The 115,343-nt window shown below is 62.2% G+C and carries 90 protein-coding genes and 2 pseudogenes; 31 read left to right on the top strand and 61 right to left on the bottom strand.

Annotated features, from left to right (window positions below; all coding sequences use genetic code 11):
* Positions 1 to 33: 33 nt before the first annotated feature.
* Entirely contained in the window at positions 34 to 2,928 is a 2,895-nt protein-coding gene (locus tag QCL51_RS14725; RefSeq protein WP_275967236.1) for an HD domain-containing phosphohydrolase, read from the top strand.
* Positions 2,929 to 3,048: 120 nt separating this feature from the next.
* Here QCL51_RS14725 and QCL51_RS14720 read toward each other — a convergent pair whose 3' ends face one another.
* A complete protein-coding gene (locus QCL51_RS14720; RefSeq protein ID WP_021784815.1) occupies positions 3,049 to 4,761 on the bottom strand; it encodes an FAD-dependent oxidoreductase in 1,713 nt (570 codons plus the stop codon).
* A 194-nt stretch (positions 4,762 to 4,955) separates the two neighbouring features.
* Between QCL51_RS14720 and QCL51_RS14715 the strand changes: the two genes are divergently transcribed.
* The 3 genes from QCL51_RS14715 (at position 4,956) to QCL51_RS14705 (ending at position 7,768) form a co-directional block, all read left to right on the top strand.
* A complete protein-coding gene (locus QCL51_RS14715; RefSeq protein ID WP_021784814.1) occupies positions 4,956 to 5,732 on the top strand; it encodes an IclR family transcriptional regulator in 777 nt (258 codons plus the stop codon).
* 138 nt (positions 5,733 to 5,870) lie between these two features.
* A complete protein-coding gene (locus QCL51_RS14710) occupies positions 5,871 to 6,923 on the top strand; it encodes a Gfo/Idh/MocA family oxidoreductase (RefSeq protein WP_021784813.1) in 1,053 nt (350 codons plus the stop codon).
* A 29-nt stretch (positions 6,924 to 6,952) separates the two neighbouring features.
* Positions 6,953 to 7,768, top strand: a complete 816-nt coding sequence (locus QCL51_RS14705; protein WP_021784812.1) for a sugar phosphate isomerase/epimerase — start codon at positions 6,953 to 6,955, stop codon at positions 7,766 to 7,768.
* A gap of 148 nt (positions 7,769 to 7,916) precedes the next feature.
* Here the strand turns inward: QCL51_RS14705 and QCL51_RS14700 are convergent, their stop codons facing one another.
* From QCL51_RS14700 to QCL51_RS14680, 5 genes are all read right to left on the bottom strand, one after another.
* A complete protein-coding gene (locus tag QCL51_RS14700) occupies positions 7,917 to 9,242 on the bottom strand; it encodes an MFS transporter (protein ID WP_021784811.1) in 1,326 nt (441 codons plus the stop codon).
* A gap of 242 nt (positions 9,243 to 9,484) precedes the next feature.
* The gene (locus QCL51_RS14695; protein ID WP_021784810.1) at positions 9,485 to 11,173 is read right to left on the bottom strand and encodes an FAD-dependent oxidoreductase; all 1,689 of its coding nucleotides are present in this window, start codon (positions 11,171 to 11,173) and stop codon (positions 9,485 to 9,487) included.
* 41 nt (positions 11,174 to 11,214) lie between these two features.
* Positions 11,215 to 11,535 carry an NIPSNAP family protein gene (locus QCL51_RS14690; protein ID WP_003250862.1) on the bottom strand — a complete coding sequence of 107 codons (321 nt, stop codon included), beginning with the start codon at positions 11,533 to 11,535 and terminating at the stop codon, positions 11,215 to 11,217.
* Positions 11,520 to 13,253: an FAD-dependent oxidoreductase gene (locus QCL51_RS14685; RefSeq protein WP_021784809.1), complete on the bottom strand. Its 1,734-nt coding sequence runs from the start codon at positions 13,251 to 13,253 to the stop codon at positions 11,520 to 11,522. Before QCL51_RS14685 ends, QCL51_RS14690 begins: the two co-directional genes overlap by 16 nt.
* A gap of 4 nt (positions 13,254 to 13,257) precedes the next feature.
* Positions 13,258 to 14,067, bottom strand: a complete 810-nt coding sequence (locus QCL51_RS14680) for a shikimate dehydrogenase (RefSeq protein WP_338443590.1) — start codon at positions 14,065 to 14,067, stop codon at positions 13,258 to 13,260.
* Between the two features lie 156 nt (positions 14,068 to 14,223).
* Here QCL51_RS14680 and QCL51_RS14675 point away from each other — a divergent pair, with 156 nt between their 5' ends.
* Positions 14,224 to 14,994 carry an IclR family transcriptional regulator gene (locus tag QCL51_RS14675; RefSeq protein ID WP_021784807.1) on the top strand — a complete coding sequence of 257 codons (771 nt, stop codon included), beginning with the start codon at positions 14,224 to 14,226 and terminating at the stop codon, positions 14,992 to 14,994.
* A gap of 131 nt (positions 14,995 to 15,125) precedes the next feature.
* Here QCL51_RS14675 and QCL51_RS14670 read toward each other — a convergent pair whose 3' ends face one another.
* The 10 genes and pseudogenes from QCL51_RS14670 to QCL51_RS14625 form a co-directional block, all read right to left on the bottom strand.
* Positions 15,126 to 15,383, bottom strand: a complete 258-nt coding sequence (locus QCL51_RS14670) for a PAAR domain-containing protein (RefSeq protein ID WP_003250871.1) — start codon at positions 15,381 to 15,383, stop codon at positions 15,126 to 15,128.
* The gene (locus QCL51_RS14665) at positions 15,380 to 16,273 is read right to left on the bottom strand and encodes a hypothetical protein (protein ID WP_338443584.1); all 894 of its coding nucleotides are present in this window, start codon (positions 16,271 to 16,273) and stop codon (positions 15,380 to 15,382) included. Before QCL51_RS14665 ends, QCL51_RS14670 begins: the two co-directional genes overlap by 4 nt.
* A gap of 2 nt (positions 16,274 to 16,275) precedes the next feature.
* Positions 16,276 to 19,265, bottom strand: a pseudogene (locus QCL51_RS14660) (T6SS effector BTH_I2691 family protein).
* Positions 19,262 to 20,152 (bottom strand): DUF6708 domain-containing protein, encoded by an 891-nt coding sequence (locus QCL51_RS14655; RefSeq protein ID WP_101196512.1) that lies wholly within the window; start codon positions 20,150 to 20,152, stop codon positions 19,262 to 19,264. The pseudogene QCL51_RS14660 and the gene QCL51_RS14655 overlap by 4 nt, the downstream one beginning before the upstream one ends.
* 2 nt (positions 20,153 to 20,154) lie before the next feature.
* Positions 20,155 to 20,583: pseudogene (locus tag QCL51_RS14650) on the bottom strand (hypothetical protein); the annotation flags it as partial.
* 32 nt (positions 20,584 to 20,615) lie between these two features.
* Positions 20,616 to 21,509, bottom strand: coding sequence for a DUF6708 domain-containing protein (locus QCL51_RS14645; RefSeq protein ID WP_157829282.1), 894 nt, complete (start codon positions 21,507 to 21,509; stop codon positions 20,616 to 20,618).
* Positions 21,510 to 21,513: 4 nt separating this feature from the next.
* Positions 21,514 to 24,504, bottom strand: a complete 2,991-nt coding sequence (locus tag QCL51_RS14640) for a T6SS effector BTH_I2691 family protein (protein ID WP_338443581.1) — start codon at positions 24,502 to 24,504, stop codon at positions 21,514 to 21,516.
* Complete coding sequence (locus tag QCL51_RS14635; RefSeq protein ID WP_084850697.1) at positions 24,501 to 25,394, bottom strand: hypothetical protein; 894 nt, start codon at positions 25,392 to 25,394, stop codon at positions 24,501 to 24,503. Before QCL51_RS14635 ends, QCL51_RS14640 begins: the two co-directional genes overlap by 4 nt.
* A complete protein-coding gene (locus tag QCL51_RS14630) occupies positions 25,394 to 28,387 on the bottom strand; it encodes a T6SS effector BTH_I2691 family protein (protein WP_338443577.1) in 2,994 nt (997 codons plus the stop codon). The genes QCL51_RS14635 and QCL51_RS14630 overlap by 1 nt, the downstream gene beginning before the upstream one ends.
* A 332-nt stretch (positions 28,388 to 28,719) precedes the next feature.
* Positions 28,720 to 29,007 carry a hypothetical protein gene (locus QCL51_RS14625; RefSeq protein WP_021781717.1) on the bottom strand — a complete coding sequence of 96 codons (288 nt, stop codon included), beginning with the start codon at positions 29,005 to 29,007 and terminating at the stop codon, positions 28,720 to 28,722.
* Positions 29,008 to 29,171: 164 nt separating this feature from the next.
* On the opposite strand from QCL51_RS14625, the gene QCL51_RS14620 reads away from it, so the two are divergent.
* The 3 genes from QCL51_RS14620 to QCL51_RS14610 all read left to right on the top strand — a co-directional run bounded on the left by QCL51_RS14620 (position 29,172) and on the right by QCL51_RS14610 (position 31,633).
* Positions 29,172 to 29,600: a DUF2231 domain-containing protein gene (locus QCL51_RS14620; protein ID WP_021781716.1), complete on the top strand. Its 429-nt coding sequence runs from the start codon at positions 29,172 to 29,174 to the stop codon at positions 29,598 to 29,600.
* The gene (locus QCL51_RS14615) at positions 29,597 to 30,889 is read left to right on the top strand and encodes a sorbosone dehydrogenase family protein (RefSeq protein WP_021781715.1); all 1,293 of its coding nucleotides are present in this window, start codon (positions 29,597 to 29,599) and stop codon (positions 30,887 to 30,889) included. The genes QCL51_RS14620 and QCL51_RS14615 overlap by 4 nt, the downstream gene beginning before the upstream one ends.
* A 162-nt stretch (positions 30,890 to 31,051) precedes the next feature.
* Entirely contained in the window at positions 31,052 to 31,633 is a 582-nt protein-coding gene (locus tag QCL51_RS14610) for a hypothetical protein (protein WP_021781714.1), read from the top strand.
* 2 nt (positions 31,634 to 31,635) lie between these two features.
* Here the strand turns inward: QCL51_RS14610 and QCL51_RS14605 are convergent, their stop codons facing one another.
* Genes QCL51_RS14605 through QCL51_RS14565 form a run of 9 tightly spaced genes read right to left on the bottom strand, consistent with a single transcriptional unit; the run spans position 31,636 to position 41,650 of the window.
* On the bottom strand, positions 31,636 to 32,985 hold the full coding sequence (locus QCL51_RS14605) for a cation:proton antiporter (RefSeq protein WP_338443575.1): 1,350 nt from the start codon (positions 32,983 to 32,985) through the stop codon (positions 31,636 to 31,638).
* Between the two features lie 23 nt (positions 32,986 to 33,008).
* Complete coding sequence (locus QCL51_RS14600) at positions 33,009 to 34,478, bottom strand: amidase (RefSeq protein ID WP_338443573.1); 1,470 nt, start codon at positions 34,476 to 34,478, stop codon at positions 33,009 to 33,011.
* 14 nt (positions 34,479 to 34,492) lie between these two features.
* Positions 34,493 to 36,157 carry an NAD(P)/FAD-dependent oxidoreductase gene (locus QCL51_RS14595; protein ID WP_047603911.1) on the bottom strand — a complete coding sequence of 555 codons (1,665 nt, stop codon included), beginning with the start codon at positions 36,155 to 36,157 and terminating at the stop codon, positions 34,493 to 34,495.
* A 56-nt stretch (positions 36,158 to 36,213) separates the two neighbouring features.
* The gene (locus QCL51_RS14590) at positions 36,214 to 36,852 is read right to left on the bottom strand and encodes a peroxiredoxin-like family protein (protein ID WP_019751887.1); all 639 of its coding nucleotides are present in this window, start codon (positions 36,850 to 36,852) and stop codon (positions 36,214 to 36,216) included.
* A gap of 20 nt (positions 36,853 to 36,872) precedes the next feature.
* On the bottom strand, positions 36,873 to 37,637 hold the full coding sequence (locus tag QCL51_RS14585; RefSeq protein WP_103462593.1) for a hypothetical protein: 765 nt from the start codon (positions 37,635 to 37,637) through the stop codon (positions 36,873 to 36,875).
* Positions 37,634 to 39,271 (bottom strand): FAD-binding oxidoreductase, encoded by a 1,638-nt coding sequence (locus tag QCL51_RS14580; protein WP_021781708.1) that lies wholly within the window; start codon positions 39,269 to 39,271, stop codon positions 37,634 to 37,636. The genes QCL51_RS14585 and QCL51_RS14580 overlap by 4 nt, the downstream gene beginning before the upstream one ends.
* Entirely contained in the window at positions 39,261 to 40,127 is an 867-nt protein-coding gene (locus QCL51_RS14575; protein WP_021781707.1) for a class I SAM-dependent methyltransferase, read from the bottom strand. The genes QCL51_RS14580 and QCL51_RS14575 overlap by 11 nt, the downstream gene beginning before the upstream one ends.
* 51 nt (positions 40,128 to 40,178) lie before the next feature.
* Positions 40,179 to 41,102 (bottom strand): GNAT family N-acetyltransferase, encoded by a 924-nt coding sequence (locus QCL51_RS14570; RefSeq protein ID WP_103444269.1) that lies wholly within the window; start codon positions 41,100 to 41,102, stop codon positions 40,179 to 40,181.
* A 38-nt stretch (positions 41,103 to 41,140) separates the two neighbouring features.
* Complete coding sequence (locus tag QCL51_RS14565) at positions 41,141 to 41,650, bottom strand: MarR family transcriptional regulator (RefSeq protein WP_021781705.1); 510 nt, start codon at positions 41,648 to 41,650, stop codon at positions 41,141 to 41,143.
* Between the two features lie 195 nt (positions 41,651 to 41,845).
* Here QCL51_RS14565 and QCL51_RS14560 point away from each other — a divergent pair, with 195 nt between their 5' ends.
* Positions 41,846 to 42,364: a DMT family transporter gene (locus QCL51_RS14560; protein ID WP_031321937.1), complete on the top strand. Its 519-nt coding sequence runs from the start codon at positions 41,846 to 41,848 to the stop codon at positions 42,362 to 42,364.
* Here the strand turns inward: QCL51_RS14560 and QCL51_RS14555 are convergent, their stop codons facing one another.
* The 3 genes from QCL51_RS14555 to QCL51_RS14545 form a co-directional block, all read right to left on the bottom strand.
* Positions 42,365 to 43,273, bottom strand: coding sequence for a LysR family transcriptional regulator (locus QCL51_RS14555; RefSeq protein WP_021781703.1), 909 nt, complete (start codon positions 43,271 to 43,273; stop codon positions 42,365 to 42,367).
* A gap of 161 nt (positions 43,274 to 43,434) precedes the next feature.
* Positions 43,435 to 43,764, bottom strand: coding sequence for a hypothetical protein (locus QCL51_RS14550; protein ID WP_021781702.1), 330 nt, complete (start codon positions 43,762 to 43,764; stop codon positions 43,435 to 43,437).
* A gap of 74 nt (positions 43,765 to 43,838) precedes the next feature.
* Positions 43,839 to 44,483 carry a DUF998 domain-containing protein gene (locus QCL51_RS14545; RefSeq protein WP_338443566.1) on the bottom strand — a complete coding sequence of 215 codons (645 nt, stop codon included), beginning with the start codon at positions 44,481 to 44,483 and terminating at the stop codon, positions 43,839 to 43,841.
* A gap of 199 nt (positions 44,484 to 44,682) precedes the next feature.
* Here QCL51_RS14545 and QCL51_RS14540 point away from each other — a divergent pair, with 199 nt between their 5' ends.
* Positions 44,683 to 45,432, top strand: coding sequence for a FadR/GntR family transcriptional regulator (locus QCL51_RS14540; RefSeq protein ID WP_003247694.1), 750 nt, complete (start codon positions 44,683 to 44,685; stop codon positions 45,430 to 45,432).
* Positions 45,433 to 45,565: 133 nt separating this feature from the next.
* Here the strand turns inward: QCL51_RS14540 and QCL51_RS14535 are convergent, their stop codons facing one another.
* The 11 genes from QCL51_RS14535 to QCL51_RS14485 form a co-directional block, all read right to left on the bottom strand.
* Positions 45,566 to 47,146, bottom strand: coding sequence for an aldehyde dehydrogenase (NADP(+)) (locus QCL51_RS14535; protein ID WP_021781700.1), 1,581 nt, complete (start codon positions 47,144 to 47,146; stop codon positions 45,566 to 45,568).
* A 58-nt stretch (positions 47,147 to 47,204) separates the two neighbouring features.
* The gene (gene garD / locus QCL51_RS14530; protein ID WP_021781699.1) at positions 47,205 to 48,758 is read right to left on the bottom strand and encodes a galactarate dehydratase; all 1,554 of its coding nucleotides are present in this window, start codon (positions 48,756 to 48,758) and stop codon (positions 47,205 to 47,207) included.
* Between the two features lie 77 nt (positions 48,759 to 48,835).
* Positions 48,836 to 50,200: an MFS transporter gene (locus QCL51_RS14525; RefSeq protein ID WP_103444270.1), complete on the bottom strand. Its 1,365-nt coding sequence runs from the start codon at positions 50,198 to 50,200 to the stop codon at positions 48,836 to 48,838.
* Between the two features lie 104 nt (positions 50,201 to 50,304).
* Positions 50,305 to 51,216: a 5-dehydro-4-deoxyglucarate dehydratase gene (gene kdgD, locus QCL51_RS14520; protein WP_010954445.1), complete on the bottom strand. Its 912-nt coding sequence runs from the start codon at positions 51,214 to 51,216 to the stop codon at positions 50,305 to 50,307.
* Positions 51,217 to 51,783: 567 nt separating this feature from the next.
* Positions 51,784 to 52,593: a type 1 glutamine amidotransferase gene (locus QCL51_RS14515; RefSeq protein ID WP_338443562.1), complete on the bottom strand. Its 810-nt coding sequence runs from the start codon at positions 52,591 to 52,593 to the stop codon at positions 51,784 to 51,786.
* A 467-nt stretch (positions 52,594 to 53,060) separates the two neighbouring features.
* Positions 53,061 to 53,843, bottom strand: coding sequence for an amino acid ABC transporter ATP-binding protein (locus tag QCL51_RS14510; RefSeq protein WP_021781696.1), 783 nt, complete (start codon positions 53,841 to 53,843; stop codon positions 53,061 to 53,063).
* Between the two features lie 22 nt (positions 53,844 to 53,865).
* Positions 53,866 to 55,110 (bottom strand): FAD-binding oxidoreductase, encoded by a 1,245-nt coding sequence (locus QCL51_RS14505; RefSeq protein WP_103444271.1) that lies wholly within the window; start codon positions 55,108 to 55,110, stop codon positions 53,866 to 53,868.
* 16 nt (positions 55,111 to 55,126) lie between these two features.
* Positions 55,127 to 55,837, bottom strand: coding sequence for an ABC transporter permease subunit (locus QCL51_RS14500; RefSeq protein WP_021781694.1), 711 nt, complete (start codon positions 55,835 to 55,837; stop codon positions 55,127 to 55,129).
* Positions 55,834 to 56,553, bottom strand: coding sequence for an ABC transporter permease subunit (locus tag QCL51_RS14495; protein ID WP_021781693.1), 720 nt, complete (start codon positions 56,551 to 56,553; stop codon positions 55,834 to 55,836). The genes QCL51_RS14500 and QCL51_RS14495 overlap by 4 nt, the downstream gene beginning before the upstream one ends.
* A gap of 84 nt (positions 56,554 to 56,637) precedes the next feature.
* Complete coding sequence (locus QCL51_RS14490) at positions 56,638 to 57,390, bottom strand: transporter substrate-binding domain-containing protein (RefSeq protein ID WP_021781692.1); 753 nt, start codon at positions 57,388 to 57,390, stop codon at positions 56,638 to 56,640.
* 22 nt (positions 57,391 to 57,412) lie between these two features.
* Complete coding sequence (locus QCL51_RS14485; protein ID WP_101196290.1) at positions 57,413 to 58,285, bottom strand: MurR/RpiR family transcriptional regulator; 873 nt, start codon at positions 58,283 to 58,285, stop codon at positions 57,413 to 57,415.
* A 142-nt stretch (positions 58,286 to 58,427) separates the two neighbouring features.
* Here QCL51_RS14485 and QCL51_RS14480 point away from each other — a divergent pair, with 142 nt between their 5' ends.
* The 3 genes from QCL51_RS14480 to QCL51_RS14470 all read left to right on the top strand — a co-directional run bounded on the left by QCL51_RS14480 (position 58,428) and on the right by QCL51_RS14470 (position 62,672).
* Positions 58,428 to 59,453: an Ldh family oxidoreductase gene (locus tag QCL51_RS14480; protein WP_103444273.1), complete on the top strand. Its 1,026-nt coding sequence runs from the start codon at positions 58,428 to 58,430 to the stop codon at positions 59,451 to 59,453.
* 162 nt (positions 59,454 to 59,615) lie between these two features.
* Entirely contained in the window at positions 59,616 to 60,812 is a 1,197-nt protein-coding gene (locus QCL51_RS14475; RefSeq protein WP_103462591.1) for an amino acid aminotransferase, read from the top strand.
* A gap of 579 nt (positions 60,813 to 61,391) precedes the next feature.
* Positions 61,392 to 62,672, top strand: coding sequence for a serine/threonine transporter (locus tag QCL51_RS14470; protein WP_323601588.1), 1,281 nt, complete (start codon positions 61,392 to 61,394; stop codon positions 62,670 to 62,672).
* 71 nt (positions 62,673 to 62,743) lie between these two features.
* Here the strand turns inward: QCL51_RS14470 and QCL51_RS14465 are convergent, their stop codons facing one another.
* Genes QCL51_RS14465 through QCL51_RS14455 form a run of 3 tightly spaced genes read right to left on the bottom strand, consistent with a single transcriptional unit; the run spans position 62,744 to position 65,913 of the window.
* Positions 62,744 to 63,931, bottom strand: coding sequence for a Bcr/CflA family efflux MFS transporter (locus QCL51_RS14465; RefSeq protein ID WP_103462589.1), 1,188 nt, complete (start codon positions 63,929 to 63,931; stop codon positions 62,744 to 62,746).
* Complete coding sequence (locus QCL51_RS14460; RefSeq protein WP_021781687.1) at positions 63,928 to 64,854, bottom strand: diiron oxygenase; 927 nt, start codon at positions 64,852 to 64,854, stop codon at positions 63,928 to 63,930. The genes QCL51_RS14465 and QCL51_RS14460 overlap by 4 nt, the downstream gene beginning before the upstream one ends.
* A gap of 3 nt (positions 64,855 to 64,857) precedes the next feature.
* On the bottom strand, positions 64,858 to 65,913 hold the full coding sequence (locus tag QCL51_RS14455) for a SagB family peptide dehydrogenase (protein ID WP_338443556.1): 1,056 nt from the start codon (positions 65,911 to 65,913) through the stop codon (positions 64,858 to 64,860).
* Between the two features lie 550 nt (positions 65,914 to 66,463).
* On the opposite strand from QCL51_RS14455, the gene tpx reads away from it, so the two are divergent.
* From tpx to QCL51_RS14425, 6 genes are all read left to right on the top strand, one after another.
* The gene (tpx, locus tag QCL51_RS14450; RefSeq protein WP_012052082.1) at positions 66,464 to 66,964 is read left to right on the top strand and encodes a thiol peroxidase; all 501 of its coding nucleotides are present in this window, start codon (positions 66,464 to 66,466) and stop codon (positions 66,962 to 66,964) included.
* Between the two features lie 347 nt (positions 66,965 to 67,311).
* Positions 67,312 to 68,622: an MdtA/MuxA family multidrug efflux RND transporter periplasmic adaptor subunit gene (locus QCL51_RS14445; RefSeq protein ID WP_021781685.1), complete on the top strand. Its 1,311-nt coding sequence runs from the start codon at positions 67,312 to 67,314 to the stop codon at positions 68,620 to 68,622.
* Complete coding sequence (locus QCL51_RS14440) at positions 68,619 to 71,717, top strand: MdtB/MuxB family multidrug efflux RND transporter permease subunit (protein WP_338443553.1); 3,099 nt, start codon at positions 68,619 to 68,621, stop codon at positions 71,715 to 71,717. The genes QCL51_RS14445 and QCL51_RS14440 overlap by 4 nt, the downstream gene beginning before the upstream one ends.
* The gene (locus tag QCL51_RS14435) at positions 71,714 to 74,821 is read left to right on the top strand and encodes an efflux RND transporter permease subunit (protein ID WP_021781683.1); all 3,108 of its coding nucleotides are present in this window, start codon (positions 71,714 to 71,716) and stop codon (positions 74,819 to 74,821) included. Before QCL51_RS14440 ends, QCL51_RS14435 begins: the two co-directional genes overlap by 4 nt.
* Positions 74,818 to 76,308, top strand: coding sequence for an efflux transporter outer membrane subunit (locus QCL51_RS14430; RefSeq protein ID WP_021781682.1), 1,491 nt, complete (start codon positions 74,818 to 74,820; stop codon positions 76,306 to 76,308). Before QCL51_RS14435 ends, QCL51_RS14430 begins: the two co-directional genes overlap by 4 nt.
* Before the next feature lie 131 nt (positions 76,309 to 76,439).
* The gene (locus QCL51_RS14425; protein WP_021781681.1) at positions 76,440 to 78,527 is read left to right on the top strand and encodes an EAL domain-containing protein; all 2,088 of its coding nucleotides are present in this window, start codon (positions 76,440 to 76,442) and stop codon (positions 78,525 to 78,527) included.
* A 51-nt stretch (positions 78,528 to 78,578) separates the two neighbouring features.
* On the opposite strand, the gene QCL51_RS14420 is transcribed toward QCL51_RS14425, so the two are convergent.
* Positions 78,579 to 78,839 carry a DUF1652 domain-containing protein gene (locus QCL51_RS14420; protein ID WP_003247746.1) on the bottom strand — a complete coding sequence of 87 codons (261 nt, stop codon included), beginning with the start codon at positions 78,837 to 78,839 and terminating at the stop codon, positions 78,579 to 78,581.
* A gap of 274 nt (positions 78,840 to 79,113) precedes the next feature.
* Entirely contained in the window at positions 79,114 to 79,761 is a 648-nt protein-coding gene (locus tag QCL51_RS14415) for a DUF1345 domain-containing protein (protein WP_021781680.1), read from the bottom strand.
* Positions 79,762 to 79,934: 173 nt separating this feature from the next.
* On the opposite strand from QCL51_RS14415, the gene pgm reads away from it, so the two are divergent.
* The 4 genes from pgm to QCL51_RS14395 all read left to right on the top strand — a co-directional run bounded on the left by pgm (position 79,935) and on the right by QCL51_RS14395 (position 85,577).
* Positions 79,935 to 81,572, top strand: coding sequence for a phosphoglucomutase (alpha-D-glucose-1,6-bisphosphate-dependent) (gene pgm, locus QCL51_RS14410; RefSeq protein ID WP_021781679.1), 1,638 nt, complete (start codon positions 79,935 to 79,937; stop codon positions 81,570 to 81,572).
* Positions 81,573 to 81,650: 78 nt separating this feature from the next.
* A complete protein-coding gene (locus tag QCL51_RS14405) occupies positions 81,651 to 82,163 on the top strand; it encodes a sigma-70 family RNA polymerase sigma factor (RefSeq protein WP_021781678.1) in 513 nt (170 codons plus the stop codon).
* A complete protein-coding gene (locus QCL51_RS14400) occupies positions 82,160 to 83,104 on the top strand; it encodes a DUF4880 domain-containing protein (RefSeq protein WP_103444279.1) in 945 nt (314 codons plus the stop codon). The genes QCL51_RS14405 and QCL51_RS14400 overlap by 4 nt, the downstream gene beginning before the upstream one ends.
* A gap of 67 nt (positions 83,105 to 83,171) precedes the next feature.
* Positions 83,172 to 85,577 (top strand): TonB-dependent receptor, encoded by a 2,406-nt coding sequence (locus tag QCL51_RS14395; RefSeq protein ID WP_338443549.1) that lies wholly within the window; start codon positions 83,172 to 83,174, stop codon positions 85,575 to 85,577.
* A gap of 125 nt (positions 85,578 to 85,702) precedes the next feature.
* Here QCL51_RS14395 and QCL51_RS14390 read toward each other — a convergent pair whose 3' ends face one another.
* Positions 85,703 to 86,641 (bottom strand): LysR substrate-binding domain-containing protein, encoded by a 939-nt coding sequence (locus tag QCL51_RS14390; RefSeq protein WP_101196282.1) that lies wholly within the window; start codon positions 86,639 to 86,641, stop codon positions 85,703 to 85,705.
* A 148-nt stretch (positions 86,642 to 86,789) separates the two neighbouring features.
* On the opposite strand from QCL51_RS14390, the gene QCL51_RS14385 reads away from it, so the two are divergent.
* Both QCL51_RS14385 and QCL51_RS14380 read left to right on the top strand, forming a co-directional pair.
* Complete coding sequence (locus QCL51_RS14385; RefSeq protein ID WP_101196281.1) at positions 86,790 to 87,617, top strand: amidohydrolase family protein; 828 nt, start codon at positions 86,790 to 86,792, stop codon at positions 87,615 to 87,617.
* A 177-nt stretch (positions 87,618 to 87,794) separates the two neighbouring features.
* Positions 87,795 to 88,535, top strand: coding sequence for an SDR family NAD(P)-dependent oxidoreductase (locus QCL51_RS14380; protein ID WP_338443547.1), 741 nt, complete (start codon positions 87,795 to 87,797; stop codon positions 88,533 to 88,535).
* A 202-nt stretch (positions 88,536 to 88,737) separates the two neighbouring features.
* On the opposite strand, the gene QCL51_RS14375 is transcribed toward QCL51_RS14380, so the two are convergent.
* Together QCL51_RS14375 and QCL51_RS14370 are read right to left on the bottom strand one after the other, a co-directional pair.
* On the bottom strand, positions 88,738 to 89,154 hold the full coding sequence (locus QCL51_RS14375) for a RidA family protein (protein ID WP_014590706.1): 417 nt from the start codon (positions 89,152 to 89,154) through the stop codon (positions 88,738 to 88,740).
* The gene (locus QCL51_RS14370) at positions 89,154 to 90,473 is read right to left on the bottom strand and encodes an NAD(P)/FAD-dependent oxidoreductase (protein WP_021781673.1); all 1,320 of its coding nucleotides are present in this window, start codon (positions 90,471 to 90,473) and stop codon (positions 89,154 to 89,156) included. Before QCL51_RS14370 ends, QCL51_RS14375 begins: the two co-directional genes overlap by 1 nt.
* Positions 90,474 to 90,790: 317 nt before the next feature.
* Between QCL51_RS14370 and QCL51_RS14365 the strand changes: the two genes are divergently transcribed.
* The gene (locus QCL51_RS14365; protein ID WP_103462584.1) at positions 90,791 to 91,468 is read left to right on the top strand and encodes a DUF1028 domain-containing protein; all 678 of its coding nucleotides are present in this window, start codon (positions 90,791 to 90,793) and stop codon (positions 91,466 to 91,468) included.
* On the top strand, positions 91,461 to 92,621 hold the full coding sequence (gene argE / locus QCL51_RS14360) for an acetylornithine deacetylase (RefSeq protein WP_021781671.1): 1,161 nt from the start codon (positions 91,461 to 91,463) through the stop codon (positions 92,619 to 92,621). Before QCL51_RS14365 ends, argE begins: the two co-directional genes overlap by 8 nt.
* A gap of 41 nt (positions 92,622 to 92,662) precedes the next feature.
* Here the strand turns inward: argE and QCL51_RS14355 are convergent, their stop codons facing one another.
* The 3 genes from QCL51_RS14355 to QCL51_RS14345 all read right to left on the bottom strand — a co-directional run bounded on the left by QCL51_RS14355 (position 92,663) and on the right by QCL51_RS14345 (position 97,071).
* On the bottom strand, positions 92,663 to 93,931 hold the full coding sequence (locus QCL51_RS14355; RefSeq protein WP_338443542.1) for a carbohydrate porin: 1,269 nt from the start codon (positions 93,929 to 93,931) through the stop codon (positions 92,663 to 92,665).
* A 109-nt stretch (positions 93,932 to 94,040) separates the two neighbouring features.
* The gene (locus QCL51_RS14350) at positions 94,041 to 96,458 is read right to left on the bottom strand and encodes a glucose/quinate/shikimate family membrane-bound PQQ-dependent dehydrogenase (protein WP_021781669.1); all 2,418 of its coding nucleotides are present in this window, start codon (positions 96,456 to 96,458) and stop codon (positions 94,041 to 94,043) included.
* Between the two features lie 262 nt (positions 96,459 to 96,720).
* Positions 96,721 to 97,071 (bottom strand): cupin, encoded by a 351-nt coding sequence (locus tag QCL51_RS14345; protein WP_021781668.1) that lies wholly within the window; start codon positions 97,069 to 97,071, stop codon positions 96,721 to 96,723.
* Between the two features lie 117 nt (positions 97,072 to 97,188).
* Between QCL51_RS14345 and QCL51_RS14340 the strand changes: the two genes are divergently transcribed.
* Together QCL51_RS14340 and QCL51_RS14335 are read left to right on the top strand one after the other, a co-directional pair.
* Positions 97,189 to 98,094, top strand: a complete 906-nt coding sequence (locus QCL51_RS14340) for a LysR family transcriptional regulator (protein ID WP_101196276.1) — start codon at positions 97,189 to 97,191, stop codon at positions 98,092 to 98,094.
* A gap of 106 nt (positions 98,095 to 98,200) precedes the next feature.
* The gene (locus QCL51_RS14335; protein ID WP_101196275.1) at positions 98,201 to 99,400 is read left to right on the top strand and encodes an MFS transporter; all 1,200 of its coding nucleotides are present in this window, start codon (positions 98,201 to 98,203) and stop codon (positions 99,398 to 99,400) included.
* Positions 99,401 to 99,448: 48 nt separating this feature from the next.
* Here QCL51_RS14335 and QCL51_RS14330 read toward each other — a convergent pair whose 3' ends face one another.
* Complete coding sequence (locus QCL51_RS14330) at positions 99,449 to 100,060, bottom strand: LysE family transporter (protein ID WP_274119024.1); 612 nt, start codon at positions 100,058 to 100,060, stop codon at positions 99,449 to 99,451.
* Between the two features lie 104 nt (positions 100,061 to 100,164).
* Here QCL51_RS14330 and QCL51_RS14325 point away from each other — a divergent pair, with 104 nt between their 5' ends.
* The gene (locus QCL51_RS14325; RefSeq protein WP_028697284.1) at positions 100,165 to 101,142 is read left to right on the top strand and encodes a helix-turn-helix domain-containing protein; all 978 of its coding nucleotides are present in this window, start codon (positions 100,165 to 100,167) and stop codon (positions 101,140 to 101,142) included.
* A 1-nt stretch (position 101,143) separates the two neighbouring features.
* Here QCL51_RS14325 and QCL51_RS14320 read toward each other — a convergent pair whose 3' ends face one another.
* The 7 genes from QCL51_RS14320 to QCL51_RS14290 all read right to left on the bottom strand — a co-directional run bounded on the left by QCL51_RS14320 (position 101,144) and on the right by QCL51_RS14290 (position 108,959).
* Positions 101,144 to 101,995, bottom strand: a complete 852-nt coding sequence (locus QCL51_RS14320) for a CAP domain-containing protein (protein ID WP_021781664.1) — start codon at positions 101,993 to 101,995, stop codon at positions 101,144 to 101,146.
* A gap of 206 nt (positions 101,996 to 102,201) precedes the next feature.
* Entirely contained in the window at positions 102,202 to 102,813 is a 612-nt protein-coding gene (locus QCL51_RS14315; RefSeq protein WP_021781663.1) for a cell wall hydrolase, read from the bottom strand.
* Positions 102,814 to 102,847: 34 nt separating this feature from the next.
* A complete protein-coding gene (locus tag QCL51_RS14310) occupies positions 102,848 to 103,765 on the bottom strand; it encodes an AEC family transporter (RefSeq protein ID WP_021781662.1) in 918 nt (305 codons plus the stop codon).
* A 135-nt stretch (positions 103,766 to 103,900) separates the two neighbouring features.
* A complete protein-coding gene (locus QCL51_RS14305) occupies positions 103,901 to 104,764 on the bottom strand; it encodes a LysR family transcriptional regulator (RefSeq protein WP_021781661.1) in 864 nt (287 codons plus the stop codon).
* Positions 104,765 to 104,857: 93 nt separating this feature from the next.
* Positions 104,858 to 105,706, bottom strand: a complete 849-nt coding sequence (locus QCL51_RS14300; RefSeq protein ID WP_021781660.1) for an ABC transporter permease subunit — start codon at positions 105,704 to 105,706, stop codon at positions 104,858 to 104,860.
* On the bottom strand, positions 105,703 to 106,719 hold the full coding sequence (locus QCL51_RS14295) for an ABC transporter substrate-binding protein (protein ID WP_101196273.1): 1,017 nt from the start codon (positions 106,717 to 106,719) through the stop codon (positions 105,703 to 105,705). Before QCL51_RS14295 ends, QCL51_RS14300 begins: the two co-directional genes overlap by 4 nt.
* 95 nt (positions 106,720 to 106,814) lie before the next feature.
* On the bottom strand, positions 106,815 to 108,959 hold the full coding sequence (locus QCL51_RS14290; RefSeq protein ID WP_021781658.1) for a methyl-accepting chemotaxis protein: 2,145 nt from the start codon (positions 108,957 to 108,959) through the stop codon (positions 106,815 to 106,817).
* 247 nt (positions 108,960 to 109,206) lie between these two features.
* Between QCL51_RS14290 and QCL51_RS14285 the strand changes: the two genes are divergently transcribed.
* A complete protein-coding gene (locus QCL51_RS14285) occupies positions 109,207 to 110,526 on the top strand; it encodes a Na+/H+ antiporter NhaC family protein (protein ID WP_021781657.1) in 1,320 nt (439 codons plus the stop codon).
* A gap of 13 nt (positions 110,527 to 110,539) precedes the next feature.
* Here the strand turns inward: QCL51_RS14285 and QCL51_RS14280 are convergent, their stop codons facing one another.
* The 3 genes from QCL51_RS14280 to QCL51_RS14270 all read right to left on the bottom strand — a co-directional run bounded on the left by QCL51_RS14280 (position 110,540) and on the right by QCL51_RS14270 (position 115,305).
* Positions 110,540 to 111,547, bottom strand: coding sequence for a FecR family protein (locus tag QCL51_RS14280; RefSeq protein WP_101196271.1), 1,008 nt, complete (start codon positions 111,545 to 111,547; stop codon positions 110,540 to 110,542).
* Positions 111,548 to 111,820: 273 nt separating this feature from the next.
* Positions 111,821 to 113,590: an acyl-CoA dehydrogenase C-terminal domain-containing protein gene (locus QCL51_RS14275; RefSeq protein WP_101196270.1), complete on the bottom strand. Its 1,770-nt coding sequence runs from the start codon at positions 113,588 to 113,590 to the stop codon at positions 111,821 to 111,823.
* A 92-nt stretch (positions 113,591 to 113,682) separates the two neighbouring features.
* Positions 113,683 to 115,305: an acyl-CoA synthetase gene (locus QCL51_RS14270; RefSeq protein WP_019437073.1), complete on the bottom strand. Its 1,623-nt coding sequence runs from the start codon at positions 115,303 to 115,305 to the stop codon at positions 113,683 to 113,685.
* Positions 115,306 to 115,343: the final 38 nt, after the last annotated feature.

The following is a 115,343-nucleotide window of genomic DNA, read 5'->3' as shown; positions in this document are numbered from 1 at the left end:
CCAAGGCAATGTGCCGCACATGGAGTACCTGGGATGGGCTGCGTGTCGACGGGGCGTGTTGTTGGCAATACAGGACGTGGTATTTCACTGCAGTGGCTGGTGGCGCTGGCCATCGTGCTGGGCATGCTGCTGCTCGGCGCTGCCCTGGCCTGGCAGGGCTATCGCGGTATTCGCCAGACCCTCGTGGCTGCTGCTGGCGATGCCGCCCAGCAGGTTGCCAAGACCATCGATGAGCGCGCCAGGCGCCTGATCGAGCCGGCGCAAAGCAGCATCCGCCTGCTTGCCCACAACACGACGCTTCACACCCAGGCACAGCGTCTGGATCGGCTGCCACAGCTGGTGGAAATGCTGGACGCCAACCGCATGCTCAGCGCCGCCTATCTGGGTTACCCCAGCGGCGAGTTCCTGTTGGTGCGTCGCCTGCGTGACCCGCAACTGATGCAGCGTTTCGCGGCCCCACCGGGCACGGCATTTCTGGTGCAGAGCGTCAGCCATGGCGAGGGCGCCAAGGTGCAGGGCGAGTGGCGCTTTTATGATCGGGCGCTGAAGCTGTTGCAGGCCCAGGCCAAACCTGACTATCGCTACGATCCACGCCTGCGCCCCTGGTTCACTGAAGCCACGGTACAGCCCGCTACAGTGCTGACCCGCCCTTATGTGTTCTTCACCACCCGTGAGGTCGGCTTGACCATGGCCCAACGTAGCGTCGACGGTGGGGCCGTGATCGGCCTGGACGTTTCGGTCAACGACTTGGCCAGTGAGATTCAGGACCTGCGCATGACCCCGGGTACCGAGATCGTTGTGGTCGATGACCGGGGCGATGTTGTGGCTTATCCGGACCCGCAGCGGGCAATCGTGCATGAAGGGCAAGGCGTGCGCCTGTCGCGTATCGCCGAGCTGGGCGCTCCCAGCCTGGCGCGGCTATACGCTGACATGCCGACGGGCAACCAGCCCCAGCCTTATCAGGTGGACGGCCAGACCTGGTATGGCATTCGCGTGCAGCTGACCACTCTGGCCGGGCACGACTTGCAAGTGCTGATTGCCGTACCTGGCCACGAGCTGCTGGTAGGGGCACGCAAAGTCTTGTTCGAGCAGTTGCTCTGGACCGTGGCGCTGATGGCTGTGTTGCTGGTGCTCGGCGGTGTGCTTGGCCGGTGTATTGGCCGCCCGCTGCGGCTGTTGCGCGAGCAGGTTCAAGGCTTGGCAAGCTTTGATTTCAGCCGTGAGGTGGGCGTGCACTCGCGTGTTTCCGAGGTGCGTGAACTGAGCCGCGTGTTGAGCCGAATGGCCGGTACTATTCGCCACTATCAGGCGATTACCCTTACGCTCAGCCGTGAGCGAAACCTGGAGCGCATGCTCGATGGCGTGCTGAGCCATCTGGTGGAAGCTGCCGCGGGCGACGCCGGCGTGGTGTACCTGTACGACGCCGAACAGGCTTTGCTGCGCCTGGCCGCCTCGTGCCGCGGTGAGCAATACCCAAGCGAACTGGCAGTGGATGAAGGCGCACGGCAGCACTTGGCTACAGCAGTGACCCGGGCCCTCGGCCTGCATGAGCGCAGTCAGGCCGTCGTGCTGAATGACCGTAGCCAGGCACTGTTGGGCATCCTGGTCCTGCAAATGGACGAAGAGCAGGCGCCTGAGCGGGTAGGCGAGGCATTCCGGCGCTTTGTCGAGGAGTTGTCCGGTGTGGCTGCAGTGGCTATCGAGACCCGGCAGTTGGTCGAAGCCCAGCAATGCCTGCTGGACGCCATGATCAAGCTGTTGGCAGACGCCATCGACGCCAAGAGCCCCTATACCGGTGGCCACTGCGAGCGGGTGCCTCAGCTGGCGCAGATGCTGCTGGACCAGGCAGTGGCAGCCGACAACGGCCCGTTCGCCAGCTTCAGCATGACCGAGGCAGAGCGATACGAGTTCCGTGTGGCAGCCTGGCTGCACGATTGTGGCAAGGTCACCAGCCCCGAGTACGTGGTGGACAAGGCGACCAAGCTGGAGACCCTGTACAACCGCATTCACGAAGTACGCATGCGTTTCGAAGTGCTGTGGCGCGATGCGGAGCTGGCCTACTGGCAAGGCCTGGCCAGTGGCGCCGACCAGCAGGTGCTGAAAGCCGCACTGAGCCGAAGCCAGGCCGAGCTGCAGGACGACTTCGCTTTCGTCGCCCAGGCCAACATCGGCGGCGAGTTCATGCAGGACACCGATATCCAGCGCTTGCAGGTGATCGGCAAGCGTCGCTGGTTGCGCCATTTCGATAACCGCCTGGGCATCTCCCGTGACGAGGCGGAACGCCTTGTCGGCGTGCCGCAGCCTGCACTACCGACAGAGGAGCCATTGCTGGCCGACCGCCCCGAACACTGCGTGCCCTGGGGCACCCGCACGCCGCCGGTGGTGAAGGGCGACCCGCGTAATATCTGGGGGTTCGACATGCACCTGCCAGGCCACGCCAGCAACTACGGCGAGTTGTACAACCTGTCGATCCGCCGTGGCACGCTGACTGATGAAGAACGCTTCAAGATCAACGAACACATCGTGCAGACCATCATCATGCTCAGCGCGCTGCCGCTCCCGCGCCAGCTCAAGCGGGTACCCGACATCGCCGGCAACCACCACGAAAAGATGAACGGCAGCGGCTATCCGCGCCGCTTGGGCGGGCAGGACCTGGGCGTCGCCGAGCGGGTGATGGCGATTGCCGACATCTTCGAAGCCCTGACGGCAGCAGACCGGCCTTACAAACCCCCGAAGACCCTGTCCGAATCGGTGAAGATCCTGGTGGCCATGGCCCGCGAGGGGCACGTCGATGGCCAATTGCTACAGCTGTTCCTAAGCAGCGGGGTATACCGTCAATATGCCGAGCGCTTCCTGCGCACCGAGCAGATCGACGAGGTGGATGTGGCCTACTGGCTTGAGCAGATTCAGGAGCACAGCGCAGCGTGACCTGTGAGCGGAGGGACGACAACGCTGAAAGATCAGACCGCATGGCGCTCGATTCAAGCGCCACGGCCTTTCCCTGCGTCCTCCTGACGCGTGCCGACCACCCGGATATTGTGAGTCAGCTCACTCATACCCCTGCACCCCGGCAATGTGCCGCCCGGCGACGTAGCCAAAAGTCAGCGCCGGCCCCAGGTTGATACCGCCCGACGGGTACCAGCCACCAAACACGCTGGCCATGTCGGTACCTGCTGCGTACAGACCTGCGATCGGTTGCCCGGCCTCATCCAGCACACGGGCATTGCCGTCGGTGCGCAACCCGGCAAAGGTGCCAAAGCAGCCGGGCTTTACTTTCACCGCATAAAACGGCCCGTGTTCGATGGGCGCTACGCACGGGTTAGGGCCCTTGTGCCGTGGGTCGCCCTGCTTGCGGTTGAACGGCGTGGAACCGCGGCCAAACGCCGGGTCCTGGCCGCTGCGGGCATGGGTATTGAAGTCAGTGACCGTGGCGCGCAGCCCGGACGGGTCAATGCCGCAGGCCTGGGCGAGCTGCTCGAGCGTGGCACCGCGTTTCAGGTAGCCGTTGCGCACATGCGGGCCTACCGGCAGCGGTGCCGGGCGGGCATGCCCCAGGCCATAGCGGCGCAAGAAGCGATGATCGCAAACCAGCCACGAGCACACCTCCTGACCTTGCGGCACTGCAGCGACCATGGCCGACACATAGTCGTAATAGCCATGCGCTTCGTTGACGAAACGCTTGCCGTTGGCCAGCACGCCGATAACGCCCGGTTTGCCGCGCTCGATAATGTGCGGGAAGTGGCCGACGCTGCCGTCGCGATACGGCACCTGTGAAACCGGTGCCCAGGCCACCGGCGACTTCAGGTCGGTGGCAACCACACCGCCGGCGGATTCGCCCAGGCGCAGGCCATCACCAGAACACCCCTTGGGCGGCAGCGCCAGGTTATCGTGGCCGCTGGCGTCGCGCGGGAACAGTTGCTGGCGCCGGGCGTTGTCATTGGGGAAACCACCTGCCGCCAGCACCACGGCCTTGGCGCGGATCAGCTGCTCGCCCTGTGGCGTAGCGACCCACGCCCCGCGTACCTGGCCATCCTCGATCAGCAGGCGTTTGACCGGCGCCGACGCTTGCAGGTGCACACCCAGGTCCTGTGCGGATTTAGCCAGACGCGCCACCAGCGCCACACCGTTGACCAGGTGCATGGCCCGACCATGGCGGGCCAGGTGGTACAGGTGGCGGCCAAAGCGCTTGCACACGTGCAGCAGGGCTTTGGGCGAGCGGGTCATGTTAAGGAAGGCGGCAAGGTCGGTACCGGCCATGATCGGCATGCCCATGAACGAGGTTTCGCGCATGGTCTTGCGCAAGCGTGGCAGCAGGGCGCCAACCTCGCGGGCATCGTAGGGCGCGGCGATCACCTGGTGGCCGCCAAGAGCTGCCCCCGGCGTATCGCCATGCATGTCCGGGATGCCGTTGCCGTCGGCAAACTGCAACGCCGTGTACTTCTCGAAAAACGCCACCATGTGCGGGCACGCCTCAAGGAAGGCATCGACGCGCTCGGCATTGTAGTTTGCCCCCAGCTCATGGCGCAGATAAGTCCGCGGTTGCTCGATGTCTTCCTCGATGCCGGCCCTGCGCGCCAGCGGGTTGCGTGGCACCCAGGCCCAGCCGCCGGACCAGGCGGTGGCACCGCCAAACACCCGTTCTTTCTCCGCCACGATCACCTTCTGCCCATGCCAGGCAGCCGTGACGGCCGCCGCCAGCCCGGCGGCGCCAGAACCTATGACCAGTACATCGCATGCGGTTTCGAGAGGAGCGGAAGACATTGCGGGTTTCCTGTGTTTTTATTGGAACAATGTTCCACATTTTTATCGGCGGCGGGTGGTCCTGCAAGGTCAGGTCGGGCATGTCAGGCAAGAACTGGGCGATCATCGGACATTCGAGGTGGCCCGAGCTGCGCTGGCTGGCGACGATGTGGAATCATCTTCTAGAATCCGCAAAAAAATCAGGGACCTGTGACATGGCTGGTAGTCAGATCGAACGCGCCTTCAGTCTTGTAGAAAGCCTTACCGGTGAACCCCAAGGGCTGCCGTTACAAACCCTGGCCGAGCGCCTGGACATTCCCAAAAGCGCTGCCCACCGCATGCTCACTGAGCTGGTGCGGCTGGGCTACGTGCGCCAGAACCGGGAAAGCAGCCGCTATCAGCTGTCGGCCAAGCTGGTAGCGCTGGGCTTTCGTTACCTCGCCAGCAGCGGTGCCGACATCATCCAGCCGATTCTTGACCGCCTGGCCCAGGACAGCGGCGAACTCGTGCGCCTTGGGGTGATCGACGGTGCCCGGCAAACCTGGATCGCCAAGTCCCAGGGGGCCCGCTCCGGGCTGCGCTACGACCCGGATATGGGGCGCGACGCGCCGCTGTTCTATACCGCCTCCGGGCATGCCTGGCTGGCCAGCCTGGACGATGAGCAGGCGCTGCAGATGGTGTTGCGCCAAGGTATTGCCGACCCCGACCAGTTCGGCCCGAACGCGCCACGCTCCACCGATGAATTGCTCGCCTACCTGCACCGCGCCCGCGAGCGTGGCTATGCCTGGGTCGAGGAGACCTCCGCCATCGGCACCTCAGCCCTGGCCGCAGTGATACGCCGCCCGCAAAGTGACGAGGTGATCGGCGTGCTGAGCATCGCCGGGCCCAGCGCGCGGCTGGCACAGAGCCGCCTTACAGCGCTGGCACCGCTATTGCTGGCGGCGGCAGAAGAGCTGTCGGCGGCCAGCCCAGCCAGCGAGCTGTTTGCCTGAGGGGATATTCCGGTCGATTACCGCACAGTCTGTTGCGCCCGTTCTTCTGAAAAGCTGAACTTGGTTCTAAATTGTCGAGTGTGAATTTTGGAACCTGGTTTCAGAATTTCATAACAACAATGACAAGAGGACAGGCTGTTGAACGCACCCCTTCGTATTGCCTTGATTGGCGCCGGCATCATGGGCCGGCAGCACTACCAGCACTTGCGCAATGTGCCGCAAGCCCAACTGTGTGCGGTAGCCGACCCCGGCCCGCAGGCCGAGGCCTTCGCCGCCGACTGCGGCGTGCCTTGCTTTGCCGACCACCGGCAAATGTTGGAGCGAGTTCGCCCCGAGGCAGTGATTGTCGCCAACCCCAACAACCTGCATGTCGCCACCGCCCTGGATTGTGTCGAGGCTGGGGTGCCGGTGCTGGTGGAAAAACCGGTGGGGGTGCACCTGGATGAAGTGCGTGCACTGGTGGAAGCTTCAAACCGCCAGGGTGTGCCGGTGCTTGTCGGTCACCATCGCCGACACAATCCGCTGATCGCCAGGGCGCACCAGGTGATCAGCGAAGGCAAACTGGGCCGTCTGATCAACGTCACCGCGCTATGGCAGCTGCAAAAGCCCGACAGCTATTTCGAAACGCCCTGGCGTCGCGAGCCAGGGGCCGGCTTCTTGCTGACCAACCTGATCCACGACCTTGACCTGTTGCGTTACCTGTGCGGCGAGGTGGTGCAGGTGCAAGCCTTCACCCGCAACGATGTACGCGGTTTTGCCAACGAAGACAGCGCCGCAGTGCTGTTGCAGTTTGCCAACGGTGCCCTGGGCAGCCTGACCGGGTCTGACGCGGTGGCTGCTCCGTGGAGCTGGGAGCTGGACAGTGGCGAAAGCCCTGTGTACCCGCGCCAGGATGGCCAGCCGTGCTATCTGCTGGCCGGTACCCAAGGAGCACTGAGCATTCCCCAGCTCAAGCGCTGGCATTACGCCGAGGCAGGCTCGGGCTGGCATACGCCCCTGTTGCAAAGCTCGGAAAGCATCCCCGCCGGCGAGGCATTGACCCTGCAATTGCAGCATTTTGTGCGGGTTGCCCGGGGTGAACAGGTGCCGCTGATCGACGCTGCTGACGGGGGGCGCACACTGGCGCTGATCGAAGCGATAAGGCAGGCAGCCCAAAGCGGTCGGGCTTGCGCGCCCGAGCACATTGGCTGATACAACCTTACTATTGCTGGTGATGATAAATGACTGATCGAATTTTTTCCCTCGCGGCCCTGACGGTGCTCGAGCTGTCTCCACCGGACATGGTCGAGGCCGCCGCCCGAGCGGGTTACAGCCATGTCGGCCTACGGCTGGTACCCGCCACCGAACAGGAGCGGCATTTCCCGCTGGTAGCCGATGCCGAACTGCGCCGGCAAACCCAGGCGCGCCTGCGCGACACGGGTATCAAGGTGCTCGACCTGGAGATCCTGCGCCTTGAACCGGCAACCTGTGTGGCCGACTTCGAAGCGATCCTGGCGGTGGGCGCCGGGTTGGGTGGCACTGAATTGCTGGTAGCGGGCAACGACCCCGACGAAGCGCGCCTGACCGAACGCTTTGCCGCATTGTGCGAGCTGGCGGTGCAATACGGCATTCACCCTCACCTGGAGTTCATGCCCTGGACCGACGTACGTGACCTGCGCCAGGCCATGCGGGTCGTGGCCAACGCCGACCGTGCCAATGGCTGCGTACTGGTAGATGCCTTCCACTTCAACCGCTCCGGCTCTTCACTGGACGACCTGGCGCAGCTGAAGCCGCAGCGCATGCGCTATGCCCAACTGTGTGACGTTGCTGGTCCGGTACCGGCCGACATGGACGAGATCCTGCGCCAGGCGCGTAACGAGCGACGCTTCCCGGGTGATGGCGATGCCGATCTGGTTGGCCTGTTGCGCGCCTTGCCGCCTAGCGTGCCGCTGAGCCTGGAAATCCCCACGCGGCAATTGCTGGAGCAGGGCATCAGCGGCGAGCAGCGCGCGCGCATGGCGCTGGAGAAAGCCCAGGCGGTGTTGGCCGCGGTCTGATCGAGCGAACGTGGCGCATGGCACCGGCTACGCCACGTTCGCGAGTGAACCCACACCGAACGCTGCATTGTCGTTGTCCGCTTCTCAAGAAACTCCAAGCCAAAAAAAGGGCCCGCAAGGGCCCCGTAGAGGTAAGTGACTAGCGCTCTCAGGCGCTCTCGACCTTGCGCGGTGCCATGACATACATCCACACCAACGCCAGGAAGTACATGGCGGGGATCATGGTAAACAGCACGGCATAGTTGTTGTTGGTAGCGGTCAGCACGCTGCCGACAATCTGCGTCATGAACATCCCGCCAATTGCCGCACACATGCTGCCGAAGCCGAATACGGTGCTCACCAGGTGCTTGGGTGTGTAGTCCATCACCAGGCTCCAGATATTCGCCGTCCACGCCTGGTGCGCGCCTACCGCGATCGAGATGGCCGCCACCGCGACCCACAGCCCACTGGCGTTGGCGGCAAAGATGACGCTGAGCATGGTGCAGGCAAAGATCAGCATGGACACCAGCCGCGCTGTCGTGGCACGCACGCCACGGCCGATCAGCCACGACGACAGGATGCCACCCCCGATGCTGCCGAAGTCTGCCGTCAGCCAGATGATGATCAACGGGATGCCCATCTGGGTCACGTTGATGCCGAGGCTGTATTGCTGGTTCAGGAACGGCGGCAGCCAGTACAGGTAGAACCAGAACACTGGCGCGGTCATCGCATAGGCCACTGCAAAAGCCCAGGTGCCACGCAGGCGCAGGATACGGCTGAACGGCACGCGGGTCGGCTCGGGCTCATCATCCTGCTGGATGTACTGCACCTCGCTCTGACGCACGCGGGGGTGGTCTTCAGGGTTGTAGTACTTCAATACCCACAGCACGACCCACACCAGGCCCAGGCTGCCCATGGCGATGAACGCAGCCTGCCAGCCCCACACAGCCAGGATCAGCGGCAACAGCGCAGGGGTGACCATGGCGCCAACATTGGTACCGGCGTTGAACAGCCCCGTTGCAATGGCCCGCTCACCCGCCGGGAACCACAGGCGCACGGTCTTGACGCAGGCTGGGTAGTTGGCGGCCTCGGTCAGGCCGAGGATGAAGCGGCAAACCATGAAACCTGCCGCCGAGGTGGCCAGGCCGTGGGCACCCGTGGCCAGGCTCCACAGCAGTACAGCGAAGAAGAAGGCCCGTTTGACCCCGACCTTGTCGATCAGTCGGCCTTGCAGCAGAAAGCCGATGGCATAGCCGACCTGGAACCAGAAATTGATGTTGGCGTAGTCCATCGCCGTCCAGCTCATTTCCTTGGCCAGCACGGGCTGCATGATGCCGAGGGCGGCGCGGTCGATGTAGTTCAGGGTGGTGGCGAAGAACACCAGGGCGAGCATGCCCCAACGGGTCTTGCCGACGCCGAAGGCGCCGCGGAGCTTGTCGCCGATCGAGCCCTGGGACATCCGGGGCGCGGCGGGGGGGATCTTGGAGTGGTTCATAGACTGCTCGTTTCTTGAAATTGTATTCAGCTGCGGTGCTACGGGTGCGTGATCGTTTCCCAGGCAGGGGGGGCACGCAAGGCCGGTGCATGGTGAGCAGTGAAGACGGCAGCGTCAATTCGAGAGACGGGCTACTGTTCGGTTATCGAACGGTTGCGTTGGCCGGCGGGCGCGGCAGGTATTCACGTCACTGAAGGGTAGAAGGCTTTGGCCTTGGTTGCCTGATGCGCGCAAAACCGACATCAATGATGTGCACAGCCCCCGCTCAACGCTCTACCGGCCAGATACCCGAAGGTCATCCCTGGCCCAAGGGTAATGCCGCCGCTCGGGTAGTACCCACCCATCACGCTGTGCATGTCGTTACCCACTGCAAACAACCCGGGTATCGGCTGCCCTTCGTGGTCCAGTACGCGGGCTGAGGCGTCTGTGTCCAGGCCGGCGAAGGTGCCAAGGCTGCCTGGCAGCAGTTTCACCGCATGGAACGGCCCCTTCAGCAACGGCCGAAGCGACGGGTTAGGTGCCTGCTGCGGGTCGCCTTGGGCCCGGTTGTAGGCCGATGCGCCACGTAGAAAGGTTGGGTCTTCACCTTGTGCCGCATGATGGTTGAAGCCCTCCACCGTGCGCTGCAACTGCTCGGCGTCGATCCCGCAGCGCTGCGCCAGTTGCGCCAGGGTAGCGCCGCTGTGCAAATAGCCACTGCGCTGATAGAAGCGGGTAGGGAAGGGAAAGGGCTTGGCCCAACCCATGCCATAGCGTCGTTGCGCAGCATGGTCGCAGATCAGCCAGGCCTCCGGCTGCTCAGCCTGCGGCGTGGCGGCGAAAAGCGCGTTCATGAAGTCGTGGTAGCAATCGGCTTCGTTGACGAAGCGCCGACCATCGCGGCGCACGGCGATGAAACCGGGCTTCGCGCGGTCGATCAGGTGTGGAAAATGGCCGAAATGGCCATTGCCGCGCGGTACCTGCGATACCGGCGCCCAGGCGCCCCCGTGGGCGCCTGCCGCAGACACCTGGCCACCCGCCTGTTCGCCCAGGCGCAAACCGTCACCGCTATTCTCCCTGGGCGCAGCGGAGTAATGCTGGTCACCGTCCGGCGCGTGCGGCATCAGTTGCGAGATACGCTGGCGATCATGTGGGAAACCACCGCACGCCAGCACCACACCACGCCGTGCGTAGATCGTTTGGCCGTCGGCAAACAGCGCGCCGTTGACCCGTTCTTCGCACAACAACAGTCGGCTGGCCGCTTTCTCGGTCAGCAATGTCACGCCACGATCAAGGGCGCTGCGCAGCAGGCGCGCTACCAGCGCGTTGCCATTGACCAGATGTAGGCCGCGACGGTGCAGCAGCAGGTCTCGGCCATGGCGCAACAGGCGCTTGCCAACATGCAGCGCTGCCTTTGGCGAGCGTGTGGTGTTGAAGAAGGCAGCCATGTCGGCACCTCCGGCAATGCCCATGCCGGCCAGGCTGACGATGTCCAGCGGCGGGCGCAACTTGTGCAGCCAAGGCCCTAGCCGTCGCCCGTCGTAAGGTAATGCACACAGCGAGCGACCGCCGCGTGCACTGCCATCGCCTTCACGCATGTCGGGCATACGGCTACCGCACTGGAACTGCACGGCAGTGTGTTGCTGGAAGAACGCCACCATTTCCGGACCATGGCGCAGGAAGGCGCGTTGACGCGGGTCCAACTCGCGGGTGTGGGTTTGCGCACGCAAATAGCGCTCCGGGGCATCGTCGGCTTCGACGATGCCTTCGGCGATGGCCAGAGGGTTGCGCGGTATCCACAACCAGCCCCCCGACCAGGCGCTGGTGCCGCCCAGCTGGCTGGCTTTTTCCGCGACGACCACTGTCAGGCCATGATGCGCGGCGGTTACGGCGGCAGCCAGGCCTGAGGCGCCGGAGCCGATGACGAGTACGTCACATTCAAGGGGGGGCATGGAAGGGGTCCGCTCGGCTGTTGGAAGAGGTGGTGTGTGGCTTACTGCAGCGGTGAGAAACCGGTCGGGCGCAGCAGCCGCGATTGCAGGCGCAGTACCGCGCCCAGCTCGCGGTTGCGTCGCGAGAATTCCGCCCAGCGCGAGTCTGCCGCCATGGCTGCGCGGCGCGCCATGCGGTCGTCGAGGCTGGCATAGCCCCAGATGTGCACCACTTGGTTGACGTCGCCGAACTCGCTGGTGAAAAAGCCCACCAGGTTGCCCAGGTGTTCGCTCTGCACCTCGAGTGCGTGGCTTTGGTACAGGGCCAGCCAGTCGGCCATTTTCAAGGGGTCGAGGGTGTAGGTTCTCAGTTCGTAGTACATGCCGGGTTCTCCGTATGGGTAGCCGGCGCCTGCAGGCGCGCGGTGATGTGGTTGGCAGCAAGCCAGCCGAAGGTGAGGGCAGGGCCCAGGGTGATGCCGGGGCCGGGGTAGGTGCCCTTCATCAGTGAGTTCATGTCGTTGCCGACCGCATACAGCCCGGGAATGGGCAAACCGCTGCGGTTCAGCACGTTGGCATCGGCGTTGGTCACCAGACCACGGGCTGAACCGAGGTCGCCGGTGTGAATGCGGATGGCATAGAACGGCCCCTTGGTCAGGGGGGCCAAGCATGGGTTGGGCGCATGTTGCGGGTCGCCCATGTAGCGGTTGTAACTGTTGCCGCCTTTGCCAAATGCGCGGTCGATGCCATTGCCGGCATCGCTGTTGAACTGTGCAAGTGTTTGCGCAAACACCTGTGGATCGACGCCGATGGCCAGGGCCAGTGCCTGCGATGTGGTGGCCCGATACAGGTAGCCTGCGTCGATCAACGCCTGGTTGTTGACGGGCTTGGGCCGCGCCAGGCCAAGCCCGTACCGGTTCATTGCCTCGGCATCGCAGACCAGCCAGCAGCTGGCAATGCCGTTGGCGAACATGGTGTGCACGAAGTGGTGGTAGGAGTCGGACTCGTTGACGAAGCGCCGCCCGGCTTGGTCTACCGCAATTACGCCCGGCTTGGCGCGGTCGGTGACCAGGTGCGGGAAGCGCTCACGTTCACCATCGGCATGACGTAGTTCGGAAACCGGTGCCCAGAAGAAGTTGGCCGCCAGGCTCTCGCCCTCGGCTGCTGCCACGGCCTGGGCAAGGCGCAGGGCGGCTCCGTCGTTTGCCGGTGGTGACATGGTCAGGTGCGGCGCCTTTTGAGCAGGGCGGTAGCTGGCGGCCATTGCGCCTGCTGCGAATCCGCCCATGGCGCACACCACGCCACCACGGGCCATTACCCGCTCACGGCGGCCCTCGCGCTGTACGACCACGCCCGTGATCACGCCGTGCTCGGCGATCAGCTCCACGGCCTCGCTGCGTAACCACAACTGCGTGCCGTGGGCGAAGGCGCTGGTGGCCAGGCGGGCGATCAATGCGTTGCCAGTGGTAAGCCGGGTGCCGCGTGGGTGCTGCAGGCGGTCGCGCGCGTAACGCGCCATCAGCTTCAGGCAATGCCACAGCGACCTGGGTGAGCGGCGAATGCTGAGGAAATGCTGGATATCCACCCGGTTGACCATCATGCCGCCGAACAGCAGCATGCCGGGCGGTGGCATCTGCAGGTCCTTGAAGCGTGTGCCCAGGTGTTTGCCGTCGTATTCGACCATTTCCAGCGCCCGACCGAACTGAGTGGCGCCGGGTGCATCCGGGTAATAGTCGGGTGAGAGTGGGCGCAGGGCATAACGCAGTTCGGTGTTCTGCTCCAGCCAGCGCAGCGCTTGGTGACCATGCTCGATGAAGGCATCGCCCAAGGCGGGGTCGTAGCCGTCGCCGATGACCTGCTTGAGGTAGGTGCGCATTGCCTCGGGAGAATCCTTGGCGCCGGCGTCACGGGCTTGGTCGGTGCCATACAGCCACACCGCGCCGCCAGAAATCGCCGAGGTGCCGCCAAAGCGTTCGGCCTTTTCCACCACCAGCACCTTTAGCCCCCGGCGGGATGCTGTGGCGGCAGCGGCGAAACCACCGGCACCGCTGCCCAGCACAACCAGGTCGAAGCTGTTGCGTGTGTGCTCCAGAGTCGTCATAGCCTCAGATCTCCGACGGCGTGACGCCCATGAAGGCGCCAAGATGGCCCAGTTGGGCGAAGGCCATTTCAGGGCCAGTCTGGACCTTGCAACCTACTTGCCGCGCGCGGTTCAGCAGCGGGGTTATCTCGGGTGAGGTGACCACGTCGGCGACCAGGGTGTCTGGCAGCAGGGTGGCCAGTAGGGCGGCGGACAACGGTAGCTCTGCGCGGGTACCCATGCCGACCGGGGACGCGTTGGCCACCAGGTCGAAGTCTTCCAGCCCACTGAACTGTGTGCTGACCGTGAGCCCGGGGAAGCCGTTGCCGAGCAGTTCGCATACAGCACCCATGCGTGCTGTGGTGGGGTCGCTGAGGGTAATGCTGGCGATCCCTGCCTCAGCCAGTGCATAGGCAATGGCACTGCCAACACCGCCGCAACCGATCACCAGTGCCCGTTTGCCCGCCGGTTTGAAGCCATGCTTGTGCGCAGCGCCGAGGAAGCCGGCGCCGTCCACGTTGTCGCCCAGCAGGCGTCCGTCGCGCTCGCGACGTATCACATTGACCGAACCCAGGGCAGCTGCGCGCGTGCTCAGGCCGTCCACGCGGTTGGCCAGCGCCTGCTTGTAAGGCACGGTGACCACGCAACCGCGTAGGTTCTGCCAGCCACGCAGGGTATCCGCAAAGCTGTCCAGCGCCGCCTCGTGCAGGTCGATGGGCAGCATGGCGAGGTTGCAGTTGTTGTGGTTGAACCAGGTGTTGAAGTTTTCCGGGGACTTCACCTGGGCGATGGGCGAACCGACGATGGCGACCAGTTCAGTGGAACCTCGAATCATGCTGACCTCCTTATTGGCGTTGTTATGGAGGTAAGGGTGAGGCAGATGGGCGCGGGCAACAATGCGTCAAGCGGCCACTTAATGCGATAATCGCAGTCATGATCCGGTTATCGCAGTAATCGGCTGTTTTTGTTCCTCTGGTAGCGAGTCGAATGCATGAACACACCTGTCATCCATCCCCGTGACCTGATCGCGGGCTTGCAGAAAGGCCTGGCGCTGATGCAACTGTTCAGCGCCGAGCAGCCGCGCCTGAGTGTGCCGCAGGCGGCCAGGTTATCTGGCCTTACGCCCAGTGCGGTGCGGCGGTTTCTGCTGACCTTGGTGCATGAAGGCTTTGCCGAAACTGACAGCCGTGAGTACTGGCTGACCCCCAAGGCCTTGCGTATCGGCCAGGCTTATGTGGACTCGGCGCAACTGCCGCGCATGCTGCGGCCGATTGTTGAACAGGTGGCGCGCCAGACCCAGGAGCACGTATCGGTGGGTACCCGCGATGGCGATGAGATCATCCATCTGGTGCGTAGCCGGTATAGCCATGTGGCGTCTTTGTCGATCAGGCCGGGCTCGCGGGTACCCATGTATTGCACGGCCAGCGGGCGGGTCTGGCTGGCCTGGCTGGATGAGGGGGAGCGAGACGAATACTTTGCCCGTCACCCGCTGCGGGCGTTGACGCCTTACACATTGACAGACCGGGCGCAGCTGGACGCTGAGCTGTTGCGCGTGAAGGGGCAGGGGTTCTGTATCGTTGATCAGGAGTATGAAATCGGTATGCGGGTGCTGGGGGTGCCATTGCTGGGACGGGCCGGTCAGTTGAAAGCCACGCTGACCATCACGACTCATGCTTCGCGGTTGAGTATTGATGAGATACGGTTGCGGTATTTGCCGACCCTTTACGAGGCACAGGCGTTGCTTCGGCCAGTGCTGGATTGACGCAGATATGGCGCAGTTTGCGGGCTGGCGCCATGCGTGTGAGAACGGGGCACCCGCGAAGCAGCCGCTGGACGACCCCAACCGGATGACTGACAGGCTTCAGTATCCGGCTCAGTGACCGATAGTGGCTTTCAATCAATGAGCCAACCCTGGTCCCCCTCGATCAAAGTCCCTCCATGACTGGTAGTGTCACCCTCCCTTGCTGCGGGGTGGCCCTCGATGATTGTGCAGGCAGCGCCGGTTTCGATAACGGCGCCACAACTGATGCGATCGCCCACACGAGCGACGGCCTTGCCATCCACGAATGTTGCATTTGCGCCGGTTTCCACAGTGCCTTCGCCATGGAGCGGGCAGCTATGACGATGGCCTACCAGTACGATGGGTTTCATTTGCGCTTCCTTTTGCCGGGTTGAATGGGGGCTTCCTCAAATGCTTCGGGTGGCGGTGGCGCTGCTCGGACGTTGAACAGCCGGCAGATGCCATACCAGCAGAGGGCGACGGAGAGGTTGTAGGGAAACAGCACGGCCCAGAACGGCAATTGCCAGTTCTTTTTACCCTGCATTTCACCGGGCTCGCCGGTTCGCCAGGGGGCATAGTGGCGCCAGGCTTCTGCCGGGGTCAGGCAGATGGCGTGCAGTGGCTTGTGCCACCAGTTGGGTTCACCGGGCGGGGGGAGTTTGTTCGGGCCGTGGTCCATGAAGTGGCGCAGGTATTCCCACACTTCGGCCACATGCTTGACGCCGGGCTCGGTGGGTTCGTTGCTGTCGACCCAGAGGCAGTCTTTTTGGTGCAGGCTGCCGTCTACCCGGCGGGGGGCGAAGGCGAGGGCATAGATGGTGCTGAATGATGAGCCGCCGTATTCCGTACGCTTAAAAATACCACCGCCGGTATTGCTCCACTCAAAGACCAGTACCTTGCTTAAACGTTGATAGTAGATTTTTTGGGTCGCCCGATTGAAGCAGAAGCTTGATAAGCGTTTTATGAAATATATTCGATAAATGAGGAAAGGTAGGAAAGTGAAAGGCATAAGCAAGAATCCAGTCGCTAATAATGGAGCGGTTTCGTACATGCGCCATATATCCCTGGATAGTAAATATGGGTAAAAGCCGGCAATTGACAGAACAGTTATCGCGCAATACAGCTTTCCCATGAAGACAGAGTCTGTGACCCATGGATTCCTTAAGCATAAAATGGTGTCGGATAAGCTTAATAGTTGCCCTGTGATAGAGGGCTTGTGTCCAGAGTCTGACATTGAGTTGAATATCCAGATGGTTGCCATGGTCAGCGCTCCAGACGAAAAATTGACAGGGTCTCATTGTCTTCGTCCAAGCCTTGATTGGCGTTGTAGGTTAGATGAAGTGAGACATGATTTTGGTTGGCGAGGGTGTTTTCGAAATTTAGAACTAAGCCAGCATCTACGAGGTGGCCGGTCGGGCTGATTGGGAAAACGTCAATTCCGTGGTTGTCACGGACGGAGCTCAAACTTCCTGACCATTCACTTACGCCTAGCCTGAATGCAGGCAGCAGCACTGTGAACTCTACGGTTGGTTGGGGGTGGCTACTTCGTTATGTGTGATAGCTGTCCAATTTGGCGGCGACCAGTGGTTATTCTGATGCCATCGGGTGTCGGCTTTAGTTATGCCCAGGGATAGGGCCTGCTCGGCGGATAGTAGCTTGGGCCCGTAATGTTCATTGTGCCAAGCCTTAATTTCTGTTTGCAGTGAGGTGAAAGCAGGAAGTTTCTTGTCAAAGTCCAAGTTGATGTCGGCGTGCGACTCTCCATCATTGATGCGATTGCCGAATATGCTACGTGCTGCCCACAGTTCTATTGGGCTGTGAAGGCGTTCATGTGCCTTGGCGTGTAGGTAGAGGCCTCCTGCGATGATGGCTACGCCTACGAGGACAAGGGCAGCGGCGGCCCATCCGGCAAAGGGCACAACCGATGTCACGCCTGCAATTGCAAGTCCTGCTTCAAGGACGACAGCGGAACCAATAGCCATGGTGAACCCACCCGCCACAGTGTAACCGGCTGCAGTTAGATCACCATTTTCGTACTGTCGTAGCGCCTTAGTACCGTCCGCGAAAAAACCCAGTGCAATCGCCGGGTATCCGGCTAAACGCGCAAACAAATTGCTACTCAAGAACTTGATAATCCCATTGCCAAAGGCCATGCCCGGCGCTGTGGCACTTAATCTCAGCATGACGGCCTTTTGCGTTGCCCGTACGCTGACCAATGTCGCCGCCGCTGCACCAATCACCCCGAAAACAGATGAAGCGAACCCCAGGGTGTATTCCGGTGTGTCGCTCTTCTGCAGGCTGTTGTAGGCCGTCTTGAGCGATAAGATGTTGAACCACAGCATCCCCGCGTTTAAACCACCACCACCGCCCGAGGTGAGCAGCCCGAGAAAGCTAGGTTTAACACGCGCAGTGGTGGTCAGCTCGATGGACACCGTGCGGCTTCCTGATATGCGCAACGCTTTCATCTCTTCAACCTGCGCCATGCCGCTCTTCAAATACCGCTGCACCTCCTGGCTAAAGGGATTTTCCGTAATGGCCTGCTCGGTGATGCGATAGCGCGCCGCCAACAACCCCAGTGCTTTATCGGCATTGGCCTCACGCGCTGCCAACTGCACCTGCCGCCGAAGGCCATGGCTGGCATCCCAGCGGGTCTGCCCGCGCAGGCGCTTGAGCACCACGGTATTGACCGACTGGGCGGTGAGGTCGGTGATGTCTGCCATGGCCGGGAAGCGACCAGCCAGCCCTTCGATCACGTTGTCGCTGGCGCCGAACAAGGTGCCGATCGAATCGGCTTTGTCCTTGAACGGGTTGAACGGTGCCAAGGCGGTGTAAAGCGGGCTGTCGTGCTGGTCCAGCCATTGCTCCAGGCGTTTGAAGCGTCGGTCATGATCTTCGGTGCCGGGTGTCGGCTGGCCCATTGGGTGAATCAGCAACGCCAGTGAGATTTCCAGACCGCGGGCGGAGGTGCGTTCGTCGCGGTCGTAACAGGCCAAGGCGGCTGCCAGGCTGTAGGGGTTATCGATGTGTTGGGATTCGGCCGTCGCCAGCCAGGCGTCATGATCGTTGCTGGCTTGCAAGGCCAGGTTGCGCAGGGCGGCAATACGCCGTTCCAGCGCGTCGCGTTCGGCGAGGAAGCGTCGGTATTTGTCGACATCGAGGCGCTGTGCCAGGCGTGCACCATTGGGTGAATAGTCTTCATGGGTGAGGGCCTGGAAATGGGACTCGGCCGGCGACAGGGCGGGCCCCCGGCGTGACGTGCCAAGCCTGAACGCGGCCAGTTCTGGTGAAGGCGCATCCGCCGGGTACAGGCTTTCCAGCGTCTTGTTCAGCAGCATGGCGACTAGGTTGCGATGGTGAAAGTCGCGGCTCTGCGGGCTGAGCTGTTCGGCATCCAGCCGGTAGCATGCCGGCACGCGCTCCTGCTCGGGAGGCTGGGCGGGTTTTGTGTGTTCCAGTTGCTCGGCCGGCATCAGGTCGCGCAGTTGATGCTGGTAGGCCGAGACCGACAGGCTCAGGTCCAGGGCCATGCCTTCGGCGTCGGCGAGCGCCACCACCACCGGCACTTTCGGTTGGGTCCAGGGGTAGTGGCGGGCGATGGCAGTGAGGTTGCCGATGGGCAAAGTTTCGGTGACCGGGTCGCTGCTCCAGGTCAGCGGCATGCGCCGCTCTGTCGGTTTGAAGTCTTCGACCCAGGTTTGCAGGGCACTCACTGGCAACACATGGGGCTGGGTGGACGGCGCCTGGTTGCCGCTCACCAGGTCGGCCATGTCCAGCTGGCGCATGTGCCGTTTGCGCAGGGCTGGCGAACCGGTGATACGGGCGGTGATGGCGTTGGTCCACAGGTGCGGGCTGTAGCCGATCCACACTTCCTTGGCGGAGTCCTGACAGGTGTCGGCCCACACCCAGCCCATGCTCTGGCCGGACAGGTAGCGCTCACGCCGGTGGTAGTCCTCCAGCCCTTGGTAGCGCAGCTCCTTGTAGAGGCCCGCGCCGACGTGCTCATGAATGACCAGCTTTTCGCCCTGAGGGCCTTTCATGAACACGTAGACATAACCTGGGCGCAAAGCGCGGAGGGTATAGGCCGAGTGCTGCAGCGTGGGGAAGTCTTGTTCCAGGTTGAAGCCTGCATCGACATAGCGGCAGGCGGGGGCGTCGCCGGTGCGGGGCACGATGGCGTAGCGCACTGGCAGGATGGGTACGCGTGCGCTGCAGGCAGGGCCGGAGGTGGCGCTGCTGACGGAGGCGTCGCTCATGTACGCTTCCTTTGGGTTGAATGAGCTGGGGCCTCCTCAAATGCTTCGGGTGGCGGTGGCGCTGCTCGGACGTTGAACAGGCGGCAGATGCCGTACCAACAGATGGCTACGGAGAGGTTGTAGGGGAACAACACGGCCCAGAACGGCAATTGCCAGTTCTTTTTGCCCTGCATTTCACCGGGCTCGCCGGTTCGCCAGGGGGCATAGTGGCGCCAGGCTTCGGCCGGGGTCAGGCAGATGGCGTGCAGTGGCTTGTGCCACCAGTTGGGTTCACCGGGCGGGGGGAGTTTGTCCGGGCCGTGGTCCATGAAGTGGCGGAGGTACTCCCATACCTCGGCGACATGCTTGACGCCGGGTTCGGTGGGTTCGTTGCTGTCGACCCAGAGGCAGTCTTTTTGGTGCAGGCTGCCGTCTTCGCGGCGGGGGGCGAAGGCGAGGGCATAGCTGGTGCTGAACGATGAGCCGCCGTATTCGGTGCGTTTGAAGATGCCACCTCCTGTGTTAGCCCATTCAAACACAAATACCTTGCTCAAACGTTGGTAGTAGATTTTTTGGGTTGATCGGTTGAGGCAGATAGTTGATAAGCCCTTTATAAAGAAAATTCGATAAGCTAGGAAAGGAGTAAACACGAAGGGGGTTATTAATAATAAAAGCATCATTAAAATGTCTTCGTTGTAAAGTTTCGAGATGTTAGGGGGTAGATAGGGGTAAGTGCCTGCCAGTAGTGTGATCGTCATTGCGCAGTATAATTTTCCCATAAACACGGAATCTGTTATCCATGGGTTTCTCAGGCACAAGGTAACCTCGGATACGTTTGCCAACTGCCCTCCAATTGCAGGAGGGTGTCCGGAGTATGACGTTGAATTGAATATCCAGATGGTTGCCATGATCAGCGCTCCAGGCGAAAAGTTGAAAGGATCTCATTATCTTCGTCCAGGCCTTGATCGGCGCTGTAAGCTAGATGCAGTGAGACATGATTTTGGTTGGCAACCGTGTTCTCGAAATGCAAAATTAATCCAGCGTCTACGATGTGTCCGGCTGGAGTGATTGGGAATACGTCAATTCCGTGGTCGTCACGGAGGGAACTCGAACTTCCTGACCATTCACTTACGCCTAGCCTGAATGCAGGCAGCAGCACTGTGAACTCTACGGTTGGTTGGGGTGTGGCTACTTCGTTATGTGTGATAGCTGTCCAATTTGGCGGCGACCAGTGGTTGTTCTGATGCCATCGGGTGTCGGCTTTAGTTATGCCGAGGGATAGGGCCTGCTCGGCGGATAGTAGCTTGGGCCCGTAATGTTCATTGTGCCAAGCCCTAATCCCGGAGGTAGCGCTGCTGGGGGAGGCGTCGCTCATGTACGCTTCCTTTGGGTTGAATGAGCTGGGGCCTCCTCAAATGCTTCGGGTGGCGGTGGCGCTGCTCGGACGTTGAACAGGCGGCAGATGCCATACCAGCAGATGGCGACGGAGAGGTTGTAGGGAAACAGCAGGGCCCAGAACGGCAATTGCCAGTTCTTTTTGCCCTGCATTTCACCGGGCTCGCCGGTTCGCCAGGGGGCATAGTGGCGCCAGGCTTCGGCCGGGGTCAGGCAGATGGCGTGCAGTGGCTTGTGCCACCAGTTGGGTTCACCGGGCGGGGGGAGTTTGTCCGGGCCGTGGTCCATGAAGTGGCGGAGGTATTCCCATACTTCGGCGACATGCTTGACGCCGGGTTCGGTGGGTTCGTTGCTGTCGACCCAGAGGCAGTCTTTTTGATGCAGGCTGCCGTCTTCGCGGCGGGGAGCGAAGGCGAGGGCATAGCTGGTAGTGAAGGAGGAACCACTGAATTCTGTGCGACTGAAAAGACCGCCTGCGACTTGGCTCCAGTCAAATATTATGAGTTTTTTGAATCGCTTATAGTAGATTTTCTTTGTGTGTCGATTTAAATATATGTTCGATAAGTTTTTTATGAAAAGTATTCTGTAGGCTAAGAATGGGGTAAAAATAAAGGGGAGTGAGATCAGGATGGCAACGAAAATGTCGCCGCCGTTGATTGAGTAGTCTATATTTTCATTAATGAGATTGTAACATGATAATATCCAGGTAAATAGAAACATGGCAGTGTAGATTTTTCCCATGAATACAGAATCGGACACCCAAGGGTTGCGCAGGCTTAAGTGTGAACTGGTTGTTTGTATAAGTTGTCCGGAAATTTTTGGCTTGAATCCTGAATTGTGGGCTTGATTAAAAAGCCAGATAGTCGCCATAGGTTTAGCGTTCCAGATGAATAGTGGTAGTAGAAGGAGTGTCGTCATCCAGTCCTTGGTTGGCATAGTAAGTAATCGTTAGCGTGGCAGACCTGATTTGTCTAGCATCAGTTTTGTAATGAAGTAATAAACCTGCTTGGGTGATATGGCAGTCAGGGGTTATTTGGAGTGGGGTTGTCTGCCTGTCGAGATTCTGGCTCACTAAACTCCCTGACCATTCGCTTTGACCTAATACGAATTCTGGTAAAAGTATAGTTAGCTCGAGTGTTGCGTTTTGTTTAGTGGCCTGGGTATGGATAATTGTTGCCCAGTCAGGTGTTGGCCATTTGTTATTTATATCCAAATGTGTCGTTAGGGCGCCTAAGCCGAGCTGCTCAGAGTACGGTGTCAACAATGCTTTCGGTGAGAAAAATTCAATCTGCCATGACTTGATTTCTTCGTGGATGTGGCGAAAGGGTGGCAATTTTTTATCAAAGTCTAACTTTATATTCTCCCGTATTTCTCCATCGTTTTCCCTTGTCCCGAAGATGCTTCTGCTGGCCCATAATTCTAAAGGGCTATGAAGGCGGGAGTGAGCTTTTGAGTAGAGGAATAGACCTCCACCGATCAAAGTTGCTCCGATCAGGGCGATTCCAGCTGCTGTCCAGCCTGCAAAGGGAATGAGGACTGTCGTGCCTGCGATGGCAAGGCTTCCTTCTAGAACAAGAATCGAACCTAAAGCAGTAGTCGCGCTGGCGGCCGCTGTATATAAGCCTGAAATAAGATTGCCGTTCTGCCATTGACGTACTGCCTTAAAAATATCTGAGGAAAACCCAATTATTATCGCCGGGTAGCCTGATGCCCGCGCGAAAAGATTACTCGTCAGAAAGTTGATGATGCCGTTACCAAAGGCCATGCCTGGCGCCGTTGAGATCCACTTCAACATCATGGCCTTTTGCGTCGCCCGCACGCTGACCAATGTCGCCGCCGCTGCACCGATTACCCCGAAAACAGATGAAGCGAACCCCAGGGTGTATTCCGGTGCATCGCTCTTCTGCAGGCTGTTGTAGGCCGTCTTGAGCGATAAGATGTTGAACCACAGCATCCCCGCGTTTAAACCACCCCCACCCCCGGAAGTGAGCAACCCAAGGAAGTTGGGTTTCACCCGTGCAGTGGTGGTCAGCTCGATGGACACCGTGCGGCTTCCTGATATGCGCAACGCTTTCATCTCTTCGACCTGCGCCATGCCGCTCTTCAAATACCGCTGTACCTCCTGGCTAAAGGGATTTTCCGTAATGGCCTGCTCGGTGATTCGATAGCGTGCCGCCAACAACCCCAGTGCTTTATCGGCATTGGCCTCACGCGCTGCCAACTGCACCTGCCGCCGAAGGCCATGGCTGGCATCCCAGCGGGTCTGCCCGCGCAGGCGCTTGAGCACCACGGTATTGACCGACTGGGCGGTGAGGTCGGTGATGTCTGCCATGGCCGGGAAGCGACCAGCCAGCCCTTCGATCACGTTGTCGCTGGCGCCGAACAAGGTGCCGATCGAATCGGCTTTGTCCTTGAACGGGTTGAACGGTGCCAAGGCGGTGTAAAGCGGGCTGTCGTGCTGGTCCAGCCATTGCTCCAGGCGTTTGAAGCGTCGGTCATGATCTTCGGTGCCGGGTGTCGGCTGGCCCATCGGGTGAATCAGCAAGGCCAGTGAGATTTCCAGACCGCGGGCGGAGGTGCGTTCGTCGCGGTCGTAACAGGCCAAGGCGGCTGCCAGGCTGTAGGGGTTATCGATGTGTTGGGATTCGGCCGTCGCCAGCCAGGCGTCATGATCGTTGCTGGCTTGCAAGGCCAGGTTGCGCAGGGCGGCAATCCGCCGTTCCAGCGCGTCGCGTTCGGCGAGGAAGCGCCGGTATTTGTCGACATCGAGGCGCTGTGCCAGGCGCGCGCCATTGGGGGAATAGTCTTCATGGGTGAGGGCCTGGAAATGTGACTCGGCCGGCGACAGGGCGGGCCCCCGGCGTGATGTGCCCAGCCTGAACGCGGCCAGTTCTGGTGAGGGGGCATCCGCCGGGTACAGGCTTTCCAACGTCTTGTTCAGCAGCATGGCGACCAGGTTGCGATGGTGAAAGTCGCGGCTCTGCCGGCTGAGCTGTTCGGCATCCAGCCGGTAGCATGCCGGCACGCGCTCCTGCTCGGGAGGCTGGGCGGGTTTTGTGTGTTCCAGTTGCTCGGCCGGCATCAGGTCGCGCAGTTGATGCTGGTAGGCCGAGACCGACAGGCTCAGGTCCAGGGCCATGCCTTCCGCGTCGGCGAGCGCCACCACCACCGGCACTTTCGGTTGGGCCCAGGGGTAGTGGCGGGCGATGGCAGTGAGGTTGCCGATGGGCAAGGTTTCGGTGATCGGGTCGCTGCTCCAGGTCAGCGGCATGCGCCGCTCTGTCGGTTTGAAGTCTTCGACCCAGGTTTGCAGGGCACTCACTGGCAACACATGGGGCTGTGTGGACGGCGCCTGGTTGCCGCTGACCAGCTCGGCCATGTCCAGCTGGCGCATGTGCCGTTTGCGCAGGGCTGGCGAACCGGTGATACGGGCGGTGATGGCGTTGGTCCACAGGTGCGGGCTGTAGCCGATCCACACTTCCTTGGCGGAGTCCTGACAGGTGTCGGCCCACACCCAGCCCATGCTCTGGCCGGACAGGTAGCGCTCACGCCGGTGGTAGTCCTCCAGCCCTTGGTAGCGCAGCTCCTTGTAGAGGCCCGCGCCGACGTGCTCATGAATGACCAGCTTTTCGCCCTGAGGGCCTTTCATGAACACGTAGACATAACCTGGGCGCAAAGCGCGGAGGGTATAGGCCGAGTGCTGCAGCGTGGGGAAGCCTTGTTCCAGGTTGAAGCCTGCATCGGCATAGCGGCAGGCGGGGGCGTCGGCGGTGCGGGGCACGATGGCGTAGCGCACTGGCAGGATGGGTATGCGTGCGCTGCAGGCAGGGCCGGAGGTGGCGCTGCTGACGGAGGCGTCGCTCATGTACGCTTCCTTTGGGTTGAATGAGCTGGGGCCTCCTCAAATGCTTCGGGTGGCGGTGGCGCTGCTCGGACGTTGAACAGGCGGCAGATGCCGTACCAACAGATGGCTACGGAGAGGTTGTAGGGGAACAGCAGGGCCCAGAACGGCAATTGCCAGTTCTTTTTGCCCTGCATTTCACCGGGCTCGCCGGTTCGCCAGGGGGCATAGTGGCGCCAGGCTTCGGCCGGGGTCAGGCAGATGGCGTGCAGTGGCTTGTGCCACCAGTTGGGTTCACCGGGCGGGGGGAGTTTGTCCGGGCCGTGGTCCATGAAGTGGCGGAGGTATTCCCATACTTCGGCGACATGCTTGACGCCGGGTTCGGTGGGTTCGTTGCTGTCGACCCACAGGCAGTCTTTTTTGTGAAGGCTACCGTCCTTCCTAGGCGGGGCAAAGGCAAGTGCATAACTAGTACTGGAGGATGAACCGCCAAACTCTGTGCGCTTAAATACCCCTCCCTTGATATTGGTCCAATCGAATGAGATAAGTTTTTTGTTGCGTTGGTATATAATTTTTCCAGTTGCGCGATTGAGGTAGATGTTTGACAGATTTTTTATGAAGAATATCCTGTAGGCGATGAATGGTGTAAATATCAGTGGTGCAACAATGTATTGTGCGAGTGAGTGAAGGTCCGCTAGCGCCGACTTTCTAAAATCCGTATCTATGATATCCGGGTAGATATAGGCTGCTAACCCTAATGTCATGGCGGTATATAGTTTTCCCATGAATACGGAGTCGGATACCCATGGGTTTACGAGCGATAAGTGATGTTTGTTTATGGTTAATAGTTGGCTTGAGATATGTGGAGTGAACTGAGAGCGTGCGGAAGGTGTGAAAATCCATGAAATGGCCATTATTGTTCCCCAAGTTTGAAAATCTGGGAGGAGCCTGCTTGTTCGTCTAAGCCTAGATTTGGCAGATATTTGATGTTCAGTTTAATATGGCGGTGGTTTCGAATTTGATTCTTGAAGTGGAGTATCAGTCCGCCCCTAATTTCATAGCAGTCTGGTGTGGCTGGGAATACAGATATGCCATTGTTCTCGAGTTGACTACTAAGGCTGGCTTTCCATTCGCTCTGGCCCAATAGAAATCCCCGTAGGAGGACTGTAAATTCAGCAGTAGGGGGGATGCTAGAAACTTGATTGTGTGTGATGGCAGTCCAGTTTGGAGTAGTCCATGTGTTTAAGTCAGTCCATTTGCTGTCCAGATGCCCTAGGTCAAATAGTTTTGTCTCTTTTTTTGAAAGCAGCGAGGGTGAGTAAAATACCTGATGCCAAGCGTTGATTTCGTCGTTAATGTTGACGAAGGTTGGAAGTTTCTTGTCGGTATCTAAAATTATGTCTGGTCGGCTTTCACCGTCATTGAGACGGTTCCCAAATATACTTCGACTGGCCCATAGCTCTATAGGGTTGTGAAGGTGTTCGTTGGCTTTCGCATGGAGGTAGATGCCTCCAGCTATGATCGCAGCGCCTAATAGGACTACTGCAGCTGCAGTCCACCCTGCAAAAGGGATAAGTGTTGTGGCGCCTGCAATAGCTAATCCACCTTCTAATACCAAGACAGAGCCTATTGCGACCGCGCCCCCGCCATAGAAAGTTAAATCAGAAGCGGCAGTATTACCGTGCATCTTCTGTCTTTGGGATTTTTTATAGTCAGAGGCGAATCCTAGGAAAATAGCCGGGTAACCGGACAACCTTGCGAACAAATTGCTTCCTAGGAGCTTGATTAGACCGTTACCAAAGGCCATGCCCGGCGCTGTGGCACTTAATCTCAGCATGACGGCCTTTTGCGTTGCCCGTACGCTGACCAATGTCGCCGCCGCTGCACCAATCACCCCGAAAACAGATGAAGCGAACCCCAGGGTGTATTCCGGTGCATCGCTCTTCTGCAGGCTGTTGTAGGCCGTCTTGAGCGATAAGATGTTGAACCACAGCATCCCCGCGTTTAAACCACCCCCACCCCCGGAAGTGAGCAACCCAAGGAAGTTGGGTTTCACCCGTGCAGTGGTGGTCAGCTCGATGGACACCGTGCGGCTTCCTGATATGCGCAACGCTTTCATCTCTTCGACCTGCGCCATGCCGCTCTTCAAATACCGCTGTACCTCCTGGCTAAAGGGATTTTCCGTAATGGCCTGCTCGGTGATTCGATAGCGTGCCGCCAACAACCCCAGTGCTTTCTCGGCATTGGCCTCACGCGCAGCCAACAACACTTGCCGCCGCAAGCCATGGCTGGCATCCCAGCGGGTCTGCCCGCGCAGGCGCTTGAGCACCACGGTATTGACCGACTGGGCGGTGAGGTCAGTGATGTCTGCCATGGCCGGGAAGCGACCGGCCAGCCCTTCGATCACGTTGTCGCTGGCGCCGAACAAGGTGCCTATCGAATCGGCTTTGTCCTTGAACGGGTTGAACGGCGCCAAGGCGGTGTAAAGCGGGCTGTCGTTCTGGTCCAGCCATTGCTCCAGGCGTTTGAAGCGTCGGTCATGATCTTCGGTGCCGGGTGTCGGCTGGCCCATTGGGTGAATCAGCAACGCCAGTGAGATTTCCAGACCGCGGGCGGAGGTGCGTTCGTCGCGGTCGTAACAGGCCAGTGCCGCAGCGAGGCTGTAGGGGTTATCGATGTGTTGGGATTCGGCCGTCGCCAGCCAGGCGTCATGATCGTTGCTGGCTTGCAAGGCCAGGTTGCGCAGGGCGGCAATGCGCCGTTCCAGTGCGTCGCGTTCGGCGAGGAAGCGCCGGTATTTGTCGACATCGAGGCGCTGTGCCAGGCGTGCACCATTGGGTGAATAGTCTTCATGGGTGAGGGCCTGGAAATGTGACTCGGCCGGCGACAGGGCGGGCCCCCGGCGTGACGTGCCAAGCCTGAACGCGGCCAGTTCTGGTGAAGGCGCATCCGCCGGGTACAGGCTTTCCAGCGTCTTGTTCAGCAGCATGGCGACCAGGTTGCGATGGTGAAAGTCGCGGCTCTGCGGGCTGAGCTGTTCGGCATCCAGCCGGTAGCATGCCGGCACGCGCTCCTGCTCGGGAGGCTGGGCGGGTTTTGTGTGTTCCAGTTGCTCGGCCGGCATCAGGTCGCGCAGTTGATGCTGGTAGGCCGAGACCGACAGGCTCAGGTCCAGGGCCATGCCTTCGGCGTCGGCGAGCGCCACCACCACCGGCACTTTCGGTTGGGTCCAGGGGTAGTGGCGGGCGATGGCAGTGAGGTTGCCGATGGGCAAAGTTTCGGTGACCGGGTCGCTGCTCCAGGTCAGCGGCATGCGCCGCTCTGTTGGTTTGAAGTCTTCGACCCAGATTTGCAGGGCACTCACTGGCAACACATGGGGCTGTGTGGACGGCGCCTGGTTGCCGCTCACCAGGTCGGCCATGTCCAGCTGGCGCATGTGCCGTTTGCGCAGGGCTGGCGAACCGGTGATACGGGCGGTGATGGCATTGGTCCACAGGTGCGGGCTGTAGCCGATCCACACTTCCTTGGCGGAGTCCTGACAGGTGTCGGCCCACACCCAGCCCATGCTCTGGCCGGACAGGTAGCGCTCACGCCGGTGGTAGTCCTCCAGCCCTTGGTAGCGCAGCTCCTTGTAGAGGCCCGCGCCGACGTGCTCATGAATGACCAGCTTTTCGCCCTGAGGGCCTTTCATGAACACGTAGACATAGCCTGGGCGCAAAGCGCGGAGGGTGTAGGCCGAGTGCTGCAGCGGGGCGAAGCCTTGTTCCAGGTTGAAGCCTGCATCGACATAGCGGCAGGCGTGGGCGTCGCCGGTGCGGGGCACGATGGCGTAGCGCACTGGCAGGATGGGCACGCGTGCGCTGCAGGCTGGGCCGGAGGTGGCGCGGCTGACGGAGGCATTGGTCATGCGAGCTCCTTGCTCAGAGAGACAGTCTTTTCGAACCAGAGACGCACTGCGGCAACTTTCAGTACTGACAAGACTGAAATACCGTTATTCATACTGTGCTGGATTTCAGGCTCGAATCTATGCTGTAAGAAGTTTCCTACTTATTTGCTGAGATGAGCGGGTGATCAAGTATCTGGAATTCAAGTGAAAGACAATGCCTCGATCGCTGCTTTTGGGTCGAGGCTGAAAGTGTAAGATTTTATTTGAGCGTATATGTATCGCGTTCGCGAAATATCGTGTGAAAAGTTGCAGTGTTTTTGTAGGAAGTTTCGTACTTTAAGATTGTTATATGTTCAGTTTTTGCACTTGGCCAGCACTACCTGGCAAGTCCTGGGCGTGCCTCCCGAGCGGCTGGCATAACGTACGCAGTTGTTCAGCGATTTCTGTTGCGCAATGCTCAATGTATTGCCCCAGGCCAGGCCGCCTTCACCGATAGTGGGGACGGCCTTGGCGAAGCAGTTGGAGCCCACTGCAGGCGTGGCGTAGCGTGCCTGGCTGGCTTTACTGGAGCAACCAGTGGTAAATGCCAGGCTGAGGCAGAGCAGGGTAGCCAGTGCCCAGGACGCATGTGGTCTGCTCATGTATTCCCCTTCTGCGCTTGGCAGCAAATGCCTTGCAGGATATTTCATTACAGCGAAGCGGTGAACTATCTCGGCGTCAATAGGCTCCTTTGCTAAGCGCACCCTGCGCTTACCTGATGGCGCAAGACCATCAGCCCTTGGTCACTGAATGAAAAGGAGGCAACGTGACCGCATCTGATCAAACCCTCTACCGCTGTACGCCCAGCCCACTGCATGCCTTGCTGCTGGCAGGTAGTGTGCCGTTGTTCCTTGGCGCACTGTTGAGCGATATCGCCTACTACAACAGCTACCAGATCCAGTGGAGCAACTTCGCCGCCTGGCTGATCGCCGGTGCCTTGGTGTTCTGTGGGCTGACACTGTTGTTCGCGCTGGCCAACCTGATCCGCGCCGAGCGTAAGGGCGGGCGCGCTACGTTGTACTTTGTGCTGCTGCTGGTGACCTGGGTGCTTGGGCTGATCAATGCCTTTGAGCATGCCAAGGACGCCTGGGCGGTGATGCCTTCCGGGCTGGTGTTGTCGGTCATCGTGACAGTGCTCGCAGTGGTGGCCGCCTGGATCGGTTTGAGCAACCTGCGTTCAGGAGGTGTGGCATGAAGCCTTTGCATGCATTTAGCCTGTTGGGTGTGGCGCTATTGCTGAGTGCCTGTGGTGGCGACGGCGAGCCGACCCAGGCCCACGGCCCGGATCCGAAGCTGCCGGAACCTCAGCGCGGCTTGCTGCCGAGCATGAAGATTGCGCAACCGGCTGCCTGGGGCGAACTGAAACCGACCGTGCCGGAGGGCTTCAGTGTCACCGCCATCGCCACCGGCCTGAAAATCCCGCGCCAGAGCCTGGTGCTGCCCAATGGTGACATTCTGGTGGCTGAGGGCAGGGGTGGCAGCGCGGCCAAGCTCAAGCCCAAGGATGTAATCGCCAGCCAGATCAAGGCCAAGGGCAATACCCAGGTCAAGGGTGGCAACCGCCTGACCTTGCTGCGCGATGCTGACGGCGATGGCAACTACGAGGTACAGGCCGTGTTTGCGGATAACCTCAATGCACCGTACGGCTTGGCCTATGCCAACGGTAAGGTGTATGTAGCCAACCAGGATGCGCTGGTGCGCTTTGACTACAAGGAAGGCCAGACCCAGGCCGACGGCCCGCCAACCAAGGTCACCGACCTGCCGGCCGAGATCAACCACCATTGGACCAAGGCGCTGACCATCAGCCCGGATGGCCGCTACTTGTATGTGGGGATCGGCTCGAACAGCAACATCACAGAGCGCGGCCTGGAGGTAGAGATCGATCGGGCCATGGTCTGGCAGGTCGATGCCGAGACCGGCGCACACCGGCCCTATGCCACCGGCTTGCGTAACCCGACGGCATTGACCATTCAGCCGCAGACCGGGCAGTTGTGGACGGTGGTCAACGAGCGGGATGAGCTGGGCCCCGACCTGGTGCCGGACTACCTCACTTCGGTACGTGAAGGGGGCTTCTATGGTTGGCCTTACAGCTACTGGGGGCAGCATGTGGATGAGCGGGTGCGGCCGCAGAACCCGGACAAGGTGGCGGCGGCGATCAAGCCGGATTACAGCCTGGGTTCGCATGTGGCTGCACTGGGTGTCGACTTCTCGACCTCGGCAATGGGCGAGCGCTTTGCCGACGGTGTGTTCGTGGGCGAGCACGGCAGTTGGAACCGCCCCAACCCGGTGGGGTACAAGGTGATTTTCGTGCCGTTCAGCAATGGCAAGCCTGCTGGGGAACCCATCGACTTCGCCACGGGCTTTCGCGGTGAGGATGGCAAGACCCGGGGGCGACCGGTTGGCGTGACGGTGGACCCACGGGGAGCGTTGATCATTGCCGATGACCTGGCGAATACGGTGTGGCGGGTGACGCGTAATCGCTGAAATGCCAGGCGCCCTTAAAAATTTGCATTCACAAGTGCAGTTTTTCTACGACGAATGCGGGGCGCCCTCAGAGGGCCAGCAAAGCGGCAGGTAATGGCTATGCTTGATAGCGCGTGAACCTTTCACGCGCCTATTCGGACTTGATCACAGGGAAGCACGCCTATGAACCCCATTCGTACTCTCGCTCGTGCTGTAGCCCTTGCCACGTTGGCCTCTGCTGCCAGCTTCACGGTGCAGGCTGCCGGTATCCCCATCGGGAGCGAGGCGCTGGAAAGCCATGTCACCACGCAGGTAACGGCTATCGATCTGGCCACCCGCCAGGTCACGGTGAAAGGCCCTGACGATAAGAAGGATGTGACGTTCCAGCTGACCGAAAAGGCCAAGGCGCTGCCCAACCTGAAAGTCGGTGACCAAGTCGACATCTACGTGACACGCGCGGTGGCCTATGTGCTCAATCCGGACGTGGGTGGGGCGCCGAAAGCGACTGAAGAGTCCGGTACCATCCGTGCAACCGAGCAAAACCCCAACCCGGGCGGCGAGGCGTTCCGCCAGGTCAAGGTTACCTCTCAGATCAAGAAGATCGACCTCAACACGCATGAGGTGAGCTTGTTGCCACCGGAGGGCAAGCTTCAGGTGGTCAAGGTCGAGAATCCAGACCTGCAGAAACGCATGAAGAACCTCAAGGTTGGCCAGACTGTCGACGCGATCTACACCGAAGTACTGCGCGTCGAAACCTCGCGCTGACCTCAGCCGTTGCTGACCTCGGTTGCCCCCGGGGTCGCATGCGGGGCGCGGGTGCGTGCGGTCAACAAGCGAATCAGCGGCGATGCGATGAAGGTACTGATGATGGCCATGATTACCAGCAGCGTGAAGTACTCCTTGGGCAGCACGCCTAGGTCATAGCCAACGTTCAGTACCACCAACTCCATCAGCGCCCTGGTGTTCATGCATACACCGATCAATGCCGAATCGCGGCGATTTTCGCCCAGAAGGCGGCTAGCCCCATAAGCACCGAAGAATTTGCTGGCAAAGGCCACCAGGCAGATCAACAGGCAGTTCCACAGAGCGGTGTTGCCCTCAAGGGCGCCAATATCGGTGCGCAGGCCCGTATAGGCAAAGAAGATCGGCAGGAAGAACGCATTGACCACGCCGCTGACCTTGGCATTCCACTGTTCGACGAAGGTGCGCTGGGTATGCAGCGCTACGCCAAGTATGAAACCGCCGATGATCGAAAATACCCCGATCAGGTTGGTCACTGTCGCACTGGTCAACAGAATGATCAGCATCAGCGATATCCCTTGGGTCGACAACGGCCGGCGCTGCAGGTCGCCGATTATCCAGCGCAGGACCAGTGGCCGTACCAGGGCGATCACGACGACGAAGAACAACCCGAGCGCCAGCAACCTCGCCAGAGAGGTCCAGGGATTGAACTGCGAGGCGATCAACGAAGTGACGCCGCCCAGGATCAGCCAGCCGCATACATCGTCGATTGCTGCCGCGCCAATGGTGAGCGTGGCGACCCGAGAGCGGGATAGGCCAAGCTCCATGAATATCCGTCCCAGGATAGGCAGTGCGGTGATCGACAGTGCCGTGGCAAAGAACAACTGGAAGGCTAGCAGTGAGGGTTTGTCCCCGCTGATCTGCTGCCAGAAGTACTCGGCAGTGAGCATGCCGCTGGCAAATGGCACCAGCAGCCCTCCCATGCTGATGACGATGACCGAACGCTTGCGGCCCTTGAGGTGTGTGCCGAACTCGAACTCCAGGCCGACCTGGAACATCAGCAGGATCAGGCCGATCTGCGCGGTGACCACGAAGGCAGTGGCCGTTTGCGGTACGAACAGCGCGGCCAGTTGCTCGGGGAAGAAATAGCCCAGCAGGCTCGGGCCGAGCACCAGCCCGGCAAGGATTTCGCCGGCGACCGGCGTCTGGCCCAGGCTGCGGGTGCTGAACCAGGCGATCAGCCGCGAGACGCTGAAGATCACGATGAGTTGCAGCAGAAACATCAGGGTCAGGTGCTCCGCCTGGGAACCTACGGCTGACTGGGCCTGGGGTGCCGGCGTGAGTTGCACGGTACTGGCATGAATGGCGTTGGACATGATGAAGTCCCGAAAATAAAGAGTCAGATAGGCGGCGCGAGCCAGCCACCGAATGCATGTTCCAGGGCCAGGGCTGCGTTCAGCAGCCGGTGCTCTTGCCCTGGGCCGGCGACCAGTTGCACGGAAACCGGGCAACCCTGGTCAAGGCGTCCCATGGGGACCGTCAGCGCTGGCAGCCCGAGTACGTTGAACAATGCGGTGTAGCCGATATCGCCCGGATAGCGCAGGGCATGGCCATGTTTGGGGGAGATGCCGGGGAGCACCGGTAGTGCCAGCAAGCTGTTGCCCGCCAGGCGTTCGGCCAATGCCTGTTGCAGGGCATCTCGTTTCGACAGCTGACGCGTAAGCCCGGGGCTGCCCAGGTATTCGCCCAGGCTGTCGAGTACGGTAGCCAGCCAAGGCCCGGTGGCATGCAAGGGTTTACCGGCCAGGGCCAGGCAGGCCTGGGTCAGGTGCGCCACAGGTTGGCCATCGCCGAGGATATCGGCCAGGCGAACGCCGGCTTCCTTCTTCAGCACGGCCAACCAGATGGCGAATGCGTCGTCCAGTGCCTGAGGGTGCCAGCGTTCGACCTGGGTGCCTTGTAATTGAAAGTGGTGCGCCAGGTCCTCCAGTGCCTGGGTCACTGCAGGGGATACCCGGCTGCCCCAGCTCAGGCGGTCTGGCTGGCACAGGTATAGGTGCTGCAAGGCACCGGGCGCCTGGCAATGCTGGTAGTGGCCGACAATGTTGTGATCGTGCTGGTCGGGGCCAGCGATGATTTCCAGCAGAACGGGCAGGTCTTCGGCATGTCGGCATAACGGGCCCACGGTGAAATGCCGGGCGATACCCAGTGCATGCGGCTGCCCCAGACCGCGCTCGTCAAGGGGCAGATGCCCGGTCAATGGCACCAGCCCCCGTGATGGCTTGAGGCCGAAGATGCCGTTGCAGGCCGCCGGGATACGCACCGAGCCGCCACCATCGGTGCCCAGCGCGAAAGGTACGCAAGCACTGGACACCAGCACGGCATCACCACCACTGCTGCCACCGGCGCTGCGCCCCTGCCGGTAAGGGCTGCCGGTGCAACCATAGACCGGGTTATCAGTTTCAGGCCAGAGCGCCATCTCGGCCTGGTTGCCCAGTGCCACCGGAATGGCGCCAGCCTCGATCAGGCGCTGCGCGGCAGTGGCGGTAAAACGCGCAACCTGTTGCTGGCGAAGGCGCGAGCCGCAGGTTTTCGGTGCACCGGCCAGCCCCAGGCCTTCCTTGAAACTAAAGGGCACGCCATGCAGGCGGCCCAGCGTAACCCCTTGGTCACGTTGGCGCTCGGCAACCTCGGCGGCCCGCCGTGCCTGGTCGTACAACGCCACTGCCACGGCGTTGCAGCGTTGTTGTATGGCCTGGCAGCGGCCGATGCTGTCCTCGACCAGGGCGACCGGTGACAGTGTGCCATCGCGCACCCCCGCAGCCAGGCGCACACCGCTCTGGACGAGCAGTTCGTGGTCGGCCGTCATCTTGGGCAAGACCATCAGTGTTTGGCCAGGTCGAGGAAACCACCGTCGCTACCGAATGGCGATTTGAGCAGTTCGGGGGCTTCGCCGTACTTGTAGAACAACGAGGGCATCAGCCTTAGGCTGGTTGCCCGGCCCAGGTCCTGCAAGGTGCCCAGGCTGTGCCGCGCCAGCAACTTCAGGTGGCGTGGTGCCAAGCTCCAGCGCACCATGCGCATCAGTCGCAGGCGCAGCATTGCCGAGCGCAGGAAGTAGCTGGCGGCGTAACGCGGGCGAGCCTGGTTGTCGGCCTTGTACAGGGCGAAGTTGATGGTGCGCGAGTACAGGTTGGGGATCATCTGTGGGCTAATGCCCGGGTTGGAGCGGCGCACTTCGCGCAGCAGGCAGGCGAACGGCAGCGGCGATGGCTGTAAGTCACGTGTGTAGCGTGGCAGCAGGTCGGCGAACTGCTGCGCCTGGTGGCCGTCGAGGAAGTCGCCACTGACGTACATCGGCAGCACCACATGGAAGTACGCCATGTTGGCGAACAACAGCGTCCAGCCCATCAGGAACGGGTCGTCCATCACCTCATACCATTTGCTCCAGGTGTCCTGCAGTGCGAGCTGCGCCTGGATGTGCGACTCCAGGCAACTGACGTAGCCCGGGGTGAGGGTGCCCTGGATATCCTTTTCGATCATCGCAGCCACCTGCGGGATCTGCTGGGCCACGTAGGCCAGCCCTGCGCTGTTGGCCGGGTCGAAGGTGAATGCCGCGTCACCGATCAGGAACCAGCCATCGGTGGAGTAGTACTGGTTGGCTTCGTACATGTAGTTGTACATGGCGTGCTGGTCGACCACTTCGCCCGAGGCCATCAACTCGGTGATCACCGGATGATCGGCCATGACCCGCTCCTTGAATGCCTCCAAAGTGCCGATCCGCTCGTTGACCATGTCGGGCCGGTAGGTGATGCCGATGCTGATCATGTCGGCACCGTCGTCACTGCGCATGGGGATGAGCCAGATCCAGTAGCCTTTGCCGTAGAAATGGTGGGTGACGTAGTAGGGGTCGTAGCAGTGATGCTTGTCCTTGTGGGTGTTGATGTTGTGCAGAATGCTGCGGTCGAACTGGCGCAGGCGGAACCAGAAGGTACTGCGCTGGTAGGTTGGCTCCTTGTGCAGCTTGAGCTTCTTTGCCATGAAGCGATTGCGGCCTGTGGCATCCACCACCCAGTCGGCATCCAGCTGCCAGCTCTGCGCCTCGTTGCGCAGGGTCAGGCGATGGCGGGTGTGCTCACCTTCATGCAGGTCTACCGCAGCCACGTCAGCCTCTATCAGTTGCACCTGCTGCCCGGCGACGATGGCGCGCAGGTCTTTGTCGAAACTGAACCGGTTAAGGTTGTAGGCTGGCATGCGGATAACCCCGGGGGCCTCGTGGACCACGTAGTTGCGGCATTCCGGGTTGTTGCGCAGCTTCAGGTAATAGGTCAGGCCGTACTTGTGGTAGTGCTTCTCTTCGAGCAGGCTGCCCAGGCCTATGCCTTTGAAGAAGTGCGTAGTGAGTTCGACCGTCGACTCGCCGACGATCGGCCGCTTGCGGTCCGGACGGCCGATTAGCGTCACTTCCACGCCCGGCAGGCGTTTGCGCAGGTACAGGGCAGCCAGGTGGCCGGCCACGCCGGCACCCATGATAGCAATACGTTTCATGTCATCTGTCCGTGATGAGGTGAGGCACCGGGCAGCCCGGTGCCGGGGAGTGAGTCCTAGTGGCTGGCGGCTTCGATCAAGGCCTGCGGTTCGGCACGTTCGGAGTAGTCGACATTGACGAATGCATGGCGAATGCGGCCATCCTGGCCAATGATGAAAGCGCTGGCCATCGGCAGGCTGAGATCGTCGCAGTCGTTCAGTGCCTTGAGGTCGGCGCCGAGTGCCCGATACACCGCTTCCAGCTCTGGCTCCAGCTCGAAGACGATGCCGTACTGGCGCGCCAGCTGGTTGCCCGGGTCGCTCAGCAGTTGGTAGCGCACGCCAAGGGATTCGCGGGTTTTCAGGGTGGCAGCGCGGCTCTGGGCAGAGACGGCGACCAGCGTGGCACCGCTGGCGGCCAGATCGCTTGCCATCTGCTGGTATTCGCTGAGCGTTACATTGCAGAACGGGCACCACAGGCCGCGGTAAAACACCAGTACCAATGGACCGCGTGCCAGCAGGGCCCGCAGGTCCACGGCCTTGCCATCGGCATCCTCCAGCACGGCCAGCGGGGCGTTGTCGCCGGCTTTGAGCACGTGCTCCTCAGGGTGTCTTGCGATAAGGGCTTGCAACGAGGCGCCAAATTTTTCCAGCACCTCGGTGGGCAGTTGGGCCATCTGCTGTTTGACAGCGTTGAGTTTTTCCTTGAGTGACATGCTTGTTTCCTTGTGGTGGTTCACTGGGGCAGGCTTCGGGTGGCCCGGGTCTGGATGCGCTGCGAGGCCTTGCAGGCCGGGGGATGGCGCTGAAACAGCTGAAGTACCCAGTCGGGGCGGGTCTTGCTGGCATCGTTGAGCCAATTGGCGACCGAGTCCTGGGCGTATTTCTCGGCTTCGGCCAGTAGCGGTACCAGTAACGGCTCGGCCACTTCTGGTTGTTGCTTGAGCGCGGCAATGTGCTCGCACCAAACGCCGCGCGGGCGCAGGATCTCGATGCAGAACCGACGGACCAGTGGGTCTGCATCGCCGGTATGGCGGCCGAGTAGCGCCAGGGCCGCTTCAAGGTGCTGGGCCAGGCGCGGTCGCAGGGCGATCCAGGCCCATTCACGCACACCGAAGTGCTCATCGCGGGCGAAGCGAAACTGCGCCAGCAGGGCATCTTCCGCTGGCAGCGAGCGTGACAGGAACGCCTGGGCAAACGCCGCCCAACTGCGCACGGTATCGGATGGGTGCGTGCAGCATTGCTCGAACACCTGCTGGCGCAAAGACTCGGGGGCCTGCTCCAGCCACTGGCCCAACGCCAGGCCAATGGCCGCCACTTTTTTTGACAGGCCCAGTGCCTGGGCCTGGTCCGCGCTGGCAGCGAGGTGCTCTACCAACGTTGAGGGCAGTTGGCCTGTCAAGGCGTTGACCAGGGCGGCTTGATCCACCGCCAGGCATTCGGCCAGGTTGCGGGTTGGCAGTTGGCCAAGGTCGATCAGGGATTTTCGGTCGTCGCTCATTGCAGGGGTTCCATGGCGGAGGAATGGCATCCGGTGGCCGGGGCTGGTGGGCAGTAACGCCCTGGTGCGAGCAGGTGCTGCGGGTCCAGGGCGTGTTTGAGGCGCTGCCCAAGCTGCCAGGCAGGCGCCTGCGTATCGGTCAGCAGGTGCATGAAGGCCAGAGGCAGGCGATAGGGCAGTACACCTTGCTGTTTGCCGCTGTTGAACAAGTGCCGGTAACAGTCCTCTGCGCGGGCTGTGGCCTTTTCATCGTTGCGATCGAAGAGCAGTGGCAAGGTGCAGTCGATTGCCCGGCCAGACAACGTGGTGAGGGTGACCGGGCAGGGGAGGCGGTGGGTCTGGCACACATGCTCCATGTGCCTGACGAATGTTGCCACCTGCTGACTACGCAAAGGCAGGATCGGTGCGTACCAGATCAGGCCGCAGTTGTCCCGTGCCGGGTCGAGCAGGGCGCCTGCCTGCGGCCGTGCTCCGGCGACATAGGCCAGCGGCAGCGCCACCTGATTGGGCCGGCCTTCCATCAGTTCCATACCCAAGTGCAGTTTGTCCAGCATGACCCGCCAGCGCCTGGACCAGGCACCTGGCAGCAGACGCAGGGCTTGGCTTGCCCATGCCAGCTGGCGCTGGCTGCGGAACAGATAGCGGCTGCTGAAACGACGCAGTTCGGTACGGATAATGCCCTTCAGCGAGGCCAGTTGCGCCTGTTCGCAGTAAATCGAGCCCACCCCCATCCAGGCAGGCAGGGCCAGCGACCTCGCAGCGGTGTCGCGCTCAGCCTGGTTTAGCTGGGTCAGGGGACGCGCGTCATAAGCCATGCTCAGCAGGCGTGTGCTGTTCATCAGGTTGATGCCGCCCACCTGGCTGCCGCAACGGTCAAGAATGCGTTTCACCCCGTCCAGTGCTGCAGGTAACTGTGCCGCGGAGTCGACCCAGAAATAGAACGGTTGCACGACTTGCGGGCGTCGGACCAAGGCAATCGACATTTGCGTCACCACGCCTAGGCCGCTCTGGCCGAACAGGCCATCAAGGTAAGGCCCGACTCCCCACTTGAAACACGGGGTGGTGCCAGGCGCCCACATGGGCGAGCGGTAGCGCTGACCATCGGGCAGGATGGCCTCAAGGCCCATCACGGCCTGCCAGTGGTCTGTTACCGGCGTGATGCCGAACCCTCGCTCCAGCGCATTGGCCAGCACACTGCATGTGGGCCCGGCGCCGGTGACCGGGGTGAGGAAGGGCAGGTCGCGGCTGGCCAGGTAGTCGGCCAGTGCCGCCTGGGTCACGCCAGGCTCGAGGGTGACCACAGCCAGCGCTTCGTCAAAGGCGAGGATCTTGTCCATGCGCGACAGGTCGAGTTGGACGCAGTGGCTATTCGTAGTCGCCATGCCACCGTAGCCCCAGTTGTTGCCGGTGCTGGCAGGTTGCAGCGCAACGTTGTGCTGGCGGGCAATGGCCAGGCAGGCCGCCACCTCTTCGCTGTTGGCGGGCCTGAGACGGGCGCAGGCATGGGCGGGCGAGCGCATTGTGTCCTGGCGCAACCTGGCGAGCGTCGCGGCATCCGTCTGCACGTGGACGTCGCCCAGCAACGTGCGCCACGCCGCCAGGGCGGCTTGCAGGCGCTGCGGCTCAGAACGCACTCGCCATCCCCCCCATGCCGAGGAACAGGCGCAACTGATCGACATCAGCCTGGCGGCTACGCGGCAAGCTGCGGTAGCGGCGGCGGAACTCGTCCTTCATTGCCGCCACGCAGCGCCGCTTGGGAGTGCGGACAACCATCATCAATGGGCTGACGGCGGTGCTGTAGACCTTGGCACATGGGCCCAGATAGCTGGCGGCAAGGGTCTGGAACTCTTCCCGCGAGAACGCCGCCAGCAGCGAGTTGCGGTAGTCGAGCAGGGTAGCCTGATCGGCACCGTCGCTAGCGCGGCTGACGAAGTAGTCCACCGATTCCACCGACTTGAGCCTGCCGAAATCATTCAGGTAGATGGCCCGATCATTGCGCAGCACGCGCGCGATGTTGCGGAACGTCGCTTCCAGCTGAGAGAGGTCTGCCAGGTGATGCAGGGCCATGGACGAAATCACTACATCGACGCTGCGGTCGGCGATACCGGCCAGGCGCGTCATGTCTTCTTCGCGCAGTTCGACGTTGTCGATGCCCTGCTGGCGGATCGATTCACGGCCCACCTCGAGCATGCTGGTGGACAGGTCGGCACCGATGAACTCGGCCCGCGGGTTCAGCCGGGCCAACTGCAGCAATAGGCTGGCAGGGCCACAACCGATATCCAGTACGACATCACCGGGTTTGATCAGGGCGCACATCTGTGCGCAGTGGTACAAGTAGGTGCCGGACAGCGCCTGGCCCTGGCCGGCACTGTCGGCGTAGGCACTGACGCAAGTTTCGTCGACCATCACCAGGTCGGGCTCAGGTGTACGTACAAACGGTTGCCTGAGGGTGATTTCCCTGTAGATCGCGCGCAGCAATCCTGTGTCCATGAACTTGTCCTCCATGAAAGTCGTGTGGGTTTGGAACGCGGGGCGGGCTGCTCAGTCCAGTTGCAGAGCCCGTCGCACCCGCGGCGAAAGGTGGTGCGGCGAGGTGCCACAACGCGCCATGTGGGTGAGGACGTCGTCGGCACTCCAGCGAGCCTGTGCGGCGGGCAGCTGGATATGTGGGTAATGGCGCGAGCAAAAAAAGTCGAACAGGTCGGTACACGTCTGGTCGACCGTAAACTTCAGGCCTGGCGCACTGTAGGCCTTGGCGAACACATCCCGCGCCCGGGCTAGATTCACGGCCAGCGGCAGCGACAGGGCATTGTTGAGTTTGGTATAGGCCTGTACCGGGCCGATGGGCGAGAAGAACAGTACATTGCGGTAGAAGCTGGCGGCGCGCGGGTGCACGGCGATCACCAAGGTGCTCACCTTACGATGGTCAATGGCCCATCGAAACATGGCGTTGTACAGCATCAGTGGCACGCCCTTGCCCTTGTAGCGGCTACATACCGCCAAGGTCCCGACTTCGGCCACGCGCACACCGCCCAGGCGCTGCAGCACAGCCTCGTTGATGTGCACATCCTCCAGTGGAAGGCCCAGTGCCGAGTCTTCGATCAGCGACACGGTGCCAACCACTCGCCCGTCTTTCAGAGCCACGAAGGTGGTAGTGCCCGGTAGCAGGTGAAACGGCGAAAACCGCATGCCCGCACGGCACACGGTGGCGATGCCGCGGCGTGCATAGCTCTCGTTGACCAGACGCAGGGCCTGCTCGAGTTCGAACAGGTTCTGCACCGGGCGAAAGCTGAAACCCTCGATGGCCAGTGGCTGTCTGGCAAGGCGGCGGATGAACAGGCGCCGGTAAAGGGCCGCTGGCAGGCAGGCCTCGAGCCAAGGTTGGCGACGACTTAACCGGTCGTGTTCGCTATGTACCCGGGGCTTCCTGCCAAGCCGGGCCAATACGCTCTGATTTTGCAACATTATCCACCTCCATGTGGTCTTGCGGGTGTGTCTTGGGTTCAGTGCTTGTCCGGTGGCAGTGCCAGGGCAGGACTGGCCGAGAGTGCCTGTAGCGTGATGGACAGGGCGTCGCGTTGCGTGTTGTCCAGTGACTGCATGATCGTGCCGATCCAGTCAGTGTGTTCTGCGAATACGGCGTCGAGTACCGCTATGCCTGCCGAGGTAAGGCTGATGCTCAGCTTGCGACGGTCATGGGCGTCCTTGCGGCGCTTGATAAAACCGTCACCCTGCAGGCCGTCGAGCAGGCCGGTTACGGTGCCCGAGGTGATTGCCAGGCGCGTCGCCAGCTCCAGCGGTGCCAGGCGGCCGCCTGCACCTTGCAAGGTCAGGAGGATTGCGAATCGCCCTTCCGACAGGTTATGGCGGGCCAACCGTGCGGCGCATACCCGGTTGATGGCCGCTGCAGCGGACAGCAGTTCGAAACACAGGCGCACGTTCTGCCTGGCGTCAGCGGGGGCCTCGGCCAGTGCATCGAGCATGATGTGATGCTTGTTCTCAAGAATATTCATAAGGCGCAGTTTATCTTGGTGCCTTAGTAAGTCAACAGCACAGATGTTTCAGGGTTAAGACAACATGCGCACGCCGGACGGAAGGGATGTTTCACTATGCATGGTACGAATAGTTCAAGTGCAGGATTTTGATTTCTATCAGTACTGGGTAATGCACCATCATGGTGGCCATCGATACCTTGGATGAGGAATGCCATGTTCAGTAAATCAATGCTTCTGCTGGCGCTTCCTGTGGCCATGGCGTTGCTTGCCGGTGCTGTGTTGCCGTTTCAGGCCGCAGGTAATGCTGCGGCAGGCCGGGCACTTGGGCATTGGCTGTGGGGGGCTTTCACATCGTTGACGGTAAGCATGCTGGTGGTGATTGCTGCCCTGCTGATTATTCGGGTGCCGGTGCCAGACATGGGAAAGGCCCTGCAGGGGCCCTGGTGGTTGTGGGTTGGTGGCGTGCTGGGGGCAATGTATGTAGCCGGCGCCGCAGCACTCACCCCTAAACTTGGCGCAGCAGGGTTCCTGGTACTGGTGGTGGCTGGGCAGATCATCACGGCAGTGCTTGCCGACCACTATGGGGTGATGGGGTTGGGTGGCAAGCCGCTCAGTCTGGCCAGGGTGGCCGGCGTGGTGCTGATCCTGTGCGGAGTAATGCTGGTACAGGGCACTTGGGCGACGGCATCACCGGTCCATTCCACGGCAGCTGTGAAAGGGCAGGAAAACTGATCAGCGCCCTGGTTGGCTGCACGCCCATACGGTTTCGCGCAGCCAGCGGTGCCCGGGGTCAGTGTCCTTGCGGTTGTGCCAGGCTTGCTGATAATCGAACGAGGGGATGGCCAGTGGTGGCGTGAACTGGCGCAGTGTCCTGTGCTGGCGCAACGACCCCACAGCGCGGCTGGCCACCGTCAGGATCAGGTCGGTGCCGGCCAGCACTTCGACTGCCGCACTCCAGTGCGGCAAGGCCAGGGCGATACGGCGTTGCAGGCCCCGGGCGGCCAGTGCGCGCTCGATTTCATCGAAAGCATCCGGGCGCATGGCCATCAATACATGTGGGCGTGCCAGCCAGTCTTCCAGGGCCATGCCGCCGCTGGCAGGCAGCACCTGGCGATCGGCAACGCTGATGAAGCGATCCGCAAACAGGGGCTGGACGGTGATGTCCTGAGGCAGTTCGGGGAACAGGCCCAGGGCCAGATCCAGTTCGCCATCGAGCAACTGCGCCAACATGGTTTCACGGCTGGCCTGGCTGATGGCCAGGTCCACCCCGGGCGCGACTTGGCGCAGGTGGCGTAGCAGATGCGGCAGGATGATGCGCGAAGCGTAATCGGATAGCGACAGCCGGAATCGGCGCTGGGCCCGGGCTGGGTCGAACAGCGGGGTGGCCAGCAGGCTGTCGAGATTGCTCAGTGCATCCTGTAGTGGCTGTGCCAGCGACAGGGCGCGGGCAGTGAGGACCATGCCGCCGCCTTGGCGTACCAGCAAAGGGTCGTCGAAGTGTTTGCGCAACTGCGCCAAGGCGTGGCTCACCGCCGGTTGGCTGCGGTGCAGGCGCAAGGCTGCGCGGGTCACGTGCTTTTCGCTGAGCAGGGCGTGCAACGCGAGCAGCAGGTTGAGGTCGATCTTGCGCAGTTCATCCATAGGGTGAATGGCCTTGGTCAATTCTGGCGACTTGTATCAGCTTAACAAATGCTTGAGTCTTGCACGCGCTTACAAGCTGCTGGCGATAGAGGCCACTTCACAGCACATGAATTCTACTAAATGGGTTTATGTTTGTTCTGTAATTCACTGATAAAAAACCATTATCTTCTTGCAGTCGCATGCTGAACACACTGCTCAAAGTAAGTCCGCTTTATCGCTGCCGGCTTGAGTCGCGAGCGGCTGTTGTAGGTTTGTTCGGTAATGCCGAAGGCTGTCATGCGCATCCACGGCTTGGGAAACTTACGCACCTGAAGCTTCTTGCGTGTGGCGTACAGCGTTACCCCGGAAAGCTTGGCCTGCTGGGCTTCGGCGGCTATCTGTGCACCCCAGCCGCAGGTGTGACGATCGTTCTGGCTCAGTGCCCTGGCCTGGGCGCCGAAAGCGAGGGTGGCCAGCACGCAGCCGGCCATCGTTGCTAGAATTACTCGCATATTGCGGTCCTAAGCGTCTGAAAGAAAACGGAGTTTGCCTTCGCTTTCCGGTGCTGTGGGCCAGCAATTTGCCGTCAGGTTACGCGCAGAGGATTGGCTGCGGGCTTGCGCAGGCTCGTCCAGGCCAGACTGGCAACCCAGACTACCGACACGCCATAGTTGAGACGTTGATACAGGCCGAACAACTGGCCACTCTGCGCCGCCTTGCCCATCAACGCGACGGTGGTAATCGCCAGCACCACGCAAGCCAGCGAGAACAGCGCCAGGGCGGGGGAGCCGGCAATACGGTTGCCCAGCCATGCCCATAGGGCGCTGGCGAAAGTCAGCGAGAGGAACATCAGCAAACCAAACAGGTTATGCAGTTGCTGCGAGGTAGATGGCTGTGCCGGTGCGCAGCCCTGGTCGCAGGGGAACCAGCCGGTGCCCAAACTGCCCATGCCATGCAGCAACACCAGGCCCGCACTCAGCAGCGCCAGCGTCGAGCTACGCCAGCGCCGCACCAGGCCCCAGGCAAACAGGGCAAACAGCAGGGCTAGGGGGAAGTTGTTGACCCGTGGTGACCAGCTGTGGGTTGGCGAACCGGCCGCGCCAAGCTGGCTCATGGCCTGTTGAAGGTGGTCGTAGCCGGGGTAGGCCTGGGCGGTGAGCCAAACGCCCGCCAGCAGCCAGAGGGGGATCAGCAGGCCACTGCCGAGCAAAAGGCGGTCGAGGGTTTTCATACTGCAGATTCCTTCCATGGATCAGTGAGCGTGAAGGCGTACAGTACAGGCTCGCGCAGACCATGGGCCAATCATTCTGCGCGCTTTTTCATGGGGCATGGTCGGCAAAGATGGACAATAAATACCGCACCGGGTGTATGTGATCGTACAACCGCTTGCGCTATGATGAGCGCTGTCTTTCTAGGTGAAATACAGGGCAATGACAGAGCAACAGGTACAGGCAAGGACCCGGCGCAAGCCGCGCAGTCTGGCCCAGGAACTGGTCACGGTGCTGACCGAACGCATTCGCAGCGGCCAGCTCAAGCGCGGCGACAAGCTGCCGACCGAATCGCAGATCATGGCCGAAGAGGGCGTCAGCCGCACGGTGGTGCGTGAGGCGATTTCGCGGTTGCAGGCCGCCGGGCAGGTAGAGACCCGCCACGGCATCGGCACCTTCGTGCTGGATGCGCCGGCTACGGGCGGTTTCCGTATCGACCCGGCCACCGTGGTCACCCTGCGCGAGGTGCTGGCGGTGCTGGAGTTGCGCATTGCCCTGGAGATTGAGTCGGCCGGGTTGGCGGCCCAGCGGCGAAGCGACGAAGCGCTGGCCGGTATGCGGGCGGCGCTGGACGAACTCAACGAGGGGGCGGCCCACGCCACTGATGCGGTGTCGGCGGACTTCCAGTTCCACCTGCGCATTGCCCAGGCCAGCGGCAACCACTACTTCGCCGATATCATCAACCACCTGGGTACCAGCATCATTCCGCGCACCCGGCTGAATTCGGCGCGCCTGGCCCATGATGATCAGGCGCATTACATGAGTCGCCTGATGCATGAGCACGAGGCGATCTATGAGGCGATTGCCCGGCGTGACAGCGAAGGGGCGAAGATGGCCATGCGCATGCACCTTAGCAACAGCCGCGAGCGCTTGCGCCAGGCGCATGAGGCGGCTGAAGCGCAAGGGACCTGAAGCCTTTGCTGCCTGTACTGGCCTCTTCGCGGGCAAGATAGCCCTGTAGGAGCGGGCTTGCCCGCGAAGAGGCCGGTACAGTCAGAAAGAAAAGCCCCGCCGTGCGCAGGGCTTTCCTGTTTCTGGCAGCCAGTCAGATCGCCCCGTCACTCCACTGCCCGTTCACCAACCGCCGCAGCCCCAGCGGGTTGCCGTCGCGCAGTGCCTCAGGCAGCAGCGTCTGCGGATAGTTCTGATAGCACACCGGGCGCAGGAAGCGGTCGATGGCCAACGTGCCGACCGAGGTGCCACGCGCATCGGAGGTAGCCGGGTACGGGCCTCCGTGCACCATCGCATCACAGACTTCGACACCGGTCGGGTAACCATTGACCAGGATTCGACCGACTTTCTCCTCCAGCAGCGGCACCAGCCAGGCGAACGCATCGAAGTCTTCCGCCTCGCCGATCAGCGTCGCGGTCAGCTGGCCACGCAGGCCTAGCAGCGCTTCGCGCAGTTGGTCGTTGTCCTGCACCTCTACGGCCACGGTGGTGGGACCAAACACTTCCTCCTGCAACAGCGGGTCGGACTCGACCAGCAGGCGTGCATCGGCCTTGAACAGCTGAGCGCGCGCCTGGTTGCCTTCCTGCGCCTGGCCGGCCACATGCTCGATACCGGCATGGGCATGCAGGTGTTCAAGGCCGCCGACGTAGCTGCGCAGGCCGCCAGCGTTGAGCATGGTTTGCCCGGCTTGCTGGTCCAGGTACTGGCCAAGGTCGGCGAGCAACTGGCTGTACTGTGGCGACTGCAAGCCAATCACCAGTCCAGGGTTGGTGCAGAACTGCCCGGCACCCATGCACACAGACCCCGACAACTCGCGGGCAATGGCCTCGCCACGCTTGGCCAGGGCACCCGGCAGGATGATGACCGGGTTGATGCTGGACATCTCGGCAAATACCGGGATTGGTTGCGGGCGCTCAGCGGCCATGCGGCAAAGGGCGTCGCCGCCTTTCAACGAGCCGGTGAAGCCAACCGCCTGGATCGCTGGGTGCTTGACCAGCCACTCGCCCACGCCGCCACCAAACACCATGTTGAACACGCCCTTGGGCATGCCGGTACGCTCAGCGGCGCGCACGATGGCGCAACCGACCAGGTCGGCCGTGGCCATGTGGCCGCTGTGCGCCTTGAATACCACGGGGCAGCCTGCGGCCAGGGCGGCGGCGGTATCCCCCCCGGCGGTGGAGAAGGCCAGCGGGAAGTTGCTGGCACCGAACACCGCGACCGGGCCCACGCCGATGCGCATCTGGCGCAGGTCTACGCGTGGCAGCGGCTGGCGCTCGGGCAGTGCCAGGTCAATGCGCGCGCCGAGGAAGTCGCCGCGGCGCAGCACCTGGGCGAACAGGCGCATCTGCCCGCTGGTGCGGCCACGCTCGCCCTGGATACGGGCGGCGGGCAGGGCGGTCTCGCGGCAGACGATGGCGACGAAGGCGTCATCCAGTTCGTCGAGTTCAGCGGCAATGGCGTCGAGGAACTCGGCCCGACGTGCCGGGGCCAGTTGGCGGAACTCGGCGAAGGCAGCGGCGGCGGCCTTGGCGGCCTGGTCCACTTCGGCTTCGGTGGCCTGGGCAAAGCTGTAGGGCAGGGCTTCGCCAGTGCTGGCGTCCAGGCTCTGCAGGCGCTGAGGGCCAGCGGCACTGCGCTGACCGGCGATGAAGTTATGGCCGAGGATTTCAGGCATGGGGTGCTCCTGTGGGCTTGAGGGTGGAGTGTGTGAATGCGTGGTCAGGGCTGCGGCATCAGGTAATGGGCGCCGGGTTGAACAGGGTGATGTCGTTGTGCAGCCGGTGTTGTTCGGCCCAGGTCTGCTTGCGGCCGCTGGCCACGTCCAGGTAGTAATGGAACAGTTCCCAACCCAGCTCCTCGATGGTCGAGCGACCACTGGCGATGCGACCGGCGTCGATGTCGATCAGGTCGGGCCAGCGCTGGGCCAGTTCGCTGCGGGTGCACACTTTGACCACCGGTGCCATGGCCAGGCCATACGGGGTGCCGCGGCCGGTAGTGAAGACGTGCAGGTTCATGCCGGCTGCCAGCTGCAAGGTGCCGCAGACAAAGTCGCTGGCCGGGGTGGCGCAGAAAATCAGGCCTTTGCGATTGACCCGTTCGCCTGGGCCGAGCACACCCTGGATAGCGCCGCTGCCAGACTTGACGATCGAACCCAGCGATTTCTCGACGATGTTCGACAGCCCGCCTTTCTTGTTGCCCGGCGTGGTGTTGGCGCTGCGGTCGGCGGCGCCTTGCTGCAGGTAGCGGTCGTACCAGTCCATTTCGCGCACCAACGCGTCGGCAACGGCCTGGTTTTCCGCGCGCGAGGTCAGCATATAGATCGCGTCGCGCACCTCGGTCACTTCAGAGAACAGCACAGTGGCGCCAGCGCGGACCAGCAAGTCCGCGGCATAGCCCAGTGCCGGGTTGGCGGTGATGCCTGAGAAGGCGTCGCTGCCACCGCATTGCATGCCGAGGATCAGTTCGCTGGCCGGGACCGTTTCGCGGCGGCGCTGGTCCAGCTTCTTCAGGCGGGTTTCGGCCAGGTCCATGATCTGCTCGATCATTTCGACAAAGCCAAGGCTGGCATCTTGCAGGCGGTACAGCCATGGGTCGCTGAGGTCCACCGACGGGTCGTTGTCGTGCATCACCTGGCCGGCTTGCAGTTTTTCACAGCCCAGGCTGATCACCAGTGCCTCGCCGCCGAGGTTGGGGTTGCGCGCCAGGTTGCGCACGGTGCGGATCGGGATGTAAGCGTCGCGGGCATTGATTGCCACGCCGCAGCCGTAGCTGTGGGTAATGGCCACCACGTCGTCGACGTTGGGGTATTTGGGCAGCAGCTCGTTGCGAATGCGCTTGACCGCATGTTCCAGCACGCCGGTCACGCATTGCACGGTGGTGGTGATGCCGAGGATATTGCGGGTGCCGACAGTGCCGTCGGCATTGCGATAGCCCTCGAAGGTGAAACCCTCCAGCGGCGGCAGCGGCTGTGGCACGGCGTCGCAGCGCGGCAGGCTGTCCAGTTCCGGCGCAGCCGGCATGGCCAACTGGCTTTCCTGTACCCAGCTGCCTTGGCGCAGGTCTTCCAGCGCGTAGCCGATGATTTGCCCGTAGCGGCGTACCGGCTCGCCCTTGGCGATGGCCACGGTGGCCACCTTGTGACTTTGCGGCACGCCTTCGACCAGAGTCAGGCCGTCGGCAAAGCGGGCGCCTTCGCCCAAGCCGCCGTCGTTGACGACCACCACGACGTTATCGTCGTCGTGCAGGCGGACGTAGCGGGGCGAGTCGGAATGTTCGATCAACTGCATGTTTGGGCCCTACTTGTCAGATTCTCAGGCTTTTGTACATCCGCCCGCGCCGGGTGACCCGGCACGGGCGTGTTCTTTCAGTGACGCGAACTGGCCAGTTCGCCGTCGGTGGCAGGCTCAGCGTGTGGCTTTGGGGCGGCATCACGCAGCTCGATGCGCTTGATGGGGCCGACGATAACCAGGTAGCTGAATACTGCGACCAGCGCGTTGGCACCCACGTACACAAGCGCCCACTTGAACGAGCCGGTGGCGCTGATGATGTAGCCGATCACGATAGGGGTGGTGATCGAAGCGATGTTGCCGAAGGTGTTGAACAGGCCACCGGACAGCCCGGCGATCTGCTTGGGCGAAGTGTCCGCTACCACCGCCCAGCCCAGCGCACCGATGCCCTTGCCGAAGAACGCCAGCGTCATGAAACCAACCACCATCCACTCGGCATCGACGTAGTTGCAGAACACCATGGTGGTGGACAGCAGCAGGCCACAGACGATCGGCAGTTTGCGCGAGAAGGTCAGCGAGTTGCCGCGGCGCAGCAGCCAGTCGGAGATCACACCACCCAGTACGCCACCGATGAAACCACACACCGCCGGCAGCGAGGCGATGAAGCCGGCCTTGAGGATGGTCATGCCACGTTCCTGCACCAGGTACACCGGGAACCAGGTGAGGAAGAAGTAGGTGATGGCGTTGATGCAGTACTGGCCCAGGTAGACGCCCAGCAGCATGCGGCTGGTCAGCAACTGCTTGATGTAACCCCATTTCGGGCCGTCGCTGCCGCGCTTCTGGTCCATGTCGACCAGGCCGCCGTTCTGCTCGATGTGCTCGAGTTCGCTTGGGCTGATACGCGGATGTTGGCGCGGGTTGTAGATGGTCTTCAGCCACACCACCGAGAAGATGATGCCCAGCACACCCATGACCACGAACACGTGCTCCCAGCCGAAGCTGAACACGATCCAGCCCATGATCGGGGCGAACAGTGCAGTGGCGAAATACTGCGCCGAATTGAAGATGGCCGACGCCGTGCCGCGTTCCTGGGTCGGGAACCATGCAGCGACGATGCGCGCGTTACCCGGGAATGACGGGGCTTCGGCGAAGCCCACCAGGAAGCGCAGGGTGAAGAGGGTGACCACGGCCCAGGCAACCGGAAGGCCACCGACAAAACCCTGCAGCAGGGTGAACAGCGACCAGGTGAAGATGCTGAAGGCGTAGACGTTCTTGGAACCGAAGCGATCGAGCAGCCAGCCACCAGGAATCTGGCCAGCCACGTAAGCCCATCCGAAGGCGGAAAAGATATAACCGAGGGTTACGGCGTCAATGCCGAGGTCTTTCTGCAGGCTGGAGCCTGCGATTGCAATGGTAGCGCGATCGGCATAGTTGATCGTGGTCACCAGAAACAGCATGAACAGGATCAGGTAGCGCACATGCGTCTTCTTAGTCGCTTGCATGCTGGCAATACTCCCACTAGTTATTTTTGTGCGGGCTCACGAATTGTAACCGGAGTGGGGCAGGCCCACTCCGGGCGCGGCATGTGGCAGGCCGCGGGCGGCGTTTACTGCGGGCCCATCTTGTCCATCAGCGCGGCGAGCATCTCGTACTCTTCGGCGGTGAGGTCGGTCAGCGGAGTACGCACCGGGCCTGCGTCATAACCGGCAATTCTGGCGCCAGCCTTGACGATGCTGACGGCGTAGCCGGCCTTGCGGTTGCGGATGTCCAGGTACGGCAGGAAGAAATCGTCGATCAGCTTGGCCACGGTGGCGTGGTCGTCGCGGGCGATGGCGTTGTAGAAGTCCATGGCGGTTTTCGGCACGAAGTTGAACACCGCGGAGGAGTACACCGGTACGCCCAGGGCCTTGTAGGCGGCCGCATACACTTCGGCGGTCGGCAGGCCACCCAGGTAGCTGAAGCGCTCGCCCAGGCGACGACGGATCGACACCATCAGCTCGATATCACCCAGGCCGTCCTTGTAGCCGATCAGGTTCGGGCAACGCTCGGCCAGTTTTTCCAGCAGGTCGGCGTTCAGGCGGCAGACGTTGCGGTTGTACACCACCACACCGATGTTTACCGATTTGCACACCGCTTCGACGTGGGCGGCGACGCCGTCCTGGCTGGCTTCGGTCAGGTAGTGCGGCAACAACAGCAGGCCCTTGGCACCCAGGCGCTCGGCTTCTTGCGCGTATTCGATGGCCTGACGGGTGGAGCCGCCGACACCGGCGAGGATCGGTACCGAAGTGGCGCAGGTGTCAACCGCGGTCTTGATCACCTGGCTGTATTCGCTTGCGGCCAGGGAGAAGAATTCACCGGTACCGCCGGCGGCGAACAGCGCGCTGGCGCCGTAGGGGGCCAGCCACTCAAGGCGCTTGATGTAGCCAGCCGGGTTGAAGTCGCCCTGGGCGTTGAAGTCGGTGACCGGGAAAGACAGCAGGCCGTGGGAGAGGATGGATTTGAGTTCTTGTGGATTCATTGTTGTTGGCATCCTGGGGCGCTTGGTGAAGGGTGTTGTTTTGCGTTGGAGGTAAGTTATCGTACAACTTCGAGTGTGGCTAGCCCCTTTCGGAATTTTTTGTTTGGGTGTTTAGGTGCTCAGGTGGCCAGTTTGAGAATGGCGGTGGCGCGGAGATCCAGCGCCGCCCGCGCGGCGCATCGCGAGCTGCGCTCGCTCCTACGTTTGTTTCGGGCCAATCATTCCTGTGGGGTTCGCGCGCGAACGCCTTGGCGCATGGCGCGAAATCGCGTCGTACAAACAAGGCGGTCGCGCGCGCCTGTCACAGGCGTAACTGGCCCGAAACAAACGTAGGAGCGAGCGCAGCTCGCGATGCGCCGCGCGGGCGGCGCGCGATCGCACCGGCGCAGAAGGCATAACGACAACCACATAACGGTCATCGTATCTCTTGGAAGAAAAAGGATCGCGGAGACAGGCACAAGCCCGCCGCCCGATTCCACGGGAAGTGTTCTGGGACCAGCAGAGGGTGACCGGGGAAACGGGGGCGGCCTTGCGCCGCCCCGCGATCAAAGCAGAGGAAACTGAAGGTCAGGCCGCGTGCTGGCGCTTGATTTGCGCCTTGCGTACCTGGGCCCGGCAAGCATCGCCGAAAGCCTGGAAGATCTTTATCGAGTCAGGGTTCTTCGCCGCTTGCCACTCAGGGTGCCACTGCACCGCGAACAGGAACGGCGAAATGCTTGGCGCATGAATCGCTTCGACCAGGCCATCTTCGGCACGGGCGATCGCTTCAATACCGGCGCCGAGCTTGTTCAGGCCTTGGCCATGCAGCGAGTTGACGCGAATCTCGTCGGTACCCAGGGTTTCGTGCAGCCAGCTGCCCGGCTGGATCTTCACCCCATGCACCTGGGCGTACTGCACTTCGACCGGGTCTTCCGGGTTTTCCCGGTGGTCATTGAATCCAGGTTCGGCATACACCTTCTGGTAAATGTCACCACCCAGGGCCACGTTGATTTCCTGCATGCCACGGCAGATGCCGAAGATGGGCAGGCCACGCTTGATCGCCGCCTTGACCAGCGGAATGTCGAACAGGTCGCGGTTCTGGTCCTGGCCTTTGCCTGGAGTCTGGTTTTCCTGGCCATACAGGGCTGGGTCGATGTTGCTGCCAGCGCCAGTCAGGTACACGCCGTCGGCCATGTCCAGGTAGGTCTCGAGGTCTTCAGTACCGAAGCAGGTGGGTACCAACACCGGGACGCAATCGGAGAACTCGACCAGCGGGCTAATGTATTTGTGGGTCATGACCTGGTAGTCATGGCCTTTGCGCTCTTGGGTGCCCATGGTCATCAGGACGACAGGTTTGCGCAGGGAAGGTTGCTTGTTGCCAATGTTGCTGTTGGACATATGTCACCTTGGGACAGGTTCGACCTGTCGTTGTTGTGCAGGCGCACGGCGCGGGGCCCTGATTGCTGCCTGTGGCCCCGAGCACTGCCGGCTCGTCAGAGGCGACGATTCCGGTCGGGGCTTGTAGATAGCTTGCCAGAGCCGTTCGATATGTCAAACAACGGAAGAGGGCTTTAACGCAGGCAATACACCGTTTTTTGGGGGCTGAAACCGATGCGGGCCTGTGGCGGCGTGGGTTTGGCAGGGGCGGCGGTCAATAATATTTAACGATGCAGTTGGGTCATTGCAGCGGTGCAATGAATAGGTAGCTCGAAGTCTCCTCGGTCCTTGTGGGGCAACTGTCTTGCTCAACGTCTAAAAGCTGGCGCGATCCCTGTGGGAGCGGGCTTGCCCGCGAACACGGGCGAAGCCCGTGCCATCCACGGCGGTGTCTTCCTCGCGGGTAAACCCGCCCCACAAGCTTTCAATCAATGCAGTATCTGCGCCAGGAACGCCTTGGCCCGCTCGGTGCGCGGCTGGTTGAAGAACACCTGCGGCGGGCTGTCCTCGATGATCTGCCCCCCCTCAAGGAACAGCACCCGCTCGGCTACCTGCCGGGCAAAGCCCATTTCATGGGTGACGCACAGCATGGTCATGCCCGTGCCAGCCAACTGCACCAGCACATCCAGCACCTCGGCGACCATTTCCGGGTCCAGCGCCGAAGTGGGCTCGTCGAACAGCATGATCCGCGGCTTCATGCATAGCGCCCGGGCGATTGCCACGCGCTGCTGCTGGCCGCCGGACAGCTGGCTGGGGTATTTGTGCGCCTGGCTTTCGATGCCGACTTTGCTCAGGTACATGCGTGCCCGCTCCTCGGCGTCCTTGCGTGACAGCCCGCGCACGCTGGTGGGGGCCAGCAGGCAATTGTCGAGCACGCTCATGTGCGGGAACAGGTTGAAGTGCTGGAACACCATACCGATGTCGCTGCGTACCTGTGACGCCTCGCGCGTGGTGGCCGCCAGGTCGATGCCGTCCACCTGGATGCTGCCCTGCTGGGCGACTTCCAGGCGGTTGATGCAACGGATCAGGGTCGACTTGCCCGAGCCGGACGGCCCGCACAGCACGATGCGTTCGCCTTCGCGCACCTGCAGGTCGATGTCACGCAGCACGTGGAACGCGCCATAGTGCTTGTTCAGGCCTTCGATGCGAATCAGCACCGGACGCGGGTCGGGTTCGGGGGCAAGGGTGGCAAGGCTCAGTGGTGCGGTCATCTTGTTGTTCTCCCGCATGGGTTCAGTCGAAACGGGTCGCGCTGTAAGGCGCGGGGTCGGTGAAGGGGGGCTCGCCAGTGAGCAGCTCGGCCAGCAGCCGGCCGCAGACCGGGCCCAGTGTGAGACCGTGATGGGCATGGCCAAAGTTGAACCACAGCCCTGGGTGGCGCGGCGCCGGCCCGATCACCGGGCGCATGTCGGGCAGGCAGGGGCGGCGGCCCAGCCAAGGCGTGTCGTCCAGGCGCTCGCCGAGGGCCGGGAACAGCTTGCGCGCCAAGGCCTCGCAGCGGCCCAGTTGAATCTGGTTGCCGGGCGCACTGGCTGCGTCGAACTCGATGCCGGTGGTCAGGCGCACACCGCGCGCCATCGGCGCCAGAACATAGCCGCCTTGGGTGTCGCAGATCGAGTGCTCCAGCTGAGCGCCGTCACGGGTGCTGTAGTGCATGTGGTAGCCCCGCTTGATTGCCAGCGGGATCTGGTAGCCCAGGCCGCTGAACAGGTCGGCCGACTGTGGACCGAGGCAGGCCACCACTTCGTCGGCAGTGATCGGGCCGCGACGGCTCTCTACCCGCCATTGGCCATTGGCCTGGCGCAGGCTGCGCGCATCGCCATGCACAAACTGCCCGCCGCGTTGCAGGAACAGCGCCGCATAGCCACGGGTGAGCGCGCCGGGGTTGTTCACGGTTTTCGGGTCGAGCCAGTGAATGCCACCGACCACGGTGGCGTCCAGTTGGTGCTCACGAGCCTGCAGTTGCCCGCATTCGAGGATTTCGAATTGCAAGCCATAGCGGCTCAGGCCCTTGGCATCGGTTTTTGCCTGCTCGAACAGCGCTGGGTCGCGGAACACTTCGATCCAGCCTTTGGCTTGCACCAGACTTTCCAGGCCGGCAGCAGCGATCAGCGCGTCATGCTCTTCGACACAGCGCTGCACCAGCGGCAGCATATCGGCGGCGGCCCCAGCCAGACGCCCGGGTGCCGACTGGCGCCAGTAGCGCCACAGCCACGGTGCGGCCTTGGGCAGGTGCGCCAGGCTGTAGCGCACATCGGGCTGGCGGTTCAGGCCGTAGCGCAGCAGTGCGCTCAATTGCCGTGGAAAGGCATAGGGGATGACACTGGAGCGCTCGATCAGCCCGGCGTTGCCATGGCTGGTGCCGCTGCCCGGTTCGTCGCGGTCGATCAGAATTACCTGGCGCCCGCGTGCCTGCAGGTGCAGCGCGGTGCTGACGCCGACAATGCCGGCGCCAAGGACAAGGGTCTGGCAATGCATGAAACGTATCCTTCGGTCAGTTCAGGTGGCGGCCCAGGCGGGCTTCCAGGTGTTTCAACAGGCGCCGCACCAGTTCGACGATCACCAGGTAGAGCACGGCGGCCCACAGGTAGATCTGGAAGTCGAAACTGCGCGAGAAGGCCAGTTTGGTCACGCCCATCAGGTCGTAGATCGTCACCAGCGAGGCGATCGCGCTGGCCTTGATCATCAGGATCAGTTCGTTGCCCAGCGGGCCAATGGCCACCAGCAGCGACTGTGGCAATATCACCTTGAAGAAGGTGGTCGAGCGTTTCAGGTTCAGCGCCCGAGCCGCTTCATGCTGGCCAGGCGCAACCGCCATCAGGCTGCCGCGGAAAATCTCGGCCTGATAGGCGGCGGTGTTCAGAGTGAACGCCAGCAAGGTGCAGAACCACGCTTCGCGGAAGAACCACCACAGGCCGACGTCCTGCCAGAAGCCCTTGAGCGAACCCAGGCCGTAATACAGCAGGAACAATTGCGCCAGCAGCGGCGAGCCGCGGAAGAAGTACACGTAGCCGGCAGCCATGCGCTGCAGCAACAGGCTGTGAGACATGCGTGCAAGGGCCAGCAGAAGGCCGAGCACAGCGCCCAGGCTGAAGGAAATCGCCACCAGCTTGGCGGTTACCAGCAGGCCGTCGATGAAGCGTGGGCCGTAGCGCTCCAGCAGGTCGGGGTCGAGCACCATTGCCAGCAGTTGATCGAAGCTCATGCGCGTGCTCCTTGCAGGTGGCGGTTGCTGCGCCGTTCGATGTAGGCGAATACGCGCCCGGACAGTGCCGCGAACAGCAGGTAGCCCAGGCAGGCGACGCCGTAGAAGAACATCGGCTCCTTGGTTACGCTGACCGCCAGGTTGGTCTGGCGCATCAGGTCGACCAGCGAGATGGTCGACACCAGCGAGGTGTCCTTGAGCAGCGACAGCCAATTGTTGGACAAACCGGGCAGGGCGATGCGGGTCAGTTGCGGCAGCAGCACCTTGAAGAAACCGGTGCGCTTGCTCAGGCCAAGCGCCGAGCAGGCTTCCAGTTGGCCCTTGGGCAGGGTCTTGAAGGCGGCCAGCCAGATCTCGCTGGAAAACGCGGCGAACACCAGGCTGAAGGCGATCATCGCGGCGAGGAAGGTGTTGATGATGAACTCACCTTGATAACCCATGGCGGCGAGGATCTTCTGTGCGGCGATCTGGCAGCCGTAATAGATGATCAGCAACGTCAGTAGCTCGGGCAGGCCGCGGAACACGGTAGAAAAGGTGGTGGCCCAGGCCCGTGGCAGGCGTTTGCGTGAGCGCGCCGCCAGCGCGACCACCAGGCCCAGTGGCAGGCCGATGGGCAGGCAGGCCAGGGCCAGGGAAACGGTAACCAGCGCGCCGGCCAGCAACGCCTGGCCCCAGCCTCCGCTGGCGAAAGACAGCAAGGACAATTGATCGAGCATGACGAACCCCTAACTTGGAGGGGCGCTCACCCTTGCAGGCGCGGGCAAGCCCGCGCCTGCAAGGGTGAGGCGCAAGGCCAGTGGTCAGTTATAGATATCGAAAGCGAAATATTTGCTGGCGATTTTCTGATAGGTACCGTTGGCCACGATCTGTTGCAGCGCGGTATTCAGGCGCTGGCGCAGGGCTTCGTCGTCCTTGCGCACAGCGATGGCGGCATCGGCTTTGGTGTCGGCCACGTCGCCAAGGATTTTGCAGCAATCCCCGCCGTTCTTGTTCATCCACTCGTGCAGCGGGAATTTGTCGGCAATCACACCGTCCAGGCGGCCGGCCGCCAGGTCTGCGTTGGCTTCGTCCATGGTCGGGTACAGTTTTACGTCGGCACCGGCCTTGCCATACACGTCTTCGGCGTAGATGGCCTGGGTGGACGAAGACTGCGCACCGACGGTGTAGCCGACAAAGTCGGTCTGGGCGCTGTCGATCTTGCTGTCCTTGGCAACCGCCACGGTCAGTGGCGTGCGGTAGTAGTGGTCGGTGAAGGCGATCTTCTTGCGTCGCTCTTCGGTGTCGATCATCGACGCCACCACGGCGTCATACTTGCGCGCCATCAGGGCGGGGATGATGCCTTCCCAGTCCTGGGCCACCAGCGTGCATTCGACTTTCATCTGCTCGCACAGGGCGTGGGTGATGTCGATATCGAAGCCATGCAGCTTGTTATCGGCGTCTACATAGTTGAAGGGCGGGTAGGCACCCTCGGTGGCGAACCGCAGGGTTTCAGCGCTGGCGGCACCCGCCAGCAGCAGGGCGCACGCACCCACCAAGGCCATGGACTTGTTCATCTCGCACCTCATTGCACTCTTGCTATTGTTGTTTGCCCGTCGACCACGAGGTGTAGCCGACGAATTCGTTATGTAGAGCGGCAGTTGCTTCCAAGCGTTTTTCAACATCCGGTCCGAGCTTCTTGCAGACCTCGTTGACCATCAGATGCACCCACGACAGCATCGTCGAGGTGGATTCCCAGAACAGGTTGAACTCGGTGGGGATGCGGAACACCTCGTCGGCATTGGCATCCGCCCAGTCACAGAAAGTGTCGGTCACCAAGGTGACCGCAATGCCAGCCTCGCGCGCCTTCTGGCACAGCATCAGGGCATGGCGGGAATAACGGCGCGCCTCGAACACCACCAGGGCGCTGTCTTCGGCACGGCCCAGCAGCACTTCGCCGAAGTGCCCGGCGCTGATGTCGACCAGTTGCACGCCATCGCGCAGGTATTGCAGCAGGTGGCTCATGCACATGGCGATGCCGCGCTCGGTCTGGAAGCCGGCGATGAACACCCGCGGTTTGCTCGCCAGGCGTTGCGCCACGTTGTGCCAGGCGGGGCTCTGGCGGTATTCGTGTACGCGCACCAGGGCGGCGATTTCCAGCTCCAGGCTGCCGGCGTTGTCGCTGGCGTCCTGGTTCTGGCGGTAATCTTGCAGGCGATCACCTACCAACCACGGGCCATCGCCCAGATCGTTCTGCAGGTCTTGCTTAAGCGCCTTGAGGTGGGCATAACCCAGTGAGCGACAGTAGCGCCCGACGCTGGATTCGCTGACGCCCAGCTTGGCGGCAATGCTGGCCGAGGTCTGGAACGGCAGTTCGTGCAGGTTGGCAAGCATGTAGGTGGCGATCTTGCGACCGGAGGCAGCGGCCCCTTCGAGGCTGTTTTCCAGGCGTTGCTTGATCATTTGGCTCATGCTGCGGCTCCAGGGGTGAGGCTTGGGAAGAAAATGAATGTTTTCTGTCATCAAGTCAATATTTGACAGATTGCTGTCACATGAAGGAAAGTTTTTGTCGTTGCAACGCTGTAGCCATTCCAAAATCAACAAGGAGCTTCAGATGTCCGCACCTTCCACCAGCACCGTTGTGCGCATGCCGTTTACCGAGCTGCAAAGCCTGTTGCAGGCCATTTTCCAGCGCCATGGGTGCAGCGAGGCCGTGGCCCGGGTGCTGGCCCACAACTGCGCCAGCGCCCAGCGTGATGGCGCCCATAGCCATGGGGTGTTCCGCATGCCCGGTTATGTCTCGACCTTGGCCAGCGGCTGGGTCGATGGCCAGGCCACGCCACAGGTCAGCGACGTGGCCGCCGGCTATGTGCGTGTCGATGCTGCGGGCGGTTTTGCCCAGCCGGCACTGGCGGCGGCCCGTGAGCTGTTGGTGGCGAAGGCGCGCAACGCAGGCATCGCCGTGCTGGCGATCCACAACTCGCACCACTTCGCTGCGTTGTGGCCGGATGTAGAGCCGTTCGCCGAAGAGGGCCTGGTAGCCCTCAGCGTGGTCAACAGCATGACCTGCGTGGTGCCGCATGGTGCGCGCAAGCCACTGTTCGGTACCAACCCCATCGCTTTTGCTGCGCCTTGCGCCGAGCATGACCCGATCGTTTTCGACATGGCCACCAGTGCCATGGCCCATGGCGATGTGCAAATTGCCGCGCGTGCCGGCCAGCAATTGCCGGAGGGCATGGGGGTGGACGCCGATGGCCAGCCGACCACCGACCCAAAGGCGATTCTGGAAGGCGGGGCCTTGCTGCCATTTGGCGGGCACAAGGGCTCGGCGTTATCGATGATGGTCGAGTTGCTGGCGGCGGCGCTGACCGGCGGTCATTTCTCCTGGGAGTTCGATTGGTCCGGGCATCCGGGGGCGAAAACGCCATGGACCGGGCAGTTGATCATCGTCATCGACCCGGGCAAGGCCGAGGGCGAGCGCTTTGCCCAGCGCAGCCGCGAACTGGTGGAGCAGATGCAGGCAGTCGGGCTGACCCGCATGCCGGGTGAGCGCCGCTATCGTGAGCGCGAGGTGGCCGAGGAGGAGGGAGTGGCGGTGACCGAGCAGGAGTTGCAAGGCCTGAAAGAGCTGCTTGGCTGAGCCGGCCCTTTCGCGGGTTACCCGTGAAGAATCCAGCACTCATCCGCGGCCATGCAATGTTGCATAGACAACCTTGCACAATAGTGGATGTTCCTGAGCCCGCTCTCCGGGTATGCTCAGGGCTGACTTTCCGTACCGTCCTGATCCAAGGAGCTGCACGCTGTGTTCAAACATGTCGATGCCTATGCCGGCGACCCGATCCTCTCGTTGATGGAAACCTTCAAGGCCGACCCGCGCGCCGACAAGGTCAACCTGAGTATTGGCCTGTACTACGATGAGGCCGGCGTGGTGCCGCAACTGGCGGCGGTGGATGCGGTGGAAAAACGCATTGCCGGTCAGGACCACGAAGCCTCCCTGTACCTGCCGATGGAAGGCCTGGCCAGCTACCGCCAAGCCATTCAGGCGCTGCTGTTCGGTGCCGATCACCCGGCCGTGACCGGCGGCCGTGTGGCCACCGTACAGACCGTGGGTGGCTCCGGCGCCCTGAAGGTCGGTGCCGACTTCCTCAAGCGCTACTTCCCGCAGTCCGAAGTCTGGGTCAGCAACCCGACCTGGGACAACCACCGCGCCATCTTCGAAGGTGCGGGCTTCAAGGTGCACACTTACCCGTACTTCGACCAGGCCACCCGTGGCGTGGACTTCGACGGCATGCTGGCCACCTTGCAAAGCCTGCCGGCCAACAGCGTGGTGCTGCTGCACCCATGCTGCCACAACCCTACCGGTGCCGATCTGGAGCAGCACCAGTGGCAACAAGTGGTCGAAGTGGTCAAGGCGCGCCAGCTGATCCCATTCCTCGACATCGCTTACCAGGGCTTCGCCGAAGGCCTGGTAGAAGACGCCTACGCTATCCGCGAAATGGCCCGTGCCGGCGTGCCGTGCCTGGTCAGCAACTCCTTCTCGAAAATCTTCTCGCTGTATGGTGAGCGGGTGGGCGGCCTGTCGGTGGTGTGCGATGACGAGGCCACTGCCCAGAGCGTGCTTGGCCAGCTGAAGGCCACCGTGCGCCGCAACTACTCCAGCCCGCCCAACTTCGGCGCCCAGCTGGTTGCCGGCGTACTGAGCGATGCTGGCCTGAATGCCCAGTGGGCCGAAGAAGTCGAAGTGATGCGCAAGCGTATCCTTGACATGCGCCAGGCGCTGGTCGATGCCCTGGCCGTGCTGCTTCCGGGTCAGGATTTCCAGTTCTTCCTGCGCCAGCGCGGCATGTTCAGCTACACCGGCTTCAGCGTCGAGCAGGTACGTCGCCTGCGTGACGAGTTCGGCGTTTACCTGATCGACAGCGGCCGTGTGTGCATGTCCGGCCTGCGCCCGGCCAACCTGCAGCGGGTTGCCGAAGCGTTCGCTGCCGTTCAGAAGTAACACCACCAAAGGCCTGCGCGGCCCCTCTGTGGAAGCGGCCTTGCGTCGCGAAAGGGGGGCGTAGCGTAATGCCAGTCAGTTCGCCGGGGTGGGGCTGGTAGGTGTTGGGCGTGGCATTTGCATCGCCTGTGAAATCGAGCGCCGCCCGCGCGGCGCATCGCGAGCTGCGCTCGCTCCTACGTTTGTTTCGGGCCAGTGAGGCTTGTGACAGGCGCGCGCGACCCCCTTGCTTGTACGACGCGATATCGAGCCATGCGCCAAGGCGTACGCGCGCAAATCCCACAGAAATAACTGGCCCGAAACAAACGTAGGAGCGAGCGCAGCTCGCGATGCGCCGCGCGGGCGGCGCTCGATTTCACAGGCGCCGAAAGAACCACGGCCAACACCTGTCAGCCCCACCCCGCAGCCTGTTGGTATAACCCGCTTGTAAAGACAAGTGCAACCGCTCCTCGGAAAAGGGCTTCGCAAGTGCAACCTTTCCGTGCACAATCGCGCCCCTCTTTTCCGGTTGAGTTGGGCGAAACGTCTATTTCGCCATTCTCAGCCTGTTGCAGTCTTGCGAGTGGAGCTTCACCCGGAATGAATGAGCAGGCCCCAAGCGTTGAACAACGCTTTGCAGAATCGACCCCCGCCGCCCTCGGCACCTGGGCGCGTCACGACACCACCTGGATGCTGGGCTTGTTCGGCACAGCCATCGGCGCCGGGACACTGTTCCTGCCGATCAACGCCGGCCTTGGCGGCTTCTGGCCGCTGCTGATCCTGGCCGTGCTGGCCTTCCCGATGACCTATTTCGCCCATCGCGGGCTGACCCGTTTCGTCCTTTCCGGGCGCGATGGCAGCGACATCACCGAAGTGGTCAAGGAGCATTTCGGCATCACCGCCGGTGCCTCGATCACCGTGCTGTACTTCTTCGCCATCTTCCCGATCCTGCTTATCTACAGCGTGGCGCTGACCAACACCGTGTCCAGCTTCATGGAACACCAGCTGCACATGCAGCCGCCGCCTCGGGCAATCCTGTCATTCGTGCTGATCCTCGGTCTGCTGGCCATCGTGCGCTGCGGGGAGCAGGCCACGGTCAAGGTCATGAGCCTGCTGGTCTACCCGTTCATCGTTGCTCTGGCGTTGCTGGGCCTGTACCTGGTGCCGCACTGGACCGGTGGCATTCTCGACAGCGCCACTCAGGTGCCGCCGGCCTCGGCCTTCCTGCACACCCTGTGGCTGGCCATACCCGTGATGGTGTTCTCGTTCAACCATTCGCCGATCATTTCGGCCTTTGCCGTCGACCAGAAGCGCCGTTACGGCGAGCACGCCGACGAGCGCAGCGGCCAGATCCTGCGTCGTGCCCACCTGCTGATGGTGGTGATGGTGTTGTTCTTCGTGTTCAGCTGCGTGCTCACCCTGAGCAGCGCCCAGCTGGCCGAAGCCAAGGCACAGAACCTGTCGATCCTGTCGTACCTGGCCAACCACTTCAGCAACCCGACCATCGCGTTCGCTGCGCCGTTGATCGCCTTCGTGGCCATCGCCAAGTCGTTCCTCGGCCACTATATCGGTGCCAGCGAAGGCCTGAAGGGCATCATCGCCAAGACCGGCGCGCGCCCGGGCGCCAAGGCCCTGGACCGCGTAGTTGCCGCGCTGATGCTGGTGGTGTGCTGGATCGTTGCCACGCTCAATCCGAGCATTCTCGGCATGATCGAGTCGCTCGGCGGCCCGATTCTCGCGGTGCTGTTGTTCCTCATGCCGATGTACGCCATTCGCCGTGTGCCATCGATGCGCAAGTACAGCGGTGCGGCCTCCAACGTGTTCGTCGTTGTGGTCGGCCTGGTTGCGCTGACCTCTGTGGTGTACGGCCTTGTAAGCTGATTCACCCGTTTCATTCAAGAATGCCCGGGGCGCTTGTCGTCACCCGGGCATTTTTTTGCCTGATCAAAGTTTCAGCAGCGTTGCATTCCATCGTCCTTGGTGCATGCAAGCAGCCACCACCCGCACAGGCTGGCCACCACGAACAGCACGCCCAAGCCTGCCGGTAGCGCGCTTTCGAAGCCTGCGACCACACTGCTCGTCAAACCGGCACCGGCGAACAGCAACGTCGTATTGAGCGACGCTGCCGCACCTGCCTGACGTGGATAGCGCGCCAAAGCCTGGGTCGTTGCGGCGGGGCGTACCAGGGTTGTCCCGGTGGTACAGACAATCATCGGCAGTAGAACCCCCAGCACAGATAAATCTGCCACCCATTCCCACATCAAAAGGGTGATGCCCGCAGTACTTATAAGCAGCAAGCCTGCTTTTATTTGAGCTTGCGGGCTTACGCGACTGTTCAAGTAGGTCGCAGCCATGCCGCCGACGATGTATGCCAACCCATAGCCGATAAAGACCATAGAGAATTGATAGGCCGTCAGCTCCAGCCTGCCCATCAGCAGCAAGGGCGCTATGACGATAAAGGAAAAATGGCAGGCAAAGGCGAGGCTGGACAGCATGGAATGCGCGAGATAGTCCGTGTCTCGCAGCATCACCCGATAACTGGACATACTGGGCGCTCGGTCGCGCGCCGCAGGTGTGTCATGAAGCAGCACATACGATAAAAGTGAAACGATTGCAGCGATGATCACGAATACCGTAAAGCTTGCCTTCCAGCCAAACGACTGTTGAAGAAAAGCACCTGCCAGCGGTGACAGTGAGATGAACAACCCGCTCGCGCTTGTTAACAGGATGCGCATGGCATTGCGTTGTGTACCGCTGTAGAGGTCCTGCACAAGCGCCTGGCCTAGCACGAGGCTGCCGCAACCCAGGGCCTGCACCAAGCGAAAGGCCATGAACGTTTCATATTGGGTTGAAAATACGCAACCGAGCGCCCCCACAATGGATACGCTCAACCCAGCGAGCAACAAACGCTTGCGCCCGATGCCATCTGACAGCGGGCCGATCACGATTTGCGCCATGGCCACACCAACAGCAAAAAAGCTCACTGAGTACGCAATCTGTTTTGTGTTGACCCGAAACTCATCTGAGAGCGCCGGGAATGATGGGAGGATCACGTCCAGAGGAAATACACCCAGCAGACATAACAAAATCAGCAACGTCGAGCACAGGTGGCGCCGAAGCGAACCAGTGGGGCGGTTCATGCTATCAACCCCGCCGATTGGAATTGCAAGAAATAGCCTTCATCATCCAGCAAATCAGTGTGCTGAATTGCTCGAAGTGTCGGCCCGCAAATCTCGATCATTCGGATCGTCCAGTTTGCCTCCACATAAGCAGAAATTTCGTCTTCTAGGTCTGGTCGGTTTCTGAGTAGCATTCGCAAGCATGATAGGTCGGGCTGGCAGAAAGCTATGAGCACCTCAGGTAAAATTTGAGCCACATAGTCCTTCTCCATCTTGGAAATATTTCGCCACAAGCTGACGAAACACTCGGAAAAGAAGACTGCATGGCGGCCTTCATCATGCAAGTGATCCCTTAGCATGTTCGTCACTGGGCCAACGAGCGCCTCGCTAGATAACTTAAGGAGTTCGTGAGTGATCAAGGTTTCTGACACAAATCCGATGCAGAAGCGGGTTAAACATTCGAACGCTGGAGGGCTTTTATCTATAACACGATCTAGCCTATCTAGGCGAGCGGGCCTGATGCGTACTAAGTTGAAATGCTGTGCTACGTGATCTGCAATCTCTTTTGAAAATAATGCGTGATACGCTTCATCCGCGTATATTTTTAAAGCGATGCGGCGCTCTTTGTTCTCAAAGTATTTCTTCAGGCTTCCAGTTACAATGCAACGTACAGCCTCATTGACATGCGTCATCTCTAGTGCTGTGGTATAGTCCATAAAATATACTAGATGAGATGCATGTGCGATCAGCAATTCTTTTTTGGGAAGGGATTTTATTGCATCATGAGCCAGTGCTGGACTGAGTGCGATGGGGAACCATAAACCGGGGTCTGTCTGAGCGAAATCCGCTTTTGTGAATTGATAAGCGTAGGGTCGCGAACGGACAGCGCTGGAGGAGTGCCAATTCCGAAACAAGGTTATACTGCGGTTGGCTAACTTGTTCATATGTCAGCTCGCCTCGGTTTTTTTCAAGATGGACTTTAGGCAGTCGGGAATGGCGGACCCATCACTGTAGCCACAGCCGACAAAGAAAAGGACCTGCTCATTCGCGTTTATAGGGTTCAGCAGTGGTTCAATCAAGCACTCATTCAATGCGCCAGTTAGCCAGGTATTCATTCCGCAGGCGGTAGCAGCCAGCTGAAAGGTCTGTGCCACATGGCCTATCTCGATCAGTGCCATCCGATAAGCACGCGAATGTTCGTACTTCCACCACAATTTATCGAATCTGGAGGTAAGGAATAATCCCACTGGTATATCGTTGGCGAAATGTTGTCCAGAGAGCAAGTCACCCAATCTTGGAGGCAGCGGATTACGCCAGTATAACTGATGCATGTGAGGGTCATACCGGTAAATTCCTGGCGCTATACCTTCGACATTCGCTATGTATACATAGCCTTCGGTGGCATTCAATCCTCCTGCTGATGGGCTGCAACGCCGCTTGTTGAATTGCTCAATCCCTCCTTCTTCATGATCCAGGGCTCGAGAGTCAATAAAGCCTAGCGTGTGGTGTAAAATTTGCCCTAGTTCAGCTATTGGAATTAATGAGCGATGAAAGTTTCTCACGGTTGCCCGCCGCCCGAGAATTTTATCGAACTCACTGGCGTTGCTTGTGGTTGGCAGTTGGATGCCTGCTGTTGGCTCATCGGCGGCGGCAGGAGGTATTTCACTCAATACTTCATTGCAATGTTCCAGGTATTGGTTGGCCCATTGATGCGTACTGATTGGTTGATCGTCTAGCGGTATGTTTTTGGTTCCAATATGAAAGATTCTAGAGAGAATGTCCCATCCCCAAGCGTTTTCATCCGTTGTGCGGTCAGTGATTATCTCGCAGCGCTTTAGATCTTTGATTGTGGGATCAGTTGGGTCATTGCAGGGGTGGCCGTAAATGATCGATATCAGTTTTTCTGCGTGCTCGGCTGAAAGTTCATACTGCTTGTGATTGTTGAAGTCCCAGCAGATCAGAGCGTTATCCTTGGCGATAAAAAAACAGTCTCTGCTTACCATTTTTCCTCCTTTGGCTAAAGCGCAGGCCGGCACTGCGCTTCAGCATTCATCGGTTAAGGCTTACTGGCTCTTTTTGACCAGAAGGGCCAGGTTGGCCAGTTTTGTAGACTCCATCTTGATGGTTTTCATATTTGAATCTCCATTTATGCGTCGCGGTATTGCGACTTGTCTGATGTTAGCGTCACTTTGAAGATGTACAAGGCAAACTTTGTAGCGAAACTTCCGATGAAGTTGTAGGATTTGTTACCCTTATAGTCACGAGGTGCCAATCCAACTGCGTCGTAAAGCCTCTGCCACAAACCTCACAGCGATTTTGGGAGCAGCGTTGTACCGCCCATATCAATTAGCTCACTGTGCTCCGCACTCGGAGTGGGAGGTGTGGATGGGCGGTCGTGAACTGTGAGGCAACTGGCCGTAACCGCGGCTATCGGCATTTTTTGTCCACAAAATTCGTCCGGCAATGGAACAATTTCACCTGCCCCCCATAGGCACCCGGCTGCCTTCATGCTTAACTCAGTGTCCTTTTCAAACCCCGCATAAGGATTTCGTCATGGCTCAAGTGACTCTCAAAGGCAACCCGGTCCAGGTAAACGGCAACCTGCCACAGGCCGGCGCCCAGGCTCCGGCTTTCTCCCTGGTAGGTGAAGGCCTGGCTGACAAGTCGCTGAAAGACTACGCCGGCAAGCGCAAGGTGCTGAATATCTTCCCAAGCGTCGATACCCCGACCTGCGCCACCTCGGTGCGCAAGTTCAACGCCCAGGCCAACGACGTTGCCAACACCGTGGTGCTGTGCATCTCGGCTGACCTGCCGTTCGCCCAGGCACGTTTCTGCGGTGCCGAAGGGCTGGACAATGTGAAGAACCTGTCGACCCTGCGTGGCCGCGAGTTCCTCGAAAACTACGGCGTAGCCATTGCCGACGGCCCGCTGGCCGGCCTGGCCGCCCGCGCCGTGGTGGTGCTGGACGAGAACGACAAGGTGCTGCACAGCGAACTGGTTGGCGAAATTGCTGACGAGCCGAACTACGACGCGGCGCTGGCTGTACTGAAGTAAGGATTGCGTGGGGCAGGGCGGGCGTCTGTAGCCTGTGATGGCCTCTTCGCGGGTAAACCCGCTCCTACAACGTGCGGCACAGTTTTCAAAGGCTGTGACATCCCCGTAGGAGCGGGTTCACCCGCGAAAGGGCCAGACCAGGCAACCGAACCTTCAGGCCCGTCACCGCTCCAAGCAACACCCTGTAACGGCCCGGAACACGTTCCGGGCCGTTTTCATTTAAAATTCCGCCTCTTGGCAACGTCAGGCAAAGGTAAACCTCTGGTAAAGGCCCTTTGCTAAAACGATGGCAGTGCTTATCGTTCATCCTCCCCAAGTCGTCATTCCGAACAAGGTTCGTTCAACCCATGCAAGCGTCCAATTCCCGTTCCCTCCGTCGCTGGCTCGTCGGCCTGCTGATCCTGCTGCTGGTGGCTGCACTGGCCTGGTGGCTGTGGCCCGCAGCGACGCCTGCGCATAAAGAGGCCAGTGGCGGGCGCGGTGGCAAGGGCATGGGCATGATCGGCGGCCGCCCAGGTTTTGGCGGTTCCAGCGACCCGGTGCCGGTACGCGTCGTGCCGGTGCGGACAGGCGACTTCCCGCTCTACTACAAAGCCTTGGGCACGGTCACCGCGACCAATACAGTCAATGTGCGCAGCCGCGTGGCTGGCGAGCTTGTGAAAATCCACTTCAAGGAGGGCCAGCGCGTCAAGGCCGGCGACCTGCTGGCCGAAATCGACCCGCGCCCTTATCGCATCGCCCTGCAGCAGGCCGAAGGTACCTTGGCGCAGAACCAGGCGCAGTTGAAGAACGCTCAGGTCGACCTGGCCCGCTATAAAGGCCTGTACGCCGAAGACAGCATCGCCAAGCAAACCCTGGACACTGCCCAAGCCCAGGTTGCGCAGTTCCAAGGGCTGGTCAAGACCAATCAGGCACAGGTCAACGACGCCCGCCTGAACCTCGATTTCACCCAGATCCGTGCGCCGATCAGTGGCCGGGTGGGCCTGCGCCAGCTCGATCTGGGCAACCTGGTGGCCGCCAACGACACCACCGCGCTGGTAGTGATTACCCAGACCGAGCCGATCAACGTCGCCTTCACCCTGCCGGAAACCGAACTGAGCACTGTGCTGGAGCGCTACCGCAGTGGCGCCAGCCTGCCGGTCGAGGCCTGGGACCGCAGTGACAGCAAGCTGCAGTCCACCGGTGTGCTGGGCAGCATCGACAACCAGATCGACACCACCACTGGCACACTCAAGTTCAAAGGCCGTTTCGAGAACAAGGACCTGGCCCTGTTCCCCAATCAGTTCGTCAACGTGCGCTTGCTGGCCGACACCCTCAAGCAGGTGGTCATGGCGCCGGCCGCGGCTATCCAGTTTGGCAACGATGGCACCTTCGCCTATGTGGTCAACGAGCAGAGCACCGTCAATGTCCGCAAGCTGAAGGTGGGCGCCAGTGATGGCGAGAACAGCGTCATTCTCGACGGCCTGAAGGCCGGCGACCGCCTGGTGCTGGAAGGCACCGACCGCCTGCGCGAAGGCACCAAGGTGGAAGTGGTCGAAGACAGCTCGCAAGTGCCGACCAGCCCAGGCCAGCACCTGCAAGGGCAGGAAGCCAAGGGCGCGGCCCAAACAACAGGTGAAGCACAACCCGGCAACGCAGCAGGCAAGGCGGGCGCATGAACCTCTCGCGCCTGTTCATCCTGCGCCCGGTCGCCACCACGCTGAGCATGCTGGCCATCGTGCTGGCCGGCCTGATCGCCTACAAGTTGCTGCCGGTTTCCGCCTTGCCGCAGGTGGATTACCCGACCATTCGCGTCATGACCCTGTACCCCGGCGCCAGCCCGCAGGTGATGACCAGCGCCGTCACCGCGCCACTGGAGCGCCAGTTCGGGCAGATGCCGGGCCTGGAACAGATGGCCTCGACCAGTTCTGGCGGCGCGTCGGTGCTGACCCTGCGTTTCAACCTCGACATGAACATGGACGTTGCCGAGCAACAGGTGCAGGCCGCGATCAACGCCGCCAGCAACCTGCTGCCCAGTGACCTGCCGGCACCGCCGGTATACAACAAGGTCAACCCGGCCGACACCCCGGTGCTGACCCTGGCCATCTCCAGCAAGACCATGCCGCTGCCCAAGCTAAACGACCTGGTCGATACCCGCGTGGCGCAAAAGCTTGCGCAAATCAGCGGCGTGGGCATGGTCAGCATTGCCGGTGGCCAGCGCCAGGCGGTGCGCATCAAGGTCAACGTCGACGCCCTGGCGGCCAATGGTTTGAACCTGGATGACGTGCGCACGCTGATCGGTGCCTCCAACGTCAACCAGCCCAAAGGCAACTTCGACGGCCCGACCCGGGTGTCGATGCTCGACGCCAATGACCAGCTGCGTTCTCCCGAGGAATACGCCAACCTGATCCTGGCCTACAACAACGGTGCGCCGCTGCGCCTGAAAGATGTGGCTGAAATTGTCGACGGCGCCGAAAACGAGCGGCTGGCCGCCTGGGCGAACGAAAACCATGCTGTGCTGCTGAACATCCAGCGTCAGCCGGGCGCCAACGTGATCGAAGTGGTCGACCGCATCAAGGGCCTGCTGCCGTCGATCACCGACAACCTGCCAGCCGGCCTCGATGTGTCGGTGCTGACCGACCGCACCCAGACCATTCGCGCCGCCGTCAAGGACGTGCAGCACGAACTGCTGATCGCCATCGTTCTGGTGGTAATGGTCACCTTCGTTTTCTTGCGCCGCTTCAGCGCCACCCTCATTCCGTCGATTGCCGTGCCCCTGTCGCTGATCGGGACGTTCGGGGTCATGTACCTGGCAGGGTTCTCGGTCAACAACCTGACACTCATGGCCCTGACCATCGCCACCGGCTTTGTGGTCGATGATGCCATCGTCATGCTGGAGAACATCTCCCGGCATATCGAAGAGGGCGAGACGCCCATGCAGGCGGCGCTCAAGGGCGCCCGGCAGATTGGCTTCACCCTGATTTCGCTGACCTTCTCGCTGATTGCGGTACTGATCCCGCTACTGTTCATGGCTGACGTGGTCGGACGCTTGTTCCGCGAGTTCGCCATCACGCTGGCAGTGGCTATCCTGATTTCCCTGGTGGTGTCCCTGACCCTGACACCGATGATGTGCGCGCGTCTGCTCAAGCGCGAGCCCAGGGAAGAAGAGCAAGGCCGCTTCTACCGTGCCAGTGGCGCCTGGATCGACTGGCTGATCAAGCACTACGGCAGTGCCCTGCAGTGGGTGCTCAAGCATCAGCCGCTGACCTTGCTGGTGGCGGTGGCCAGCCTGGTGCTCACGGTGTTTCTGTACATGGTCGTGCCCAAGGGCTTCTTCCCGGTGCAGGATACCGGGGTGATCCAGGGTATTTCCGAGGCGCCGCAGTCCACCTCGTTCGCCGCCATGAGCGAACGTCAGCAGGCCCTGAGCAAGGTCATCCTGCAAGACCCGGCCGTGCAAAGCCTGTCGTCCTACATTGGCGTAGACGGCGACAACGCCACGCTCAACAGCGGTCGCCTGCTGATCAACCTCAAGCCCCACGGCGAGCGCGATGTCAGCGCCAGCGAAGTGATCAGCCGCCTGCAGCCGCAAGTCGACCGGCTGGTGGGCATCCGCCTGTTCATGCAGCCGGTGCAGGACCTGAGCATCGAGGACCGGGTCAGCCGGACCCAGTACCAGTTCAGCCTGTCGTCACCGGACGCCGACCTGCTGGCGCAGTGGAGCGGCAAGCTGGTGCAGGCGCTGCAGCCGCGCCCGGAACTGGCCGATGTGGCCAGCGACCTGCAGGACAAGGGCTTGCAGGTGTACTTGGTAATCGACCGTGACATGGCCAGCCGCCTGGGGATCAGCGTGTCGCAGATCACCAATGCCCTGTACGACGCCTTCGGCCAGCGGCAGATTTCGACCATCTACACCCAGGCCAGCCAGTACCGCGTGGTGTTGCAGGCCAAGGACGCCGCCACGATCGGCCCGCAGGCGCTGGAATCGATTCACGTCAAGGCCACCGATGGCGGCCAGGTGCGCCTTTCGGCGCTGGCGCGGATCGAGCAGCGTCAAGCCCAGCTGGCTATTTCCCACATCGGCCAGTTCCCGGCAGTGACCTTGTCGTTCAACCTGGCCCACGGCGCGTCGCTGGGCGAAGCCGTGCAGGTGATCGAGCAGGTGCAGAAGGACATCGGCATGCCGCTGGGTGTGCAAACCCGCTTCCAGGGTGCGGCCGAGGCCTTCCAGGCGTCGCTGTCGAGCACTTTGCTGCTGATTCTGGCGGCGGTGGTGACCATGTACATCGTGCTGGGGGTGCTGTACGAAAGCTACATCCACCCGGTCACCATCCTCTCGACCCTGCCGTCGGCGGCGGTCGGTGCCTTGCTGGCCTTGCTCATCAGCGGTAACGACCTGGGCATGATCGCCATCATCGGCATCATCCTGCTGATCGGTATCGTCAAGAAGAACGCGATCATGATGATCGACTTCGCCCTGGAGGCCGAGCGCCATCAGGGCATGAGCCCACGCGATGCCATCTACCAGGCGGCGCTGCTGCGCTTTAGGCCGATCCTGATGACCACCCTGGCCGCGCTGTTTGGCGCGGTGCCGCTGATGCTTGCCACCGGCTCCGGCGCCGAGCTGCGTCAGCCACTGGGCCTGGTGATGGTCGGCGGGCTGCTGGTCAGCCAGGTGCTGACGCTGTTCACCACCCCGGTCATCTACCTGTACTTCGATGGCCTGGCCCGCCGCTGGCGCCCGGCCACTGACGTGAAGCAGGCTCAGGCATGAACCTGTCCGGGCCTTTCATCCGTCGCCCGGTGGCGACCATGCTGTTGAGCCTGGCGATCATGCTGCTGGGTGGGGTCAGCTTTGGCTTGCTGCCGGTGGCGCCACTGCCGCAAATGGACTTCCCGGTGATCGTGGTGTCGGCGAACCTGTCTGGTGCCAGCCCCGAGGTCATGGCTTCGACCGTGGCCACACCGCTGGAACGCAAGCTCGGCAGCATCGCCGGTGTCACCACGCTCACCAGCAGCTCCAGCCAGGGGTCGACACGGGTAATCATCGGCTTCGAGATGGGCCGTGACATTGATGGCGCAGCCCGTGAGGTGCAAGCGGCGATCAACGCAACCCGCAACCTGCTGCCCAGCGGCATGCGCAGCATGCCCACCTACAAGAAGATCAACCCGTCGCAGGCGCCGATCATGGTGCTGTCGCTGACCTCGGATGTATTGCAGAAAGGCCAGCTGTATGACCTGGCCGACACCATCCTTTCACAGAGCCTGGCTCAGGTATCGGGGGTAGGGGAGGTGCAGATCGGTGGCAGTTCGCTGCCGGCCGTGCGCATTGCCGTCGAGCCGCAACTGCTCAACCAGTACAACCTGTCGCTGGACGAGGTGCGCACTGCGGTGTCCAACGCCAACCAGCGCCGGCCCATGGGCTTTGTCGAGGACGCCGAGCGTAACTGGCAGGTGCGGGCCAACGACCAGCTGGAAAGCGCCAAGGACTACGAGCCGGTGGTGATTCGCCAGCAGAACGGCACCATTTTGCGCCTGTCTGACGTAGCGACCGTCACCGACGGCGTTGAAAACCGTTACAACAGCGGCTTCTTCAACGACCAGGCAGCGGTGCTGCTGGTGGTCAACCGCCAGACCGGCGCCAACATCATCGAAACGGTCGACCAGATCAAGGCCCAGCTACCGGCACTGCAGTCGCTGCTGCCAGCCAGCGTGCAATTGAACGTGGCCATGGACCGCTCGCCCGTGATCAAGGCCACCCTCAAAGAGGCCGAGCACACCCTGCTGATCGCCGTGGTGCTGGTGATCCTGGTGGTCTACCTGTTCCTCGGCAGCCTGCGCGCCTCGCTGATCCCCAGCCTGGCGGTGCCGGTATCGCTGGTGGGGACATTCGCGGTCATGTACCTGTGCGGTTTCTCGCTCAACAACCTGTCGCTGATGGCGCTGATCCTTGCCACCGGGCTGGTGGTGGACGATGCCATCGTGGTGCTGGAAAACATCTCCAGGCACATCGAGAACGGCCAGCCGCCGATGAAGGCGGCCTTCCTGGGCGCCAAGGAAGTGGGCTTCACCTTGCTGTCGATGAACGTGTCGCTGGTGGCGGTGTTTGTCTCCATCCTGTTCATGGGCGGCATCGTGCGCAACCTGTTCCAGGAGTTTTCCATCACTCTGGCGGCGGCGATCATCGTCTCGCTGGTGGTGTCGCTGACCCTTACGCCGATGCTCTGCGCCCGCTGGCTCAAGCCGCACAAGGCCGAGCAGAGCCGCCTGCAGCGCTGGAGCGACAAGCTGCATCAGCGCATGGTTGCTGCCTATGACCGCAGCCTGGGCTGGGCTCTGCGCCACAAGCGCCTGACCCTGCTCAGCCTGCTGGCCACCATCGGCATCAACATCGCCCTGTACGTGGTAGTACCCAAAACGTTGATGCCCCAGCAGGATACCGGCCAGTTGATGGGCTTCATCCGTGGCGACGACGGCCTGTCGTTCAGCGTGATGCAGCCGAAGATGGAAATCTACCGCCGCGCCTTGCTGGCCGACCCTGCCGTGCAGAGCGTTGCCGGTTTCATCGGCGGCAACAGCGGTACCAACAACGCCTTTGTGCTGGTGCGCCTGAAACCGATCAGCGAGCGCAAGATCGATGCGCAGAAAGTGATCGAACGCCTGCGCAAGGAACTGCCCAAAGTGCCCGGCGGGCGCCTGTTCCTGATGGCTGACCAGGACCTGCAACTGGGTGGCGGTGGGCGTGACCAGACCTCTTCGCAGTACCTGTATACCCTGCAAAGCGGCGACCTTTCGGCATTGCGCGAATGGTTCCCCAAGGTGGTCGCTGCGCTGCGTGCACTGCCTGAGCTGACCGCCATCGACGCCCGTGATGGCGCCGGTACCCAGCAGGTGACGCTGGTGGTCGACCGTGACCAGGCCAAGCGCCTGGGCATCGACATGGACATGGTCACCGCAGTACTGAACAACGCCTACAGCCAGCGGCAGATCTCCACCATCTACGACAGCCTCAACCAATACCAGGTGGTGCTGGAGATCAACCCGAAATACGCCTGGGACCCGAGCACGCTCGAGCAAGTGCAGGTGATCACCGCCGACGGCGCCCGGGTGCCGCTGTCGACCATCGCTCACTACGAGAACAGCCTGGCCAACGACCGGGTCAGCCACGAAGGCCAGTTCGCTTCGGAAGACATCGCCTTCGACGTCGCCGAGGGCTATAGCCCCGACCAGGCCATGGCGGCGCTGGAACGCGCGGTGGCCAGGCTGGGCTTGCCCGAGGAGGTGATTGCCAAGCTCGGCGGCACTGCCGATGCCTTTGCCAAGACCCAGCAGGGCCAGCCATTCATGATCCTTGGCGCACTGCTGCTGGTGTACCTGGTGCTGGGCATTCTGTATGAAAGCTACATTCACCCGCTGACCATTCTCTCGACACTGCCTTCGGCGGGCGTCGGAGCCTTGCTGGCGCTGTACGTCACCGGTGGCGAGTTCAGCCTGATCTCGTTGCTGGGGCTGTTCCTGTTGATCGGGGTGGTGAAAAAAAATGCCATCCTGATGATCGACCTGGCCCTGCAACTGGAGCGCCATCATGGCTTTTCGCCGGAAGAGTCAATACGTCGGGCCTGCCTGCTGCGCCTGCGGCCGATCCTGATGACCACCCTGGCGGCGATCCTTGGCGCATTGCCATTGCTGTTGAGCCAGGCTGAGGGCGCAGAAATGCGTCAGCCGCTGGGCCTGACCATCATCGGGGGCCTGGTGTTCAGCCAGATCCTCACCCTTTATACGACGCCGGTGGTTTACCTGTACCTGGACCGCCTGCGCCACCGCTTCAACCGTTGGCGCGGCGTGCGCACCGACGCCGCCCTGGAAACCCCGCTATGACTTTTGCCCAGACCCCACTTCACCGTGCCCTGCAAGCACTGACCCGTGGCCGTGGCTCGCGCCTGCTCAGCGCCGGGTTGTGCGCGGCCTTGCTCAGTGCCTGCACCCTGAGCCCCGACTATCACCGCCCCGAGCTGAACAGCACGGCGGCGCAGTTCAAGCATGCCGAAGGCTGGACCCAGGCCTCGCCCTCCGACGCCATCGCCCGCGGCGCCTGGTGGGAGATCTACGGTGATGCCGGGCTCAATGCGCTGGTCGAAGAGCTTAACCGCAGCAACCAGACTGTGGCGCAATCAGAAGCCCAGTACCGCCAGGCCCAGGCACTGGTGCGCAGCAGCCGCGCGGCGCTGTTCCCCAGCCTGGACCTGAGCGCCAGCAAGAACCGCTCGGCGCAGGGCACCGGCAGCTCCAGTTCCAGCCTGTCCAATAACAGCAGTGGCATTCGCAACACCTACAACGCGCAGTTGGGCGTGAGCTGGGAGATCGACCTGTGGGGCAAGCTGCGTGAAACCTTGAATGCCAACGAGGCCAGTGCCGAAGCCAGTTTCGCCGACCTTGCGTCGATCCGCCTGAGCCAGCAGTCGGAGCTGGTGCAGAACTACCTGCAATTGCGGGTTATCGATGAGCAGAAGCGCTTGCTGGAAGCCACCGTGGCGGCTTATGAACGCTCACTGCGAATGAACGAAAACCAGTACCGTGCCGGTGTCGCCGGCCCGGATGCCGTGGCCCAGGCCCGCACCCAGCTCAAAAGCACCCAGGCTGACCTGATCGACCTGATCTGGCAGCGTGCGCAGTTCGAAAATGCCATCGCCGTGCTGCTGGGCAAGGTTCCGGCCGACTTCGCCCTGGCCGACAGCAAGGCTATTCCCGCGTTGCCGCAAATACCGGTTTCGCTGCCTTCGCAACTGCTGGAGCGACGCCCGGACATCGCTGCAGCCGAACGCAACGTGATGGCGGCCAACGCCAACATCGGGGTGTCGCGGGCAGCCTACTTCCCGGACCTCAGCCTGAGCATGAGTGGCGGATATTCCAGCAGCAGCTTCAGCAACTGGATCGAGTTGCCCAACCGCTACTGGTCGGTAGGCCCGCAGTTGGCGCTGACCCTGTTCGACGCCGGCAAACGCAGCGCCGAGGTCGACCGCACGGTGGCCGTGTATGACCAGACGGTGGCGCAGTACCGCCAGACCGTGCTGGACGGCTTCAAGGAAGTGGAAAACCTGCTGGTTCAACTGAAAGTGTATGGCGATGAAGCCAGGGTGCGCCAAGAGGCGCTTGATGCCGCCCGTGAGTCGTTGCGTCTGACCGAGAACCAGTACCGCGCCGGGCTGATCGGCTATCTGGATGTGGTCAACGTGCAAACCACGGCGCTGAGCAACGAGCGCAGCGTGCTGAACCTGCTGCAAGGGCGCCTGGTGGCCAGTGTGCAACTGGTGGCTGCGTTGGGCGGCGGCTGGAATGCAGAGCAGGCGTTTGCCGAGCAGAAATGACCATGCGCAGAGGGGGGGCATTTGCAGTTATTGGGTCCATTCCCATCCGCAAAAACCCCGTGCGTTTCGCTTAAGCTTGAGTACAATCGTCAGCTTTTGCCGGGCCCCCTGTTCCGGCGCTGGAACTCTCAATGCTGACCGGTAGCTACTCTTCTTCGCTGGTGTTGATTTCGCTGTGCGTGGCGATCCTGGCATCCTATACCGCTCTTGACCTGACTGGCCGCATCGCCACGGCCAAGGGCCGCGCTGCCTACCTGTGGATGGGCGGCGGTGCGTTGGCCATGGGCATCGGCGTGTGGTCGATGCACTTCATTGGCATGCTTGCCTTCAGCTTGCCCATCGACTTGGGTTACGACCTGGCCCTGACCGCGTTCTCGCTGCTGATCGCTGTGCTTTCCTCGGGCTTTGCCCTGTGGCTGGTCAGCCAGCCGAGCCTGCCCGCGCTGCAGTTGGGGTTCGGCGCGCTGATCATGGGCGCCGGTATCGCCTGCATGCACTACACCGGCATGGCCGCGCTGCGCATGCTGCCGGGTATTGATTACGACCCGACGTTGTTTGGTGCTTCGCTGCTGATTGCCGTAGGCGCCTCGGCGGCAGCATTGTGGATCGCCTTCCGCCTGCGCGCACATACACCCTATGTACGGCAGATCCGTGGCCTGGCGGCAGTGGTGATGGGCTTTGCCATCGTTGGTATGCATTACACCGGCATGGCCGCGGCGAACTTCCCCGAGGGCAGCTTCTGCGGCGCGCTGGGGGGCGGTCTGCAGGGTGACAGTCTGGTTTACCTGGTGCTGATCACCACGCTGGCAGTTCTGGCAGTGGCGTTGCTGACTTCGGTGCTGGACGCGCGCCTGGAGGCACGTACTGCCGAGTTGGCCCGTTCGCTGACCTTGGCCAACCAGGAACTGACACAATTGGCCTTGCACGACACCCTCACCGATCTGCCAAACCGTACCCTGCTGGCCGATCGCATTGAGCAGGCTATCGCCAAAGTGGCGGAGCAGGGCGGCTGTTTTGCCCTGATGTTCATTGATCTGGACGGCTTCAAACCGGTCAACGATGCCTTTGGCCATCATATTGGTGACCTTCTGCTCAAGGCCGTGGCGGCCCGCCTGCGCGGCCACTTGCACAGCCAGGACACGCTGGCACGGATTGGTGGCGACGAGTTTGTTCTGCTGGTGGAACTGCAGGAACCGAACGATGCCATGGACGTGGCGGTCAAGCAGGTCAACCTGGTTTCCCGGCCTTTCCGCGTGGCCGAGCACGACCTGCAACTGTCGGCGAGCCTGGGCATCGTCCTGTACCCGGGCAACGGCCAGGACCAGCACGAGTTGCTGCGTAACGCCGACGCGGCCATGTACCATGCCAAGAGCGCTGGCAAGAACGGTTACAGCTTCTTCGATGTGTCGATGAACAGCAATGCTCGCCAGCAGTTGCAGTTGCTGCAGGACTTGCGTCTGGCGCTGGAGCAGCGCCAGTTCAGCTTGCATTACCAGCCCAAGTTCGACGCCCATACCTGCCAGCCGATTGGTGCCGAAGCGCTGCTGCGCTGGGAGCACCCGCAGCAAGGCCTGCTGCTGCCTGACCGCTTCATCGGCCTGGCGGAAAAGACCGGCCTGATCATCCCCATTGGCGAGTGGGTACTCATCGAGGCCTGCCGTCAGATGCGCCAGTGGCTGGACCAGGGCCACCTTGGCTGGCGCATGGCGGTGAACCTGTCGGCTATCCAGTTCTGCCACGCCGGCCTGGTCGACAGCGTGGCCCGCGCCCTGCAGCAGAACGGCTTGCCGGCCAACTGCCTGACACTGGAAATTACCGAAACCACCGCCATGCACGATGCCGACGCCAGCCTGACCGTGCTGCAGCGCCTGTCCGACATGGGCGTGGACTTGTCCATTGATGACTTTGGTACGGGCTATTCCAGCCTGATGTACCTAAAGCGCCTGCCAGCCAACGAGCTGAAAATCGACCGCGGTTTCGTGCGCGACCTGGAGCAGGACAGTGACGATGCAGCGATTGTTTCGGCAATCGTCGCACTGGGCCAGGCGTTGGGCCTGCGTATCGTTGCCGAGGGGGTTGAAACCGACAAGCAGCAGGACTTCCTGACCCGGCTGGGGTGTGATTCGTTGCAGGGCTACCTGCTGGGCCAGCCTGTGCCGGCCGAGCAGTTCATGAGCAAGTTGCAGGCCATGGGCCCGGAACTCACTGCTGCAGGCTAGGCGCTGTATGAAAAGCCTTGATACTCGGTGAGGCTGCGTTGAAAACAGAGCCTAGACTGCATCGCGCAAGGTAAAGGCGGGTATGAAGGCGTCCATTTCCGCCTCGACGGCCTCGATGATGCGCTCTACATCGGCGGCGGCCATGATCGCTGCACAGGGGATGCCCGCAATCGCCAGCAGGGTCTCACCGCTGGCGCGGTCGAACAGCCGTGCAACCATGCTGCGTGGCGCATCCATGCTGGCCTCGAAACCCAACGGATGGAAATGCCAGCGCATCACCTGGCAGGCGTTGGGGAACGTCATCTTGTTCATGCCAGCCTCCTTGTCCGTACCTGGACGTGATGAGCGGGTGGCCACATCGATGCGGCCGCCGGGAAAGTAAAGATAGCACCTGCTACGTGCGATTTTCGGTTGCAAGTACGACAAATGTGCGAATGCATGACAGGGGTCACACCCTTGTCACGGGCGCAGTGTGTCGGTTGACTGCATGGCAAACGTTTTCCCGACCGCAAGGTGTCAGGTAACCATTGGGTTTGGTGGATTTCGCTGGCGCTAGACGCGCAGGTTTTTCAGACGAGCGGCTTGGTCAACCTAGCAACCCGGCGGCGATGTTGATCGTGAACCCGAGAATCGCCGTATTGAATACGAAGCCCACCAGCGAATGCGCCAGCACCACCCGCCGCAACCCTCGTCCGGCGACGCCAACGTCTGAGGTTTGCACCGCCACGCTGATGGTGAACGAGAAGTAATGGAAGTCCCAGTAATCAGGGTTGCGCTCGCCATCAGCGAAGCGTAGCGGCAGTTCGTGGCTTTGCCCGGTGTAGAACAGGCGGGCGTAATGCAGGGTGAATATGCAGCCGATCAGCAGCCATGAACCGGCGACGGTCAGGCCGGTATAGAGATAGTGCACGGCCAGGTCCGTGCCTTGCAGGCCGCGACTGGAGACCAGTTGCAGGGTGACCGCGGCAAGGCTGGCGATGGCGGCGATGCACACGGTCAGCAGGACCAGGCCCGCGTTCTCGTCTTCGACGCCGGCGACCTTGCGGACCTTTTCCGGGCTGGCTGTCCAGCTCAGGTAGAGCACCAGCAGCAGGTACAGCCACACCCCCAGGTTCCAGCCAGCGAGGATGTGTTGCACGGTATCACCGGCGGGGATCAGCCAGGCGCCAGCGAGGCCGACTATAGTGGCGAGGCTCAGGCGGGGGTGTGTGCGGGTCAGACGATGGAAAGCCATAGAGCCTTATTCACAATGGGTATGGCTTGAACTCTAGACCGTCATAGGGTTGGGCGGGGTGCGCTGTACCCAGCAGGGACCGGGGTTTCTTTGATGCCCCCATCGCACGGCATTGCAACTCTCAGTACACTGCACGTTCCAACACCAACATCCGTTGAACTCGAGGTTTTTGCATGACGCTCAGTCCTTTGGCAGGCAAGCCGGCTCCGGCCAGCGTGCTGGTCGATATTCCCCGGCTGCTCACCGCCTATTACACCGGCCGCCCAGATGCTGCCGTGGCGGCCCAGCGCGTGGCCTTCGGCACCTCGGGGCACCGGGGCAGTTCGCTTGAATTGAGTTTCAACGAGTATCACGTCCTGGCCATTAGCCAGGCTATCTGCCTGTACCGCCAGGAAAAAGGTATCGATGGCCCGCTGTTTATCGGCGCCGATACCCACGCCCTGTCAGCTCCTGCGGCCGCCAGTGCCTTGGAAGTACTGGCCGCTAACGGCGTGCAGGTGATGCTGTCCAAGGATGACGAATACACGCCCACACCGGCTGTGTCCCACGCCATCCTCTGCCACAACCGTGGCCGCACACAGGGTCTGGCTGACGGTATCGTCATTACCCCGTCGCACAACCCGCCACAAAGCGGTGGCTTCAAGTACAACCCGCCCAACGGCGGGCCGGCCGACAGCGACGTGACCAAGTGGATCGAGGGCAAGGCCAACGAACTGCTGGCCGCTAACCTGGCCGGCGTCAAGCGCATGGACCATGCCCAGGCGCTGCTGGCGCCGACCACCCACCGCCACGACTACGTCAGCACCTATGTGGCCGACCTGGAAAACGTCATCGATTTCGATGTCATCCGTCGCGCCGGGTTGCGCTTGGGCGTCGACCCGCTGGGCGGGGCAGGGGTGCGCTACTGGTCGGCGATTGCCAAGCACTACCAGCTGGACCTGGAAGTGGTGAACACCGAGGTCGACCCGACCTTCCGCTTCATGACCGTCGACTGGGACGGCCAGATCCGCATGGACCCTTCCTCGCCGTATGCCATGCAGGGCCTGATAGGCCTGCGTGAGCGCTTTGACGTGGCCTTCGCTTGCGACCCGGACCACGACCGCCACGGCATCGTTACCCCTGATGGCTTGCTGCAACCCAACAACTACCTCGCCGTGGCCATCGACTACCTGTTCCGCCACCGCCCGCAGTGGCGCAGTGACGCTGCCGTGGGCAAGACCGTGGTCTCCAGCGGCCTGATCGACCGCGTCACCCAGCGCCTGGGCCGTAAGCTGTACGAAGTGCCGGTGGGCTTCAAGTTCTTCGCCCAGGGCCTGTTCGACGGTTCGCTCGGTTTTGGTGGCGAAGAAAGTGCAGGGGCTTCGTTCCTGCGCCGCGATGGCTCGGTGTGGGCCACCGACAAGGACGGGTTGATCCCGGCCTTGCTGGCCGCCGAAATGACCGCCCGTACCGGGCGTAACCCGAGCCAGGCTTATGCCGACCTGACCGACGCGCTGGGCAAGCCGTTCGCCACTCGTGTCGAGGCCAAGGCGGACGCGCGGCAGAAGGCGTTGCTGAGCAAGCTGGCGCCGGAGCAGGTGAAGTCGACCGAGCTGGCCGGTGAGCCGATCGTGCAGATCCTCAGCCATGCTCCAGGCAATGGCCAGGCGATTGGCGGGCTCAAGGTGATGACGGCCAATGGCTGGTTCGCCGCGCGCCCGTCGGGTACTGAAGACATCTACAAGATCTACGCCGAAAGCTTCATCGACGAGGCGCATTTGCAGCGTCTGGTGCAGGAAGCACAAGTGCTGGTAGATGAAGCAATTGCCTGACCGGTAACAAACCGCTTGGTTCTGTGGCGTGATGTAAATTAGAATTAATCTTATTTACTCCGCTGCAGGACTCACCTCATGATCGACGCCGCGCCGCCACCGGAGCCTGGCCTGCCTGCCCTGTACCGGGAGCATCGTGGCTGGCTTGAAACCTGGCTGCGCCGGCGTATGGGCAATGCCTGGGATGCCGCCGACCTCAGTCAGGATACATTTCTGCGCATTCTGGCCAGCGCCCAGCCGCTGGCAGACATACGCGAACCGCGCGCCTATCTGCTGACCGTGGGCAAGCGTTTGCTCAGCAACTTCCACCAGCGACGTAGCCTGGAGCAGGCCTACCTTGATGCCTTGGCGCAGTTGCCCGAGCAACACGTGCCGTCGCCAGAACAGCGCTGGGTACTGCTGGAAACCCTGCAGGCACTGGATGAACTGCTCGACGGCCTCAAGCCGGCGATACGCAAGGCCTTTCTCTGGCACCAGCTGGAAGGTTTGGGCTACGCCGAGATTGGCCAGCGCCTGGGCGTTTGCCAGCGCTCGGTGAAACGCTACATGGCGCAGGCTTACGAGCATTGCCTGTTGGCCGAGTTGCGATGAGCCCCCACACCCCAGAAACCCGCGAGGCGCTGCGTGCTGCGGCCCGTTGGCTGGCACTACTGGATTCTGGCGACGCAAGCGAAGCTGACCTGCTGCGCCTGGCGCAATGGCGCGCCAGCAGCCCCCTGCACGAAGACGCCTGGCAAAAGGCATCGCTGCTGCGAGCGCGGTTTGCCGGGTTGCCCGGCGCATTGGCGATGGCCGCCCTGGATCGCCCGGATGCCGGTCGTCGGGCACTGCTCAAACAAGCCCTGGGTGTGTCGGCGTTGCTGCCGTTGGCCTGGCTGGTGAGCCGTGAGCTGCCGCTGGATGCCTGGACCGCCGACATGCGCACCGCGGTAGGAGAGCGCAGGCAGGCAATGCTGAGCGACGGCACCTTGTTGCAGTTGAACACCGACAGTGCGGTCGATATCGAGCTGGGTGCAGGCCGCGTGGCACTGGTGCGCGGTGAAGTGGCCGTCAGCGTGCCCGCTAACCTGAGCCTCACCTTGCAGGTGCCTTACGGCCGGGTGGTGCTCAGTGAGGGCGAGGTGTGCCTGCGCCTGCTTGATGAGGCCTGCCGGGTGTCGGCGATCAAGGAGGCGGTCAGCCTGCAGCCGTTGCGTGGGCCAGCCGTGATGCTACAGGCCGGCCAACAGGCCAGTTTGCAGGCGACCGGTGTTGGCCCTGTCAAAGCCTTCGACGAATGGCAACTGGGCTGGCGCGAAGGCGCGCTACGGCTGGACGACCGCCCGTTGGGCGAGTTGCTGCGCGAACTGCGCAGGTATCGCCCCGGCGTACTGCGCTGGGCACCAGAACTGGAGCGCTTGCGTGTGACCGGCACGTTCCGCCTTGACGACACCGACCGGGTGCTGGCCCTGCTCGCCGCCAGCCTGCCGTTGCAAGTGCAGACCCGCACGCGTTATTGGGTGAGCCTGACCGCACGAGAAAAACGAGCATGAGGCTGTCCCCTTTTTTTCACTCGCCGGTCATTACCGGTAGGAGAAAATAAAAGGGGAGCCTTGTTCAATGCCTGCAGTAAAATCTTGCCGCCTGCGCCCACTGGCGCGCGCAGCACATCCATTGTTCGCGATGAGCCTGCTGTTGTGTGCACCCACCTGGGCCGATGAGCCGGCCCGGCGTACGTTCCAGGTAGCGCCAGCCAGCCTGGGTGCTGCTTTGACCCATTTCGCCGACCAGGCCGGTGTCAGCCTTTCGCTGGACCCGGCATTGGTAGAGGGCCGGCAAAGTAACGGCTTGTCCGGTCGTTACAGTGTCGATGAAGGCTTCAGCCAGTTGCTGCGCAGTAGTGGCCTGCAGGCGCTGCCGGTGGGTGAGGGGGCCTTCACCCTGATGCCTGCCCCCCAGGGCAGTGGCGCTATGGAAATCGCCCCCACCAGCATCGTCGGCGGCCTGGCCGCAGGCAACGAAACGCAGCCGTATGCCGGTGGCCAAGTGGCACGCCAGGGGGCACAAGGCTTGCTCGGTTCGCGCGACTTCATGGAAACCCCATTCAGCATCAGCAGCTACACCAGCGACCTGGTCAAGAACCAACAGGCGCGCACCTTGGGCGAACTGATTGCCAGTGACCCTTCAGTGCGTGCTACCAACCCGGCGGGCGGGCGTTTCGAGCAGTTCACCATTCGCGGCTTCAGCCTGTTCAACAGCGATGTGGCCTACAACGGCCTGTATGGCATCTTGCCGACGTATTCGATCGACATGGAAATGGCTGACCGGGTCGACATCATCAAAGGCCCCAGCCAGTTGATCAACGGCATTTCGCCGCGTGGCAGCGTGGGCGGCGGTATCAATGTGCAGCCCAAGCGAGCCGCTGACAAGCCGATCACCGAATTCACCGGCAGCTACGCTTCGGCCGGCCAGGCTGGCGGCGCAGTGGATATCGGCCGTCGCTTTGGTGAAGACCAGCAGTTCGGCGTGCGCTTCAATGGCGTGAAGCAGGCCGGTGACACCGAATGGGATCACCAGCGCGTTGACCGCGAAATGGCGGTGCTGGGCCTGGATTTTCGAGGCGAGCGCCTGCGGCTCTCGGCGGACCTTGGCCACACCGAACGCGACACCGACGCCCCGCAGGAGCGTGTGCTGGTCGGTGCCAATGCCAAGGTGCCCAATGCCAATGATGTACGTCACAACTACGCCCAGGCCTGGAGCAAGGCGCGTACCAACGACACCTTCGGTGCGCTGAACGCCGAGTACGATATCAGCGAGTCGCTGCTGGCCTATGGTGCGGTCGGCGCGCGCAAGAGCAACCACGACTTCCTTCGCCATAACGTGTCGATCACCAACGATGCCGGCGACTTCACCGTGCAGCCGCGTGACTTTACCCGGGACGAGTCAGTGCGCACCGCCATGGCCGGTTTGCGTCACTGGTTCCATACCGGGCCGGTGAGCCACGAGCTGAACCTGGCCGCCAGCTATTACTACATGGACTTCACCAACGGCGGTGCGCGCTATGCCTCGGCGCCGAGCAACCTCTACAACCCGGTGGCCGCACCGTCACCCGCTACGCCAACCCGCCTCGACCCCGAGGTCTACACGGAAAACCGCTTTTCCGGCGTGGCCCTGGCCGATACCCTTGGCTTTTTTGACGACCGCCTGCTGTTGACCCTGGGGGCGCGCTGGCAACGGGTGCAGGTGGATGACTGGAGCGACGGCGTCAAAGGCGATACGGGCTATGACGAAGAAAAGGTCTCGCCTTCTGGGGGCGTATTGCTCAAGGTCACCGACCAGCTCTCGTTGTACGCCAACTACATGGAGGGTCTGAGCCAAGGCAAGATCGCCCCGTCGACCTCGATCAACGAAGACCAGATCTTCCCGCCGTTCACCAGCCGCCAGATCGAAGTGGGGGCCAAGTACGACCTCGGCCAGGTGGCCTTTACCGCCAGCGCCTTCCGCATCCGCCAGCCAGCCTACGAGACCAACCCCGCCTCGCGGGTATTCGGCCCCAATGGCAAGCGTGACAACCGCGGCATCGAGCTGAGTGTGTTCGGTGAACCGGTGCAGGGCGTGCGGGTGCTGGGTGGGGTGATGTATATCGACAGCGAACTCACCGACACTGTCGGCGGTGCCTACGATGGCAACCGTGCGCCGGCCACGCCCGAATACAACGTCAATCTGGGGGCTGAATGGGACGTGCCAGGGGTGAACGGCCTGACCTTCACAGCGCGCGGCATTCACTCAAGTTCCCAGTACCTGGACCAGAACAACAGCAAGCGCATCGACGGCTGGGAGCGTTATGACCTGGGTGCACGTTATGCCTTCAAGGTGGACGCCACCGAGGTTACCTTGCGGGCCAGTGTCGAGAATGTGCTCGATGATCGCTACTGGAGCTCGGCAGGGGCGTCGGATGACAGTGAGCCGGGGTTGACCCTGTCCACCCCGCGGACCTATCTGCTCTCGGCCACGGTCGGCTTTTAAACCGCACCCTTGTATACCCAGCGGAAGCGGACGTGCCCGCGAATCTGGCGACTCGGTGCACGGCACCGGCTTCGGCAGTGTTCGCGGCTGAAGCCCTTCCCACAGGGGAGCAGTTGCATAGATGATCAGCCCGGCGCAAGCGCCCGCCCCAGCTTCTGCGCCTGCCCCTGCAACACCCGCATCAACTGCAGCGCTGCATGCGAGGGCGGCTCGAAGCGCGAATAGACGAAGCTGATATCGAAGTGAATCTCATCGGCCAACGGCACCACCGCCAGCCCGCTGTCCTGTGCAACGAACTCGTCGATCACGCTGATGCCCATGCCTTGCTTGACCAACGCCACAGCCTCGTTGGCATTGGTGAACGACAACAGTGATTTCAGTTGTAGCCCGCGGCGCCCGATGTGTTCGGCCAACAGCTTGCCAAACGGCATGTCGGGCCGGAACAGCAGCAACGCGTGGCCCTCCAGCTGCTGCAGGGTCAGCGCGGGCTGACCGGCCAAAGGGTGACCCGGCGGCATCACCACTACCATGCGTCCACGCATGAACGCTTGCGAATGCAGGTGGTCGTGCACCACCGGCAGGGCGGCGATCGACAGGTCGACCTTCTTCGACAAGATCTGGTTGGGCATTTCGCCCATCAACGAGGTTTGCCACTCGATATTCAGTGACGGTGATTCACGCTTGAGCTGGGCCAGGGCCATTGGGATCACCACCGTGGACAACGATGCACTGCATGAGATACGCAACTTGCGCTGGCCGCCAGCGCCCAGCGCCAGGGCACATTCGTTGACCTGCAACGCTGCCTGGTACACCCGCTCGACCTCGCGAAACAGCACCTGCGCTTCGGCCGTCGGCACCAGGCGGTTGTTGACGCGCTCGAACAGCGGGTAGGCCAGGCGCGCTTCGATGTACTGAATCAGCTTGCTCACCGCCGGCTGCGACACATACAGCAATTTGGCCGCCGCACTGATCGAGCCCGTCAGCATCACCGCCCTGAACACTTCCATGTGCCGCAGCTTGAACAGCATGGTGCTTGCGTCTGCGCCTTCGTTGCCAAGCAGCATGTGTATTACCTTCGGTTATGGTTTTCGCCATCTGGGTATGAGCGTCAAAGCCGGCCACACAGTATCGTTAATCCCAGCCTAACTGCCCTTGCGGCGCACAATAACAAGATCTGCAGACAAGCGCAGTGGCGCTTGACGGGAGTGCTGCGTGAACATATTTGACGAAGCGAAGATCGATTGCCATAACCATTTGTTTGACCCCGCCCGTTTCCCCTATCACCCCGATGCACCCTACGCGCCCTCCGGCCAGGAGGTCGCCACCCAGGCGCAGTTCACCCGGGTGATGGAGGCTTACGGCGTGCAACATGCCTTGCTGGTGGGCCCCAACAGCGGCTACCACACCGACAACCGCTGCCTGCTGCATGCCTTGGCCAGCGGGCAGGGGCGGTTCAAGGGGGTGGCGGTGGTCAAGGCGGACATCAACCTCGACGCGCTGGCGGCGTTGCAGGCGCAAGGCGTGGTGGGTATCGCCTTCAACCCCGCGCTGTACGGGGTAGCCAGCCTCAAGGGCGTTGACGGGCTGTTCGGCAAGCTCGCCGAGGTTGGCATGTTCGCCCAGCTGCAGGTGTGTGACGACCAGTTGCTGGACCTGCACAGCCTGCTGCAAGGCTCGCAGGCTCGTCTGTTGATTGACCATTGCGGCCGCCCGGATGTCGCTGCCGGTTTGCAGCAAGCCGGCTTCCAGGCGTTGCTGCGGCTGGCCGACAGCGGCCGCGCCTGCGTGAAGCTGTCAGGCATGCAGAAGTTTGCCGCAGCGGACGCCTTGTTCGAACAGAGCAGTGCATACGTGCAGGCCCTGCTCGAAGCCTTTGGCGCCCAATCCTGTGTGTGGGGGTCGGACTGGCCGTTCATTCGCCAACCCGCGCGGGTGGACTACGGCCCGCTGCTGAAGCTGGCCGAGCGCCTGATGCCGGATGCCCGGCTGCGCCGCACAGTAATGTGGGACACCCCTCGGCGATTGTTCGGGTTTGCCTAGCCCCTCCGTTGTTTGCCCTTCCAACAACAAGCGCGCAATCGTGATGAACACTGAACAGAACACCCGTCCCGGGCGGCATCCTCCATGGCCTGGAGGATCGTCTCGGCTAGCGCCCCAAAGGGCATGTGACCTGCGTCGCTTGCCGGATATTCCTTCTGTCGAAAATGGAGCTGAACAATGAGCCAGTACCTGCAAGGCCAAATCGCTATCGTCACCGGTGGCATGCGTGGCATCGGCCTGGCGATTGCCCGCCGCTTGCATGTCGCCGGCGCCCAGGTGGTGATCTGGGACCTTGCCGTCGATGGCTGGAACAGCACGGAAAACGGCTTCGAGCCGGTGCTGCGCCAGGCAGTGGATGTGTCGTCGCTGGCCTCGGTGGAGGCGGCTTTTGCCCAGACGCTGGCGCGTTTGGGGCAGGTGCAGATCTTGGTCAACAATGCCGGCATCAACGGTCCGGTGGTGGCGTCTTGGGAGTACCCGCCAGACGCCTGGGACAAGGTCATCGCCATCGACCTGAACGGTGTGTTCTATTGCTGCCGCACCGCCATCGCGCACATGCTTGAGCGCGGCTACGGGCGCATCGTCAATATCGCCTCCATGGCCGGCAAGGAGGGTGTGCAGTACATCTCGGGCTATTCGGCAGCCAAGGCCGGGGTCATCGCCTTCACCAAGGCGGCAGCCAAGGAGCTGGCGCAGGATGGCGTGCTGCTCAACTGCGTGGCACCGGCGATGGTCGAGACGCCGCTGATGGCCGAGATGACGGCCGAGCATATTGCCGCGAGCAAGGCCAAGATCCCCATGGGGCGCTTCCTCAAGGCCGAGGAGATTGCCAACATGGTCAGCTGGATCGCCGGGCCTGAGTGCAGCTTTACCACTGGCTTTGTGTTTGACCTCAGCGGCGGGAGGGCGACCTACTGAATGGACTGGGTGTGGTACGCCCGATGGCGTTGGAGCTGCGCCGGGTAGCCAGCCACGCGCGAACTGCGGGCGACGTTTCAGTGTGCATGTGCCGTCGTCCGTTGGTGTGCCCGCACCTCAGCGCTGGCAAGCTGCGGCACGGGCAACCCAGGCGTGGCTGGACGGGCAGGTGGCAGTCACCCGCCGTCATTCAGGCCTGTGGTCATTGCTGATCGGGCACCACGGCGATCACGTCGATCTCCATCAGCCACTCGGCCTGGGCCAACCCGGCCACCACCAACCCGGTGGAAATCGGGAACACGCCCTTGAGCCACTTGCCCACCTCCTTGTACACCGGCTCGCGGAAGCGCGGGTCGGTGATGTAGGTGGTGGTCTTGACGATGTGCGACAGGTCCGAGCCGGCTTCTTCAAGCAGTTGCTTGACGTTCTTCATCGCCTGTTCGGTTTGTGCGCGCGGGTCACCCAGGCCGACCAGTTTGCCTTCGAAGTCGGTACCGACCTGACCGCGCACGTAGATGGTATTGCCCGCCCGTACGGCCTGGCACAAGTCGTTGTCCAGGGTCTGGTTGGGGTAGGTTTCCTTGGTGTTGAACATGCGGATGCGAGTATGGGTAGGCATCAGTGGGCTCCGAGGGTGCTGACATTGCTGATCTTGGCAGTTTGCTGCTCATCCGCTGCGCGTTGCTCGCGGTCGCGGTAGGCGGTGTAGGTACGCTGCGTGGCAATGTGGCCGGCTACGTGCTTGGCGTCGTGCCACACCCCCCAGATGAACGATGAACCACGGCGCGACAACCACGGCAGGCCGAGGAAGTACACGCCCGGTTCTCGGGCCACACCACGCTGGTGCTGGGGCTTGCCGTTGGCATCGAAGGTGTCTACCTGCAGCCAGCTGAAGTCCACGCCGTAACCGGTGGCCCAGATGATGCTGCTGACGCCGGCCTTGGCCAGGTCCAGTTGCTGCAGCGGGTTGCGCATGCACTCCGGGTCGGCCAGGCGCTGGCGGGCTTCGGGCTCTTGCGGCAGGTCCAGGCCGTTGCGTTCGATGTAGGCATCGGCCGCATCCAGTAGGGCCAGGTAGTTTTCGTCGCCGCGGTTGATGTTCTCGACCAGGTTGTCCTGGAAGCGCGCTACGCCGTTTTCAAACGACTGGGTCAGGCCGACCAGGGTCATGCCCTGGTGGGCGAGGGCGCGGAAGTCCACGGTGTGGCCACCGCGGGCGCCGCTGACCGCGATGGTCACATGCTCGCGACCGGGCTTGGCAATTTCTGCGTCCCACTCGCCCAGTACGCCCAGCCACCAGCAGAAGTCGCGGTTGCGGTAGGCACGCGGCGGGCGGTCGTGGGCGCCGACCGACAGGTACACCTGGCGTCCGGCACGCATCAATTCCTCGGCAATCTGCACGCCGGAGGAACCGGCACCGACCACCAGTACCGCGCCTTCAGGCAGCTGCTCTGGGTTGAAGTAAGCGGCGGAATGAATCTGGTGCAGGTTGCTGTCTTTCGGCGCGATGGCCGGGATCACCGGCTTCTGGAACGGGCCGGTGGCGGCGACTACGCGGTTGGCGCGAATCACGCCTTCATTGGTTTCGATGGTGAAGCCTGGGCGGTCGCTGTTACGCACCACGCGCTTCACTTCAATGCCGGTGCGCACGGGCAGGTTGTACTTGCGTACGTACTGCTCGAAGTAGTCGGCCACCTGGTCCTTGCCGGCGAACGCATCGGCGTCGAGGTTGAATTCCAGCCCCGGGAAGCGGTCGTGCCAGGCCGGGCCGTTGGCGACCAGCGAGTCCCAGCGGCCGGTACGCCAGGCCTGCGCGATGCGGTTGCGCTCCAGTACCAGGTGCGGCACGCCAAGCTTGCTCAGGTGTTCGCTCATGGCCACGCCGGCCTGGCCGGCGCCGACGACGAGGGTGTCGATTTCGAGGTTGTTCAGTGTCATGTCCGAGCCCTTGTTCAGGCGGTTTTTGTCAGGTCGGTTTGGAGGACCGCCGTTGCCTGGAGCCAGACTAGGGATGCCGTGGAAATGGCGAAAATAGTATTTAGCTGGTGCTTGCCGATAAAACGGCGAAGGCCTTGAGTTCTCTGGCCTGCGGGGTGGGTTGCCCGGGTGGGTGAGGTGGTTTTTCGAGCGGGTGCAGAGAGCGGCGCCTTGAGCATAGTTTTTTCCTGCCTACCCCCTCGGAAAAAGGTCGTTTCGCCCGCCAGAAGGTTCCACTCAGAATGCCGTGTATCGCACAGCACAACAGGAACCATGACATGACGTTCTCCATCATCGGTCGTTGCCAGGAAACCGGCCAGGTCGGTATCGCCATCAGCTCGTCGAGCATCGCCGTGGGTGCCCGTTGCCCCTGGGTGCGTGCCGGTGTGGGCGCGGTCTCTACCCAGAACATCACCCTGCCGGCGCTAGGCCCGCAGATTCTCGATGCCCTTGAGCATGGCCAGTTACCGCCTGCCGCTGCGCTGGACAGGGTGCTCAGTGCCAATGGCTGGAGTGAATACCGCCAGGTCACGGTGATCGACAGTCACGGCCAGGTGGCATTGTTCACCGGGCGAGAAGCACTGGGCACGCACAATGCAGTGGCCGGCGAACAATGCGCGGCGGCTGGCAACCTGCTGTCCTCGACCCAGGTGATCGAAGCCATGGTGCTGGCCTTCGAGCAGGCCGGCGGCCATCTGGCCGATCGCCTGCTGGCAGCCATGCACGCGGCGATGGCAGCGGGTGGCGAAGCCGGGCCCGTGCACTCGGCGGCGCTGAAGATTGCGGGCGAGCTGACCTGGCCGCTGGTGGACCTGCGCGTCGACTGGGCCGATAGTGACCCGATCGGCGTGCTTGATGGCCTGTGGCAAGCCTATCGCCCCCAGATGCAGGATTACGTTACCCGCGCCCTCAACCCGACCGCCGCGCCAAGCTATGGGGTGCCGGGCGATGAGTGAGTTTGCCAGCCGCGCGCTGCTGGCCCGACTGATCGGCTTTGCCACGGTGAGCCGCGACTCCAACCTGGCGCTGATCGGTTTTATCCGTGATTACCTGGCCGAGTTGGGAGTGGAATGCGAGCTGTTCCATAACCCGGAGGGCACCAAGGCCAACCTGTTCGCCACCATCGGCCCCAAGGATGTTGGCGGTGTGGTGCTGTCTGGCCATACCGATGTGGTGCCAGTGGATGGCCAGGCCTGGACGGTCGAGCCGTTTGCCCTGAGTGAGTGTGAAGGCCGCCTGTATGGCCGCGGCACGGCCGACATGAAAGGCTTTATCGCCTCGGTGTTGGCTGCTGTACCCGCTTTTCTCGCCCAGCCGTTGCGCATGCCGGTACACCTGGCATTTTCCTATGACGAAGAAGTTGGTTGCCTGGGCGTGCGCTCGATGCTGGCTGCCCTCGAACAGCGCCCGTGTAAACCACGGCTGTGCCTGATCGGTGAACCTACCGAACTCAAACCGGTGCTGGGGCACAAGGGCAAGCTGGCAATGCGCTGCCAGGTACAGGGCGCAGCGTGCCATTCGGCGTACGCGCCGTATGGGGTGAACGCCATCGAGTATGCGGCGAAACTGATTGGCAAGTTGGGTGACATCGGCGATGCCCTGGCACTGCCGGCTTATCACGACGAGCGCTTCGATCCGCCGTTCTCCACGGTGCAGACCGGCGTGGTCAAAGGGGGCAGGGCGCTGAACATCGTGCCGGCCGAGTGCGAGTTCGATTTCGAAGTACGCGCGCTCCCTGGGTTCGAGGCGCAGGCGGTGGCCGACCAGTTACAAACCTATGCTGAAACCGAGTTGCTGCCACGTATGCGCAAGGTCAACATCGCCAGCGCCATTCGCCTGGAGCCGCTGAGTGCCTATCCGGGGCTGGCGACACCGGAGGACAGCGAGGCTGCGAGGTTGGTGGCGTTGCTCAGTGGCTCGGATACGTTCGGTACGGTAGCGTTTGGTACCGAAGGTGGCCTGTTTGACCAGGCGGGCATCCCCACCGTGGTGTGCGGGCCTGGCAGCATGGACCAGGGCCACAAGCCGGATGAGTTTGTCAGTGTCGAACAGTTGCGGGGCTGCGATGCCATGCTGCTGAGGCTGGTGGACTACCTCAAGCAGGCTTGATGGTCGCGACGGTGGATGGGCCGCAGCGCGGCCCCGGTGACTCAGAAGGTCGCCTTGACCTGCAGGCCAACCACCAGTGCGTTGTCGATGTCTTTGCCCGAAAACGCCCCTGGCTCGATGATGTATTGCACATCCGGGCGCAGGTTCAGCCATGGCGTGGCCTGGTAGCCGTAGCTCAGTTCGATCAACTGCTCGGCGCTGTCGATATCCGGGAACTGCTGGCCCGCGTTGAAAGCGGCATCTTCCAGCACGTCGCGGCTATGCGGGTTGGGCACGGCCCGGCCATAACCCAGTGCCACGGTATCCTTCGGGCGGCCTTCGAACGGTTTGTACAGCACCACGCCGGCGCCATACCACTTGGTGAACGGCGAAGCAGCCTTGCTTGACGCCGAGTACTGGCCGAAGGCGTGCAGGCTTCGGCCTGGGGAGGCCTGGTCGTTCCACACTGCCTGGTCGACCAACAGGTAATGGCCACCTCGGCCGGACACTTCATCGTCGCTGCCGATGCGTTTCACATCGGAGCTGTCGTAGTAGTAGCCCAGCTTGTACTCACCTGGCAGTTCACCTTGCAGCTTGTAGATAAGCTCTACCGGTACCACGGTGCCGGTGGTGTGCTTGGGCCCCAGGTGCCAGGCGCGGCTGGAGTTGCCGTTGCTTTCGGGGTCAACGTTGAACGCCGCCACGCGCAGTTGCCAGGAAGGCGACAGGTCGTACTTCACCCGCACACCGAGGTGGGCGTTGGGGTAGTTGGCCCAGCCACTGCCGCCGGACATGTTCAGCGGGTGGCCGCAGAAGCCGGCGTTCATGAAATTGCACAGGATGCCGCTGTCCAGGCCGCCGAGGTCGTTGCCCATGGCCATGTAGCCGAGCTTGACGTTGAGCGCCGGGGTGAACAGCGTGCGCGCGTAGCTCAGCTCGGTCAGGCGGGTGTAGAGGCCGCCGTAGTTTTCCTGGATCGGCAGGCGGTTGCCTACCAGGTCTTCCGAGGCGCTGTTACCGCGGCGGTCGTTGATGGTCAGCTGGACCTTGCCGCCGTTGTCCAGGCCGTACAGTTTCGACAGGTCGAACTGCACGCCCAGCTTGACGTTCTGCGAATAGCGCGCCGAGCGGTGCAGGCCACCATGGGCGTTGTAGGCGGTTTCACCGCTGTAGTCGCCGGTGATCTTGACGCCGTCTTCTTCGAGTTGATGGCGCAGGCCGCCCCAGTCACCGGTCAGGGTGCTGCGGGTCAGCAGGTCGTCGTTGGCAAGGGCAGTGGTGCTGGCCAGGGCCAGCAGCAGGGTGGGGGTGATGCGAATTGCGAATGGCATTACAGAATCTCGGATTGTCTTTGAGGGGCATTCGCGGGCAAGCCCGCGCCTACAGGGCCGGTGTAAGCCTTGTAGGAGCGGGCTTGCCCGCGAAGCAGGCGACGCGGTCTTACGGCAGAGCGTAAGAAATCACGTAGTCGCCACGATCAGTCGACTGGCGTGCACCGCCAGCAGTGATCACCACGTATTGCTTGCCGGTTTTCGGCGAGACGTAGGTCATCGGGCCGCCCTGGCTGCCAACGGGCAGGCGAGCCTTCCAGATTTCCTTGCCATTGCTGCTGTCGTAGGCACGCAGGTAGAAGTCCTGGGTGCCTGCGATGAACACCAGGCCGCCTTGGGTCGACAGGGTGCCGCCCAGCGTTGGCAGGCCGATCTTGATCGGCAGGTGCATGCGGATGCCGAGCGGGCCGGTGTCTTCAACGGTGCCGACCGGCACCTGCCAGGCTACCTGGCGGGTCTTCATGTCGATGGCGGTCAGGGTGCCGAACGGCGGTGCCTGGCATGGAATGCCGGCGACCGACAGGAAGCGGTTCTTGTTCACGGCATACGGGGTGCCCTTGAGCGGTACCGCGCCCATGCCAGTGTTCAGTGCTTCGCCACCGGATGCTGCACCACCTTTGTTCTGCGAAGGAATCATCTGGATCCACAGGCCCAGGCGCATGTCGTTGACGAAGATGAAGCCATGTACCGGGTCGGTAGAAATGCTGCCCCAGTTCATGCCACCCAGCGAACCCGGGAAGCTCAGCGACAGGTCGGTGCCCGGCGCGGTGTACAGGCCGTCGTAGCGCATCTTCTTGAAGTCGATGCGGCACAGCAGCTGGTCGTAAGGGGTGGCACCCCACATGTCCGATTCGGTCAGGGTCTGCGCGCCAATCTGCGGCATGCCCACCGACTTGGGCTGGGTAGCGGAGTACGGCTCGTTCGGGATGTTGCTTGGCTTGACCGGTACTTCGTCGACCTGGGTCAGCGGTTTGCCGGTGGCGCGGTCGAGCACGTAGATCTGCCCGGCCTTGGTGCCGATCACCACCGCAGGTACCGACTGGCCGTCGTCCTTGGTGAAGTCGATCAGGCTTGGCTGCATGGGCAGGTCGAAGTCCCAGAGGTCGTTGTGCACGGTCTGGAACACCCACTTCTGGTTGCCGGTGGTGGCGTCCAGTGCCAGCACCGAAGCGCCGTAAGTGTGGTCCAGTTTGCTGCGCTCTACGCCGTAGATGTCAGTGGACGACGAACCCATCGGCAGGAACACGGTGTTCATCGCCGGGTCGTAGGACATCGGCGCCCAGCTGTTCGGGGTGCTGCGCACGTAGGTGCTGTCGGCCTGTGGTGCCTGGCGATCTTCCGGGTTGCCCGGGTCGAAGGCCCAGCGCATTTCACCGGTGATCACGTCAAAACCACGGATCACGCCACCTGGCATGTCGGTCTGGACGTTGTCGGCAACACGGCCGCCGACCACTACGGTAGTGCCGGCCATCAGTGGTGCCGAGGACAGCTGGTAGTAGGAGTCCGGTACATCACCCAGGCCGGCCTTGAGGTCAACCTGGCCATTGTTGCCGAAGCCCTGGCAGAACTCGCCGTTGTCGGCGTCGACGGCAATCAGGCGGCCGTCGATGGTGTTGGTCAGCAGGCGACGCTGGCAGTTGGCACCGGCCGCTACGCTAACGCTGGTGATCGGCGAGCTGTTCGGCTGGGTTGGCTGGGCGATGGCGGCAGTGGCGTCGAAGTAGGCCATGCCACGGCAACGCTGCCAGACCTTGGACTGGGCGTTGATTTCGTTCTTCCACAGTTCTTTGCCGGTGTCGGCATCGAGTGCGATCAGGTTGTTGTGCGGGGTGCAGATGAACACCTTGCTGCCGATCTGCAGCGGGGTGAGCTGGTCTTCGGCACCGTTGCCGTCACTGATCGCGACGTCGCCGGTGTGGTAGGTCCACGCTACCTTCAGCTTGTTGACGTTGTCACGGTTGATCTGGTCAAGCGCGGCGAAGCGGCTGCCACCTTCGGTGTTGCCGTAGTGGGCCCAGTCTTTCTGTTCCTTGCCGGTTTCGACTGGGGTCATGCCAGGGCCTTTGCCGTTGGGAGCAACGCTTGGGTGGGCAACGAACATGTTGCCGACAGCGACCACCAGCACCACGGCCATTACCCCGGCGACGCCGTAGGCACCGCGCCCGGCGCTGGCGCCATTGGCACGCGCCAGCAGCGGGTAGACCAGCGCCACGACCATGCCGATTGCGCCGAACATGAACAGGCGCGAGAACAGCGGCCAGAACACCAGGCCCGCATCGATCAGTGCCCAGATGGCAGTGCCGATCAAGAACACGGCATACAGCCAGGCGCCAGCCCTCTTGCGCCGAGCAATGAGGACACCGGCGATGGCCATGGCCAAGCCGCCGATCAGGAAGTACCAGGAACCGCCCAGACCGGCGAGCTTGACGCCGCCAGCAGCCAGGAGGAGGCCGAGCAGGGCGACGATCACGCCCAGGCCGACCAGGATGAAGTGTGTGGCGCCAGAGGCGCGCGGTGTTTCTTTCATGCCAGGGATCTCAGCAGGTGGAATGCGCGCAGTTTAAGCCCTTAGCTTGCTAATTAACAAGTTGGTACATAATTGAGCGAGGCTGATTGTCGCAGGGCTGAACTTACGAAGATGTGGCTAAAAGTATAGATAAGGTGCTGAAAAGCGCATTGAACGGGGCGTTTATGAGGCCTCTTCGATTTGTATTCATGCTTTGGTGGTAAGCCCAACCTTGCACGGCGACGGGGCAACTGCGCCTTGTGCACGGGCAGGCATGGCCCCTTCATGCCGGCCATGGGGTGCTGCTGCTATAGAACACCGCGAGCCAGATGGTGGCTGTGCCGGGCGCGGTCCATTCCACGCGGTGGCGGTGGTGCGGGGGGATGTCCAGACAATCGCCCGGCGCCAGCAGGCGGGTGTGGCGCTCGTGCTCGAAACGCAGGGCGGCAGCCCCCCTGAGCAACATGATCCACTCGCCTTCGGCCTGGTCGTACCAGAAGCCGGGTGGGCTTGCCTGCCCGCTGGAGACGATACGCTCCACGCGTACGCCTGGGCGGCTGAGCAATTCGTCGACACGTTCGGCGCTGGCGGGATCGCAGGGCGGCAGGGCGGTCAGCAGGTTGTTCAGGGTCATGGCAAGCCTCCTTGGAATTGGGTTGATTTCACTATGGACGCGATTGCCGTGGGGCGCGCTGCTTGACCCGCCCGGCTGTTTGTAAGAACTTTCCGGTTTTTGGAAGACGGGCTGAACATGGACAAGCTGCTGGCGATGAAAATGTTCGTGGCCACTGTCGATGCCCAAGGCTTTTCTGCTGCCGCGCGCAGGCTAGGGCTGGCGACATCGTCGGTGACACGTCTGGTCGATGCCCTGGAAGCGTCGTTGGGCGCCACCTTGCTCAACCGTTCGACGCGCCAGGTCAGCCTGACCGAAGCCGGCGCCCGTTACTACGAGCGGGCACGGGGCATTTTCGAAGCACTGGACGAGGCTGATGCCAGCATCGCCGATCGCGGCGAGGATCCTGTTGGTGTACTGCGCCTGAGCCTGCCAGTGGAGTTCGGCCGGCGGGTCATCGCCCCGCACCTGGGGCCGTTTCTGGCGCAGCACCCGGCACTGGAACTGGACATCGACCTCAGCGACCGCCTGGACGACTTGCTTGACGGGCGCTATGACCTGTCGATTCGCCTGGGCGACCCCTCGCCCAATGACGAGCTGGTGTGCCGCCGGCTGGGCGGTTTTCAGCGTTGGCTGGTGGCCAGCCCGGCTTACCTGGCCGGGCGTGAGCCACTGCAGCATCCCCGGGAGTTGCTTGACCATGCCTGCCTGCGCTTTCGCTATGGGCAGAAAGCGCGCCCCTGGCGCCTGACCTGTGGCCAGGACAGCCTGGAGCTGGATGTAAGCGGGCCATTGCGCAGCGCCAATGCCGACATGTTGCGTGAAACGGCACTGGCAGGCAGTGGTATCGCACTGCTGGCGGACTGGCTGGTACGCGAGGATGTGTTGGCGGGGCGCCTGCAGCGGGTTTTCCCCGACTGGCAGGCCAGCCCTGGCACGGCCAATAGCAGCATCAACGCCTTGTACATGCCCAACCACCGGGGCTCACGGCGGGTAAACGCATTCATCGACTTTTGCGAAAATTTGCTCATACGCGGCAACTAGTGTTGCGCTGTGCGCAAAGCCGCATTGCGCCACCGCCGGATTCTCGGCGATGTCGTGCATGGGTAAGGTGGCCAGCATCTCCCCATCCCTTGTCGAGGAACTTCGCATGAACCCCTCCCTTGCGACAGCGCAACCGGCAGCCGCCAGCCTGAGCCGGGCTCTGGTAGTGCTGCTGGCGTTCTGCTGCGGCGCGATCGTCGCCAACATCTACTACGCCCAGCCCATCGTCGGGCTGATCGCCCCGGACCTAGGGCTGTCCACCGAGCATGCCAGCCTGATCGTTTCTCTCACTCAGCTGGGATATGCCCTGGGCCTGTTGTTGCTGGTACCGCTGGCCGACCTGCTGGAAAACCGCCGCCTGATGGTGGGCACCGCGGTCCTGGCCTGCGTCAGCCTGCTGCTGGCGGGTACCAGCAGCAGCGGCCAGGGCCAGCTGTTCCTGGGTTACGCACTGCTGATCGGCTTCAGTTCAGTGTCGGTGCAGATGCTCATCCCGCTGGCAGCGCATCTGGCGCCGGAGCAGCAGCGTGGTCGTGTGGTTGGTAACATCATGGGCGGCTTGCTGCTGGGCATCCTGCTGGCGCGACCGCTGTCGAGCCTGGTGGCCGACCACTTCGGCTGGCGTGCGGTGTTCATCGGCGCCGCAGGGGTAATGCTGGCGATCATCCTGCTGCTGGTGTTGACCTTGCCGCAGCGGCGTCCCGAGCACAAAGCCAGCTATGCCGGGTTGATGCTGTCGCTGCTCACACTGCTGCGTCGTTATCCGCTGTTGCGCCAGCGTTCGTTTTACCAGGCACTGATGTTTGCAGCGTTCAGTCTTTACTGGACGGCGGTGCCGATGGCGCTTGCCGGTGAGCATGGCCTGTCACAAAGCCAGATCGCTGTGTTCGCCCTTGTCGGCGCGGTGGGTGCCGTTGCTGCGCCCATGGCCGGCCGCCTGGCCGATGCCGGGCATGCCCGGGCCGGCTCGCTGCTGGCGCTGTTGCTGGCGCCAGCGGCCTTGTTGCTGGGGCTGACAGTGCCGGGTTACAGCGTGATTGGCCTGGGCCTTACCGGCGTGTTGCTGGACTTTGCGGTGCAGATGAACATGGTCATCGGCCAGCGCGAAGTGTACGCACTGGACCCTGCCAGCCGCGGGCGGCTGAATGCGGTGTACATGACCAGCATTTTCCTTGGAGGGGCGCTGGGGTCCGCGGTGGCCAGTGCGCTGTTCAGCCAGTTTGGCTGGCAGGGTGTGGCACTGGTGGGGGCGGGGTTGCCGAGTGTGGCGCTGGTTGTGTTTCTACTCAAAGCACGCCGGGGTTGAACCGTTACGCGGTGCAGGGCACGGGCTTCGCCCGTGTTCGCGGGCCCGCTATCGGCCAAGCGGCAGCGCCAGGCCAATCAAGGCAAACAGGCTGCCGCAGCAGCGATTGAAACCTTTACCTCCCTTGGCCAGCCAAGGGCGAATGCGAAACGCCAGGCGTGCCAGCAAATACTCGACCAGGAACTCGACGCTGGCAAAGGTCGCGGCCATCACAGCGAACTGCAGCAGTAGTCCTCGCTGTGGGTCGATGAACTGCGGCAGGAAGGCACCATAGAACAGCAACACCTTGGGGTTGGCCATGGCCGAAAGCAGGCCCTGGCGAAACAGCCCGGCATTGCCGCGCCGCGCGCTTTGCTCGGTCAGTTCCAGTTGCAGGCCTGGGCTGCGCCACAGTTGAATGCCCAGCCAGATCAAATAAGCCCCACCCACCCACTTCAGTACGCCCAGCACCGACGCCGAGGTTTGGAGCAGTGCGCTGAGGCCGAACATGGCCAAGGCGATGAGGGCGCTGAAACCCAATACCCCGCCCACGATGGTGAACAGCGTTCGTCGTGCGCCATATAGCGCGCCATGGGTCAACGCCAACAGGCTGTTAGGCCCCGGGGTCAGCGACAGACCGATGCTGGCCAGCAGGTAGATGAGACAGGTTTCCAGTGCCATGTTGAAAAATACCTTGTTCGAGAGAGGGCGCCAGTCTATGGCGCAACGCTCAAGCTGGAAGAGTATTATCTGGTCATACAAGGGTCTTTTCTGGACGTGGTTTCATGCCGCCCGACATCCGCTTGCTGATCATGCCGTTACCGGATTTTGCCTTGCTGCCGTTTGGCGCCTTTCTCGACAAATTGCGCTTCAGCGCCGACGACGAGGACTACAGCCAGCAACGCTATTGCAGCTGGACGGTGGCGGGGCTCAGCCTTGAGCCGATACCGTCGAGCAGTGGCGCGGTACTGCAGGTCGAGGCCATTGCTGATCAGCTCGAGCTGAACTGTTTCGACTACCTGGTGGTGTTTGGCGGCCGCAGTGCCATGGCCACCGCAGCGCTGGCGCCACGTTACCAGGCTTTGCTCAGGCAGGCCGCCAAGGCGGGTGTCAAGCTGGTGGGGGTCGACAATGGCGCCTTCCTGCTGGCGGCCTGCGGCCTGCTGCAGGGGCACAAGGTGGTGGTGCACTGGCGTCACGAAGCCGAGTTTCGTGCTGCTTTTCCGCAGTTGCAGCTGCTGAGCGAGCAGTTGTACTGCATCGATGGCAATCGCATCACGTGCGCCGGTGGCACTGCCGCCATAGACCTGGCCGTTGCCCTACTTTCACGCGCTTGCGGGCGAACGCGTGCGCTCAAAGGGCTGGCTGACATGCTGGTGGACGAGACCCGCGACAGCCGTCACGCCTTGCGCTCGCTGGAGCTGGGTGCCGGTCAGGGGCGCCAGGTGCAGCGGGCGCAAGCACTGATGCGTCATCACCTGGGCACGCCGTTGGCCGTGGAGCAACTGGCTGCGGAACTGGGCATCAGCCGGCGTCAACTGGACCGGCAGTTCCAGGCCAGCCACGGCATGAGCACCAAGGCCTGGTGGCTGGAGATGCGCTTGCAGCAGGCGCGCTGGCGTTTACTCAACTCCAGCCACAGCCTGGCGCAGATTGCCGATGAGGTGGGCCTGGGGGATGCCAGCTACCTTGGCAAATGCGTGCGGCGTCGGTTTGGTTGTACGGCCTTGCAGTTGCGTGCAGGCAATTGCCCCTTCACGTGACCTACTGCGGCGTCCCGAACACGCCTGTCCAGTAGATCCCGGCATCACTCTTGGGGTCCACCGCATAGGCAGCGCCCAGTTCACGGAAAGCCGGATTCATCAGCGTGGCGCAGTGCCCCGGGCTGTCCAGCCAGCCGTTGACGACCTTTTGCGCTGTGTCACGCCCGGCAGTGATATTTTCGCCGATCTGCTGGTACAGGTATCCGGCCAGTTCCGCCCGGTCACCGGGTGTGCGGCCATCTTTATCGATGTGGTCGAAGAAGTTCTGGTTGGCCATCGCCCGTGTGTGGTTGGCGGCGACCCCGGCCAGCACTGTGCTCCAGCTGAGTGCCGGGGCGGCGGCAAACGGCTGGCCGCCGCATTGCCGTGGCACCTTGCGCGCGGCGTTGACCTCCTGCAGCACCTTCTGCCCCTCGGCTTGCCAGTCGCCCAGGCGGCCGGTGAGCAGCGGCCGTGCCAGCACGATGCGCCAGTCGCGGCCCTCCTGGCTGACGCCGATATCGACGAATTGCGGATCGAGCACCACCTGGCAGAAGCTTTCCTCAATGGCATGCATGGCGGCGCGTGCATCGCGTGGCCCCGACAGGCTGATGGCCTGGACGCTGACCATTGGGTAGGCGGCGCGGGTCATGGCCTGTTGCAGGTCGCGGGTGCCCTCTGGCGACAGCGCCAGACGTGTGTCGCTGTTGAGCGGCGGCAGTTCCAGCGACGCCCCGCCACCGCAGGGCTGGGCCTTGCTGCGGTAGACATTGATCGAATCGATCAACTGCGCCTCTTCGCCGGTGGCTGCCAGCGCCCCGGTCGAAACGACCAGGCCCAGTGACAAGGCGACAACGGATGTCAGGACGCGCATGTGGATCTCCCTATGACTGGCAGCGTCGTGGTGTGCGCTGCTCATCCTACACAAGCCCGCGGCTTTTGGCCCGAGGTCGTGCAAGACAATGAAAACGCCGGCAATCGTTACTGGCGGCAAAAGAGGGAGTAGACCCCTGGTCGGTGGAAAAGTGCGGTCAGTTGCCAGTCATTCGCATCGGGCCAGCGTTGTCAGCCGTTTACGCGTCAATGGGCCAATGCCTGGTTCGGCTTGTAGAACAGGAAGTGGGTGGTCTGCGCGGTCTTGCGATAAGCCTTGGCCCAGTCGGGGCGCACCGTGCGGTCGTGGAAGTACAATGCGCCACCGGTGGGGTCTTTCAACTGCTGGTTCAGTGCCTTGCGTGCGATCTCTTTGGCAACGTCGTAGCGTTGCGGTTCCTCGACCTGGTCCGGGCGCCCGTCACACCACCATGAGAACTGACAGGCCTTGGCCTCCACACCCTGTTTGACTACCGCGCAGATGGTGTCGGGAAAGCCATCGTGGCCCAGGCGGTTGAGCACCACACTGGCCACTGCGGTCATGTCTTTGGCGTCGGCGCCTTTGGCTTCCCAGTAGATGGTACGTGCCAGGCAGGTGATGCTGTCATCCAGCGGCGCCTTGCCAGCCGGGTCCACTGCCCGCGCTTCGCCGGGGGTCAGTTTCTCCGCTTTTTTGGGGGGAGGTGCATCTTCAACGACCTTTTCTTCAAGCATTTCGGCCTTGTCCTCGGCAACGGCGGCTTTGGCCGGGTCAGCGGCATGGAGGGGGCCTGCGAGCAGGGCCGAGGTCAAGCCGATCAGCATGCAGTAAAGGCGCATGGGCGAACTACCAGGCGGTGGGCAGAATTTCAGTCTAGCCAAGCGTAAGCATTAACACCAAAGGCAGGGTAGCGGCGGCGGCCACGGTCTGCAGAGCGATGATGGTGGCCATCAGTGGCGCATTGCCGCCCATTTGCCGGGCCATGACATAAGATGACGAAGCGGTGGGCAGCGCCTGGAACAACACCGCCACCACCGCAGCCTGGCCACTCAGGCCGAGCAGCCGGCAAAGGCCCCAGGTGGTCAGTGGCATGACCAGGAACTTGAACGCCGATGCTGCCATCAGCGGCCGCACCTGCTGGCCGAGGCTGGCGCCACCCAGTGCTGCGCCGACACACAGCAAACCCAGAGGCAGGGCGGCGTGGCCCAAGGCCTTGACCGTGGCGTCGATACCGGCTGGCAAGCCCAGCCCCGAGACCCGTAGCATCAGCCCGCCAGCGCAGCCGACGATCAACGGGTTGGCGAAGATCGCCCGAAGCACTGTGGCAGGGGAACTGTGACGGGCGCTGAAGCGGGCAAACACCAGCACGCAGAGCAGGTTGACCAAGGGCACGATGGCCGCGTTGGCCACCGCCGCCAGGGCAATACCGGCGCTGCCATAGATGCCCGCAGCCAGGGTGGCACCAATGTAGTTGTTGAAGCGGATACCGCCCTGAAACACCGAGGTGAAATCGGCACCATCATGATTTGCCGTGCCCTGATACAGCACCAGCAATAAGGCACCGACCAAGGTTGAGAGCATCAGGGCACCTGCCATGCCCAGCACCGGTATGCCATCGAGGTTGGCGGTGGCCAGCCCATGAAGGAACAGCGACGGCAGCAGGACGTAGTAGCTCAGGCGCTCGGCGCCAGGCCAGAAGCTCTCGGCAAGAAAACCGCGAATACGCAGGAAGGTGCCCAGGGCAATCAGCAGGATGATGGGGAGCAGGGTGGTCAGCAGCAAGTGCAGCATGGTCAGCATTCCGTGGGCGGGTACGTGCACAGACTACGGGGGCGGATCGATCTGTAAAAACGTTGTTTTCTTCAGTGACCGTTGAGGAAAAATGCATGTTGGTGGGGGCATATCGCGCCTTGGATCAGCCTGGCTTCAGGCTTCCAGGGCGGTCTTCAACACCGCACTCAAATGCCGCCGCTGGCTTTTTTCATGCTCCAGCAACACCACCCGCCGGGTCAGCTGCGGCTCGCCAAACGGCAGGCAGGTGGCGGGTGGCAAGCGTTGCAGGTCGTCGTCCGCCATGGGGATAACCGCCACACCCAGGCCCATCACCGCCATGCGCGCCAGGGCTTCCTGGCTGTCCAGTTCCATCAGTTCGCTCACCTGCATATGCTGGCGGCGTAGCTCCTGCTCGATCTGGCGGCCAGCCCAGGCACGCTTGTCGAAGCGCAGGAAAGGCTGGCTGGCCAGCAACTGCGGCACGCTATACCCGGCCAGTTCAGGGCTGGCAATGGCCCAGAAACGGTCCTCGAACAGCGGTGTAAAGTCCAGGTTCTGCGGGTAAGGGCTGACCGGTTCGGTGGTGATCGCTGCATCGAGCTCACCGTCTTCCACGCGCCGCGCCAGCTCCGCCGACATGCCCGAGGCCACGCTGATGTGTAGCTGCGGGTGGTGAGCCTTGATCCACACCAGCGCCTTGGGCAAACGCCGCGCCAGCACCGTGTGGATCGCCCCCAGGCGCAAGCGGCCGCGCAGGCTCGGGCCGCTGGCCAGGGCATCGGCCAGTTCGTCATAGGCAGCCAGAAGGCTCTCGGCGCGGGCCACCGCCAACTGGCCGGCTTCGGTCAGCACCACCTGCCTGCGGCTACGGTCGAACAAGGCCACCTTCAGTTCGTCTTCGAGGGTTTTGATGTGCAGGCTGACCGCCGAAGGGGTGAGGCTGAGCAGGTCGGCGGCGCGGGCAAAGGTGCCGTGGCGGGCGATGGTCACCAAGGTGCGCAGGGCTTTCAGGGACATGCGGTTGAGGTCCGGTTCTCAGCTGACAGAAACGTATTGTCAGGCCCGGCCCTCTCGCAGCACAAGGCTGCTCCCAGGCACTGGCGACACGGCTCAGCGATTGCTACGCCCATAGGCCTGGCTGATCCTGTCGATCACCATCGCCAGGGCGACAATTGCCAGCCCGGCCTCCACCCCTTGGCCAACATTCAAGGTCTGGATCCCCGCCAGCACATCCTCGCCCAACCCACGGGCGCCGATCATCGACGCCACGACTACCATCGACAAGGCCATCATCACCGACTGGTTAAGCCCGGCCATGATACTTGGCAGCGCCAAGGGCAGGGCGATGCGCCGCAACCGCTGCCAACGGCTGGCGCCAAGGCCGTGTGCCGCCTGTAACAGCGAGGGGTCGATCTGGCTCAAGCCCAGTTCGGTCAACCGCACCAGCGGCGGCAGGGCGTAGATCAGCGTGGCGAACACGGCAGGCACCTTGCCCAGGCCAAACAGCATCAGCACCGGGATCAGGTAAACGAACGCAGGTAGCGTCTGCATCACATCGAGTACTGGCAACAGCAGCCGTCTGGCCAGCGGGCGGGTGGCCAGCAGGATGCCCAGCGGTACCCCCACCAGTACGCACAGGCCGGTACTGACCAGCACCAGAGCCAGGGTCTGCAGCAGCTTGTCCCAGAGCCCGAGCATACCGATCAGGGCCAGCAGCGCGACCAGCACGGCGCTGCGCAGCAGGCTGCGGCTGGCGTGCCAGGCCAGCAGCCCCACCAGCAGCAACAGCAGCCACCAAGGCAACAGACGCAGCAGGTTCTCCAGGCCGACCAGCAGTTGCAGCAACTGGTCAGAAAAACCGCGCAGGTGGTCGCCGTAGTTCAATACCAACCAGTCGACCAGGCGGTTGACGCTGTCGGCAAAGGAAAACTGCAGGGTTTGCGGGAAACCGCTGCTCACAGGCTGGCCTCGACCTTGGCGGCGATGTCCGCCGGCAGCCAGGCTTTCCACACCTCGCGGTTATCGCGCAGGAAGGTGAGGGCGGCTTTGCGCGGGGGCGTGCGTTTTTCGCTCATGACGGCCAGGGCCTTGTTCAGGCGATCGATGGGCAGGTTGACCTGTTCGAACACGCTGACCAGGTCTGGGTAGTTTTCGCGGAAGGCTTTGGACACGCCAATCGACAACTTTGCCGGCAGCGAGCGGCTGCCCTTCGGGTTGGGATTGGCGGGGTCGGTGAGGGTGGCCCAGGCCTGGGCATCGAACGGTGGCTCTTCCAGCCGGATGAGCTTGTAGCGCCCCATCAGCGGGGTCGGGTTCCAGTAGTAGAACAGCACGGGTTTGCCACGGCGGATTGCCGAACCGATCTCGGCGTCCATCGCGGCACCGGAGCCACTGCGGAAGTTGCTGTAGAGCCCATCCAGGCCATAGGCCTTGAGCTTCTGGCTGTTGACGGTTTCAGACGTCCAGCCGCTCGGGCTGTTGAGAAAGCGCCCTTTACCGGGCGATTCGGGGTCAGAAAAAACCTGCGGGTAACGCTTGAGGTCCTCGACACTGTGCAGCTCCGGCGCCACGGGTTTCAGATTGCGTGCGGCATCGCCCTCGATCACATAGGCCGGTACCCACCAACCTTCCTCTGCGTTTTTGACCGTATCGCCCAGTGCGAACACCTGGCCGGCCTGTTCGGCCTTGACCCAGGCAGGGCTGCGCCCGGCCCATTCCTCGGCGATCACTTGCAGGTCATTGCGCGCCAGGGCCACCTCCATGCTGACCGTGCTGCCAGGCAGGGTGTCGGTACGGTAGCCGTAGCCGCGCTCAACGATCAGCCGCAGGATCTCGGTAGTGAGGGCGCCGCTTTCCCAGCCGATGGCACCAAAATGGATAGGTGAAGGCTGTTCTGCCGATGCGGCGCTGTCGGTGCTGGCCAGGCCCACCGTCAACAGCAGCCCGGCCAGCAGCGCTGGAATTCTCTTCATGTAAACCTCGTCGTTCGCCACCCCTTGGCAGTGGGGGCAAGTGTAGACGACGAGGTTTTGTCGGTTTCAGGGCCACTGGCGTGGCCCCGTTTGCTTCAGACGCGGAACTGGTCCATCAGCGCTTGCTGCTGGTTGGCCAGGCTGTTCAGCGACTGGCTGACCCGCGCCGACTCGTTGGCCTGGCCAGACAGTGATTCAGTGACATCACGAATGGTCGCCACGTTGCTGTTGATTTCCTCGGCTACCGCGCTTTGCTCCTCGGCGGCAGAGGCAATCTGCAGGTTCATGTCGGTGATCACCGTCACCGCCTGGCCAATGCGCTGCAATGCCGTGACGGCTTGGCCGACCTGCTCCACGCCACCTTGGGCCTGGCGGTGGCTGTGGTCCATGGCGCCGACCACTTCGCGGGTGCCGTTCTGCAGTGCTTCGATGACCTGACGAGTTTCTTCCACCGACTCCTGAGTGCGCTGGGCCAGGTTGCGCACCTCATCGGCGACCACGGCAAAGCCACGGCCGGCCTCACCGGCGCGGGCAGCTTCGATGGCAGCGTTGAGCGCCAGCAGGTTGGTCTGTTCGGCGATCGAGCGGATCACTTCCAGTACCGAGCCGATCTTCTCGCTGTTCTGCGCCAGGCCTTCTATTTCGGCCATGGTGTCGCTCATGTTGGCGGCCAGTGCACCAATGCTGCTGGTGGTGCGGTCGATTACCGCCAAGCCCTCGCGGGTGGCCTGGTCGGCATCGCGTGCCGCCTGTGCCGCCTGGGCGGCGCTGCGGGCAACGTCCTGGGCGGTGGCGCTCATTTCATGCGAGGCGGTGGCCACCTGGTCGACTTGGCGGTACTGCTGCTCCATGCCAGCGCTGGTTTCAGTGGCAATCGCCGAGGATTGGTCGGCCGTGCCTCGGGCGGCCTGCACCGAGCTTTTGACCTCGGCGATGGTTGGCTGCAATTTGTCGAGGAAGCGGTTGAACCAGCCGGCCAGTTCGCCCAGTTCGTCTTGTTTCTGGTAGGTCAGGCGACGGGTCAGGTCGCCTTCGCCGCTGGCAATGTCCTTGAGCATGGCGGCCACGCCAAGGATTGGCCGGGTAACGCCGCGGGCCATCAGCCACACCAGCAGCAGGCCGGCAATGGCTGCGGCCAGGCCCAGGCTCAGTTCCAGCAGGGTGCCACTGGTGTTGAGCGCGTCAAGTTCCTGCTTCAGGGTTTCGGCCGGCCCGGTCAGGGCGTTTTCCGGCACATCCAGCAACACGCCCCAGGGCTGGGCGTCCGGGATTGGCCGGAATGCCGCCAGCACTTTCAAGCGCTGGCGGTCGTGGAGGATAGTCAGTTTGCCATCGGCCAGCTTGCGCACCAGCTCGGCGCCTTTGGTCGGGTCTACCTGGTCGAAGCGCTGGGCAAGCTTGCTGGCATCGGCGCTGTAGCCTGCCAGCAGGCCGACCGGGGTAAGAATGCCGACCGTGGTGCGGCCTTCGTAAAGGCTGTGGCTGGCCTCCTGGCTCAGTGCCTGCAGGCTGTTGAGGTTGATGTCGATGGACAGGGTGGCAATGATCTTGCCGTTGACCGCCAGCGGGAACACGATGCTGGTCATCAGCACCTGCTGGCCGTCGATGTCGTAGAAGTAGGGCTCCACCACACACACCTTGCCGGATGTGCGAGGGCACACCCACCAGGTGTTGGCCGGCTGGCCGCTGGGGCCGATCTCGGTGTTGGCCATGTCATGTTCGGGCAGGGCCATCGAGGTCAGCTGGCCAGCGCGTGGCTGCGACCAGTACAGGGCAAAGCGCCCGGTTTCGTTGCTGCCCAGTTCTGCCTTGCCGGCAAACAGGCTGTCCTTGTCGTCCAGGGCATTGGGCTCGAACACCAGTGACAGGCCGAGCAGGTCGGGGTTGGCTTGCAGTGCGGCGCGCACCTGGCGGGTCATGTCCTCGCGCAGGTCGAAGGCATCGAGAAAGCGCTTTTCGGCCTGCTCGCGGAGGAACAGCACCTGGCGGGCGAAGCCGGCGCCGTACTGGTAGGCATCCATGAACTGGCGGCGGATGTTCAGCGCTTGCACTTCACCTTGTGACTCGATACGCGACTGCGCCGCCTCGGTCAGCATCTGCATGCTGCTGGCCTTGACCAGGTCCGAACTGTGATCCATGCGGTACAGCGACAGGCCGACGAGCAAGGTGACGATACCGGCCAGACAGAGACCGGCGAGCAGGGTGATTTTCCACTGGATGGAAAGTTGTCGCAAAGGCATGGGGGCGGATCCCTTTTTGGCAGTAAGGGTTATGGCTTTATTTGCGGTGGGGCAGGGAGGCGCCAAAGCTCTCCAGCCAGGCACCTCGCTGCCTCCCACAGTATCGGCCTATGCCGTTTTTTCTTTATTCAAACATTCAATTTAAATTCGGCCACCCGTTGACGCGCCGCATCAAGGCGCTTTTGACATCTGCCGCCTACTGCTTCAGAGTTCGCGCTTTTTTCTGTCGTAATGAGGTAAGCCAACCATGAATGCAGTGATCGCCGCGGTCGGCATCATGCTGATACTCAGCCTGTCCCGCGTGCACGTGGTCATCGCCCTGATCATCGGCGCCCTGGTCGGTGGGCTGGTGGGCGGCCTGGGTATCGAAGGCACGCTCAAGGCCTTCAACGGTGGCCTAGGTGGTGGTGCCACGGTGGCTTTGTCTTATGCACTGCTGGGTGCCTTTGCCGTGGCAATCGCCAAGTCTGGCCTGGCTCATGCGCTGGCCGACCGTGCCCTGGCCATGATCGACCGGCGAGGGGACGCCAAGGGTGGCAAGGTCAAGTGGCTGATGATCGGCCTGATGCTGGTGGTGGCCGTGTCGTCCCAGAACATCCTGCCCATCCACATTGCCTTCATCCCGCTGCTGGTGCCGCCTCTGTTGTACGTGTTGACGCGCCTGCGCATCGACCGCCGGCTGATCGCCTGTGTAATCACCTTTGGCCTGATCACCCCGTACATGTTCCTGCCGGCGGGCTTCGGCAATATCTTCCTCAACGAGATCCTGCTGGCCAACGTTGCCCGCGCAGGTGTCGATGTGAGCGGCGTCAACGTCACCCACGCCATGGCCATCCCGGCAGCCGGCATGCTCGTCGGCCTTCTGGTGGCAGTGTTCATCAGCTACCGCAAGAAGCGCGACTACGACCTGACGCGCATCCAGCAGGTGGAGCAGGTGAGCGTGCAGTACAACCCGCTGACCTTGCTGGTGGCCGGGCTGGCGATCGCTTCAGCCTTCATCGTTCAGCTGTTGCTGGACTCGATGATCATCGGCGCCATGGTCGGTTTCCTGATCTTCTCGCTGTCGGGCATCGTCAAGTGGAAAGATACCGACGACCTGTTCACCGAAGGCATGAAAATGATGGCCATGATCGGCTTCATCATGATTACCGCGTCCGGCTTTGCCGAGGTGATGAAGGCCACCGGTGAGGTGATGAGCCTGGTGGAAACCTCGGCGCAGTGGATCGACCACAGCAAGGGCATCGGTGCCTTGCTGATGCTGCTGGTAGGCCTTTTGGTGACGATGGGGATCGGCTCGTCGTTCTCCACCGTGCCGATCCTGGCCGCGATCTTCGTGCCACTGTGCGTGCAACTGGGCTTCGACCCGTTGGCCACGGTGTGCATCATCGGTACTGCCGGTGCATTGGGCGATGCGGGTTCGCCGGCCTCTGACTCGACCCTGGGCCCAACCTCGGGCCTGAACGTGGATGGCCAGCATCACCACATCTGGGACACCGTGGTGCCGACCTTCATCCATTACAACTTGCCGTTGATGGCGTTCGGCTGGTTGGCAGCGATGACCTTGTAAGGCGGGGAGGGCGTCAGCCCTTGTCGGGCGGCGGCGAGATGCGATTGAGCACGGTGCTGCCGTCCTTGCTGCGGGTCAGGTAGACCGGTAGGACTTTGGGCAGGTTGTTGACCAGGCGCCCCACGTCACGGGTGTTGTAGATGCCGCTGATGCGGATACGGCCGGTGCTGGCATCGGCCAGCAGCAGCGGGGCGTCGAGGTAGCGGTTGATCACCGGCAGCGCCTGTTCCAGGCTCAGGTTGTCGAGCACCAGCTTGCCGCTGCGCCATGCCAGGCTGTTGCCATAGTCGTCGCTTTGCTCCAGCTGCGGCTCGAAGTCGCCCTTGTGGTAGCTGGCCTGCATGCCAGGGCCAAGGCGGTAGCCACCGGCACTGCCCTCACTGGACACCAGTACTGAACCTTCCACCAGGGTGACCTTCACCTGGTCTTGGTACTTCCACACGTTGAACTGGGTGCCGGTGACCCGGGTCTGGCCACTGCCGGCACGCACGATGAACGGGTGGCTGCTGTCGTGTCGCACCTTGAAGAACGCCTCGCCGCGTTTGAGCGTGACCTGGCGCTGGTCCTTGTAGTTGAGGAAGGTGAGCTCGGTGTGGAGGTTGAGCTGTACCGTGCTGCCGTCGCTGAGCTCCACGGTCTGCATGCGGTCACTGGCTTCGAAGTGCTGGTAGTGGTTGGGCAACCAGCCCTGTTCCCACCCCATCCAGCCGGCCAGCGGCAGCACTGCCAGGGCGATGGCTGCAGCAGACGCCAGTGGCCGCCAGTTGCGAGGGCGGGCGGCGTGTTTGACGGGTGGGTTGAAGTCGATGACGGTGGCGCTGCGCGGCAGCAGGTCGGCGGTTTGCCAGATTTCCAGCATCGCCTGGTACTCTTCGGTATGCCGCGGGTCGGCCGCCAACCAGTCAGCGAATTCTTCATGCTCGGCCTGCGTGCAATCTTCGGCGTGAAGGCGCATGCACCAATGCGCTGCGGCGTCGGTGATGGCATCGTCTGGGTTGGGATTGAGGCGGTCGTGGTTCATTGCGGCTCCGGGTTTTGCGCATTCTACCCTTGCGGGAGGGCTCCCGAGAACCAATGTAATGGCGAATGACTATCAGTTGTGCCGGTTTTTCGTCGGATTAGCCATGGTTTTTCAGCGTTTGAGAACCCTTCGCGGGCACAAGACGATGTCTGCAATCGCTTCTGGAACGGGCTGATGCTGCGAAGAGGTCAGTGAGTACAGATTCGTTAGCCTGCACCGGCCTCTTCGCAGCACACGGCTGCGCTTGCAAAAAGCGCGTCAGTGACACATCGCTCAGAACTGTGCAGCCTCTAGCCCATAAAGGCTGCCACTGCCGGCCCGAATACTCGCCTCCAGCCCCAGCCCTCGCGGCAAGACCCGCTGGAAATAGAACGCCGCACACGCAAGCTTCGCGCCATGAAACGCCTCATCCTCCTCACGTTTGGCCAACGCCACCGCAGCCATCCGCGCCCACATATATGCGTACGCAGTCAGCCCGAACAGCTGCAGGTACTCAACCGCCACCGCGCTGACCAGGTTGGCATCTTCGCCTGCCTGCTCCCGCAGCCAGCTGCTGGTGGCCTCCAGCCGCGCCAGGCTCGCCTGCAGGTCCTCGCGGTACAAGGGCGCATCCACACTGAAGGCTCGCACTTCGCTGGCAAAGCTGGCCAACGCCTGACCATCGTCGGCCAGCACCTTGCGCCCCAGCAGATCAAGGGCCTGGATGCCGTTGGTGCCTTCATAGATCTGTGCAATGCGCACGTCTCGCACCCGTTGCTCCTGGCCCCATTCGCGGATGTAGCCATGACCGCCATACACCTGCTGGCCAAGCACGCAGCTTTCCAGACCGTTATCGGTGAAGAATGCCTTGGCCACTGGCGTCAGCAGTGCCACCAGGCGCTGGGCATGCTCGCGCTCGCCGGCGTCCTCGGCATAGCGTGCCACGTCCAGTTGCTGGCCAACGTAGACGGCGAACGCCCGACCTGCTTCGGTGAGGGTGCGTATGGTCAGCAGCATGCGCCGGACATCGCCATGGTGGATGATTGGGTCGGCCGCCTTGTCGTGTGCCCGCGGGCCAGTTGCTGCGCGGCTCTGCAGGCGCTCATTGGCATAGCGGGCGGCGCTTTGGTAGGAGGCTTCGGCACAACCGATGCCCTGTATGCCGATGGACAGGCGCTCGTAGTTCATCATGGTGAACATCGCTGCCAGGCCCTTGTTCGGCTCGCCCACCAGGTAACCGATGGCACCATCAAAGTTCATGACACAGGTCGCCGAGGCCTTGATGCCCATCTTGTGTTCGATCGAGCCACAGTGGACAGCGTTGCGCGCGCCCAGACGGCCATCGGCCTCGACCAGGAATTTGGGCACCAGGAACAGCGATATACCTTTGGCACCGGCGGGCGCATCCGGCAGTTTGGCCAACACCAGGTGGACGATGTTCTCGGTCAGGTCCTGCTCGCCGCCGGTAATGAAGATCTTGCTGCCACTGATGCGCACACTGCCATCGGCCTGAGGCTCGGCGCGGGTGCGGATCAGCCCCAGGTCAGTGCCGGCATGGGGTTCGGTCAGGCACATGGTACCGGCCCAGCGGCCTTCATACAGCGGTGGCAGGTAAGTGGCCTTGAGGGTTTCGCTGGCGTGGGCATCGATCGCCAGGCAACTGCCGGCGCTCAACGCCGAATACAGGCTGAAGCTGCAGTCAGCGGCGTAGAGCATCTCTTCGAACAGCACGCCGAGCATCTTTGGCATGCCCATGCCGCCGTGTTCCGGGTTGCCGCCCAAGCCAACCCAGCCACCTTCGCGGTAGGTGTTCCAGGCCTCGCGGAAGCCATCAGGGGTGGTGACCTGGCCTGCGTCGAAGCACACACCTTGCTCGTCACCGTTGCGGCTGAGCGGGGCAATCAGCTGGCCGGTGACTTTGGCAGCTTCTTCGAGAATGGCGTCGGCAGTGTCGGCATCGATGCGTTCGGCCAGGGCGGGCAGGCGGGCCCACAGGTCCGAAGCGTTGAACACGTCATGCAGGACGAAGCGCATGTCGCGCAGGGGGGCGGAATAGGTGGTCATCGGCAGCTCTTGCAATAGTGGGGGATGGTTGGGCGTGCGCTGAACCTTCAGGCGCAGCCGTGTGCTGCGCCTGAAGCGGAGCGGCTACGGCATCAGAGGGCCTTGGCCCGGTCGCGCAACACGTACTTCTGGATCTTGCCGGTCGAGGTCTTGGGCAGCTCGCCGAACACCACGGTCTTCGGCACCTTGAACCCGGCCAGGTGCTCGCGGCACCAACTGGTGATGTCGGCTTCACGGGTGTCCTCCCGGCCTGGCTTCAGGGCAACGAAGGCGCACGGGGTTTCCCCCCATTTTTCATCCGGGCGCGCCACCACGGCGGCTTCCAGCACTGCCGGGTGCTTGTACAGGGCGTCTTCGACCTCGATGGTGGAGATGTTCTCGCCACCGGAAATGATGATGTCCTTGAGCCGGTCCTTGATCTCGATATAGCCGTCGGCATGCCACACGGCCAGGTCGCCGGTGTGGAACCAGCCGCCACGGAAGGCTTCGGCGGTGGCTTCAGGGTTTTTGAGGTAGCCCTTCATCACCGTGTTGCCGCGCATGAAGATTTCGCCCAGGGTATCGCCGTCGCGGGGCACCGGCTGAAGGGTTTGCGGGTCGGCAACCATCAGGCCATCGAGGGTCGGGTAGCGCACGCCTTGGCGAGACTTGATCCGGGCACGCTCTTCCAGCGAAAGCGCGTCCCATTCGTCATGCCAGGCACACACGGTCACCGGGCCGTAGACCTCGGTCAGGCCATAGGTGTGGGTGACCTTGATGCCCATTTGCTCCACGGCGCCGATGACCTTGGCCGGTGGTGCAGCGCCGGCGACCATGGCCTGCACCGGGTGCTCGATGGCTGCCTTGGCCGCCTCGGGCATGTTGACCAGCGCGTTGAGCACGATCGGCGCACCGCACAGGTGGCTGACTTTGTGCTCGCGGATCAGGGTCAGGATTTTCTGCGGGTCGACCCGGCGCAGAAACACGTGGGTGCCGGCCAGCGCGGTGATGGTCCAGGGGTAGCACCAGCCGTTGCAGTGGAACATCGGCAACGTCCACAGGTACACCGGTCGGTGGCCCATGGCCCAGGTCATCTGGTTGCCCAGTGCGTTCAGGTAGGCGCCACGGTGGTGGTAGACCACGCCCTTGGGGTTGCCGGTGGTGCCGGAGGTGTAGTTCAGTGATATGGCCTGCCACTCGTCATCGGGCCATTCCCAGGCAAATTCCGGGTCGCCTTCGTTGAGCAGTGCCTCATAGTCCAGCTCGCTGACCGCGCGGCCTTCACCGTACTCCGGGTCATCTACATCAACCACCAGCGGCGGGTGTTCAAGCAGTGCCAGAGCGCCTTCGATGACCGCATGGAACTCGCGGTCGGTGATCAGCACCTTGGCCTCGCCATGCTGCAGCATGAAGGCGATGGCCTCGGCATCCAGGCGCACGTTCAGGGTATTGAGCACAGCACCGGTCATGGGTACGCCGAAATGCGCCTCGAGCATGGTCGGGGTGTTGGGCAGCATCACTGCCACGGTGTCGCCGCGGCCAATGCCACGGCCGGCCAGGGCGCTGGCCAGGCGCCGACAGCGTTGGTAGGTTTCTTGCCAGTTGCGGCGGATGGCGCCGTGGATGACGGCCGGGTAGTTGCCGTAAACGGCCGCGGTGCGTTCGATGAAGCTCAGCGGGGTGAGGGCGACATGGTTGACGGCAGCGGGCATCAGGCCCTGGGCATAGATCGACATGCGGTAATCCTGTAAGGGAGGCAGACGCAGCCTGTGCA

The sequence above is a fragment of the Pseudomonas sp. LTR0 genome (assembly GCF_036630035.1).
Taxonomy (GTDB): domain Bacteria; phylum Pseudomonadota; class Gammaproteobacteria; order Pseudomonadales; family Pseudomonadaceae; genus Aquipseudomonas; species Aquipseudomonas putida_Y.
This window is presented reverse-complemented; position numbering and strand designations above follow the sequence as displayed.

What these genes read in the sequence shown, in the direction of transcription:
- QCL51_RS14725 (WP_275967236.1), top strand. Translation starts at nt 34, where the DNA reads ATGGGCTGCGTGTCGACGGGGCGTGTTGTTGGCAATACAGGACGTGGT.
- QCL51_RS14720 (WP_021784815.1), bottom strand. Translation starts at nt 4,761, where the DNA reads ATGTCTTCCGCTCCTCTCGAAACCGCATGCGATGTACTGGTCATAGGT.
- QCL51_RS14715 (WP_021784814.1), top strand. Translation starts at nt 4,956, where the DNA reads ATGGCTGGTAGTCAGATCGAACGCGCCTTCAGTCTTGTAGAAAGCCTT.
- QCL51_RS14705 (WP_021784812.1), top strand. Translation starts at nt 6,953, where the DNA reads ATGACTGATCGAATTTTTTCCCTCGCGGCCCTGACGGTGCTCGAGCTG.
- QCL51_RS14700 (WP_021784811.1), bottom strand. Translation starts at nt 9,242, where the DNA reads ATGAACCACTCCAAGATCCCCCCCGCCGCGCCCCGGATGTCCCAGGGC.
- QCL51_RS14695 (WP_021784810.1), bottom strand. Translation starts at nt 11,173, where the DNA reads ATGCCCCCCCTTGAATGTGACGTACTCGTCATCGGCTCCGGCGCCTCA.
- QCL51_RS14690 (WP_003250862.1), bottom strand. Translation starts at nt 11,535, where the DNA reads ATGTACTACGAACTGAGAACCTACACCCTCGACCCCTTGAAAATGGCC.
- QCL51_RS14685 (WP_021784809.1), bottom strand. Translation starts at nt 13,253, where the DNA reads ATGACGACTCTGGAGCACACACGCAACAGCTTCGACCTGGTTGTGCTG.
- QCL51_RS14680 (WP_338443590.1), bottom strand. Translation starts at nt 14,067, where the DNA reads ATGATTCGAGGTTCCACTGAACTGGTCGCCATCGTCGGTTCGCCCATC.
- QCL51_RS14675 (WP_021784807.1), top strand. Translation starts at nt 14,224, where the DNA reads ATGAACACACCTGTCATCCATCCCCGTGACCTGATCGCGGGCTTGCAG.
- QCL51_RS14670 (WP_003250871.1), bottom strand. Translation starts at nt 15,383, where the DNA reads ATGAAACCCATCGTACTGGTAGGCCATCGTCATAGCTGCCCGCTCCAT.
- QCL51_RS14665 (WP_338443584.1), bottom strand. Translation starts at nt 16,273, where the DNA reads ATGGCAACCATCTGGATATTCAACTCAATGTCAGACTCTGGACACAAG.
- QCL51_RS14655 (WP_101196512.1), bottom strand. Translation starts at nt 20,152, where the DNA reads ATGGCAACCATCTGGATATTCAATTCAACGTCATACTCCGGACACCCT.
- QCL51_RS14645 (WP_157829282.1), bottom strand. Translation starts at nt 21,509, where the DNA reads ATGGCGACTATCTGGCTTTTTAATCAAGCCCACAATTCAGGATTCAAG.
- QCL51_RS14640 (WP_338443581.1), bottom strand. Translation starts at nt 24,504, where the DNA reads ATGAGCGACGCCTCCGTCAGCAGCGCCACCTCCGGCCCTGCCTGCAGC.
- QCL51_RS14635 (WP_084850697.1), bottom strand. Translation starts at nt 25,394, where the DNA reads ATGGCCATTTCATGGATTTTCACACCTTCCGCACGCTCTCAGTTCACT.
- QCL51_RS14630 (WP_338443577.1), bottom strand. Translation starts at nt 28,387, where the DNA reads ATGACCAATGCCTCCGTCAGCCGCGCCACCTCCGGCCCAGCCTGCAGC.
- QCL51_RS14625 (WP_021781717.1), bottom strand. Translation starts at nt 29,007, where the DNA reads ATGAGCAGACCACATGCGTCCTGGGCACTGGCTACCCTGCTCTGCCTC.
- QCL51_RS14615 (WP_021781715.1), top strand. Translation starts at nt 29,597, where the DNA reads ATGAAGCCTTTGCATGCATTTAGCCTGTTGGGTGTGGCGCTATTGCTG.
- QCL51_RS14610 (WP_021781714.1), top strand. Translation starts at nt 31,052, where the DNA reads ATGAACCCCATTCGTACTCTCGCTCGTGCTGTAGCCCTTGCCACGTTG.
- QCL51_RS14605 (WP_338443575.1), bottom strand. Translation starts at nt 32,985, where the DNA reads ATGTCCAACGCCATTCATGCCAGTACCGTGCAACTCACGCCGGCACCC.
- QCL51_RS14600 (WP_338443573.1), bottom strand. Translation starts at nt 34,478, where the DNA reads ATGACGGCCGACCACGAACTGCTCGTCCAGAGCGGTGTGCGCCTGGCT.
- QCL51_RS14595 (WP_047603911.1), bottom strand. Translation starts at nt 36,157, where the DNA reads ATGAAACGTATTGCTATCATGGGTGCCGGCGTGGCCGGCCACCTGGCT.
- QCL51_RS14590 (WP_019751887.1), bottom strand. Translation starts at nt 36,852, where the DNA reads ATGTCACTCAAGGAAAAACTCAACGCTGTCAAACAGCAGATGGCCCAA.
- QCL51_RS14585 (WP_103462593.1), bottom strand. Translation starts at nt 37,637, where the DNA reads ATGAGCGACGACCGAAAATCCCTGATCGACCTTGGCCAACTGCCAACC.
- QCL51_RS14575 (WP_021781707.1), bottom strand. Translation starts at nt 40,127, where the DNA reads ATGGACACAGGATTGCTGCGCGCGATCTACAGGGAAATCACCCTCAGG.
- QCL51_RS14570 (WP_103444269.1), bottom strand. Translation starts at nt 41,102, where the DNA reads ATGTTGCAAAATCAGAGCGTATTGGCCCGGCTTGGCAGGAAGCCCCGG.
- QCL51_RS14565 (WP_021781705.1), bottom strand. Translation starts at nt 41,650, where the DNA reads ATGAATATTCTTGAGAACAAGCATCACATCATGCTCGATGCACTGGCC.
- QCL51_RS14560 (WP_031321937.1), top strand. Translation starts at nt 41,846, where the DNA reads ATGTTCAGTAAATCAATGCTTCTGCTGGCGCTTCCTGTGGCCATGGCG.
- QCL51_RS14555 (WP_021781703.1), bottom strand. Translation starts at nt 43,273, where the DNA reads ATGGATGAACTGCGCAAGATCGACCTCAACCTGCTGCTCGCGTTGCAC.
- QCL51_RS14550 (WP_021781702.1), bottom strand. Translation starts at nt 43,764, where the DNA reads ATGCGAGTAATTCTAGCAACGATGGCCGGCTGCGTGCTGGCCACCCTC.
- QCL51_RS14545 (WP_338443566.1), bottom strand. Translation starts at nt 44,483, where the DNA reads ATGAAAACCCTCGACCGCCTTTTGCTCGGCAGTGGCCTGCTGATCCCC.
- QCL51_RS14540 (WP_003247694.1), top strand. Translation starts at nt 44,683, where the DNA reads ATGACAGAGCAACAGGTACAGGCAAGGACCCGGCGCAAGCCGCGCAGT.
- QCL51_RS14535 (WP_021781700.1), bottom strand. Translation starts at nt 47,146, where the DNA reads ATGCCTGAAATCCTCGGCCATAACTTCATCGCCGGTCAGCGCAGTGCC.
- garD (WP_021781699.1), bottom strand. Translation starts at nt 48,758, where the DNA reads ATGCAGTTGATCGAACATTCCGACTCGCCCCGCTACGTCCGCCTGCAC.
- QCL51_RS14525 (WP_103444270.1), bottom strand. Translation starts at nt 50,200, where the DNA reads ATGCAAGCGACTAAGAAGACGCATGTGCGCTACCTGATCCTGTTCATG.
- kdgD (WP_010954445.1), bottom strand. Translation starts at nt 51,216, where the DNA reads ATGAATCCACAAGAACTCAAATCCATCCTCTCCCACGGCCTGCTGTCT.
- QCL51_RS14515 (WP_338443562.1), bottom strand. Translation starts at nt 52,593, where the DNA reads ATGTCCAACAGCAACATTGGCAACAAGCAACCTTCCCTGCGCAAACCT.
- QCL51_RS14510 (WP_021781696.1), bottom strand. Translation starts at nt 53,843, where the DNA reads ATGACCGCACCACTGAGCCTTGCCACCCTTGCCCCCGAACCCGACCCG.
- QCL51_RS14505 (WP_103444271.1), bottom strand. Translation starts at nt 55,110, where the DNA reads ATGCATTGCCAGACCCTTGTCCTTGGCGCCGGCATTGTCGGCGTCAGC.
- QCL51_RS14500 (WP_021781694.1), bottom strand. Translation starts at nt 55,837, where the DNA reads ATGAGCTTCGATCAACTGCTGGCAATGGTGCTCGACCCCGACCTGCTG.
- QCL51_RS14495 (WP_021781693.1), bottom strand. Translation starts at nt 56,553, where the DNA reads ATGCTCGATCAATTGTCCTTGCTGTCTTTCGCCAGCGGAGGCTGGGGC.
- QCL51_RS14490 (WP_021781692.1), bottom strand. Translation starts at nt 57,390, where the DNA reads ATGAACAAGTCCATGGCCTTGGTGGGTGCGTGCGCCCTGCTGCTGGCG.
- QCL51_RS14485 (WP_101196290.1), bottom strand. Translation starts at nt 58,285, where the DNA reads ATGAGCCAAATGATCAAGCAACGCCTGGAAAACAGCCTCGAAGGGGCC.
- QCL51_RS14480 (WP_103444273.1), top strand. Translation starts at nt 58,428, where the DNA reads ATGTCCGCACCTTCCACCAGCACCGTTGTGCGCATGCCGTTTACCGAG.
- QCL51_RS14470 (WP_323601588.1), top strand. Translation starts at nt 61,392, where the DNA reads ATGAATGAGCAGGCCCCAAGCGTTGAACAACGCTTTGCAGAATCGACC.
- QCL51_RS14465 (WP_103462589.1), bottom strand. Translation starts at nt 63,931, where the DNA reads ATGAACCGCCCCACTGGTTCGCTTCGGCGCCACCTGTGCTCGACGTTG.
- QCL51_RS14460 (WP_021781687.1), bottom strand. Translation starts at nt 64,854, where the DNA reads ATGAACAAGTTAGCCAACCGCAGTATAACCTTGTTTCGGAATTGGCAC.
- QCL51_RS14455 (WP_338443556.1), bottom strand. Translation starts at nt 65,913, where the DNA reads ATGGTAAGCAGAGACTGTTTTTTTATCGCCAAGGATAACGCTCTGATC.
- tpx (WP_012052082.1), top strand. Translation starts at nt 66,464, where the DNA reads ATGGCTCAAGTGACTCTCAAAGGCAACCCGGTCCAGGTAAACGGCAAC.
- QCL51_RS14445 (WP_021781685.1), top strand. Translation starts at nt 67,312, where the DNA reads ATGCAAGCGTCCAATTCCCGTTCCCTCCGTCGCTGGCTCGTCGGCCTG.
- QCL51_RS14440 (WP_338443553.1), top strand. Translation starts at nt 68,619, where the DNA reads ATGAACCTCTCGCGCCTGTTCATCCTGCGCCCGGTCGCCACCACGCTG.
- QCL51_RS14435 (WP_021781683.1), top strand. Translation starts at nt 71,714, where the DNA reads ATGAACCTGTCCGGGCCTTTCATCCGTCGCCCGGTGGCGACCATGCTG.
- QCL51_RS14430 (WP_021781682.1), top strand. Translation starts at nt 74,818, where the DNA reads ATGACTTTTGCCCAGACCCCACTTCACCGTGCCCTGCAAGCACTGACC.
- QCL51_RS14425 (WP_021781681.1), top strand. Translation starts at nt 76,440, where the DNA reads ATGCTGACCGGTAGCTACTCTTCTTCGCTGGTGTTGATTTCGCTGTGC.
- QCL51_RS14420 (WP_003247746.1), bottom strand. Translation starts at nt 78,839, where the DNA reads ATGAACAAGATGACGTTCCCCAACGCCTGCCAGGTGATGCGCTGGCAT.
- QCL51_RS14415 (WP_021781680.1), bottom strand. Translation starts at nt 79,761, where the DNA reads ATGGCTTTCCATCGTCTGACCCGCACACACCCCCGCCTGAGCCTCGCC.
- pgm (WP_021781679.1), top strand. Translation starts at nt 79,935, where the DNA reads ATGACGCTCAGTCCTTTGGCAGGCAAGCCGGCTCCGGCCAGCGTGCTG.
- QCL51_RS14405 (WP_021781678.1), top strand. Translation starts at nt 81,651, where the DNA reads ATGATCGACGCCGCGCCGCCACCGGAGCCTGGCCTGCCTGCCCTGTAC.
- QCL51_RS14400 (WP_103444279.1), top strand. Translation starts at nt 82,160, where the DNA reads ATGAGCCCCCACACCCCAGAAACCCGCGAGGCGCTGCGTGCTGCGGCC.
- QCL51_RS14395 (WP_338443549.1), top strand. Translation starts at nt 83,172, where the DNA reads ATGCCTGCAGTAAAATCTTGCCGCCTGCGCCCACTGGCGCGCGCAGCA.
- QCL51_RS14390 (WP_101196282.1), bottom strand. Translation starts at nt 86,641, where the DNA reads ATGCTGCTTGGCAACGAAGGCGCAGACGCAAGCACCATGCTGTTCAAG.
- QCL51_RS14380 (WP_338443547.1), top strand. Translation starts at nt 87,795, where the DNA reads ATGAGCCAGTACCTGCAAGGCCAAATCGCTATCGTCACCGGTGGCATG.
- QCL51_RS14375 (WP_014590706.1), bottom strand. Translation starts at nt 89,154, where the DNA reads ATGCCTACCCATACTCGCATCCGCATGTTCAACACCAAGGAAACCTAC.
- QCL51_RS14370 (WP_021781673.1), bottom strand. Translation starts at nt 90,473, where the DNA reads ATGACACTGAACAACCTCGAAATCGACACCCTCGTCGTCGGCGCCGGC.
- QCL51_RS14365 (WP_103462584.1), top strand. Translation starts at nt 90,791, where the DNA reads ATGACGTTCTCCATCATCGGTCGTTGCCAGGAAACCGGCCAGGTCGGT.
- argE (WP_021781671.1), top strand. Translation starts at nt 91,461, where the DNA reads ATGAGTGAGTTTGCCAGCCGCGCGCTGCTGGCCCGACTGATCGGCTTT.
- QCL51_RS14355 (WP_338443542.1), bottom strand. Translation starts at nt 93,931, where the DNA reads ATGCCATTCGCAATTCGCATCACCCCCACCCTGCTGCTGGCCCTGGCC.
- QCL51_RS14350 (WP_021781669.1), bottom strand. Translation starts at nt 96,458, where the DNA reads ATGAAAGAAACACCGCGCGCCTCTGGCGCCACACACTTCATCCTGGTC.
- QCL51_RS14345 (WP_021781668.1), bottom strand. Translation starts at nt 97,071, where the DNA reads ATGACCCTGAACAACCTGCTGACCGCCCTGCCGCCCTGCGATCCCGCC.
- QCL51_RS14340 (WP_101196276.1), top strand. Translation starts at nt 97,189, where the DNA reads ATGGACAAGCTGCTGGCGATGAAAATGTTCGTGGCCACTGTCGATGCC.
- QCL51_RS14335 (WP_101196275.1), top strand. Translation starts at nt 98,201, where the DNA reads ATGAACCCCTCCCTTGCGACAGCGCAACCGGCAGCCGCCAGCCTGAGC.
- QCL51_RS14330 (WP_274119024.1), bottom strand. Translation starts at nt 100,060, where the DNA reads ATGGCACTGGAAACCTGTCTCATCTACCTGCTGGCCAGCATCGGTCTG.
- QCL51_RS14325 (WP_028697284.1), top strand. Translation starts at nt 100,165, where the DNA reads ATGCCGCCCGACATCCGCTTGCTGATCATGCCGTTACCGGATTTTGCC.
- QCL51_RS14320 (WP_021781664.1), bottom strand. Translation starts at nt 101,995, where the DNA reads ATGCGCGTCCTGACATCCGTTGTCGCCTTGTCACTGGGCCTGGTCGTT.
- QCL51_RS14315 (WP_021781663.1), bottom strand. Translation starts at nt 102,813, where the DNA reads ATGCGCCTTTACTGCATGCTGATCGGCTTGACCTCGGCCCTGCTCGCA.
- QCL51_RS14310 (WP_021781662.1), bottom strand. Translation starts at nt 103,765, where the DNA reads ATGCTGCACTTGCTGCTGACCACCCTGCTCCCCATCATCCTGCTGATT.
- QCL51_RS14305 (WP_021781661.1), bottom strand. Translation starts at nt 104,764, where the DNA reads ATGTCCCTGAAAGCCCTGCGCACCTTGGTGACCATCGCCCGCCACGGC.
- QCL51_RS14295 (WP_101196273.1), bottom strand. Translation starts at nt 106,719, where the DNA reads ATGAAGAGAATTCCAGCGCTGCTGGCCGGGCTGCTGTTGACGGTGGGC.
- QCL51_RS14290 (WP_021781658.1), bottom strand. Translation starts at nt 108,959, where the DNA reads ATGCCTTTGCGACAACTTTCCATCCAGTGGAAAATCACCCTGCTCGCC.
- QCL51_RS14285 (WP_021781657.1), top strand. Translation starts at nt 109,207, where the DNA reads ATGAATGCAGTGATCGCCGCGGTCGGCATCATGCTGATACTCAGCCTG.
- QCL51_RS14280 (WP_101196271.1), bottom strand. Translation starts at nt 111,547, where the DNA reads ATGAACCACGACCGCCTCAATCCCAACCCAGACGATGCCATCACCGAC.
- QCL51_RS14275 (WP_101196270.1), bottom strand. Translation starts at nt 113,590, where the DNA reads ATGACCACCTATTCCGCCCCCCTGCGCGACATGCGCTTCGTCCTGCAT.
- QCL51_RS14270 (WP_019437073.1), bottom strand. Translation starts at nt 115,305, where the DNA reads ATGTCGATCTATGCCCAGGGCCTGATGCCCGCTGCCGTCAACCATGTC.